Source organism: Kineosporia succinea (assembly GCF_030811555.1).
Taxonomy (GTDB): domain Bacteria; phylum Actinomycetota; class Actinomycetes; order Actinomycetales; family Kineosporiaceae; genus Kineosporia; species Kineosporia succinea.
This window is the reverse complement of the sequence record NZ_JAUSQZ010000001.1, coordinates 4,766,905-4,880,814: the sequence shown is the minus strand read 5'-3', so window position 1 is coordinate 4,880,814 and position 113,910 is coordinate 4,766,905. Positions and strand designations below refer to the sequence as shown.

100 protein-coding genes, 2 tRNA genes, 3 rRNA genes, 2 pseudogenes and 1 riboswitch (1 of these 108 only partly in view) are annotated in these 113,910 nt (G+C 69.0%); of the genes and pseudogenes, 55 read left to right on the top strand and 52 right to left on the bottom strand.

Annotated features, from left to right (window positions below; all coding sequences use genetic code 11):
- Positions 1-4: 4 nt before the first annotated feature.
- The 6 genes from mftR (at position 5) to J2S57_RS21210 (ending at position 7,306) form a co-directional block, all read left to right on the top strand.
- Positions 5-640: a mycofactocin system transcriptional regulator MftR gene (mftR, locus tag J2S57_RS21235; RefSeq protein WP_307245717.1), complete on the top strand. Its 636-nt coding sequence runs from the start codon at positions 5-7 to the stop codon at positions 638-640.
- Between the two features lie 307 nt (positions 641-947).
- Entirely contained in the window at positions 948-1,310 is a 363-nt protein-coding gene (locus J2S57_RS21230; RefSeq protein ID WP_307245715.1) for a hypothetical protein, read from the top strand.
- A gap of 149 nt (positions 1,311-1,459) precedes the next feature.
- Positions 1,460-2,677: a hypothetical protein gene (locus J2S57_RS21225; RefSeq protein ID WP_307245712.1), complete on the top strand. Its 1,218-nt coding sequence runs from the start codon at positions 1,460-1,462 to the stop codon at positions 2,675-2,677.
- Positions 2,674-3,456 carry a hypothetical protein gene (locus J2S57_RS21220; RefSeq protein ID WP_307245710.1) on the top strand — a complete coding sequence of 261 codons (783 nt, stop codon included), beginning with the start codon at positions 2,674-2,676 and terminating at the stop codon, positions 3,454-3,456. The genes J2S57_RS21225 and J2S57_RS21220 overlap by 4 nt, the downstream gene beginning before the upstream one ends.
- A gap of 5 nt (positions 3,457-3,461) precedes the next feature.
- Positions 3,462-4,190: a hypothetical protein gene (locus J2S57_RS21215; RefSeq protein ID WP_370882693.1), complete on the top strand. Its 729-nt coding sequence runs from the start codon at positions 3,462-3,464 to the stop codon at positions 4,188-4,190.
- Positions 4,187-7,306: a coiled-coil domain-containing protein gene (locus J2S57_RS21210; RefSeq protein WP_307245706.1), complete on the top strand. Its 3,120-nt coding sequence runs from the start codon at positions 4,187-4,189 to the stop codon at positions 7,304-7,306. The genes J2S57_RS21215 and J2S57_RS21210 overlap by 4 nt, the downstream gene beginning before the upstream one ends.
- Before the next feature lie 92 nt (positions 7,307-7,398).
- Here the strand turns inward: J2S57_RS21210 and J2S57_RS21205 are convergent, their stop codons facing one another.
- Together J2S57_RS21205 and J2S57_RS21200 are read right to left on the bottom strand one after the other, a co-directional pair.
- Positions 7,399-8,127 (bottom strand): SGNH/GDSL hydrolase family protein, encoded by a 729-nt coding sequence (locus J2S57_RS21205; RefSeq protein ID WP_307245704.1) that lies wholly within the window; start codon positions 8,125-8,127, stop codon positions 7,399-7,401.
- A 108-nt stretch (positions 8,128-8,235) separates the two neighbouring features.
- Positions 8,236-9,735 carry a M1 family metallopeptidase gene (locus J2S57_RS21200; RefSeq protein WP_307245701.1) on the bottom strand — a complete coding sequence of 500 codons (1,500 nt, stop codon included), beginning with the start codon at positions 9,733-9,735 and terminating at the stop codon, positions 8,236-8,238.
- A gap of 288 nt (positions 9,736-10,023) precedes the next feature.
- On the opposite strand from J2S57_RS21200, the gene J2S57_RS21195 reads away from it, so the two are divergent.
- On the top strand, positions 10,024-10,752 hold the full coding sequence (locus tag J2S57_RS21195; protein WP_307245699.1) for a FadR/GntR family transcriptional regulator: 729 nt from the start codon (positions 10,024-10,026) through the stop codon (positions 10,750-10,752).
- Between the two features lie 5 nt (positions 10,753-10,757).
- Here the strand turns inward: J2S57_RS21195 and J2S57_RS21190 are convergent, their stop codons facing one another.
- The 3 genes from J2S57_RS21190 to J2S57_RS21180 are packed head-to-tail and all read right to left on the bottom strand — an operon-like array spanning position 10,758 to position 13,295.
- Positions 10,758-11,480 carry an AAA family ATPase gene (locus tag J2S57_RS21190; protein ID WP_307245697.1) on the bottom strand — a complete coding sequence of 241 codons (723 nt, stop codon included), beginning with the start codon at positions 11,478-11,480 and terminating at the stop codon, positions 10,758-10,760.
- Between the two features lie 46 nt (positions 11,481-11,526).
- Positions 11,527-11,922: a DUF3224 domain-containing protein gene (locus J2S57_RS21185; protein WP_307245695.1), complete on the bottom strand. Its 396-nt coding sequence runs from the start codon at positions 11,920-11,922 to the stop codon at positions 11,527-11,529.
- Positions 11,923-11,969: 47 nt separating this feature from the next.
- Positions 11,970-13,295, bottom strand: coding sequence for an MFS transporter (locus J2S57_RS21180; protein ID WP_307245693.1), 1,326 nt, complete (start codon positions 13,293-13,295; stop codon positions 11,970-11,972).
- Between the two features lie 59 nt (positions 13,296-13,354).
- On the opposite strand from J2S57_RS21180, the gene J2S57_RS21175 reads away from it, so the two are divergent.
- Positions 13,355-14,041, top strand: coding sequence for a GntR family transcriptional regulator (locus tag J2S57_RS21175; RefSeq protein ID WP_307245691.1), 687 nt, complete (start codon positions 13,355-13,357; stop codon positions 14,039-14,041).
- Here J2S57_RS21175 and J2S57_RS21170 read toward each other — a convergent pair.
- The 3 genes from J2S57_RS21170 to J2S57_RS21160 form a co-directional block, all read right to left on the bottom strand.
- Positions 14,007-15,098: a zinc ribbon domain-containing protein gene (locus J2S57_RS21170; RefSeq protein ID WP_307245689.1), complete on the bottom strand. Its 1,092-nt coding sequence runs from the start codon at positions 15,096-15,098 to the stop codon at positions 14,007-14,009. The two genes, J2S57_RS21175 and J2S57_RS21170, sit on opposite strands and share 35 nt — an antisense overlap.
- A gap of 150 nt (positions 15,099-15,248) precedes the next feature.
- A complete protein-coding gene (locus J2S57_RS21165; RefSeq protein WP_307245687.1) occupies positions 15,249-15,695 on the bottom strand; it encodes a MarR family winged helix-turn-helix transcriptional regulator in 447 nt (148 codons plus the stop codon).
- Positions 15,692-16,294, bottom strand: a complete 603-nt coding sequence (locus tag J2S57_RS21160) for a hypothetical protein (RefSeq protein ID WP_307245685.1) — start codon at positions 16,292-16,294, stop codon at positions 15,692-15,694. Before J2S57_RS21160 ends, J2S57_RS21165 begins: the two co-directional genes overlap by 4 nt.
- A 19-nt stretch (positions 16,295-16,313) precedes the next feature.
- Between J2S57_RS21160 and J2S57_RS35400 the strand changes: the two are divergent.
- Positions 16,314-16,757: pseudogene (locus tag J2S57_RS35400) on the top strand (ABC transporter substrate-binding protein); the annotation flags it as partial.
- A 70-nt stretch (positions 16,758-16,827) separates the two neighbouring features.
- Positions 16,828-17,244, top strand: a complete 417-nt coding sequence (locus tag J2S57_RS21150) for an ATP-binding cassette domain-containing protein (protein ID WP_307245681.1) — start codon at positions 16,828-16,830, stop codon at positions 17,242-17,244.
- 212 nt (positions 17,245-17,456) lie between these two features.
- Here the strand turns inward: J2S57_RS21150 and J2S57_RS21145 are convergent.
- Positions 17,457-17,675 (bottom strand): annotated as a pseudogene (locus tag J2S57_RS21145) (hypothetical protein); the annotation flags it as partial.
- On the opposite strand from J2S57_RS21145, the gene J2S57_RS21140 reads away from it, so the two are divergent.
- The 6 genes from J2S57_RS21140 (at position 17,657) to J2S57_RS21115 (ending at position 22,959) form a co-directional block, all read left to right on the top strand.
- Positions 17,657-18,577: an SDR family oxidoreductase gene (locus tag J2S57_RS21140; RefSeq protein ID WP_307245678.1), complete on the top strand. Its 921-nt coding sequence runs from the start codon at positions 17,657-17,659 to the stop codon at positions 18,575-18,577. The pseudogene J2S57_RS21145 and the gene J2S57_RS21140 sit on opposite strands and share 19 nt — an antisense overlap.
- Before the next feature lie 85 nt (positions 18,578-18,662).
- A complete protein-coding gene (locus J2S57_RS21135) occupies positions 18,663-19,199 on the top strand; it encodes a SigE family RNA polymerase sigma factor (RefSeq protein ID WP_307245676.1) in 537 nt (178 codons plus the stop codon).
- A 46-nt stretch (positions 19,200-19,245) separates the two neighbouring features.
- Entirely contained in the window at positions 19,246-19,908 is a 663-nt protein-coding gene (locus J2S57_RS21130) for a hypothetical protein (protein ID WP_307245674.1), read from the top strand.
- Positions 19,909-20,163: 255 nt separating this feature from the next.
- The gene (locus tag J2S57_RS21125; RefSeq protein WP_370882692.1) at positions 20,164-21,957 is read left to right on the top strand and encodes a pectate lyase-like domain-containing protein; all 1,794 of its coding nucleotides are present in this window, start codon (positions 20,164-20,166) and stop codon (positions 21,955-21,957) included.
- Positions 21,958-22,084: 127 nt separating this feature from the next.
- Complete coding sequence (locus J2S57_RS21120) at positions 22,085-22,504, top strand: DUF6069 family protein (RefSeq protein WP_307245669.1); 420 nt, start codon at positions 22,085-22,087, stop codon at positions 22,502-22,504.
- A gap of 89 nt (positions 22,505-22,593) precedes the next feature.
- On the top strand, positions 22,594-22,959 hold the full coding sequence (locus J2S57_RS21115) for a hypothetical protein (protein WP_307245667.1): 366 nt from the start codon (positions 22,594-22,596) through the stop codon (positions 22,957-22,959).
- Positions 22,960-23,059: 100 nt separating this feature from the next.
- Here J2S57_RS21115 and rrf read toward each other — a convergent pair.
- The 6 genes from rrf to J2S57_RS21085 form a co-directional block, all read right to left on the bottom strand.
- Positions 23,060-23,176, bottom strand: a 5S ribosomal RNA gene (gene rrf / locus J2S57_RS21110).
- Between the two features lie 103 nt (positions 23,177-23,279).
- A 23S ribosomal RNA gene (locus J2S57_RS21105) occupies positions 23,280-26,406 on the bottom strand.
- Positions 26,407-26,826: 420 nt separating this feature from the next.
- Positions 26,827-28,343 (bottom strand): 16S ribosomal RNA (locus J2S57_RS21100).
- The 16S, 23S and 5S rRNA genes sit together here, the layout of an rRNA operon.
- Before the next feature lie 1,229 nt (positions 28,344-29,572).
- Complete coding sequence (locus J2S57_RS21095; RefSeq protein WP_307245665.1) at positions 29,573-31,786, bottom strand: HelD family protein; 2,214 nt, start codon at positions 31,784-31,786, stop codon at positions 29,573-29,575.
- 135 nt (positions 31,787-31,921) lie between these two features.
- Complete coding sequence (locus tag J2S57_RS21090) at positions 31,922-32,815, bottom strand: hypothetical protein (protein WP_307245663.1); 894 nt, start codon at positions 32,813-32,815, stop codon at positions 31,922-31,924.
- 202 nt (positions 32,816-33,017) lie between these two features.
- Positions 33,018-33,602: a Fic family protein gene (locus J2S57_RS21085; RefSeq protein WP_307245661.1), complete on the bottom strand. Its 585-nt coding sequence runs from the start codon at positions 33,600-33,602 to the stop codon at positions 33,018-33,020.
- Between the two features lie 272 nt (positions 33,603-33,874).
- Here J2S57_RS21085 and J2S57_RS21080 point away from each other — a divergent pair, with 272 nt between their 5' ends.
- Together J2S57_RS21080 and J2S57_RS21075 are read left to right on the top strand one after the other, a co-directional pair.
- Positions 33,875-35,968: a DEAD/DEAH box helicase gene (locus J2S57_RS21080; protein ID WP_307245659.1), complete on the top strand. Its 2,094-nt coding sequence runs from the start codon at positions 33,875-33,877 to the stop codon at positions 35,966-35,968.
- 169 nt (positions 35,969-36,137) lie between these two features.
- Positions 36,138-36,539 (top strand): beta-sandwich lipoprotein, encoded by a 402-nt coding sequence (locus tag J2S57_RS21075; RefSeq protein WP_307245657.1) that lies wholly within the window; start codon positions 36,138-36,140, stop codon positions 36,537-36,539.
- A 141-nt stretch (positions 36,540-36,680) separates the two neighbouring features.
- Here the strand turns inward: J2S57_RS21075 and J2S57_RS21070 are convergent, their stop codons facing one another.
- Positions 36,681-37,343, bottom strand: coding sequence for a hypothetical protein (locus tag J2S57_RS21070; protein WP_307245655.1), 663 nt, complete (start codon positions 37,341-37,343; stop codon positions 36,681-36,683).
- A 140-nt stretch (positions 37,344-37,483) separates the two neighbouring features.
- On the opposite strand from J2S57_RS21070, the gene J2S57_RS21065 reads away from it, so the two are divergent.
- Complete coding sequence (locus tag J2S57_RS21065; RefSeq protein WP_307245653.1) at positions 37,484-38,092, top strand: hypothetical protein; 609 nt, start codon at positions 37,484-37,486, stop codon at positions 38,090-38,092.
- Between the two features lie 150 nt (positions 38,093-38,242).
- Here the strand turns inward: J2S57_RS21065 and J2S57_RS21060 are convergent, their stop codons facing one another.
- A complete protein-coding gene (locus J2S57_RS21060) occupies positions 38,243-39,547 on the bottom strand; it encodes an ATP-binding protein (protein ID WP_307245651.1) in 1,305 nt (434 codons plus the stop codon).
- Positions 39,548-40,595: 1,048 nt separating this feature from the next.
- On the opposite strand from J2S57_RS21060, the gene J2S57_RS21055 reads away from it, so the two are divergent.
- The 7 genes from J2S57_RS21055 (at position 40,596) to J2S57_RS21025 (ending at position 47,039) form a co-directional block, all read left to right on the top strand.
- Positions 40,596-40,847: a type II toxin-antitoxin system Phd/YefM family antitoxin gene (locus tag J2S57_RS21055; RefSeq protein WP_307245647.1), complete on the top strand. Its 252-nt coding sequence runs from the start codon at positions 40,596-40,598 to the stop codon at positions 40,845-40,847.
- A 2,188-nt stretch (positions 40,848-43,035) separates the two neighbouring features.
- Positions 43,036-43,494 (top strand): alpha/beta hydrolase, encoded by a 459-nt coding sequence (locus tag J2S57_RS35395; protein WP_370882691.1) that lies wholly within the window; start codon positions 43,036-43,038, stop codon positions 43,492-43,494.
- A 118-nt stretch (positions 43,495-43,612) separates the two neighbouring features.
- Positions 43,613-44,203, top strand: a complete 591-nt coding sequence (locus J2S57_RS21045; protein WP_307245644.1) for an LppA family lipoprotein — start codon at positions 43,613-43,615, stop codon at positions 44,201-44,203.
- Between the two features lie 96 nt (positions 44,204-44,299).
- Positions 44,300-44,752, top strand: a complete 453-nt coding sequence (locus tag J2S57_RS21040) for a hypothetical protein (protein WP_307245642.1) — start codon at positions 44,300-44,302, stop codon at positions 44,750-44,752.
- Positions 44,753-44,845: 93 nt separating this feature from the next.
- Positions 44,846-44,918 (top strand) — tRNA-Glu (locus J2S57_RS21035).
- Positions 44,919-44,930: 12 nt separating this feature from the next.
- Positions 44,931-45,004: transfer RNA gene (locus J2S57_RS21030), tRNA-Asp, on the top strand.
- A gap of 199 nt (positions 45,005-45,203) precedes the next feature.
- A complete protein-coding gene (locus J2S57_RS21025; protein WP_307245640.1) occupies positions 45,204-47,039 on the top strand; it encodes a laminin G domain-containing metallophosphoesterase family protein in 1,836 nt (611 codons plus the stop codon).
- Between the two features lie 45 nt (positions 47,040-47,084).
- Here J2S57_RS21025 and J2S57_RS21020 read toward each other — a convergent pair whose 3' ends face one another.
- Entirely contained in the window at positions 47,085-47,696 is a 612-nt protein-coding gene (locus tag J2S57_RS21020; protein ID WP_307245638.1) for a TetR/AcrR family transcriptional regulator, read from the bottom strand.
- Between the two features lie 85 nt (positions 47,697-47,781).
- Between J2S57_RS21020 and J2S57_RS21015 the strand changes: the two genes are divergently transcribed.
- Positions 47,782-48,909 carry an alkene reductase gene (locus tag J2S57_RS21015; protein WP_370882492.1) on the top strand — a complete coding sequence of 376 codons (1,128 nt, stop codon included), beginning with the start codon at positions 47,782-47,784 and terminating at the stop codon, positions 48,907-48,909.
- A gap of 144 nt (positions 48,910-49,053) precedes the next feature.
- Positions 49,054-50,004, top strand: coding sequence for a galactose-binding domain-containing protein (locus J2S57_RS21010; protein WP_307245633.1), 951 nt, complete (start codon positions 49,054-49,056; stop codon positions 50,002-50,004).
- Between the two features lie 52 nt (positions 50,005-50,056).
- On the opposite strand, the gene J2S57_RS21005 is transcribed toward J2S57_RS21010, so the two are convergent.
- The 4 genes from J2S57_RS21005 to J2S57_RS20990 form a co-directional block, all read right to left on the bottom strand.
- On the bottom strand, positions 50,057-50,596 hold the full coding sequence (locus J2S57_RS21005) for a GNAT family N-acetyltransferase (RefSeq protein WP_307245631.1): 540 nt from the start codon (positions 50,594-50,596) through the stop codon (positions 50,057-50,059).
- 44 nt (positions 50,597-50,640) lie between these two features.
- The gene (locus J2S57_RS21000) at positions 50,641-51,402 is read right to left on the bottom strand and encodes a histidine phosphatase family protein (RefSeq protein WP_307245629.1); all 762 of its coding nucleotides are present in this window, start codon (positions 51,400-51,402) and stop codon (positions 50,641-50,643) included.
- Between the two features lie 63 nt (positions 51,403-51,465).
- Complete coding sequence (locus J2S57_RS20995) at positions 51,466-51,591, bottom strand: hypothetical protein (protein ID WP_307245627.1); 126 nt, start codon at positions 51,589-51,591, stop codon at positions 51,466-51,468.
- 38 nt (positions 51,592-51,629) lie between these two features.
- Complete coding sequence (locus J2S57_RS20990; protein WP_307245625.1) at positions 51,630-52,109, bottom strand: NUDIX domain-containing protein; 480 nt, start codon at positions 52,107-52,109, stop codon at positions 51,630-51,632.
- 282 nt (positions 52,110-52,391) lie between these two features.
- Here J2S57_RS20990 and J2S57_RS20985 point away from each other — a divergent pair, with 282 nt between their 5' ends.
- Entirely contained in the window at positions 52,392-53,252 is an 861-nt protein-coding gene (locus tag J2S57_RS20985; RefSeq protein ID WP_307245623.1) for an ATP-binding cassette domain-containing protein, read from the top strand.
- Positions 53,249-53,980 carry a hypothetical protein gene (locus J2S57_RS20980; RefSeq protein WP_307245620.1) on the top strand — a complete coding sequence of 244 codons (732 nt, stop codon included), beginning with the start codon at positions 53,249-53,251 and terminating at the stop codon, positions 53,978-53,980. Before J2S57_RS20985 ends, J2S57_RS20980 begins: the two co-directional genes overlap by 4 nt.
- Positions 53,981-53,982: 2 nt before the next feature.
- Here J2S57_RS20980 and J2S57_RS20975 read toward each other — a convergent pair whose 3' ends face one another.
- The 4 genes from J2S57_RS20975 to J2S57_RS20960 form a co-directional block, all read right to left on the bottom strand.
- Entirely contained in the window at positions 53,983-54,366 is a 384-nt protein-coding gene (locus J2S57_RS20975; protein WP_307245618.1) for a hypothetical protein, read from the bottom strand.
- Positions 54,367-54,376: 10 nt separating this feature from the next.
- Positions 54,377-58,654: a WD40 repeat domain-containing protein gene (locus J2S57_RS20970; RefSeq protein WP_307245615.1), complete on the bottom strand. Its 4,278-nt coding sequence runs from the start codon at positions 58,652-58,654 to the stop codon at positions 54,377-54,379.
- Positions 58,655-58,815: 161 nt separating this feature from the next.
- Positions 58,816-59,178: a nuclear transport factor 2 family protein gene (locus tag J2S57_RS20965; protein WP_307245613.1), complete on the bottom strand. Its 363-nt coding sequence runs from the start codon at positions 59,176-59,178 to the stop codon at positions 58,816-58,818.
- Positions 59,179-59,203: 25 nt separating this feature from the next.
- On the bottom strand, positions 59,204-59,947 hold the full coding sequence (locus tag J2S57_RS20960; protein ID WP_307245611.1) for an SDR family NAD(P)-dependent oxidoreductase: 744 nt from the start codon (positions 59,945-59,947) through the stop codon (positions 59,204-59,206).
- Positions 59,948-60,040: 93 nt separating this feature from the next.
- Between J2S57_RS20960 and J2S57_RS20955 the strand changes: the two genes are divergently transcribed.
- On the top strand, positions 60,041-60,619 hold the full coding sequence (locus tag J2S57_RS20955) for a TetR/AcrR family transcriptional regulator (protein WP_307245609.1): 579 nt from the start codon (positions 60,041-60,043) through the stop codon (positions 60,617-60,619).
- Here J2S57_RS20955 and J2S57_RS20950 read toward each other — a convergent pair.
- Positions 60,616-61,506 carry an alpha/beta hydrolase family protein gene (locus tag J2S57_RS20950; protein WP_307245607.1) on the bottom strand — a complete coding sequence of 297 codons (891 nt, stop codon included), beginning with the start codon at positions 61,504-61,506 and terminating at the stop codon, positions 60,616-60,618. The genes J2S57_RS20955 and J2S57_RS20950 overlap by 4 nt on opposite strands.
- Before the next feature lie 85 nt (positions 61,507-61,591).
- Complete coding sequence (locus J2S57_RS20945) at positions 61,592-62,638, bottom strand: hypothetical protein (RefSeq protein WP_307245605.1); 1,047 nt, start codon at positions 62,636-62,638, stop codon at positions 61,592-61,594.
- A 157-nt stretch (positions 62,639-62,795) separates the two neighbouring features.
- Between J2S57_RS20945 and J2S57_RS20940 the strand changes: the two genes are divergently transcribed.
- Genes J2S57_RS20940 through J2S57_RS20925 form a run of 4 tightly spaced genes read left to right on the top strand, consistent with a single transcriptional unit; the run spans position 62,796 to position 65,696 of the window.
- Positions 62,796-63,785, top strand: a complete 990-nt coding sequence (locus J2S57_RS20940) for an AfsA-related hotdog domain-containing protein (protein ID WP_307245602.1) — start codon at positions 62,796-62,798, stop codon at positions 63,783-63,785.
- Positions 63,782-64,474 (top strand): HAD family hydrolase, encoded by a 693-nt coding sequence (locus tag J2S57_RS20935; RefSeq protein WP_307245600.1) that lies wholly within the window; start codon positions 63,782-63,784, stop codon positions 64,472-64,474. Before J2S57_RS20940 ends, J2S57_RS20935 begins: the two co-directional genes overlap by 4 nt.
- Positions 64,471-65,175: an SDR family oxidoreductase gene (locus J2S57_RS20930; protein ID WP_307245598.1), complete on the top strand. Its 705-nt coding sequence runs from the start codon at positions 64,471-64,473 to the stop codon at positions 65,173-65,175. Before J2S57_RS20935 ends, J2S57_RS20930 begins: the two co-directional genes overlap by 4 nt.
- A gap of 23 nt (positions 65,176-65,198) precedes the next feature.
- Entirely contained in the window at positions 65,199-65,696 is a 498-nt protein-coding gene (locus tag J2S57_RS20925; RefSeq protein WP_307245596.1) for an ester cyclase, read from the top strand.
- Between the two features lie 59 nt (positions 65,697-65,755).
- Here J2S57_RS20925 and J2S57_RS20920 read toward each other — a convergent pair whose 3' ends face one another.
- From J2S57_RS20920 to J2S57_RS20885, 8 genes are all read right to left on the bottom strand, one after another.
- Positions 65,756-66,430 carry a response regulator gene (locus J2S57_RS20920; RefSeq protein ID WP_307245595.1) on the bottom strand — a complete coding sequence of 225 codons (675 nt, stop codon included), beginning with the start codon at positions 66,428-66,430 and terminating at the stop codon, positions 65,756-65,758.
- A complete protein-coding gene (locus J2S57_RS20915; RefSeq protein WP_307245593.1) occupies positions 66,427-67,623 on the bottom strand; it encodes a sensor histidine kinase in 1,197 nt (398 codons plus the stop codon). Before J2S57_RS20915 ends, J2S57_RS20920 begins: the two co-directional genes overlap by 4 nt.
- Positions 67,624-67,823: 200 nt before the next feature.
- Positions 67,824-69,431: a thioesterase domain-containing protein gene (locus J2S57_RS20910; RefSeq protein WP_370882491.1), complete on the bottom strand. Its 1,608-nt coding sequence runs from the start codon at positions 69,429-69,431 to the stop codon at positions 67,824-67,826.
- Positions 69,432-69,754: 323 nt separating this feature from the next.
- Positions 69,755-71,257 carry an MFS transporter gene (locus J2S57_RS20905; RefSeq protein ID WP_307245591.1) on the bottom strand — a complete coding sequence of 501 codons (1,503 nt, stop codon included), beginning with the start codon at positions 71,255-71,257 and terminating at the stop codon, positions 69,755-69,757.
- A gap of 131 nt (positions 71,258-71,388) precedes the next feature.
- Complete coding sequence (locus J2S57_RS20900) at positions 71,389-72,018, bottom strand: MerR family transcriptional regulator (RefSeq protein WP_307245589.1); 630 nt, start codon at positions 72,016-72,018, stop codon at positions 71,389-71,391.
- A 16-nt stretch (positions 72,019-72,034) separates the two neighbouring features.
- Positions 72,035-73,132, bottom strand: coding sequence for a beta-ketoacyl synthase N-terminal-like domain-containing protein (locus J2S57_RS20895; protein ID WP_307245587.1), 1,098 nt, complete (start codon positions 73,130-73,132; stop codon positions 72,035-72,037).
- Positions 73,129-74,346, bottom strand: coding sequence for a beta-ketoacyl-[acyl-carrier-protein] synthase family protein (locus J2S57_RS20890; RefSeq protein ID WP_307245584.1), 1,218 nt, complete (start codon positions 74,344-74,346; stop codon positions 73,129-73,131). Before J2S57_RS20890 ends, J2S57_RS20895 begins: the two co-directional genes overlap by 4 nt.
- Positions 74,339-74,593: an acyl carrier protein gene (locus J2S57_RS20885; RefSeq protein ID WP_307245582.1), complete on the bottom strand. Its 255-nt coding sequence runs from the start codon at positions 74,591-74,593 to the stop codon at positions 74,339-74,341. Before J2S57_RS20885 ends, J2S57_RS20890 begins: the two co-directional genes overlap by 8 nt.
- A gap of 192 nt (positions 74,594-74,785) precedes the next feature.
- Here J2S57_RS20885 and J2S57_RS20880 point away from each other — a divergent pair, with 192 nt between their 5' ends.
- The 4 genes from J2S57_RS20880 to J2S57_RS20865 are packed head-to-tail and all read left to right on the top strand — an operon-like array spanning position 74,786 to position 77,533.
- Positions 74,786-75,853 carry a beta-ketoacyl-ACP synthase 3 gene (locus J2S57_RS20880; RefSeq protein WP_307245580.1) on the top strand — a complete coding sequence of 356 codons (1,068 nt, stop codon included), beginning with the start codon at positions 74,786-74,788 and terminating at the stop codon, positions 75,851-75,853.
- A complete protein-coding gene (locus tag J2S57_RS20875; RefSeq protein WP_307245578.1) occupies positions 75,850-76,116 on the top strand; it encodes an acyl carrier protein in 267 nt (88 codons plus the stop codon). Before J2S57_RS20880 ends, J2S57_RS20875 begins: the two co-directional genes overlap by 4 nt.
- The gene (locus tag J2S57_RS20870; RefSeq protein ID WP_307245575.1) at positions 76,113-77,297 is read left to right on the top strand and encodes an acyl-CoA dehydrogenase family protein; all 1,185 of its coding nucleotides are present in this window, start codon (positions 76,113-76,115) and stop codon (positions 77,295-77,297) included. The genes J2S57_RS20875 and J2S57_RS20870 overlap by 4 nt, the downstream gene beginning before the upstream one ends.
- Before the next feature lie 17 nt (positions 77,298-77,314).
- Complete coding sequence (locus J2S57_RS20865; RefSeq protein ID WP_307245573.1) at positions 77,315-77,533, top strand: hypothetical protein; 219 nt, start codon at positions 77,315-77,317, stop codon at positions 77,531-77,533.
- 62 nt (positions 77,534-77,595) lie between these two features.
- Here the strand turns inward: J2S57_RS20865 and J2S57_RS20860 are convergent, their stop codons facing one another.
- The 8 genes from J2S57_RS20860 to J2S57_RS20825 all read right to left on the bottom strand — a co-directional run bounded on the left by J2S57_RS20860 (position 77,596) and on the right by J2S57_RS20825 (position 88,671).
- Positions 77,596-78,333 (bottom strand): alpha/beta fold hydrolase, encoded by a 738-nt coding sequence (locus J2S57_RS20860; RefSeq protein WP_307245571.1) that lies wholly within the window; start codon positions 78,331-78,333, stop codon positions 77,596-77,598.
- A gap of 93 nt (positions 78,334-78,426) precedes the next feature.
- Positions 78,427-79,017: a GTP-binding protein gene (locus tag J2S57_RS20855; RefSeq protein WP_307245569.1), complete on the bottom strand. Its 591-nt coding sequence runs from the start codon at positions 79,015-79,017 to the stop codon at positions 78,427-78,429.
- The gene (locus J2S57_RS20850) at positions 78,998-79,363 is read right to left on the bottom strand and encodes a DUF742 domain-containing protein (protein WP_307245567.1); all 366 of its coding nucleotides are present in this window, start codon (positions 79,361-79,363) and stop codon (positions 78,998-79,000) included. The genes J2S57_RS20855 and J2S57_RS20850 overlap by 20 nt, the downstream gene beginning before the upstream one ends.
- Positions 79,360-79,818 (bottom strand): roadblock/LC7 domain-containing protein, encoded by a 459-nt coding sequence (locus J2S57_RS20845; RefSeq protein WP_307245565.1) that lies wholly within the window; start codon positions 79,816-79,818, stop codon positions 79,360-79,362. Before J2S57_RS20845 ends, J2S57_RS20850 begins: the two co-directional genes overlap by 4 nt.
- 8 nt (positions 79,819-79,826) lie before the next feature.
- Entirely contained in the window at positions 79,827-82,556 is a 2,730-nt protein-coding gene (locus tag J2S57_RS20840; protein ID WP_307245562.1) for a sensor histidine kinase, read from the bottom strand.
- A 398-nt stretch (positions 82,557-82,954) separates the two neighbouring features.
- Entirely contained in the window at positions 82,955-84,385 is a 1,431-nt protein-coding gene (locus J2S57_RS20835; RefSeq protein WP_307245560.1) for an alpha/beta fold hydrolase, read from the bottom strand.
- Positions 84,382-86,985 carry a bifunctional lysylphosphatidylglycerol flippase/synthetase MprF gene (gene mprF, locus J2S57_RS20830; RefSeq protein ID WP_307245558.1) on the bottom strand — a complete coding sequence of 868 codons (2,604 nt, stop codon included), beginning with the start codon at positions 86,983-86,985 and terminating at the stop codon, positions 84,382-84,384. Before mprF ends, J2S57_RS20835 begins: the two co-directional genes overlap by 4 nt.
- A gap of 465 nt (positions 86,986-87,450) precedes the next feature.
- A complete protein-coding gene (locus tag J2S57_RS20825; RefSeq protein ID WP_307245556.1) occupies positions 87,451-88,671 on the bottom strand; it encodes an ROK family transcriptional regulator in 1,221 nt (406 codons plus the stop codon).
- Between the two features lie 212 nt (positions 88,672-88,883).
- Between J2S57_RS20825 and mmsA the strand changes: the two genes are divergently transcribed.
- The 3 genes from mmsA to J2S57_RS20810 are packed head-to-tail and all read left to right on the top strand — an operon-like array spanning position 88,884 to position 92,828.
- A complete protein-coding gene (gene mmsA / locus J2S57_RS20820; protein ID WP_307245553.1) occupies positions 88,884-90,422 on the top strand; it encodes a multiple monosaccharide ABC transporter ATP-binding protein in 1,539 nt (512 codons plus the stop codon).
- A complete protein-coding gene (gene mmsB / locus J2S57_RS20815) occupies positions 90,419-91,693 on the top strand; it encodes a multiple monosaccharide ABC transporter permease (RefSeq protein WP_307245552.1) in 1,275 nt (424 codons plus the stop codon). The genes mmsA and mmsB overlap by 4 nt, the downstream gene beginning before the upstream one ends.
- Before the next feature lie 31 nt (positions 91,694-91,724).
- A complete protein-coding gene (locus J2S57_RS20810) occupies positions 91,725-92,828 on the top strand; it encodes a substrate-binding domain-containing protein (RefSeq protein ID WP_307245550.1) in 1,104 nt (367 codons plus the stop codon).
- 47 nt (positions 92,829-92,875) lie between these two features.
- On the opposite strand, the gene J2S57_RS20805 is transcribed toward J2S57_RS20810, so the two are convergent.
- Complete coding sequence (locus J2S57_RS20805) at positions 92,876-93,955, bottom strand: serine hydrolase domain-containing protein (RefSeq protein ID WP_307245548.1); 1,080 nt, start codon at positions 93,953-93,955, stop codon at positions 92,876-92,878.
- A gap of 111 nt (positions 93,956-94,066) precedes the next feature.
- Between J2S57_RS20805 and J2S57_RS20800 the strand changes: the two genes are divergently transcribed.
- Together J2S57_RS20800 and J2S57_RS20795 are read left to right on the top strand one after the other, a co-directional pair.
- The gene (locus J2S57_RS20800; protein ID WP_307245546.1) at positions 94,067-95,191 is read left to right on the top strand and encodes a sensor histidine kinase; all 1,125 of its coding nucleotides are present in this window, start codon (positions 94,067-94,069) and stop codon (positions 95,189-95,191) included.
- Positions 95,179-95,826 (top strand): response regulator, encoded by a 648-nt coding sequence (locus J2S57_RS20795; RefSeq protein WP_307245544.1) that lies wholly within the window; start codon positions 95,179-95,181, stop codon positions 95,824-95,826. The genes J2S57_RS20800 and J2S57_RS20795 overlap by 13 nt, the downstream gene beginning before the upstream one ends.
- A gap of 7 nt (positions 95,827-95,833) precedes the next feature.
- Here the strand turns inward: J2S57_RS20795 and J2S57_RS20790 are convergent, their stop codons facing one another.
- The 6 genes from J2S57_RS20790 to edd form a co-directional block, all read right to left on the bottom strand.
- Positions 95,834-96,634, bottom strand: coding sequence for a PIG-L deacetylase family protein (locus J2S57_RS20790; protein ID WP_307245542.1), 801 nt, complete (start codon positions 96,632-96,634; stop codon positions 95,834-95,836).
- A gap of 247 nt (positions 96,635-96,881) precedes the next feature.
- Complete coding sequence (locus tag J2S57_RS20785) at positions 96,882-97,949, bottom strand: alkene reductase (protein ID WP_307245540.1); 1,068 nt, start codon at positions 97,947-97,949, stop codon at positions 96,882-96,884.
- A 26-nt stretch (positions 97,950-97,975) separates the two neighbouring features.
- Positions 97,976-98,899, bottom strand: a complete 924-nt coding sequence (locus J2S57_RS20780; RefSeq protein WP_307245538.1) for an NADP-dependent oxidoreductase — start codon at positions 98,897-98,899, stop codon at positions 97,976-97,978.
- 166 nt (positions 98,900-99,065) lie between these two features.
- Positions 99,066-100,307 carry a threonine--tRNA ligase gene (gene thrS / locus J2S57_RS20775; RefSeq protein WP_370882690.1) on the bottom strand — a complete coding sequence of 414 codons (1,242 nt, stop codon included), beginning with the start codon at positions 100,305-100,307 and terminating at the stop codon, positions 99,066-99,068.
- Positions 100,308-100,444: 137 nt separating this feature from the next.
- Entirely contained in the window at positions 100,445-101,080 is a 636-nt protein-coding gene (gene eda, locus J2S57_RS20770; protein WP_307245534.1) for a bifunctional 4-hydroxy-2-oxoglutarate aldolase/2-dehydro-3-deoxy-phosphogluconate aldolase, read from the bottom strand.
- A complete protein-coding gene (gene edd / locus J2S57_RS20765) occupies positions 101,077-102,981 on the bottom strand; it encodes a phosphogluconate dehydratase (RefSeq protein WP_307245532.1) in 1,905 nt (634 codons plus the stop codon). Before edd ends, eda begins: the two co-directional genes overlap by 4 nt.
- Positions 102,982-103,153: 172 nt before the next feature.
- Between edd and J2S57_RS20760 the strand changes: the two genes are divergently transcribed.
- From J2S57_RS20760 to J2S57_RS20720, 9 genes are all read left to right on the top strand, one after another.
- The gene (locus J2S57_RS20760; RefSeq protein WP_307245530.1) at positions 103,154-104,353 is read left to right on the top strand and encodes an ROK family transcriptional regulator; all 1,200 of its coding nucleotides are present in this window, start codon (positions 103,154-103,156) and stop codon (positions 104,351-104,353) included.
- A gap of 145 nt (positions 104,354-104,498) precedes the next feature.
- On the top strand, positions 104,499-104,774 hold the full coding sequence (locus J2S57_RS20755; protein ID WP_307245529.1) for a hypothetical protein: 276 nt from the start codon (positions 104,499-104,501) through the stop codon (positions 104,772-104,774).
- Positions 104,775-104,980: 206 nt separating this feature from the next.
- Entirely contained in the window at positions 104,981-105,400 is a 420-nt protein-coding gene (locus J2S57_RS20750) for an Hsp20/alpha crystallin family protein (RefSeq protein ID WP_307245527.1), read from the top strand.
- Between the two features lie 8 nt (positions 105,401-105,408).
- The gene (locus J2S57_RS20745) at positions 105,409-105,741 is read left to right on the top strand and encodes a hypothetical protein (RefSeq protein WP_307245525.1); all 333 of its coding nucleotides are present in this window, start codon (positions 105,409-105,411) and stop codon (positions 105,739-105,741) included.
- A gap of 178 nt (positions 105,742-105,919) precedes the next feature.
- A riboswitch (cyclic di-GMP riboswitch) is annotated at positions 105,920-106,006 on the top strand.
- 10 nt (positions 106,007-106,016) lie between these two features.
- Positions 106,017-106,601: a hypothetical protein gene (locus J2S57_RS20740; RefSeq protein WP_307245523.1), complete on the top strand. Its 585-nt coding sequence runs from the start codon at positions 106,017-106,019 to the stop codon at positions 106,599-106,601.
- A gap of 814 nt (positions 106,602-107,415) precedes the next feature.
- On the top strand, positions 107,416-108,372 hold the full coding sequence (locus tag J2S57_RS20735; protein WP_307245521.1) for a hypothetical protein: 957 nt from the start codon (positions 107,416-107,418) through the stop codon (positions 108,370-108,372).
- 17 nt (positions 108,373-108,389) lie between these two features.
- A complete protein-coding gene (locus tag J2S57_RS20730) occupies positions 108,390-109,349 on the top strand; it encodes a hypothetical protein (RefSeq protein WP_307245519.1) in 960 nt (319 codons plus the stop codon).
- Between the two features lie 1,267 nt (positions 109,350-110,616).
- Positions 110,617-111,441 carry a helix-turn-helix domain-containing protein gene (locus J2S57_RS20725; RefSeq protein ID WP_307245517.1) on the top strand — a complete coding sequence of 275 codons (825 nt, stop codon included), beginning with the start codon at positions 110,617-110,619 and terminating at the stop codon, positions 111,439-111,441.
- Positions 111,438-111,638, top strand: coding sequence for a DUF397 domain-containing protein (locus J2S57_RS20720; RefSeq protein ID WP_307245514.1), 201 nt, complete (start codon positions 111,438-111,440; stop codon positions 111,636-111,638). The genes J2S57_RS20725 and J2S57_RS20720 overlap by 4 nt, the downstream gene beginning before the upstream one ends.
- A 94-nt stretch (positions 111,639-111,732) precedes the next feature.
- Here the strand turns inward: J2S57_RS20720 and J2S57_RS20715 are convergent, their stop codons facing one another.
- Positions 111,733-112,029 (bottom strand): DUF1932 domain-containing protein, encoded by a 297-nt coding sequence (locus J2S57_RS20715; RefSeq protein ID WP_307245512.1) that lies wholly within the window; start codon positions 112,027-112,029, stop codon positions 111,733-111,735.
- A gap of 239 nt (positions 112,030-112,268) precedes the next feature.
- On the opposite strand from J2S57_RS20715, the gene J2S57_RS20710 reads away from it, so the two are divergent.
- A complete protein-coding gene (locus J2S57_RS20710) occupies positions 112,269-112,676 on the top strand; it encodes a transposase family protein (RefSeq protein ID WP_307245510.1) in 408 nt (135 codons plus the stop codon).
- Between the two features lie 77 nt (positions 112,677-112,753).
- Positions 112,754-113,910 carry the 5' portion of a NucA/NucB deoxyribonuclease domain-containing protein gene (locus J2S57_RS20705; RefSeq protein ID WP_307245507.1) on the top strand. The gene runs 214 nt beyond the window's last position, so only the first 1,157 of its 1,371 coding nucleotides appear in the window; it begins with the start codon at positions 112,754-112,756; its stop codon lies off the right edge, out of view.

The window sequence follows — 113,910 nt, the reverse complement described above, 5'->3', positions numbered from 1 at the left end:
GCGCATGGCAACGGGGTCAGCGGCTCGTTCAGCGGCACCGAACGAGCCGCGCAGCGGGCGGCCCCGGGCCACCAGCCGCCGCACCCTCGAGCGCATCGCCCTGGAACTGTTCTCCGAGCAGGGCTTCGACGCCACCACGGTCGAGCAGATCGCCGACCGGGCCGGGGTCAGCCGGCGCACCTTCTTCCGCTACTTCGACACCAAGGCCGACGTGCTCTGGTCGGAGTTCGACGCCGAGGTGGAGACGCTGCACCGGCTGCTGGGAGAGGCCCCGGCCGGGCAGCCCGTCACCGAGTCGATCCGGCAGGCCGTTCTGGCGGCCAACCACTACGGGGTGGACGACGTGGCCAGCCTGCGCGCGCGCATGCAGGTCATCTCGCACGTCCCGGCGATCAGTGCCGCCTCCACCCAGCACTACGACAACTGGGCCGGCGCCCTGGCCGAGTTCGCCGCCCGCCGTCTCGGGCAGCGCGCCGACGACCTGATCCCCCGGGCCATCGGCTACAGCGCGCTGGGCGTGTGCCGGGCCGCGTTCGACCAGTGGGTGGCCCGGCGCGACGCCGACCTGATCAGCTACCTCGACATCGCCCTGACGGCCTGGCAGTCGGGCTTCGCCGGGCTCGAGGACTCACCCGCTTAGACGTCACCCGAACGGACGCTGCACCGCTGCACGTATGTGCGCACACTGTGTAGACGCCGTCACCGGGTGATTTCGATAACTGTTCTTAACCGTCTGACATGCCGATGCTCCCTCCTGCATTGAGTTCGACCCTCCAGCCATACGGAGGGTCACCTGCTCATCGCGGAGGGTGAAATCAGACTCGTCTTTGATCGCGTGTGTCGTAATTTGGCACAAAATCCATATCAAGCGAGATGTAACGCTCTCCTTGCCCACAGCGATTGAGCGGGCGACGGTCCCCTGTGCAGCAAGCGCGAAGGGTTCACTCATGTCACTGGCCATGCCCTACCCGGCTCGACGTCGCGCCAAAGCCGAATCCACGTCATCGATCACCACCCAGGCCGCGATGCCGGTTCTCGGGCGGCAGGACGCCGCCCCGCCGGGTGAGGTGCCCCTCACCGACCGCACCGAGCAGGTCTGGCACGTCGGGCTCTCGCTGCCCGGGATGTTCCCGTTCCGCGAGGCGAGCTGCCCCTGCCCCAAGACGGCCTGCGGTCTGGTCGTCCCCGACCCCGAGGTGGAATGCCGCCTCCACACCGACGGTGCACGCTTCCTGCAGGTGCACTCCGCCGCCGACTGCGACTTCCCCCGTACCGGGTGGAGGCGCCGGCGCCGCCCGGCTCTGCGCTGACCCTGCGCCGAGCCACTCCCGAAGACCGGTCTGATCGCCGGACGCCGGAACGCGACCCTCCGGGGTCCGGCGATCAGATCCTGGGCCTGTCCCGTGGATCGGGGCCCGACCTTTTCCTCCGGCGGCGGCCTCTGCCGTAAGGTCACCGGGTGACTGACGGCCCGACCACGCTCTCCCTGGAGGATCTCGCTCCCGAGGCCGGTGTCCTGCGGATCTACCGCCAGGTCTTCGCCGTCCTCGCCCGTGAGCACGGCGCGATGATCAGCGACGTCGAGCTGCTCGACATCGACGAGGCGATCCTGTCCGCGTTCGCCGAGGCCGGCAACGAGGGCCTGTCGGTCGAGGCCACCGTCGCCGCCTGCCGCGGCTACGACCAGACCCAGGTCACGCGCCGTTTCGAGGTGTTGCGCGGCTACGGCGCGATCACCCGGGTCGTCGACCACCCCGGCGAGCGCTTCCACCGCGCCGCGTTCGCGCCCTACGTGATGCTGCTGTTCCTGCGCCGCCTGGCCGCCGCCGGTGGCCAGGGCGAGCTGCACCAGCTGCTGGCCCTGGAGGGGCTGAGCATCCGGGCACCCGGTGCCACGCACGACGACGGCCGGGGCTCGGTCAACCGCCTGTCGCGGGTGTTCCGGCTGATGGCCAACCAGCTCTCCAGCCTGACCACCACCAGCCCGGTCGAGGAACTGCGTGAGCACGCCGAGCTGCTGTGGGGCAACCGGGCGCTGATCCGCCAGGCCGAGGACGTGCACGCCCAGGCCCTGGGGCGCTGGCCCGAACTGCACCGCGAGTGTGCCCAGCTGCGCACGTCGCTGGCCGCGTACGCCGACGCCAGCGAGTCGGCCGCGGCCCGGCTGATCGAGCAGGCCGGTTCCACCCGCGCACTGGGACTGCTGCCGGTCGAGACCTGGCGCACGTTCGCGCGCACCGCCGACGCCGAGACGCTGGCCGGGGTGCTCGACGGGCAGGTCTTCGACGCGGTCGCGCCCTGGTTCTCCCCGCAGGCGATGGCGCTGGCCGTCGAGAACGCCTCCACGTCGGGGCCGGTGCGGATGCCCCCGCCGCGGCCGACCGACGCCACCGACGCGCCCACCGAGCGTCCCGTCGCGGGTGACTCCGACCTGCGCGAGTTCACCGACCGGGTGCTGGGCCGACGCGACCGGGTCGGGGTCTCGGAACTGCTCGACGCCGCGGAGGACTGGATGGACGGGCGCCGCACGCTGTCCCTGATGGTCGCCGCTCACCACTCCCCCGAGGTCGACGCGGAGCTGACCTGGGCCGACGGTTTCCGGGTGGATCCGGAGGCGGCGGTGCCGTGGGTCTCGGGCGGCCGGTTCGGCCGGGTCGTGGGGGCTGCGCGTCCGTGAACAGTTCCGACACCGCCCTGTGGTGGGCGCGGGCCCGCGCGCTCGGGCCCGCGCGCTACGAGACCGGCACGCCCGCGCCCGACGGCTTCCTGCGGCTCATGGAGCCGCACGCCGCCGAGGTGTGGCTGCTGCCCGCCCATCCCGGCACGGCCGGGCCGTGGGTGCTCGACGAGATGGGCCTGCCCGGGCCCTCGGTCGAGCAGCCCAACGACACCGCGCGCATGCTCGCCGCCGTGGTGCGCTGCTGCTGGACGGATCCGGAGGCGCCGATCTGGCCCGGGCGCGACGTGGACTGGGAGACCGTCATGTCGGTCTACCGCACGTTCGGCGACCGCGACGAATCCGTCCTGCACCGGGCCGCGACCGGGGCGATCCGGCGTCTGCACGGCGGTGGCTGGGTGCTGTGGGACGAAGACCGGCGTGTGGTGCGTCTGGGGCCGCGCTGTGGCACATGGGTGAACGCCGACCTCACGGTGCTGCGCGAGCTGTACCGCAGTCTGCCGTTGCCGCAGGAGCCCGAGGAGGACGTCGACGAGCCCGAGAGCCTCACGACGCACGACGCGGTCGCCGAAGCGTCTGCGGCGCCTGAGGTTTCCCTTGAGGACGCGGTGGTCGCCGAGGCGCTCGACGCACCTGAGGTTCCGGTTGACGTGCCGGCCGAGGATCCGGCTGACGTGCCGGCGGAGGCTCCGGCTGACGTTCCGGTCGAGGCTCCGGCTGACGTTCCGGTCGAGGCTCCGGACGACGTTCTGGCTGACGACGAGGAGGTGCGGCCGTGACCGAGATGGCCGAGACGCATCCGGCGTTCACGGCGGCCGTGGCCGACCTGTCCGAGCGGCACCGTGACGAGGTGCTGGCCGCCTACGCCGCGGTCGAGCACAGCTGGCAGCCGCTGCACGAGTCGCAGATGCTCGCCCTGCGCGACGCCACCCTGCGCCGGGCGCTGCAGCAGATGCTGCACCCGCTGGGCCGCACGCTGGTGAAGGTCGGCCCGCACCTGTGGACGTCCGGCTACCGCGACGACGTCGCCCGCGAACTGAGCGAGGAGACGCTCGCATCGCTGCCGCTGGTCGACCGGGCGGTGTTCGTGCTGATCCTGATCCACTCGGTGGCGATCCCGCGCAGCCAGGGCCTGATCGATCTGGACACCTGGATCTCGAACCAGCCCACGTCGATGGACGAGCTGAACCGCTACTCCAAGCTCCCCCGCACCGCGGTGCGCACCGCGCTCGCGCGACTGCGCGCGTCCGGGCTCGTGCAGATCGCCCCCGACCGGCGCCCGCCCCAGACCCGTTCCAGCAGTAGCCAGAACGCGGGTGCGTCGTACCTGCCCGGACCGCAGCTGGCCCGGCTGACCCCCGCGGCCCGGCGGCGGCTGCAGGAGGAACTGATCCTCGCGGCCGGGGCGGACACCCCTCTGGCCGCCGCGATCCGGGCGCGCCGCGCCCGTCCGTCCGAGGACGGCGTCCTCAAGCCCGAGAACCTGACTGAGACAACGGAAGAGACCACGTGAGCACGCCAGCCCTGATCGACCGCAACGACCCGACCGACATCGTCGGCGCGCGGGTGCTGGTGGGCGTCCAGATGGTCGACATCTCGCGACTGTCGGCCCATCCGGTGCCGCTGACCAACGGCGGCCTGATCACCGTGGCCGGGCAGGGGCCGAAAGACAGCAACGGCGCGGGCAAGTCGTCGTTCATCGCGGCCCTGAGCCTGCTGCACGCCGACGAGCAGTGGCGTCTGGCCGGCGGCGCCCCGGGTGCGGCCGAGCTGCTGTTCACCGCGGAACTGGCCGCGCAGGAGGCGAAGTGGGCGAACGCCGACCACGGTTTCGTCATCGGGGTGTACGCCGACTCCGCCTCGCAGACGCTCGAGGAACTCGAGGCCGGCGCGCTCACGGTCTGGCTGCGCATCAACCGCAAGTCGCCCTACCTGAGCCTGCGCTGGACCCGCGGGCTGCACGTGCCCCACGGCTCCAACGACGCCGAGCGCGCGGCCGGCGTCGAGGGTCTGTGGAACCGGCTGCCGCACTCCAACGGGCGCGACGACTTCCACGCGGGACGCCTCGCCCGGGTCCTGTACGGCGGCCAGGTGCGCTGTGTCTCGTTCCTCTCCACCTCCGTCCGCGCGTCCCCCGCCGCCAATCTCCTGGCCCAGCCCCTGAACGAGCTGTCGCCGTGGCGCATGTTCGACGCCGTCGCCACCCTGACCGGCCTGGACCGCGAGCTCGAGCAGGAGCAGGCGCTGCGCTCGGGTGAGCACGCGCGGCGCACCGACGTCGCCGAGGCCGAGCACGACCTGGCCACCTGGCAGCGCGAGATGGAAGGCGTGGAAGCCGGTATCAGGCGCCGGGACGTGGCCCGGCAGGTACTGGGTCAGGCCCGCGAGGCGTGGCGCTCACGCTGTGCGCGCCACGTGGTGGACGGCCTGGAGCGGCTGGCCGAGATCCGCCGCAACCTCGGTGACGTGCGCGGCGGCCAGGCCGAGGCCCGTGAGCGCCTGGCCGAGAACGAGGCCCGGATGGAGGAACTCGGCAACGACGACGGTCTGCAGGAGACGTTCCGGGCGACCGAGCGGCTGCGCAACGAGCTGCGGGAGCGGCGCAGCAACGCCGACACCCAGGCCCGGATGAACCTGCGCTCGGTCGAGGAACTGGGCGCGAAACTGCGTGACCTCAAGGAGGCCGCGCGCGCCGCCGACGGCCGCGACGTGACGAAGGCCCGCGAGGAGGTCGCCGCCGCGCAGGAACTGCTGGAGTCGATCCTCTCGCGCCGGGGTGCCGCCGAGGACGCGGTGGCCTCGGCCGCCCGCCAGATCAAGGCCGCCGAGGCCGGTGACGACGTGGCCGCCGCCGAGCTGAAACTGCTGCAGAGCGTGGGAATCCCGGCGGCCAGCGTGGTCGACGTGCTGGCCCTGACCGAGGCGCAGCGCGCGGTCTGGGAGCCGCGGCTGGTGCCCTACCGGCACGCCGTGGCCGTGCCGCGGGCCCACGCCGAGAAGGCGACCGCGGTGCTCGCGGACGCGCCGGGCTCGGTGATCGTGCTGGCCGACGGGCAGCCGTCGGGAGACCTCCCGAACAGCACCACCGACGAGTTCGGCCTGGCGACGTTCCTGAAGGCACTGGCGGAGCGGGCCGGTTCGTCGCAGGCCCGGGTCGACGAGCAGGCCGGTGTGATCGTCGTGGCCGGGTTCGACCGTCCCCTGACGGGCCGCGACGCCCGGGTGCGCGCCGCCCACGAGCAGCACGAGATGACGCGCGAGATGCTGGCCGGGATCGGCGCGCAGCTGGAACGCGCCCGCGGCAGGCTGTCCACGGCGAACTCGCGGCTGGAGGGCGCGAAGGCGGCGCAGCGGGTCGAGGACGCCGAGATCGAGATCGAGCGGCTGCGGGAGCAGGCCGGTGAGCTGCAGGAGGCCCTCGAGGATCTGCTCGGCCCGCTGGAGGACGCCGAGGCCGCGCACACCCGCGCCGCGGTGGACCGCCAGACCCGGCAGGACAAGATCGACCAGCTGCGCGGTGAGGTGAACCGCAGCCGGGCCGAGGTGAAGCAGGCCGACGACATCGCCGAGAAGCTCGAGAACGAGCTGCGGTCGGTCGATGTCGACGCGCGGGCGGTGGCCTGGGGCGCGACGTCGGGCTCGGCCGAGGAGCACCTGCTGACGCTGCCCGAGGACGAGGCCCGGCGAAGCACGGTGGACTGGAACAACCTGGTGGCCAATCACCTTCGTGACGTGCTGCGGCGCTGCTTCCCGGACAACACCGCGGCCCAGGAGTACCCGGCGGAGCTGCGGGAGCTGGTGTTCGAGCAGAAGTGGCCGCACATCACGCTCGAGGCCCAGGTGCCGCTCATCCCCGACCTGACCCGGTCACTGCGCACCCATCTGGACGTCACGGCGCAGCAGGACGCGCACGACCAGGCGATGATCGACCAGCAGCGGGCCCAGCGCCGCGCCGACCTGGAGGCGGCCCGGGCCGGGCTGTCGGAGTCCGAGCAGACCACGCGGGCGCACCGGGCCGTGCTCGCGCAGGGCATCAAGGCCAAGCTGAAACTGGTGGCCGACGAGTTCGACCGGCTCGACCGGGAGTACGGAGGGTACGGCGCCGGGCTGGACTACCCCGAGCCCGAGCCGCCGACCGAGCCGGACAAGCCGTGGCGCTGGAGCCTGACGCCGCGCTGGCGCCGGGCCGAGAACCAGCGGATGTCGAGCTACAACCTGCGGGCGAACACGGCGCAGATGGACGAGAAGGCCGTGAAGCTCGTCTGTGCGGCGGCGCTGGCGGGAGGCAACGACCGTCCGCTGCTGCTGATCCTCGACGAGCTGGGCCGCAACCTGGGCAAGCAGCACCGTCGCGAGGCCGTGGCCCTGTTCGAGCGGATCGGCCGCGACCGCAACATCACGGTGATCGGCGCCCTGCAGGACGACATGGAGCGCTACGCGATCGAGGCGTCCAACCTCTACATCAAGCTGCGCCGCTCGTCGGACGCGGTGGCCTACAACGACCCGCCGATCGTGCTGGGCGACGACGAGAACCGTTCGCGCGTCGAGCTTCTGCGCGAGTGGATGAGCGCCTACCGGCCGACGGCGAAGAACATCGACGTGCGCGAGGACGAGCTCGACCTCGGGTAGGCACGACACGCGGGGGCCAGGTCCGTGATCCCCGGCCCCCGGCCCTGGCCCCGGCCCCGGCTCCGGCCCCGGCTCCGGCTCCGGCCAGGGCCTCACCGACTCGCCGGCCGCCCGTCACCGCCGGGCACCGGTTCGTCGAAGGCCCGCTCGAACGCGCTCGCCAGCACCGCATAGCCGTGCTCGTTGGGATGGAACAGATCGGGCGACAGCTTGCCGCGCCAGGCCCATCCCGTACCCGTACGGCGTAGCTCCGCCACCCGCACCCGGCCGGCGGCCCGATCGACGACCGCGTTGAGCCCGGCTGCCTGCGGGTTGGGCAGCGTGCCCACCGCCGTCCCGTCCGGGAGCCGGTCGAGCAACCGCCGGACGTCACCCGGCAACGCGGACCGGAACTGCGCCCGCAACAGGTCGTTCGAGCCGATCAGCAGGGTGACCCGGCCGATCTCCAGGCCCGGACCGCTCGCGATCCTCACCGCGGCCGGCCACTGCCGGTCGATCACGTCCGCGACCCGGGCCCCACTGAAACTCAGGTTCAGCAGACGGAACTCGTCCCCACGCGTCCGCCATCGGGAAGCCAGCTGCCCCACGTACCCGAGCATCGGGTCGGGCGCACCGATGCCCTGGGTCATGCTGTCGCCCAGCGCGACCCACAGCGGTCCCGACCCCTGCGACAGCTCCCGGGCATTCGCCGAACGCCAGGCCTCCGCGAACGGGCCCACCTGGTCCTGCACCGACCGCACGCGCCGCGAGAGACGGCTCAGGGCCGCGAGCAGCGCCCCCGGCGGGCGGCCACTGAGGTTGTCGTAGTCGAGGGCGGTCACGAACAGCGTTGTACCGCGATCACGAGCAGGACGCAGAAGACCCCCCTATACCGTTTCGGCATAGGGGGGTCCTTGTCTCTCCGCCCGAAAAGTGCGGAACCGGGACGGTTACGAGAGCGCGGCGTGAGCCTCGTGCACGGCCTGGATCTTGTCGAACGACTTCGGCTTCACCGGCGTCGCATCGGTGTCCGCGACCGACGTCCGGGCCAGCTTCGTGGTCGCCGACAGGTCCGGGCGCCCGGCCGTGAAGAGCCAGGTGTCGAACAGCGAGTCCAGCTGTTGCCCGGAGATCTTCTCGGCCAGCGCGATGAACTCGCCCGTGGTGCCGTCGCCGTACCGGTGCGACGCCAGCCAGGTCCGCAGCAGCTCGAAGAACGCCTCGTCACCGATCTGCACCCGCAGCGCCTGAACCGTCAGGGCCCCACGGTCGTACACGGCACCGTCGAACACCTTGTCGGCACCGGGATCGCCGGGCAGGACCTGCCAGAACGGGTCGTCCTCGGGGTAACTGGCGTAGGTGTAGTCGAACAGTTCCTGCGGGGTGCCCTCCCCCTCGTGGTCCGACCAGAGCCACTCGGCGTAGCTGGCGAAACCCTCGTTCAGCCAGATGTCCCTCCACTGACCGAGCGACACCGAGTCCCCGAACCACTGGTGCGCCAGCTCGTGCGCCACCACGTAGGTGTTGCCGCCGCGACGCCAGAACCGCCCGTCGTAGACCGGCCGGGTCTGTGTCTCCAGCGCGAACCCGAGGGCCGCCGGCGGAGCCACCACACCCCCCTGTGCCTCGAACGGGTAGTCGCCGAACCAGTTCTCCTCGGTCTCGATGACCTCGTTGGTGCGGTTGACGCTCGCCCGGGCCGCCCCGTCGAACTCACCCAGAGACGTCGAGTACGCGTTGACGATCGGCGAACCGTCGGCCGCGGTGTCGGACTCGATGTCGTAGTGCCCGACGGCCAGGAAGGTCAGGTAGGTCGCCTGCGGTTTGGCCGAGCGCCAGGACCAGCGGTCCCAGCCGTTGAGCTCCTTGACCGGCCCACCGGTGAGGGTGCCGTTGCTGATGGCCTGCACGTCGTCGGGCACCAGCACCGACACGTCGTAGGTGGCCTTGTCGGTCGGGTGGTCGTTGCTCGGGAACCACCACCAGGCGCTCTCCGGCTCGTTCACCGCCAGGGCCCCGTCACTCGTGCGCGTCCAGCCGGTGAACCCGGAAACCTTCACCGAGGAGGGAATCCCGGCGTACTGCACCACGACCGTCAGGTCGCCGCCCTTGGGGATGGCCCGGGCCGGCGTCACGACCAGCTCGTGCGCCCCCTCACGGTGGAACGTGGCGGCCCGGTTGTTGACCCGCACCGAGGTCACGTCGAGCGCGAAATCGAGGTTGAAACGGGACAGTTCCTGGGTGGTTTCGGCCAGGATCGTGGTGGTGCCGGTGAGCTGGTCGGTTTTCGGCTGGTAACGCAGCCGCACGTCGTAGTGCCCGACGTCGTAGCCGCCGTTGCCGTAGTCGGGGAAGTAGACGTCCCCCACCCCCGGCGAGCCCGGCGTCGCGGCCGCGTCGGCCACCCCGGAGCCCAGTGTCAACGCGACGGCGGTGGCTGTCGCGGTCATGACCGTTCGGATCGATCCTCTTCGCATGGTCGAGAAATCCGTTCGTCAGGGTTGACTCGATTCTCGTCCCGATGGGGGACGCGGACATTCTGCACAAATATGGTCGAAAATGACACCCCCTCCCTGGCGTCGACCTCCCCGAAGGATGCCGCGAGCGACCTCGCCGACGGGCGGGTTTCGCCAGTCCAGGGGCGCATGTAGGGCCAATCGCGGCAATGCACTCAGCCCCGGCAATCGGTACGGAAGGCAGTACGATCCACCGATGCGGGGAAGGAGCACATCTCAATCGTGGTGAACACCGGTTCGACCAAGCCGCAGAAGACCGCGCTGCTGCTGGCGCAGCGCATCGTGCGGGACATCGAGCAGCAGGGGCTCGGCCCGGGGCAGAAGCTGCCCCCCGAGCGCTCGATGATGCACTCGTACGAGACAGGTCGCGGCACGCTGCGGGAATCGCTGAGATTCCTGGAGCTGCAAGGAGTGTTGACCCTCAAACCGGGCCCCGGAGGCGGGCCCGTGATCCAGAAACCGACCGCCGGCAACCTGGCCACCACCCTGGCCCTGGTGCTGCAGTTCGACGACGCCCGGCACCGGGTGATCACCGAGGCCCGCTCGGCACTGGAGCCGCTGATGGCCCGCCTGGCCGCCCGGCGCGCCACCCCGACCCGGTTGCTGGAGCTGCAGCAGACGCTCGCCGACATGGAGGAGGGCCTCGACGACACCCCGGCGTACCTCGACGCGAATCGCCGTTTCCACCAGGCCATCGCCTGGTCGAGCGACAATTCGCTGTTCGGGTTCCTGCTCGGCGCCATCGACCTCACCGATCACACTGTGAGCGTCGAACAGCCGATCCGCCGCCGCCAGAGCGTACTTCGGGCCCATCACCGCATCTACGAGGCGATCGCCCAGGGCCGGCCCGAGGTGGCCTCCGAGGAGATGACCGCCCACATGGACGAGGACCAGGCCTGGGCCGAGAAGAAGCACCCGGAGGTGCGGGAACAGCACATCACCTGGCCGTAGGCCGGTTACAGCAGATGCCGCAGATAGGACTGCGGTGCGTCCAGGTACCGGCGCCAGTGCTCCACGATCAGCAGGTCCTCCCAGGCCACCGACGCGATGCCGTTGGCGCTGAACTCGTAGATCGCCGCTCCCGGGGTGCTCGCCAGGATCGGTGAGTGGGTCGCGCAGACCACCTGGGCCCCGGTGCGTCCCAGCCGGTGCAGCAGCTCGACGAGCCGCAGCGAGGAGCTGAACGACAGCGCCGACTCCGGCTCGTCGAGCACGTAGAAGCCCGGGCGGGCGAACATCGCGTCGAACACGGTCAGGAAGCCCTCACCGTGGCTCATCGTGTCGGTGTCGCCCTCCCAGTACCCGGGCCAGCCACTGCGCGCGGACATCATCCCCATCGCCGTCTCGCCGCGCAGGAAGAACCCGCTGCGAGCCTTGCGCGGGCCCGAGCGCATGTTCTGCCCGGCCGGCGACGTGGAGAGTTTCAGCGCCTCGCCCAGGATCGACATCTCGCGGTGCGAGGCGTATTTCGTGCCCGCCTTGCCCCCGTGCGGATCCAGGCCGAACGATTCCGCCAGGGCCTCGGCCACCGTCGACTTGCCGGACCCGTTCTCCCCCACCAGGAACGTGACCGGCCGCGTGAACGTCAGACCCTGCTCGGCCAGGTCGGTGACCGCGGGAACCGTGTACGGCCAGGTGTCCAGATCGGCATTCTCGACGTACGCGCGACGCACCAGCACGCAGGCCATTCTAGCGAATCCGGTTCACCGACCCCGGCCGGAGTTCTCACGCCCCGACGAACGTGAGCACGAACGTCACCGCAGCGCCGTTCTCGTCGTGCCGGAACTCCACCGACCCCGTCGCCCCCTCGAGTTCGCCCGTGCCGCAACCAGGAACGACGTTCCCGAACGACGTCCCCACCCCGCCGCCCACGATGCCGCCGTGCTGATAGACCAGGGCACCCGAACGTCCGTCGACGGAACCCTCGAAACGCTCACTGGCGACGTACCCCTGACCGCCCTCGGACCGGGCCGCCAGCAGCCGGGCCACACTGGTACCGGTGACCGCTCCGGAGAACTCCTTCTCCACCAGCACCTGGCTGAGCGTCTGCCCCTCGGCCGGTTCCTGATAGACCTCCGCGTCCCAGCGCTTGATCTCGAACGATGCCACGATCTCCGTCATGGGCACGACGCTAAGGACCTGAACGGCGTTCGTCTTGAAGATTCGCGTCAGCCCGTCCGGTGCTGGTCCCGGGCCGGCACCAGCGGGATCGACAGCAGCGGCATCACCGCCACCAGCGCGAACGCCAGCGGGTATCCGGCCAGCGCGATCAGCGCCCCGATCCCCGGCCCCACCGCCGAGGCCGCGACATACTGCCCGGTGTTCTGGATCCCGACCGCCTTGCCCGACCACGACGACCCGGCCGCCTCGACGATCGACGTGAACGCCAGCCCGTTGTCGGCCACGCTGACCGTGGTCGCCACGATCAGCAGGATCCCCGAGACCAGGCCCCGGTCAAGGGCGCTCGTCACGGCCAGCGCCAGCATGACCAGCACGCAGCTCACCGCCACGAGCCGCAGGACGCGCACCCGGCTTCCGACCCGGTCGCTGGCGGAACCCACCAGGATCCGGCCGATTCCGCCGGTGAACTGCGCGATCGCGATCATCAACCCGGCCGCCGTCGGGTCCCAGCCCTGCCCGACCGTCAGCCAGACCAGCCCGAACGTGCTCAGCGTGAACTGCGGCACGACCAGCAGGAGCGAGACCAGGTGGATGCGAGCCAGAAAACGGTTGCCCCGATAGGGATTCGGGTCGACGGGGCTCGCGGGTGCGTCGCGGTCCGTCCCCAGGCCCGAGGACGCGTGTACGTCACCTTTCGCTCCCGGGCGTGAGGACGCGGGTCCGCTGCGGTCCGCGGCCAGGCCGGCGGACGCGCGCAGCGGGGTTCCCGGGTCCGTCTGTGCCTGCGCGGCGGGCCCGTTCGCGATCCCGACCGCACACGCGAAGGCCAGAACGCCCAGGCAGATCCCGGCCAGCAGCAGCGGCGCCCCGGTGCCGAACCGGCCGGCCAGCGGCGGCACGACCAGCGCCGCGACGGCCACCCCCAGCGGCTGCGACATCTGCCGGATCCCCATGGCCAGCCCCCGCCGCGAGCGCGGGAACCAGGCCGCGACGATCTTGCCGCTCGTGGCACTGGTGCAGGCCGTGGCCCCGCCGCCCAGGAGCAGCAGCCCGGCCAGCCACCACAGGTCGTCGACGGGTGCCGCGACCAGGGCGAAACCCGAGCTCAGCGCCAGTCCGGCGACCAGCACCCAGCGTTCGGCATACCGGTCGGCCAGTACTCCCCACAGCACCAGGGTGAACACCAGCCCGATGTTGGGGGCGGCGGCCAGCCATCCCGCACTGGCCAGCGACTCCCCCCGCTCGACGTGCAGCAACGGGATCAGGTAGGCCGGGATGCTGGTCAGCAGCACGCCCGCGGCCTGGGCCGCGACCCCGAGGCCGAGCATGCGCCAGGCAGCACGGGGCACGGTCTCGGCGGGTGGGGCGTTCATCGGGATCTCCTTGCGGTACCGTAATGGCGTACCCAATTGGTATACCAAAGGATCTCGACATGACAACCGCCGCCGAGGCCACGCCCTACTCCGTCCTGAGGGCGGCGATCCTGTCGCTGAAACTCATGCCCGGCGAGAAACTCAGTGAGCGGGGGCTGGAATCGATGCTGAAGGCCTCCCGCACCCCGATCCGCGCAGCGCTGATGAGCCTGGCCAACGAGGGGCTCACCCAGCGGGCCGGCCGCGGCTGGCAGGTCACCCCGATCGACCTGGCCGAGGTCCGCGCGGTGATGGAGTACCGGGAGGCGCTGGAGTCCGCGTCGGTGCGCCTGGCCGTCGAGCGCGCCGAGGCCGAAGAGCTCGACGCCCTGGGCGATCTCGCCCGCTCACACAGTGACGACGAGGAGACCGTGCTGCGTGAGGGCGGTGACTTCCACGTGGCCCTGGCCCGGCTCTCGCGCAACCGGTTCCTGGCCGACGGCATGAGCGGGGCCCTGACCCGCCTCAGCCGCACCCGATGGCTGGAGGTGCAGTCGGCCACCTCCCGGGCCCAGGCCCAAGACGAGCACCTGGCCATCATCGCCGCGGTCACCGACCGGGACGCGGAACTGGCCGCCGAGCGCGTCGTCTCGCACTGCCGGGGCACCCGCGAGCGCCTGCTCAGTCACCTCGACGGCGAGAGGCGGCGGCTGCGGGGCCGGGGATTCTCGATCATCGAGTCGTCGACCGCGCCGCAGCCTCTCTAGCGCCGGGCCGAACAAGCCCGCGGCCGATCGCCACACCCGCGAGCAGCACCAGCCCGGCCACCTGCAGCCAGAGTCCGGGCAGACCGTGGATCCGGAGCTCCACGCGGCCGGCCGCGAGCAGGTCGCGCAGGTCCTGGCTCAGCAGGGGCAGCACCCGATCGGTGCGCAGCTGCAGCACGAGCAGGAACACCGACCCGGCCAGCGCAGCCGCGACCCCGCCGAAACCCGCCACCACGAGCGATGTCCGAGCCATGGATCCGGCGACGACCACCACGAACACGGCCACCAGCATCGTGAGCAGCAGTGACGTCGCCGACCACCCGGACTGCTCACCGAGGCTGCAGCACCGGCTGCGCGCGACCTCGATCCCCCCACGGATGTCCTGGCTCTCCACGCTGGTCACGAGGATCTCGCGGCTGGGCAGGGCGGATCCGACGGCCCCGATCAGCACCGCACCGGCCGCAGCCAGGATCCAGGCCCCGGTGCCCGTCGTGAAGCGCACTCCCGCGGCGCCGACCGCGACCAGACCGGCAACCAGCAGCAGTGCGGTCGAGGCGAACGAGATGAGCTGCCCCGGGCCGAGGGTGCTGCGCGAGGCCACCAGCGCCTCGATGTCGTTGAGGTACGCCGGGAGCCAGACCAGGGTGACGGCGCTGAGGAGCACGGCCCCGGTCGGCCGGGTGGAGCGCGCCACCGTCAGCCCGGCCCCCAGCCCCCACGCCACCAGGGTCGGGAGGTTGAACCAGACGGTGACGGCGTCTTCGATCAGCCGCGTGCCCTCACCGTCGTACGGCACGAACAGAGCCAGCAGCGCCCCGACCGCCCCGAGGACGGCGACGACGGACGCGAGCCGGCCGGCCAGATCCGCCGGCGAGGACTTCGTGGCCCGGGGCACGGTGCCGATGACGGTGGCGTCCTGCTCCCACGCCTGGGCCGGTCGGGGCGCGTGTCCCGCCGGCGCCGACGGTTGCGGAGGATCCGGCACCGGCGCGGCGCAGCGGGCGCAGAACCGCCAGGTGTTCTCCAGCGGTGCCCCGCACCGCGTGCAGTGTCGCACGGCCCGTCCTCCTCAGCTCCGCCCCGATCGCCCCGATTCTGGCATTCGATCGTGACCCGCTGAAGAGGCACTGAAGGGATGTGGCGGCCCACGGTCACTGACGCACACCGCGTCCAGATCGACAGATGCCCGATGGTGGACGCGCCGGGCTCAGGGGGCGCCCGCGTCCAGTTCCCGTCGGATCACGGTGAGCACGTCGTCCATCCCCTGGACGAACTCGGCGAACCGGCCCGTGGGCATGTCACCGAAAAGCTGCCCGGCGAGAACCTTCTGCCCCTTCCGCAGATCGGCCACGGTCTCCGATCCCTTGGCCGTGAACGTCACCAGCGTCGCCCGCCGGTCGCCCGGATGCGGCTCCCGCGTCACGAAACCGGTCTCCACCAGTCCGTCGACGATCCCCGTCACGTTGCGCGCCGTCACCCCCAGCGCCTGCGCCAGCGCCCGCTGCGACGATGGGCCGAGCTCGGCCAGCACCCACAGCGCGTGCGTGCGGGCGGCCGTCAGCCCCCGCCGCTCGAAATCCCGCCGCATGTCGGCATTCAGCAGCACGACCAGCTCGAGCAGCTTGTCCAGGGCGTCTTCCGGGCCGGCCGTCACCGGACGGGATCTTTGCGATACTGCCTCGCCAGCGCCAGCAGCGCCTGCGGATCATCGGCCCAGAACCGCAGCGACGTGATCTCCTCGTCGCGGTCGGGCAGGCTCACCACCACCGGCTCCCGCAGCTCCACGTGCAGGTTGGTCTGGCTGGTGACCGCGACGTGCAGCACCCCGCCGAGCATCTGGAACGTCTTCGACGTGTCGAGATTCGTGACCTGGAGCGAGATCCCGGCCATGTCCGCCCAGCCGAGACGCGCACTGAACATCACCCCGTTGCGCACGACCAGCCCGTCCGGCCCGGCCTCGTGCGGGTTCACCTTCATGCTCGCCAGCATCCCGAGCATGAAGATCACACCCCACAGGCCCAGCACCAGCAGGATCACCCGCGCGACCGGCCAGCGGTGCAGCAGGAAGTCGACGCCGATCGTCTCGGCCGCCGACACCCCGATGAACGCCCAGTACAGCGCCACCGTCGGCATCGTGTAGGCGAACGCCGTGGCACCGGCCGACGTCCGTGGCCTGCGAAAGATCCAGCGGTACAGGCTCACCCACCCACCGGCCTCCATCCGGCCGGCCCGGGCCATCAGCGACGTGGTCATACCGGCACTGTAGGCGATAGTGAAGCACCTACACAATGTCCTACCTACACGACTCACAAATTTCAGATGCTTCGAACCCGTCAGCATCACCCACGCCCTGGGCGCCGCCGAGATCGAGGCCGAGCCCGAGCGCACCGTCACCCTCGGCCAGGGCTCCATTGAGACCGCGATCGCCCTCGGCACCGTGCCCGTCGGTATCGAGGAGTACCCCTGGGGCAGCGACGACACCGGGTACATGCCGTGGATCTACGAGGCGGTGACGAAGAAGGGCGCCGCGCTGCCGAAGCAGTTCACCGGCGCCACCGAGCTCGACATGGAGTCGATCGTCGACCGCGAGCCCGACCTGATCCTGGCGCCCTGGTCGAGTGTCACCCAGGAGCAGTACGACGTGCTCAAGGACATCGCATCCACCATCGCGTACCCCGAGGTGGCCTGGACCATCACCTGGGACGAGCAGATCCGCACCATCGGCCGGGCCCTGGGCCAGGCCGACGACGCCGAGAAGCTGATCACCACGATCAACACCCCGCTGAGTGAGCGTCGAGCTGAGGGACGCGGCAGCCCAGCTGGCCGCGTACCTGACGTTCACCGTGCCCGACGGCGAGTTCACCGCCGTCATCAGGCCGAACGGCTGCGGCAGGTCCACCCTGCTCGAGGCCCTCGCCCGGGTGCTGCGGCCCGACGCCGGGCGGGTCCTGCTCGACGGCGCCGACGTGCGCTCCCTGCGTCCCAAAGCCTTTGCCCGGCAGGTCGCCTCACTCCCCCAGCACCCGATCGCCCCGGAGTCGCTGCGGGTGCGCGACCTGGTCGCGCGGGGCCGGCATCCCTACCACTCGCTGCTGCGGCAGTGGCTACCGGGGGACGCGGCGGTGGTCGAGGAGGCCATGGCCGCCACCGGGGTGGACGGGCTGGGCGACCGGCTGCTGACCGACCTGTCCGGGGGCCAGTAGTCACGCATGTTGCGCACCCGGTGCCAGGCCCGGGTGCCCTCGGTGACGTGGGGCAGCGTCTGCTCGGCCAGTGTGAGCCGGCTGGCCAGATACTGCTGCTCGGCCGCCAGGAAGCCGGCCCAGACGTCTTCGTCCATCACGCTGTAGTGCGATCGCTCGCCCGCACGCCGCACGAAACCCCGCTCGACCAGCGCCCGCGTGTAACCCGACACCGAACCGGCACTGACGCCCAGCTGCTCGGCGAGCTCGCTCGGGCTGACCCCCTCGGACTCGTCGACCAGCAGGTAACCCACGATCAGCCCTTCGATGCGGGAGGCACCGGTGGCCGCCAGGAGTCGGCGAAACGTTCGACGAACTGCCGGGACTGGGGATCGTGCATGACAACAGTATTCCAGTCCGGCAGGGTGGGGGCATGACTGGTTCGCAGGCATTGCAGGGCAAGGTTGCTCTCGTGGCCGGAGCGACGCGAGGGGCGGGCCGCGGCATCGCCGTCGAGCTCGGCGCCGCCGGGGCCACCGTCTACTGCACCGGGCGCACCACGCGCGAGAAACCCTCGGAGTACGGCCGTCCCGAGACGATCGAGGAGACCGCCGAACTCGTCACGGCCGCCGGCGGCACCGGGATCGCCGTGCCCACCGACCATCTCGACCACGCGGCCGTCGAGGCGCTGGTCGCCACGATCCGCTCCGGGCCCGGCCGGCTCGACGTGCTGGTCAACGACATCTGGGGCGGTGAGAACCTTTTCGAGTGGAACAAGCCGGTCTGGGAGCACGACCTGACCAACGGCCTGCGCCTGCTGCACCTGGCCATCGACACCCACCTGGTCACCGCGCACTTCGCCCTGCCGCTGCTCATCGAGAACCCGGGCGGGCTGCTGGTCGAGGTCACCGACGGCACGGCCGAGTACAACGCCACGAACTACCGCCTCAACCCGTTCTACGACCTGGCCAAGGTCGGCGTGAACCGGATGGGCTGGTCACACGCCCAAGACCTGAAAAAGCACGGTGCCACCTCGGTTTCGCTCAGCCCGGGCTGGATGCGGTCCGAGATCATGCTCGACGCCTACGAGGTGGGTGAGCAGAACTGGCGTGACGCCCTGGCCAAGGAGGCGCACTTCGAGATCTCCGAGACCCCGCGCTACACCGGCCGGGCCGTGGCCGCGCTGGCCGCCGATCCGGAGAGGGCGCGCTGGAACGGTCAGTCCCTGTCCAGCGGGCAGCTCGCGCAGGAGTACGGGTTCACCGACCTCGACGGGTCGCAGCCGGACGCGTGGCGCTACCTGGTGGAGGTGCAGGACCCGGGCAGGCCGGCCGACGTGACCGGGTACCGGTAGTCACGTCCGGAAAACTTCTGGGAGCCGATGCAACCCCGCTCATTTCCGGTTCCGTCGTTCCAGACATGAGCAAGCAGGAGAAAGCATGAGGGACGAGGAGTTCCTGGCCTTCGTCGCCGAACGCCGGGGCCACCTGGTGCGGACCGCCGTGCTGCTGACGGCGGGCGACCGGCACCTGGCCGAGGACCTCACGCAGACCACGCTGACGCAGCTGTACGTGCGGTGGGCGGCCTTCCGGGCCGCGCGCAATCCCGACGCGTACGTCCGCCGATGCCTGGTGAACGCCCTGATCGACGAGAAGCGCCGGCCCTGGCACCGGGAGCAGGTCACGGAGGAGATCCCCGACTCCGTGTCGTCGTTCATGCCGTTCGAGGACGCCGACCCGGACGTGCGCACGGAGGCGCTGTACGCCGGGTTGCGGGAGCTGCCGCCCCGGATGCGTGCGGTGCTCGTGCTGCGGTACTTCCACGACCTGAACGTCGAGGAGACCGCGGAGGCTCTGTCCTGCTCCGGCGGGACGGTCAAGAGCCAGGCCGCACGCGCCCTCACGAAGCTGCGCCGGGGAATGTCCGCGCGGCTGTCCCCCACCCCTCTGCGTCCGAATGGAGCCTTTCGTGCCTGACCTGCGCGCTCTGATGAACGAAGCCGTTGCTGACCTCCCCGAGGAGATGACCAGAGTGACCCCCGAGACGCTCGAGACCGACCTCGCCCGCGCCCAGCAGGGCCAGGCCCGTGAGCGTTCCGCCCGCACCCGCCGTTTCCTGATCCCGATCGGCATCGCCGCCGCGGCGGCCGGCATCGTCACGGTGACGATGCTGAACGGCGGTTCCGCCGACCCCGAGGCTCCCGTCCAGGCCGGGGCGCCCACCTCGTCCTCCAGCAGTGACACCACCGACCTGGCCATCTCCCTGGTGTCGTACTCGGGCAAGCAGCCGGTCGGCTTCACCATCGACAAGGTGCCGGACGGCTGGGAGGTGCAGGCCGTCAACACCAGCGAGCTGCTCGTGGCGCCGCCCGGCGCCAACCAGGACCCGAGCAACTACGAGGGCAAGATCTACGTCAGTCTCAGCCCCGACCTGTCGCTGGACGATCTCAAGGACAAGCGCTCGATCAAGGTCGGCGACGCCACCGGAACGCTGTACCTCATGGGCAGCGGCTGGGACATGGAGAAGGGCGAGGGCATCTACGGGCCCGACTCCTCGACCGGTCTGGTGCTGCCCGGTGACCTGACGTTCCAGTTCCCGGCCGAGCTGAAGTGGGACGACGCCACGATCGCCGAGTTCGCCGCGGGTGTGCACAGCACCGACGACGCGGTTCCGGGCCTCGGCTGACTGATCTGACCGTCGCACCAGCCGCTTCCACGATCGCGACGTGGAGGCGGCCGGTGGTGTTCGGGGTGCGTCACATCATGCCGGGCTCGCGTCACGGTCATGAACTCCTCAAATGCCGTATACAGCCTTGACGGGTGCTTCGTGGGGGCAACAGGCTCGTGGGCGAGCCTTCCCTGAATCAAGCTCACGAGGAGTCCCGTGTCCCCCGCAACACACACCGGCCGGCTGCGCAGCCGCTGGTCCCTGACCGTCCTGATGGCGTCCGTGCTCGCCCTGATCGCGGGCTTCATGGCCTACACCCAGATGGGTTCGGCCAGCGCCGTGAACAGCTCCGCGGCCGAGGAGTCGGAGGAGCTGCCCACCTCCGACACCCCCGACTTCGGCGAGAACGTCAAGATCTTCGACCCGGGCACGTCCGCGGCCACGATCCAGGCGGCCGTCGACGAGGCCTTCGACGCGCAGGAGAACAACCCCACCGCGCAGTTCGGCGACCAGCGCTACGCCTTCCTGTTCAAACCCGGTACCTACGGACGTGTCTGGGCGAACCTGGGTTTCTACACCTCGGTCGCGGGCCTGGGTCTGAACCCCGACGACGTCACGATCAACGGCGCGATCAACGTGGACTCCGGGTGGAACTACGGCGACACCGCCAACGCCACCCAGAACTTCTGGCGCAGCGTGGAGAACCTGGCGATCGCGCCCGAGGACGGCACCAACCGCTGGGCCGTCTCGCAGGCCGCGCCGATGCGCCGCGTGCACGTCAAGGGCAACCTGACGCTCGCCCCGTCGAACCAGGACAACGGCCAGGGCTACGCCAGCGGCGGCTACCTCGCCGACAGCCAGGTCGACGGCACGGTCTCGTCCGGCTCGCAGCAGCAGTGGTACACCCGCGACAGTGACATCGGCGCCTGGGAGGGCGGGGTCTGGAACATGACCTACTCCGGTGTGAAGGGCGCTCCGGCCAACGCGTTCCCGGACAAGCCGCACACCACGCTCGAGACCACGCCGACCACGCGGGAGAAGCCGTACCTGTACGTCGACTCCGACGACAAGTACCAGGTGTTCGTGCCGGCCCTGCAGCACGACTCGTCCGGCACGAGCTGGCCGGACACCAAGGGCACGTCGATCCCGATGAGCAAGTTCTACGTGGCCAAGCCCGGTGACAGCGCGGCCCGCATCAACGCGGCGCTCGAGCAGGGCCTGAACCTGTTCTTCACCCCCGGCACCTACGAGCTCGACGAGACCGTCAAGGTCACCCGGCCCGACACGGTCGTCACCGGCATCGGTTTCCCGACGCTGATCCCCACCGCGGGCAACACCGCGCTGAGTGTCGCTGACGTGGACGGGGTCTCGGTCAGCGGCCTGACCTTCGACGCGGGCACGACCAACAGCGACACCCTGATGACGGTCGGCACCGCCGGTTCGCACACCGATCACGCCGAGAACCCGGCCAGCATCCAGGACGTGTTCTTCCGGATCGGCTCGAGCGTCCAGGGCAAGGCGACCACCACCCTGGCCGTGAACAGCGACGACACGATCATCGACCACATCTGGGCCTGGCGTGCCGACCACGGTGGCGCGGCCACGGGCTGGGACGTGAACACCGGCGACACGGGGCTTCTCGTGAACGGTGACGACGTGCTGGCCACCGGCCTGTTCGTCGAGCACTACCAGAAGGACGAGGTGGTCTGGAACGGTGACCGCGGCGAGACGATCTTCTTCCAGAACGAGAAGCCGTACGACGTGCCCGATCAGAAGTCGTGGATGAACGGCTCCCAGAACGGTTACGCCGCCTACAAGGTCGCCGACGACGTGACCGAACACCAGCTCTGGGGCGGGGGCTCGTATGCGTTCTTCAACAGCAACCCCGACGTGAAGCTCGACCACAGCTTCGAGGTGCCGGACAAGGAAGGCGTCAGCCTGCACAGCATCCTGACGGTCTCCCTCGGTGACGTCGGCACGATCAGCAACGTCGTCAACAACACCGGCGGCGCCGTGCCGAACCCGGCCGGCAACACGACGCCGCGCAACGTGGTGTCGTACCCGTAACCGCAGCACCGTCCGGCCCCGCGCGTCCATTCGTGCGGGGCCGGTCTCTTTTGCCCGGTGCGATGACTTGGGCGGCTCGCCGACGTCCTAGTTCGTGACCGATCCGAGAAGCCGGAGGAACCTCGCCATGGACACCACCGCCGTTTCCCCACGCCTGTCCCCGCTCGTGCGCACCGGTGTGCTGGCCACGCTCGTCGCCGTGGTCGTCAACACCCTCGCGGCCGGGCTCGCCCTGGCGCTGGGGGTGGACTTCGAGCTGCCCGACGGTGGTGAGTCCATCCCGCTGCCCGGCTTCGCCATGATGACCGGCATCTTCTCGCTGATCGGCGTGGCCCTCGCCGCGGGGCTGGCGCGCTGGAGTCCTCGTCCTGCGGCACATTTCCTGGGGACGACGGTGGTGCTGACGGCGATCTCGCTGGTGCCGCCGTTCCTCGTGAACGGCAACGCGGGCACGGTCATCGCCCTGATCGCACTGCACCTGATTCCGGCGGCGGTGATGATTCCGGTGCTGACGCGGAGCCTGCGGGTCTTTCCGGCGCGGCGGTGAAGTGGTTGTTCAGCAGCGATCCAGAGCGCGAAGCCAGTCTGGAAGCTCGAGCCGGATCTCTGATCGGAGTGTGCGTGAACCTGAAACGTATGGCAGTCGCCCTGACCTCGGTGCTCCTGGCCACCGCCGGAACGGTCGCCGGCGCGCAGTCGGCCCAGGCCGTGGCTGAGGTGAATGTTCGGCTCTGCAACAGCAACCCCCAGGTCACCTTTCACGTCAACGACCTGACCAGGGGATTTGCCGTCTACAGCGGAAGGGCCGACACCTGCGTCGCCACGAAACTCTACGCGGGTGACGTCTTCTCGGTTCAGGTGCACGCCCTGCTGAACCCGGCCCTGGTGCGGCAGGCGTCGGGCGGCGGCAACGTCATCTCGGGCAGTTGCGGCAGCAATACTCATGTGCTGCTGGTGCGGGGAACCACCTACACCGACGCCACATACATCTACGCCTGCTGATCCGCACTATTCTCGGTCGGCAAACGCAGAAGTGGCGGCCCGCGCCGCTCCAGCCTTTTTCAGGCTGGGCGGGGGCCGCCACTTCTGTCTTTCAATGATTGTCCGGCGATGTCCTACTCTCCCACACCGTAACCAGTGCAGTACCATCGGCGCAGGCAGGCTTAGCTTCCGGGTTCGGAATGAGACCGGGCGTTTCCCTGCCGCTATGATCGCCGTAACTCTACCGGCACAACCAGCCACCCTCGTGGGTGGGCGTGGTCGTTTCCCGTGAACCGCATAGTGGACGTGAACAATCTTTACGCGCTCAACTCAACGAGTGAGTGAGTAAGTCATCGGCATATTAGTACCGGTCAGCTTCACAAGTCTTCAGTCCTTGCTTCCACATCCGGCCTATCAACCCAGTAGTCTAGCTGGGAGCCTCTCACACCTCGAGGGTGCATGGAAACCTCATCTTGAAGCGAGCTTCCCGCTTAGATGCCTTCAGCGGTTATCCCTTCCGAACGTAGCTAACCAGCGGTGCCCTTGGCAGGACAACTGGCACACCAGAGGTTCGTCCGTCCCGGTCCTCTCGTACTAGGGACAGCCCTTCTCAAGTTTCCAACGCGCGCAGCGGATAGGGACCGAACTGTCTCACGACGTTCTAAACCCAGCTCGCGTACCGCTTTAATGGGCGAACAGCCCAACCCTTGGGACCTACTCCAGCCCCAGGATGCGACGAGCCGACATCGAGGTGCCAAACCATGCCGTCGATATGGACTCTTGGGCAAGATCAGCCTGTTATCCCCGGGGTACCTTTTATCCGTTGAGCGACAGCGCTTCCACAAGCCACTGCCGGATCACTAGTCCCGACTTTCGTCCCTGCTCGACCTGTCGGTCTCACAGTCAAGCTCCCTTGTGCACTTACACTCGACACCTGATTGCCAACCAGGCTGAGGGAACCTTTGGGCGCCTCCGTTACTCTTTAGGAGGCAACCGCCCCAGTTAAACTACCCACCAGGCACTGTCCCTGATCCGGATCACGGACCAAAGTTAGACATCCAGAACGACCAGAGTGGTATTTCAACGTCGACTCCACCAACACTAGCGTGCCGGCTTCACAGTCTCCCACCTATCCTACACAAGCCGTACCGAACACCAATACCAAGCTATAGTAAAGGTCCCGGGGTCTTTCCGTCCTGCTGCGCGTAACGAGCATCTTTACTCGTAGTGCAATTTCGCCGAGTTCGCGGTTGAGACAGCGGAGAAGTCGTTACGCCATTCGTGCAGGTCGGAACTTACCCGACAAGGAATTTCGCTACCTTAGGATGGTTATAGTTACCACCGCCGTTTACTGGCGCTTAAGTTCTCAGCTTCGCCCCGAAAGGCTGACCGGTCCCCTTAACGTTCCAGCACCGGGCAGGCGTCAGTCCGTATACATCGTCTTGCGACTTCGCACGGACCTGTGTTTTTAGTAAACAGTCGCTTCTCCCTGGTCTCTGCGGCCCTCAAACGCTCACCGGAGCAAGTCCAGGTCACGCCTCAGGCCCCCCTTCTCCCGAAGTTACGGGGGCATTTTGCCGAGTTCCTTAACCACGATTCACTCGATCGCCTTAGTATTCTCTACCTGACCACCTGAGTCGGTTTAGGGTACGGGCGGCTCGAACCTCGCTAGATGCTTTTCTCGACAGCATAGGATCACCCACTTCCCGCCAATGCGGTCATCATCACATCTCAGGCTCATCATCAAAGAAAGAACTGCGGATTTGCCTACAGCTCGCCCTACATGCTTAAACGTGGACAACCATCGCCACGCGGAGGCTACCTTCCTGTGTCACACCATCGCTTAACTACTACCAGTCCAGGTCACAGGCTCAACTCCTTCGGCCCGAAAGCCGGCAGAGCATCACGAGTTTAGTATCGCTGGGTTCGCTATGGGCGGTTCTACGCCGGTACGGGAATATCAACCCGTTGTCCATCGACTACGCCTGTCGGCCTCGCCTTAGGTCCCGACTTACCCAGGGCGGATTAGCCTGGCCCTGGAACCCTTGGTCATTCGGCGGACGGGTTTCTCACCCGTCTTTCGCTACTCATGCCTGCATTCTCACTCGTGTGGCGTCCACGCCTGGGTCACCCCGACGCTTCACTCGCCACACGACGCTCCCCTACCCATCTGTTCCCCTGAAAGCCGGATCAAGCCGGTCTAGGGTCATGAACAAATGCCACAGCTTCGGCGGTGTACTTGAGCCCCGCTACATTGTCGGCGCGGAATCACTTGACCAGTGAGCTATTACGCACTCTTTAAAGGGTGGCTGCTTCTAAGCCAACCTCCTGGTTGTCACAGCAACTCCACATCCTTTCCCACTTAGCACACGCTTAGGGGCCTTAGCTGGTGATCTGGGCTGTTTCCCTCTCGACTACGAAGCTTATCCCCCGCAGTCTCACTGCCACGCTCTCACTTACCGGCATTCGGAGTTTGGCTGACGTCAGTAACCTTGTAGGGCCCATTAGCCATCCAGTAGCTCTACCTCCGGCAAGAAACACGCAACGCTGCACCTAAATGCATTTCGGGGAGAACCAGCTATCACGGAGTTTGATTGGCCTTTCACCCCTACCCACAGCTCATCCCCCAGGTTTTCAACCCTGGTGGGTTCGGTCCTCCACGCGGTCTTACCCGCGCTTCAACCTGGCCATGGGTAGATCACTCCGCTTCGGGTCTAGAGCATGCGACTGATTCGCCCTGTTCGGACTCGCTTTCGCTACGGCTACCCCACACGGGTTAACCTCGCCACACACCACTAACTCGCAGGCTCATTCTTCAAAAGGCACGCCGTCACCCCGCAAGGCTCCGACGGATTGTAGGCACACGGTTTCAGGTACTATTTCACTCCCCTCCCGGGGTACTTTTCATCTTTCCCTCACGGTACTAGTCCGCTATCGGTCACCAGGGAGTATTTAGGCTTAGCAGGTGGTCCTGCCAGATTCACACGAGATTCCACGAGCCCCGTGCTACTTGGGAAACCATTAAGTGAGACCATGACATTTCGTCTACGGGACTAACACCCTCTACGGTCGCCCATTCAATGACGTTCGACTATGACATGATTTTCTGACTCACCCGACACTCGACAGCGCGCCGAAAACAGCTCCCACAACCCCGGACATGCAACGCCTGTCAGCTATCACACACGCCCGGTTTGGCCTCATCCGCTTTCGCTCGCCACTACTCACGGAATCACTGTTGTTTTCTCTTCCTGACGGTACTGAGATGTTTCACTTCCCGTCGTGCCCTCCCAACACCCTATATATTCAGGTGCAGGTGACTGGACTTGCCTCCAGCCGGGTTACCCCATTCGGAAATCCTCGAATCACAGCTCGGTTGCCAGCTCCTCGAGGCTTATCGCAGGCTCCTACGTCCTTCATCGGCTCCTGGTGCCAAGACATCCACCGTGTGCCCTTAAAAACTTACCAACACACCCCACCCACAAAGGGCAGGATGCACTCGGAAAAATTAAGCACAGAATTAAAGATGCTCACGTCCACTATGCAGTTCACAAGCAACGAACACACACAACCCTCAAGCTCACCAATTACCCCACCGCCGGCACGAGACCCGCTGCGAGGCACTGTGATGAAGGACTGTCATGCCTTCGGACGCAGACCCTCACAGGCCCACTTCCTAAGTTCACGGCCCACCAAGTCCGAAGACTCACTGGCCCGCTCCCTCAGGACCCAACAGTGCATCCCCATCTCCGCCCCGGAGATGAGAGCCAACCGATGTTCCACCCTGAGCAGTCACCCCAGAACCAGGCCAGCCACGAATATGACCGGCTCACTGTCTGGGCAATGACATTCCTCTGAGCCTCACGAAGAGACTTGAGTGCTCCTTAGAAAGGAGGTGATCCAGCCGCACCTTCCGGTACGGCTACCTTGTTACGACTTCGTCCTAATCGCCAGTCCCACCTTCGACGACTCCCTCCCTTACGGGTTAGGCCATCGGCTTCGGGTGTTACCGACTTTCATGACGTGACGGGCGGTGTGTACAAGGCCCGGGAACGTATTCACCGCAGCGTTGCTGATCTGCGATTACTAGCGACTCCGACTTCACGGGGTCGAGTTGCAGACCCCGATCCGAACTGAGACCAGCTTTTTGGGATTCGCTCCACCTCACGGTCTCGCAGCCCTTTGTACTGGCCATTGTAGCATGCGTGAAGCCCAAGACATAAGGGGCATGATGATTTGACGTCATCCCCACCTTCCTCCGAGTTGACCCCGGCAGTCTCCCATGAGTCCCCACCATAACGTGCTGGCAACATGGAACGAGGGTTGCGCTCGTTGCGGGACTTAACCCAACATCTCACGACACGAGCTGACGACAACCATGCACCACCTGTGAGGCGCCCTTGCGGACCCCGTATCTCTACGAGTTTTCACCCCATGTCAAGCCTTGGTAAGGTTCTTCGCGTTGCATCGAATTAATCCGCATGCTCCGCCGCTTGTGCGGGCCCCCGTCAATTCCTTTGAGTTTTAGCCTTGCGGCCGTACTCCCCAGGCGGGGCGCTTAATGCGTTAGCTGCGGCGCAGAACACGTGGAATGTGCCCCACACCTAGCGCCCAACGTTTACGGCATGGACTACCAGGGTATCTAATCCTGTTCGCTCCCCATGCTTTCGCTCCTCAGCGTCAGTAGTGGCCCAGAGACCCGCCTTCGCCACCGGTGTTCCTCCTGATATCTGCGCATTTCACCGCTACACCAGGAATTCCAGTCTCCCCTACCACACTCTAGCCTGCCCGTACCCACTGCACGCCCAGAGTTAAGCCCTAGGTTTTCACAGCAGACGCGACAGACCGCCTACGAGCTCTTTACGCCCAATAATTCCGGACAACGCTTGCACCCTACGTATTACCGCGGCTGCTGGCACGTAGTTAGCCGGTGCTTCTTCTGCAGGTACCGTCACTTGCGCTTCTTCCCTGCTGAAAGAGGTTTACGACCCGAAGGCCTTCATCCCTCACGCGGCGTCGCTGCGTCAGGCTTTCGCCCATTGCGCAATATTCCCCACTGCTGCCTCCCGTAGGAGTCTGGGCCGTGTCTCAGTCCCAGTGTGGCCGGTCGCCCTCTCAGGCCGGCTACCCGTCGTCGCCTTGGTAGGCCATTACCCCACCAACAAGCTGATAGGCCGCGAGCTCATCCCTGACCGAAAAACTTTCCACACACAGACCATGCAGCCATGTGTCATATCCGGTATTAGCCACCGTTTCCCGTGGTTATCCCAGAGTCAGAGGCAGATTACTCACGTGTTACTCACCCGTTCGCCACTGATCCCCTCCGAAGAGGTTCACCGTTCGACTTGCATGTGTTAAGCACGCCGCCAGCGTTCGTCCTGAGCCAGGATCAAACTCTCCGTAAATAAACTTTCTAACGAAAGCCATTGCGAAGTGTTGCAAGAATCCTGACCAACAACTCCGATCCCGTTACCCAGACCACCGACGGGGGTCGATGACCTGCAGAACCGAAGACCATTAGCCAGAGACCATCCCAATCGGGACAATCATTTGGCATCGGTTGTTCAGATGCACTGTTGAGTTCTCAAGGAGCGGACGCTCAGAACTTCCTGCCTTTCGGCGTTCCGTCCTGGCGACGTGTTAAACATTAGAGCGTTTCCAGCGCCCCGGTCAAATCCGCCATTCCAGCGAATTTCACCGAAGATAGAGCTCTCCCCTCAATCGGCAGGACATGGCGAATAGAGCCCACCCGCAAGGGCGCGCCAGCATCTACTCATGCCTTGATCAAAGAGGAAGGTTCACGACCCAGGACCGGCCACTTGGTGTCCGGTGCTCCTGCGGTGCTCGCTGTTCACGGCTGTGACCGGCGAAAAACCCTTGGAGAACATTACCAGCGTTCTGACGCGCCGGTGACCATCGGCACGCGACGCCGGTCACAGTCCGGAATCGGTAGCTCGACGCCTCCACGCCCCTCAACCCTCCCGGCAACCCTCCCGGTTCAGGACGCTGCATCACGATGACGCGTCCCTTACCCACGCGTCCCACCACCACGCGTCCCCTCCCAGGTATCCGCACCACGTCCCGCTACACGCACGCACTACATGCATCCCGCACCCACGAGTCGGTTACGCATCCCCGCCACGCACCCCTACACGGCACCCTCCACACGCCAGCCACACGCCAGCCACACGCAGTGACGACCGCAGTAACGACCGCACTGGCGACCCGACCGGCACCCGTACCGCCCCCGGGTGGCGACCGGGGCGTCCCTCATTGGGGGTTGTCAGCAGAAGGCACCGCAGCGCAGCCAGGCACGAGATTCGCGGTGCTTTCGATTATCGATAATCGAAAGCACCGCGGATTTCCCTGGGGCCAGGTCGCGCGACGGGTATGAACCACGGGACCACGAAACCGAGGGACCGAGGGCCCACAAACCGAGGGCTGCAGGGCCGAGGGCTGCAGGGCCGAGGGCTGCAGGGCTGCAAGGCGGAAAAGCCAAGTGCGGCGGAGCCGCAGGGCCGAGGGGCCGCGGGCCGAGGAGCCGCAGGGCCGCGTGGCCAAGGAGCCGCGGGCCCAGGGACCGCGGGCCGCGAAAGTCAGGCGTCGCCGGCTCGCCTCGCGTGGGCGGTGAGCGTCAGGGAGCTCGGCCGGTTCGGCGGCGCTCTAGTTCGTCGGCGAGCGCGGTGACGATCGCTGTCCACAGGCGGGGTTGGGCGGTGGTGGCGATGTCCTCGGCGAGGCGGGAGCCCAGACTGGCGGCGAAGTCGGCGCTGAACCGGTCGAGTCCGGGTTCGGGCTTCGGCGGGGGTTTCTGGTTGCCCTGCAGAGAGGGGACGTCGAGCGGCTGGGTCTGTCCGAGCACGGGGAGAACGTCGCCGCTGTGCACGACCGTGAGGTGTTTGGTGGTGCGGGTGAGGGCGACGTAGAGCAGGCGCAGGCCGTGGGCGCCCTCGACGGCGATGGACGTGGGTTCGACCACGACGACGGCCTCGAACTCGAGGCCCTTGGCGTCGGTGGCGCCGACCAGGTTGATGCTGGCGCCGAGGGTTCCGCCGCGGGTGTCCTGGTAGTGGACGTCGTGCTGGTTGAGGACCTCGACGACGGCAGCGCGTTGCTCGTCGGCGCAGATGATGCCGACGAAGAGCCCTCGGGCGGCGTATTCGCGCGCGGCGCGAACGGTTTCGGGGCCGAGGTCACCGGCCGGGACCTCGCGCAGGTCGGGTTCGGCGGGGCCGATGCGCACGACCTGGGGTGCTTCGACGTTCGGGGCGGAGTGGGGCAGGAGCTGGGCGGCGAGGGCGTAGACCTGCTGGGGGACGCGGTAGCCGAGTTTGAGGGGTGCGATCGCGGCGGGGTGGCGGTGGCGCAGGGCGGTGACGACGTCGTCCCAGCTGTCGCGGGCCGCGGGGCCGGTGGACTGGGCCAGGTCGCCGAGCACGGTGTAGGAGCCGCTGCGGCTACGGCGGCGCACGGATCGCAGCTGCATGCCGGACAGGTCCTGGGCCTCGTCGAGCACGATATGGCCGTACTGGGTGACGCTGCCGGTCAGGAGCATGTCGGCCTCGTCGAGCAGGGCGACGTCGGCGGTGCTCCAGCCTTCGTCGGAGACCCGGTCGGAGGCGGGGCGGAACAGGTGGGCGACCTCGGCGGCGGTGAAGTGCTCGCCGGCGGCGGACAGGAGCCGGTCGCGGGAGCCGAACAGGTCGCGCAGGAACACCTGCGGGGTGAGTGAGGGCCACAGCCGTTCGAGGGCGGCCTCGATCACGGCGGCACTGGCCTGGGTGCCGCGGCGGGCTCGGGCGGTGGTGGCGGCGGTGAGCCAGCTGCGCATCGCGGTGCGGCCCGCGCCGTAACTACTGGCCTGGTTGATGGAGCGGCGCAGGGCGTCTTCGACCTCAGGACGGAAGAAGGAGGCGACGGTGCCGACGTCCAGTTGTGCGGCTCGTTCGGGGAAACGGATGCGCTGGACGAGGCCGCGCATGAGCAGTTGCTGCATGCGGGGCTCTCCCTTGATGCGGGTGACCTCGGGGTGTTCCTGGCGACCGGTGCCGGGCTGCGGGCCGAGGCCGCGCAGGTCGCGGTGCTCGACCTGGTGGTCGCCGAGACCGGGCAGGACCTGGCGGATGTAACGGGTGAAGGTGGGGTTGGGGCCGACGACGAGGACGTCGGAGGGGGCGAGCTGGTCGGCGTGGTTGAACAGGAGCCAGGAGACCCGGTGCAGTCCGACGACCGTTTTCCCGGTGCCCGGGCCGCCCTGGACGATCAGGAGCTGCTCGAGCGGTGCGCGCACCAGTTCGTACTGCATGGCGTGGATGGTCTGGACGATGTCGCGCATCTCGCCGGTGCGTGCGGCGTCGAGTTCACGCAGGACCGCGTCGTCGATGCCCTCGTTCTCGAGGGCGGTGAGGTCGTCGACGCGGGCGGCCAGATCGGCGAAGACGACGTCGTCGAAGCTGAGGATGCGGTTGCGCTCGACCTCGAACGTACGCTTGCGCACGACGCCTTTCGGGTCGTCGTAGGTAGCGGTGAAGTAGGGGGACGCGCCGGGGGCCTTCCAGCTGATGACGAGCAGCTCGCCCTCGTCGTCGCGGATGACGCGCTTGCCGACGTAGTAGAGCTCGCCGTCGTCGGAGTCGAAGCGGCCCATGGCGACGGCCTCGTCAGGGTCACCGAGCTGGTCGAGGTGCTCTCGGGCGGCCCGGCCGACGGCCACGGCGGCCTTGCCCCCGACCGCGGCGGCCGCGGCGCCGCCGAGGGTCTGGCGGCTGCGTTCGCGGGCGTCCCAGGCGACGTCGAAGTACTTCTGTTCCCGCGAGATCTCTTCCTGATCGGCGGATTCGACGCTCATCCGGCTGGTCCTCCCCGTACGCGCGGCCTGGCCGGCCGCGACAGCAGGTCGGGCTCTGCGCCCGGGCCGTCAGGGGGCCGGGGCCATCATCGCTCACACCGGGTGTGCAGATCTACCGAATTCGTCAGATACCGCTTACTTGACCTTGGCCAGCCAGGCGACCACGTCGTCCTCAGGCAGGAGACCCTCGACGCGCAGAAGGGGCGCCATCAACGGGTACTGACGGCCGGTGTTCCAGGTGCGCGTGTACGGTTCGGGCTCGAGAACGACCACGCGCACGCCGTCGAGACAGGGGATGTCGGCAGGGGTGCCCTCGTTCCAGATCCACTCGCCGTTCGCGTCGACCATGTTCCAGCTGCCGCGGATCCCGCCGTCGGGCTGCAGGTCCTCCCCCGTGCCGGCGGCGGCGACCTCGACGACGCTCGGGGCGCGGCCGGGCAGCAGGCCTTCGGCCGGGTCACCGATGAGCGCGGCGGCCAGCAGGGTCAGCAGCTGGAAGTTGTCGCCGATCCCGCCGATCCTCACCCGGTAGCCGCGGCCGGTGCCGGCGAAGCCGCGGTCGAGGACGATCAGCGGCTCGTCGTCCAGAACGACCAGGAGCTTGAACAGCCACTCGGCGCTGCCGAAGATCTCGCGCACCGCGCCGACCGCCGCGGTCAGCCGCTCGCGCTGCGGAAGGTGGGTGCGGACGTCGGCGCGCTGGCACAGGAACAGGACCGGCTGGATCCAGGCGTTGCCGGAGTACCAGGCCTGCGTCAGCATCTGGATGTCGCGTTCGTCGAGGCCGAGGTCGTCGGCGGCGCCGGCGAGACGTTCGAGGGTGCGGTCTTCCTGCTCGTGGTCGTCGGGACGCGGCAGTTCGCCGGGGTAGAGCTGCGTGAAACGTACTGCGGTCTCCATGACTTCGATGGCGCGGTCGACCAGGACCGGCATCACCGCACGGGGGTCGGTGGCCAGGTCGGCCATGCCGCCGACGAGCTGGGCCACCTCGCCGCCCATCGCGTAGGGCAGGTGCAGGGCGGGTTCCATCCGCGTGATGGCGGCCTGGATGTCCTCGGGGGGTGGACGCGGGGGTCGCCTGGGCGATGGCGGCCAGGGCGCTGTCGAAGGCTTCGAAATCGCGCGCGTCGATGGCTCGCCGGAGCTCATCGACGTGGGCTGCGAGGGTGGTCATGGGAGGGATCCTATTGATCCCTTTTGAGATCTATGCACCCTCAGAACGACGGCGCGGTCAGGCCGGACGAGCAGGCACGGGCCGGTTCGGCACCGACTGCCGAGTGTCCCAGTGGGTGCTGGCCATCCTGCGTTCGGCGATCGTGAGCAACTCGAACACCTCACGGGCCAAGTACCCGGTCGTCTTCCTGTCCACCTGCTTGCGCGACAGGATGCTGGCTTCGGCCAGGTCCTGCAGGGCCCGGTTCGCGGCCCCGAACGAGATTCCCAGCAACCGCTCGGCGCTGGCCGCTGTGACCAGTGGCGCTTCCGACAACAGCCCAAGCAGCCGCGCAGCCGCAGAGTCGGCCCGAGGACGATCCCGGGTGCCTCGTGCCTGGCGGTGCCGTGTCAAACGCTGGTCCCGGTCGCTGCGGAGCTCGCCCAGCTCCTCGGCGAACGTAGCCGCCTGCTCCACCGCAATCTGAACGGCCTCCAGAAACATCCTGATCCAGGCACCGGTGCCGGCCTGCGCCGCCTCACCGAACGCCGGGCCGTCGTAGCGGTATGCCGTGAGCGTGGAAACGTAGGCGTCCGAGCGGGTCAGCATCACCAGGCTGACGGGCAGAACCGCTCCGCGCACCAGCCCTCGGCGAGCGAGCACGGTATGGATCAGGGCCCGGCCGACCCTTCCGTTGCCCTGGTGAGGGCCTGCGCCCGGCCCGGCTCGCCGCCGCGCCCTCTCCCCTGTTCTGGCAGCTGTCCCGGAGCCGCATCCCGCCGATCCCCGCCGACGACGAGCAGCGCTTCCTCGCCGACTTCTACCCGCAGCTGGCCCGCCACGTCGAGGTCGTCTCCCCCGACGGCTCTTTCACGCCGCCGCAGACCCAACCGCCCGTCCTCGAGCTGACCGTCACACCCCTCGGCGATCACCGCATGCGCCTGGAATGGGCGTGGGCCTACCGCCTGGGTGACGCCACGCGACACGAACCCCTCCAGGTCTCCCCCTCCTCCCCCGGGCGCGACACCGGTGCCGAGCAACGCGTCCTCCATGAGGTTCTGCCCCTGCTCACCGGGCTGACCCAGCGCACGGCCGCGGGACTGATGCCTGCACCCACCACGGTTCAGGGGCTCGAGACCGCACGACTCATGAGCGAGCTGATCCCGCAGCTACGCAGCCGGCCCGACGTCGACGTGCGCCTGGCCGTGGCCGACGTCCTCGACTACCGGCAGGCCGAAGACGCACCGGTCATCACCTTCGCGCCGTCAGGCAACACCGGTTCGCACGACTGGTTCGACCTCTCGGTCACCGTCACCGTCGAAGACCACGTCATCCCGTTCAACCAGCTCTTCGTCGCCCTCGCCCAGGAACAGAGCGAACTGCTGCTCGACAACGGCGTCTGGTTCACGCTCGAGCGCGACGAGTTCCGCCGTCTGGCCGTGCTCATCGCAGAATCGCGCGAGCTCCTCGACGCCCCCGCCGACACCGTCCGTCTCAGTCGCTTCCACGCCGGCCTGTGGGACGAACTCGAGCAACTGGGCATCATCGACGCCCAGGCCAGCAGCTGGCGCGAGTCCGTGCAGGCGCTGAGCGCGCTCGCCGAGCTTCCCGACCACAAGCCTCCCGCCGGTCTGGACGCCACCCTGCGCCCGTACCAGGAAGACGGATTCCGCTGGCTGGCGACCATCTTCGACCATCGACTCGGCGGCGTGCTGGCCGACGACATGGGTCTGGGCAAGACCCTGCAGACGCTGGCTCTCTTTCAGCACTCGCGTGAGAAGAGCGGCGAGGAGCGGCCGTTCCTGGTCGTCGCGCCCACCAGCGTGGTGCCGAACTGGGCCGCCGAAGCCGCCCGCTTCACCCCTTCGCTCGGGGTGACGACCATCTCGGCAACCGCAGCGCGCCGCGGTCACGACGTGGCCGAAGCGGTTCGAGGGATGGACGTGGTGGTCACCTCGTACACGCTGTTCCGGCTGGAGTTCACTCAGTACTGTCAAATCGACTGGGCCGGGCTGGTTCTCGATGAGGCCCAGGCCGTCAAGAACCGCCAGAGCGCGGGCTACCGCAGCGCGCGCGAACTGCAGGCCGACTTCAAGCTCGCCATCACGGGCACGCCGATGGAGAACAACCTGATGGAGCTGTGGTCGTTGTTCTCGATCACCTCCCCCGGCCTGTTCCCCCGCCCCGACCGGTTCTCGGACTACTACCGCAAGCCCATCGAGCGTCAGGAAGCACCCGAGCGCCTCGAGCAGTTGCGGCGCCGCATCGCACCCCTGATGCTGCGGCGCAAGAAGGAGGTGGTCGCGGCCGACCTCCCTGAAAGGCAGGAGCAGATCATGGAACTGGAGCTGCTGCCCCGCCACCGCACGATCTACCAGAAGTACCTGCAGCGCGAACGGCAGAAGGTGCTCGGGCTGCTCGGCGACCTGAACCGGAACCGCTTCGAGATCTTCCGCTCGCTCACCCTCCTGCGCCAGGCCGCCCTGGCCGCCGGGCTGGTCGACCCGGCTCACGACAACGTCCCCAGCACCAAACTCGACGCCCTGCTCGAGCAGCTGACCGACATCGCCGCCGAAGGCCACCGGGTGCTGGTGTTCAGCCAGTTCACCCGCTTCCTCGAACGCGCGGCCGACCGGCTGCAACAGGCCGGGCTCGCCTACGACTACCTCGACGGCAAGACCCGCAACCGCGCTCGCGTGATCTCCGGGTTCCGCACAGGCACCGCGCCGGTGTTCCTGATCAGCCTGAAAGCCGGTGGCTCGGGCCTGAACCTGACCGAGGCCGACTACGTCTTCCTGCTCGATCCCTGGTGGAACCCGGCCGTGGAGGCCCAGGCGGTCGACCGTGCCCACCGCATCGGCCAGACCCGCAAGGTCATGGTCTACCGGCTGGTCGCGAAAGACACGATCGAGGAGAAGGTCATGGCGCTCAAGGCCCGTAAGAGTGCTCTGGCCGACAGCGTTCTCGACGGTGACGAGATGAGCTCGGCGGCGCTCACGGCTGACGACATCCGTGACCTGCTGGCATGAGCCCTGCCGTCTCGGAGTGATGCGCCCTGCGGGAGGAGGAACGGAGCGAAGCGTCTTCTGAGGTCGATCGCCTCAGTCCTCCCACAACCACAGGCTCTCCGGCAGTCGTGCCGGTTTCTGTAGCATCGCGCCCACGATCAAGAACCAGCTCCCCCGAAAGGAACCACGCATGCACGGAAGACGCGTCGTTCTGGCCATCGCCACGGCCGGCTCAGCTCTCCTGGGCCTCACCGCCTGCACGACCGAGGCCGAGAGCGTCAACGACAACCTGAGCAAGGACGCCGACAACTTCAAGGTCGCCCGCAGGATCACCTTCGTCAACGGCATCACCGACAAGGTCATCCTGGAGGCCCAGGGGCTCTGCTCGGTCGATCCCGGCGACGCCAACCGCATGTTCGTCACCTGCAAGGACAACAACGGCGAGTACGTCCGGCACTCACTCGGCAAGAGCGACAACGTGTTCTGGTTCGTCGAGCAGCTCGAGGCCACGGACACCTCGACCAGCGCCTACCGCTTCGTCATGCGGCCCGACTCGCTGATTCCTGAGGCCAGCGTCGAGTCCAGCGAATAGTCTCGCTGTGTCCATGAACCGGCCGTCGCGGATACCGTTCCGCGACGGCTTCAGCGGCCTGCGCCGGTACCCCACGGACTTCACACCGCGCGCCATCTGCTCGGGGCTACATCTTGCAAGATTGAGGACGCGTCGGTCGGGTCACCGGGGAATCTCCCAGGTCGTGACGGTCAGGTTCACGGCATTGTCCTTGGTCACCGAATTGACGACGATGCGGGCCATCTTGGTCCGGGCGGGTTCGTTGACAGCCCCGAGCCCGTTCGTCACGGCGCACAGCACCAGGTCCTGACTGACCTCGACCTCGGAATCGACCGGTGAGAGCTGGATTTCCTGGGCGCACTCGTCGGGCGTCACCGTCGGCGACTTGCCCAGGGCGACGTCGTTCAGCTGGAAGCTCAGCTTCGGCTGAGCGAGGCCCGTGCGGAACGAGACGTCATAGGCCTCGTTGGTCGCGTTGACGAGCGGCTGGTCCAGATCGACATACCTGGTCTCCCCGCCCACCAACCGCATCTGCACGTCTTCCCGCACGAGACTGTACGACGCACCCGGCGACGGCAGGGTCGTCACCAGAGGCTCTTCGGAGGCGCTCGCGGTCACGTCTTGGGCTGGAGTGACCTCGACCGTGGTGGCCTGCGGTTCGGCAGTCGCCCCCTCGGTACTCGCCGCGGCGGGGGTCCGCTGGGGCTCGGCCACCACTGTGGTTCCCGCCCGGCCGTACGCGAGTACCGCGACCACCAGGGAAACACCCGACACAATGGTCGCCAGCAGGGCCCAGACCAGCGGATTACGAATCTTGGACAGCACGGAGTTCCCCCACCTCGTTGTCCCTGAAGTTCTCACCTTCCGGTGAAACCAGATGATAGAAGTGAAGTCGGGCGCGCGCAGGCATTCTTCACATTGCGCACGAGGGACGCGGCACGAACCATCCAGGGGGATGAACCGGAATGGCGACTCGCAGCGCGCGTGACCGGCCGGCCGAGTTCTGGATAGCGGTCATCGGTTGCGTGGCCGGTGTGATCGGAGCCGCCGCGGCCGTGGCCGTCTTCGTGATCCCGGCCGCGACCGGCGAAGACCCCTCCCCGCCCCCGACCACCGGGGAGACCACCCCTCCCCCGACCACCCCGGCGTCCACTCTCAGCACCGAAGCCAGCACAGACGTCCGCTATCTGGTCGATCTGAAACCAAGTGCGGGAGCGGGCTTTCTGGAGACAACAGGCCAGGACCTGAGCATCTCGTGCCCGACGAATCAGTCCGACGACGTCGAGCACGAGGTCACCTATACGCTGCCCACCGAATACACCCAGCTCACCACCGACATGACGGTCGGCGGCGAGGCGGATGCGGAGGCCACCGCGTCTCTTCAGCTGTTCGTGCAGCGACGCGTCGACCGCAACGACGCCCAGACCCAGGCCGGTGACGCCCTGGTGCTCAAACAGGGTGCCAGAGGCGCTTTTACACGACCGCTGGGCGGCGCCACCACGTTGACGCTCCGAGTTCGCTGCACATCGCGGGATCAGGTGGTCAAGCTGGCCGGGCCGCGGGTGACGCGATGAGCCCTACGCCGTTGTGAGCGCCATTCCTGAACTCTGCGGCGTCGCGGCTGCTTGTCGATCACCTCGGATCGAAGCGGTCAGGCCTGAGCCGACGGGCATCGTCCAGTCCGAGCCATTCGAGCCTGCCGCTCAGCGCAGCCGCTTCGAGCATCACGGCCCCAGCAGACCCAGCGGCACTACCGCGATCCCGTCCGGACGACGGTAGGCGGCCGGTCCTGTTGTCAGCACAACCGCGTCAACAAGCTGTTCGCCCAATTCTTCTCGCAGCCACAGCAGGTGCTTCACATCCTCGTAGCCGATGTCACCAGCGAGCTTGACCTCGAAAGCCACCACGGCGCGGTCCAGGTCACGCTCGACGATCAGGTCGACCTCCCGCCGTCCCGAGTCCAGACGCAGGTGCGAGACCGACGCCGGCACGACTTCCGCGAAAACCCTGACACTCATGGTGGCCAGCGACTCGAACAACTGCCCCAGGTACGTGCCGTCTTCAGGCGTGAAGGCCTGTCCCGCACCACGTAGCAGGCTCGCCCGGGTCGCCCCGACGAGGCGAGCAGCCAACGCCGGATCCACCAGGTGATGTTTGGGTGCCTGGGTAAGCCGCTTGAGGTGGTTGCGGCTGGGAATCCAGGGCGGCACCTCGTCGAGAATGCGCAATCGCGTGAGTGTGTCGATGTACGGAAGGGTCGTCGAACGAGCGGGTTTACTCGCGGACCCGCCGCTCGTGGCGTCGCGAATCTTGTCCCAGTTGGTGGTCGTGGAGGCGGCCGCCGCATAGGCGCGCAGCCAGGCCATGAGAGTGGCAGGCCGCCGGACGTTGTGCCCGCCTTCGCTCATGTCACGATCGACGATGCGTTCAACGTAACCGTCGAGCTGGATCTGCAGCGCTCTTGCCGGGAGATGCTGCAGACCGGGAAACCCCGACCTCAGTATCAGGTCGGCGTAGTCCTTCAGACCGAGGACCGAGGCCCCCGCGACGGGAGCGTCGAAGGTGCCCTCGAACAAGGAGGACAAGCTGACGCTCGGAGCGCTCACTCCGCGTTCGGGAAGGGTCAGTGGGCGCATCCGGACCGTGGTGATCCGGCCGGCCCCGGAGTGCGAGCCCGGAGGCGGCGCCGAACCCGTGAGCAAGAACCGACCCGGTTCAGCATCCTCGTCGACAGCATCTCGAACCGCGTCGAAGACACTGGGAACACGCTGGTATTCATCGAGGAGGACCGGTGCCGGACCATCCAGTGCGACCTGCGGATCAGCGTTGACGACGGAAGCCTGGGCCGGACGACTGAGACGCCAGACAGTCTCGGCACGTTGCAGGGCCGTCGCGGTCTTACCGACAGCCTTCGGACCGTCGAGCAGGATCGCCGGAAGGGACGGAAGCAGTTCGTCCAGCAGGTCGTCCACCACGCGGCGCACGTAGCCCGACCTGAAGTCGTGCGTCGACTCGACCTCGCCACCCATCCTCTGCCCCCAAGCAGCTACGCTACATTTCAACCACCTTCTACACTACCATTCGCGCACGTCGCACGATCGGTTTGCGCCACGGCCTCACCGACATCCTGGGCAAGCGCCAAGGATGGACGCCTCTCGTCTCGCCTCCCAGCCACCCGGTCGAAGAACTCCGCCGTTGTCAGCAGATCCCTCGCGACCGCCAGGGCAGCGCGATAGTGGTCCAGCCGTCATTGTCGGGCCGGCAGATTTGGAGCATGGGCAATCCCTCTCGCGTTCGGAGCAGTTCCATTGAGGACGCGCCGGTCGGCTCGATCGCGCCAGTCACCCACGGAGTCAAGGACTTTCGCGGAACGTCTGCAGCAGACTCCAGGCGAAAGTTTCACCGTGGCAACCTCATCGGTACCGGACTTCCGGGAGCTCAGGCCGAATGCGCGCTGTGCGGAGGAACCCTGCCCGAGGATCTGCTCGTGGCCGCGCACATAAAGCCGCGATCACAATGCTCCGAGGCCGAGCGCCTCGACATCCCGAGCATCGCCATGACTGCCTGCCTGCTCGGGTGCGATGCCTTGTACGAGCACGGATACATCACGGTGAGCGCCGCCGGCACCATCCAGGCGGGAAAGAGGTCAGGGCCGCCCACCCTCGGCAACCTGATCGGGCGGCCCGTGGCTTCACACGTCGACAACCGCATCGAGTACTTCGCCTGGCATCGCAGCAGCCACCAGGAGCCACCGTCACGAACGGTACCTGCCCTCTCCTGCTGGCCCACTTCTTCATTCGCAGTGGATGTGAAGAAGCACCTCGGGAACGACGCCATGGTGGACGAGGTGCGGCTCTTCCCTTCCCGACCCGAGACTGCCCTGAATCTGCGCACGGCACTCGCCGAGAGGGCTACGATCGATCCGTTTTTGGACGGTGCACCGAGCCTGCACCGAAAATCGGATTGTCCGATAAGAATCAGGGCTCTCCGTACGGTGTTTGCATGCATCCTTCGCCGGCACTTCCGGACATGTACACGCTTCTGTACAGGTCCTCACCCCACGCGACCAGCATCTCCATGGCCGAAGCGCGCGCCAACCTGCGCGAGTTGCTCGACAACGTGAAGGCGAGCCACGCACGCTATCGAATCACTCGCAACGGGGAAGCGGATGCAGTTCTGATGTCTGTCGACGAGCTGGAGGCTCTCGAAGAGACCCTCGACATTCTCAGTGACCCCGACGAGGTCGCCGCTATCCGCGAGGGCCTCACGGACTTCGAGGAAGGCAATGTGTTCACCATCGCCGAAGTCCGCAAGGAGCTCGGTCCGTGACCTACAAGGTCGTCCTGGCAGGCTCCGCGAAACGCGACCTGGCAAGCTTCCGGAGAAAGTCCTACCTGCGGCCCTGGAGTTCATCGAGGGCCCTCTGACCGAAAACCCCCGCCTGATCGGTAAACCAGTCATCGGTGACCTGCACGGCTTATTCACGGCTCGACTCGATACGTTCAAGATCGTCTACCGCATCACCGAAGCGCTGATCGAAGTGCATGTTGTTCGCGTGAGACACCCCCGCGATGCCTACAGACCGAGCTGAATCGCCCGAGCGGCAAGCGGACTGCTGCGAAGGCCTTCTCATACGCCTCAGGTTGTCCATTCAGTTCGTTCTCGCGCTGCTCACCAGTCGGTCAGGCCCTCACCGAGAGACAATGGCCTGACACACGAGACACCAGGGAGCACGGAATGGCACGAACGAACGGGTCGGCTGCGCGGGGACGGCAGAGCACGGGCCATGGGAGCGCCGACTCATCAGAGCCAGAAGCGCCGGCATCGACTCAGCCGGGTCCGGGGGAACGCGGCCTGCGGATGAGCCAGATGGTCGACACCGAGTACCGCCTGCTCGGCGCTCAGCTTCGCGCCGGCCGGCTGCCGGAGGCCGTGAGGACCTCACGGCGGCTCACCGAACTGGTGGGATCGTTGCGGAACCTCCAGCCCCCGGCTGGACATCGCACGACAACGGCGCCGGCAGCTACCAAGGGCCCCAAGACCGCCCGGCCCCGCAAAGACGGCGGCCGGACGGGCACGACCCCGTAAGAAGACGCTGCCCGCCTGTCATCCGTCACGGGCGGGCGTCCGGCTCCGGAGTGAGGTCACTCGCGAGATCACGGCGCCGATGGTGCAGCGACACTTCGCTCCCCGTCACACGATCGAACCAGTCGGCCACTGCCAGCAGCCCGGCAGCGACCACTCCCTCCTCTGACCAACATGCTCTCGTGCCCCATCTCACAGCCGCTGGCCGTCGGACCCCGGTAGCGTGTTCGGCTCGTCGAGCAAGGCAGGAAAAGGGCAATGCGGGTTGATCCAGCGGATTTGCGAACGGCAAGCGTCAACGCCGCGACGGCGGTGACCGCAGTGATGAGCCTTGACCCGGAACCCGCGTTGACATCGGCCGGCGGAGCAATCGAGGGAGCCCTCAGCAGCACGGCTCTGGCGCAGGTCTCAGCCCGGTGGACGCAGGAATTGTCGTCCTGGTGCACCGCAGCCCGCAGCTACGAGGAGGGCCTGAACCTCGCCGCGGACCGCTATCAGAACACCGATAGGAGCGCGGCGGACTCCCACCGCGGTCATCTACCGGTGGGCATGTGAGCCTGACCTGGAGCCAGGTCAGCAGCTGGAGCACGGACGAACTGGACAGCGCGGAGCGGTACCTGCGCGACATGCAAGAAAAGCTGACCGACGCGGGCCTGGACCTGAACGAGCCTTTCGAGACCTGGCAGGGCGAGGCGTCGAGCGGAGCACGCGTTCAGCAGCTGGCTCTGCGCGAGGCGCTCGAAGACCGGGTGTCGGAGATCGCGGCCGTTCGCCAGGGACTGCGGGATTTTTCGGACGCGGTCCGCGGTGTTCAGGGCCTGGTCACTGATGCCCTGACATACGCGTCCTCAAAGGGCCTTTCGATCAGAACCGATGGGACGGTGGTCGACCATCAGGGCCTCTTGTTACCGGTTCCGGCCACGCACGACTCGGATCTGATCAGGGAGGATCGTGAGCGGGTGGTCGAAGAATGCGTTGCCCTGGTGGAGGAGGCTCTCCGCCGGGCCGACTACACCGATCAGGCCTTTCTCGGGAAGCTGCAGTCGACCGTTCTCAATGGCTGGCTCGCCGGCCAGGATGCGTCGAGCTTCAAGAATGCTGACGACCGGGGACGCGAAGCAGGCGATCTGGGGCCCTACCGTCCCCCCGTCGACAGCGCCTCGGAGGCGCAGAACGCGGCCTGGTGGAAGAGCCTGACCGAGGACGAGCAGGAGAGCATTCTCCGACAGCACCCTGAGTGGCTCGGTAACCGCGACGGCCTGCCGGCGGACGTGCGTGACCGGGCGAACCGTCGACGTCTGCCCATGCTCCAGGCCGAGAACGATCAGGTCATCGACCGCCTCATGCGCGATCACGGGGTCACTGATCCCAGGCTCCTCAGCGTCTTCCCGGACATGAAGAAGGCGATCGAGGTGCGGGACTCTCTCACCGCATTGAGCAAGGTGGACACGAACCACCAGATCATCGGGATCCAGGCCGGGGAGAGATTCGACCACGTGCAGGCGACCCGGACCTCACTGCACTGGGGCATTCATACGGTTCCCTCACCACCGGACTCGCCCTGCAGCAAGCCACGGGCGTGGATGCCGCAGTCATTTTCGGCTCGCCTGGTATCGGCACGTCCGACGCCGGGGACCTCAAGGTCCCTTCCGACATGCTGTCCAACTCGAAGGCGGACGGCGACTGGGCCGCCAAGTCAGGTCTCTTCGGGGGTAATCCAGACAGGAATCCAGACATCACGCAGCTGGAGACCGGCGCGGCGACAAACACGTACGGGGAGTCACTGTCCGGGTCGGACGGGCACAGCGAGTACCAGGTGAACGGATCGACGAGCCAGTGGAACAACGCGGCCGCTATCGCTGGCCATCCCGAAGACCGCATCAAGCGATAGGCGCTCCGTTGTGAGAACAGCACTTTTCCGTAAGCAAGCGCTGCACTGGTGGGGAGGCGCGCTCCTCGCTGGACTGCTCGTCACTGGCTGCGAAGGAGACACGGAGAGAGGCTTGGCAATGACAGACACGTCCGAGGCCGACGCCCATCGGATTCTGGAGTCCCGCCCGACGATCGATGCGGCGGAGATCGACTACAAGGCCTTGATCACCGAGATACGAGACGTCTTCAGCGATCTCGCCCCTGACCTGACCTGGCCGGAAGGCGAGATCGAACCCTACGAGGGCGGCACCTTCTGCGAAGACCCCTTCGCCAACCTCAGCGATGCGTGGTCCCGGATCTACCGTGGGCCGTCCGAGGGGGCGATCCGGGATGATCAGTGGCCGGCGGCCGAGAAACGGATCCTGAGTGTCGCGAAGGACTACGGCTTCACGGAAGTCGTGTCGAAGAGCCATCGTCCCGGGCTGCACATACTCAGCATCAAGGGGAAATGGGGCGAGATCCTGGACATCTCGAGCGCGGCCAACACAACGCTGACGCTCTACGGGGGTTGCTTCATCGATCCGGACAAGACGCCGTGGACCCTGGCTGATCCTCCGCCAAGCGCCACGAGACTCCACAGAACCGGCCGGAGCCGCGCCCGAGGAGCGGGAACGTCCGGACGCTCGAAGACCCGTTTCAGCGCGCACCCGGATCGTCGGCCCTGGTAACTCCTGAGGCGCCCGTCACCATTGGGACTAAACTCCCGGCATGTTCGATTTCCGGTCACCCGCACGCCCGACCAGCCCGATCGAAGGGCTCCTCGCGTGCCGGTGAACAGGCAGAACGTCAGGGCCCTGATCTCGGCCTTCCTGCCCCTGCGCCGCAAGGAGCTCGGCGTCCTGCTCGCCAGTCTGTCGGAGGACGAGGTCGAGGACGATCTGCGGGTCGCCGTCGCGGCCGCGGGCGGCAGCGTCGTGTTCCACCTGTTCGTGGACACGGAGGAGCCGTACGACTGGAGCCGGTTCCACAAGATGATGATGCGCCGGCTGCGTCAGCTGCCCGACCAGGACCTGTGGAAGGTCGAGGCCGTCGTGCAGGGGCTGTCGGGCGACACCCGGGCCTTCGAGGGCGTGTCCGACGACGATCGGCTGCAGATCTCGCTCGCCGTGCTCGAGTCGGCCGCCGCCCTGGTTCCCGAGGACGAGCTCGCTCAGCTCGCCGAACGGGCTGCGATGCGGGCGCTCGCGATGGAGAACGTGTTCCTGGCTGGGCGCTGATCGTTGGCTCCTCGAACACCATTTTGGAGAACCGGCCCTCCATCCCGTAAGCTTCCACAGGTCCACGACGGGAACAACCGCCGTGAGTCGCAGGCCCCCATCGTCTAGCGGCCTAGGACGCCGCCCTCTCAAGGCGGTAGCACGGGTTCAAATCCCGTTGGGGGTACGCATCACGTAAGGCCCTGTAGCGCAGTTGGTTAGCGCGCCGCCCTGTCAAGGCGGAGGTCGCGGGTTCAAGTCCCGTCAGGGTCGCAGTATCGCTTCAGAAGGCCGGGCCCCATCCCATCGGGCCCGGCCTTCTACGTTCAGGCGCAGCTGCCATCAGGCCACGTCACCCCATCGCCGCGAGACTTCTGCGCCGAAACGACCATAGTTACCCTTTGCGCCACTATCCGGCCATCTGCGCCGGGGACAGTCGGGCCGTCCACCCCCGAATCTGTCTGGAGATCTCATGGCCCAGCCTGAAGGCCGGATCCCTGTCACGCGCCGCACCCTCCTGCGGGGCGCCGTCGCCGCTCCGGCCGTCACCCCGCTCCTGGGTGCCGCGAGCGCCGACGCGACCACCACGTCCAAAAGCAGTTTCGACACCACCACCGATCGCTTCGCGATCGCCGTTCTGCCTGACACGCAGTACCTTTTCGACGCCGACAGCTCCGACCCGGAGCCGCTGCGGGCCACGTTCCGCTACCTGGTCCAGGAGCGGGCGGACGCGAACATCGCGTTCATGACGCACCTCGGCGACATCACCGAGCACGGCACCGACGCCGAGATCAAGCTGGCGTCGAAGACGTTCACGATGATCGACGACAAGGTGCCGTACAGCGTCCTGGCCGGCAATCACGACATCGACGGCTCGCTCGACGACCAGCGCGGCGACTCCCCCTACCTGCAGGCTTTCGGGCCGAAGCGGTTCCGCAAGCAGAAGACGTACGGCGGCAGCTCCCCTGACGGGTACAACAGCTTCCACGTGATCACGGCCGCCGGACGGCAGTGGCTGATCCTGGCCCTCGACTGGCGTGCCTCCGACAAGGGCCTGGCCTGGGCGCAGTCGGTGCTCGACGCGCACCCGCACACCCCGGTCGTGCTGACCACCCACGACCTCGTGGCGGCGGACGACGACGGCCGGGCCGAGCTCTCCGGCAACGGGCAGCGGTTGTGGGACAAGCTGATCCGCGGCAACGACCAGATCTTCCTCACCCTGAACGGCCACTACTGGCCGCCCGGACGCACCGTGCTGACCAACGACGCCGGCCACCCCGTCCACGCGCACATCACGAACTACCAGGACCGCTACTACGGCGGCGCCGGCATGATCCGGATGTACTCGTTCGACCTGGCCCGCAACGTGATCGACGTCGAGACCTTCTCCCCCTGGTTCCTCGACGCCGCCCCGGACAGGCGCACCCAGCTGGGTGCCGAGACCATCGAACTGACCGGCCCGACCGACCGTTTCAGCGTCGAGTTCGACTTCGGCGAGCGGTTCCCGTCCAAACCGCAGGCGTCCCGTCCGGCCTCGGCCGTGCTGACCCGGGGAACGGTGGCGTACTGGCGCTTCGACAAAGAAGGGCTCGGCGCCACGGGAACCGTGAAGGCGGGAACCGTCGCGAAGGACCTCACCGGCAAGGGCAACGACCTGACCGTGCGCATCCTGCACAACAGCAGCGCCGACGTGCTGACCTGGTCGGACGAGCACCACGAGGGCCAGCCCGCCCACGCCAGCCTGCGGTTCGACGGCGGCCAGAACCCGAACCGCGGCGCCGTGCTGGAGACCGGGGCCAGGGCGCCGATCAACAGCCTGACGTTCCAGGACGGGTACACCATCGAGGCGTACCTGAAACTGCCCGACCCGTTCGAGGGTTCGCACGCGTGGATGGGCATCCTCAGCTGGGAGGGTCGCGCCGGGGACGCGGGCAAGACCAACGGCTACTCGCAGGACGAGGCTCCGGTGTCGCTCAACGTGTCCGGCGAGCGCTTCCTTCAGTATGCGGTGTATCCGCACGTGCAGAACGCGCAGCCGACGTCGTGGAGCCACGCGATCCCGGTGGGTCGATGGACACACGTGGCGATCGTGAACGACGGGAAGCGCACGATCGTCTACGTGGACGGGTCGCCGATCGCGCGGAACCCGAGCCAGGCGTCCACCGGTATCGCGACGCTGGGCAAGCCGTTCGCGCTGGGGGGCACGCAGTCGTCGGAGACGTTCGGGCAGGGGTACTACGGCTGGCTGGGTGACGTGCGCATCGTCAGCCGGGCGCTGAGACCGCGGGAGTTCATGACGCCGGCCTGAGCTGCTCGAGGACGCGCCGGGCCGGCTTTCGGGGAGGCCGGCCCGTCAGTTCTCGAAGACGTTCATGGCCCGATCGAGCAGTTCGGCGAGGGGAACGGCGCCGTCGCACGCGCGCCACGTGTGGTGCGCGGCGTTGAGGCTCTCGATCGCGCAGGCCACCATCATCCGGGGACGCGGGTCCTGCTCGGCGGGGATGTCACCGGTCATGCGGGCGGCCACGGCGGGGATGAGCAGGCGCTGCCATTCGCCCTGCTTCTCGCGCTGGCGGGACTTCATCGTGGGGTTGGCCTCGAGCATGCTCTCGAAGTCCAGACGACGCTGGACGTCAGCCTCGTGGATGTCGGTGACGAGGCCCAGCGCCCGGTGCAGCGAGCGCCACGGGTGCTCGTCGGCGGGCCGGGCGGAAAAGGCCTGCAGCAGGCGGGGTCCGAGCTCGTCGATCCAGGTGAGCACGACGTCTTCCTTGGTGCCGAAGTAGCGGAAGAACGTGGTGCGGGACAGCCCGGCCTCGGCGGCGATCTGGTCGACCGTGGTGTTGGAACAGCCCTGCTCGGCGAACAGCCGTGTGGCGATGCTGGCGACCTCGTCGCGCATGGCCCGCCGGGTGCGTTCGCGCAGTGTCCCGGTGGCGCGCGGGTTGTCCACGTCGTCACTCATGTCCCACAGCTTACTCGGTACCAGGGTGGTACTCAGTGCCAGTTGGGGTTAGAGTCCCTTTCGTTGACCGCGTGCCAGAGCCGCCATGCGTCATCCCCCGGCCCTCGAAGCAAGAAGGAATCCCGTGACGCACGCATCCGAGAAGCTCTTCAGCCCGGTCACCCTCGGAGCCGTCGAGCTGAGCAACCGCATGGTCATGGCGCCACTCACGCGCGTGCGCGCCGGTGAGTCCGGCGTCCCCAACGACCTGCACGTCGAGTACTACAGCCAGCGGGCGTCGCTCGGGCTGATCGTCACCGAGGGCACCTTCCCGATCCTCGAGGGACGCTCCTGGATCGGTCAGCCGGGCATCGAGACGGCCGAGCAGATCGCGGGCTGGCGCCGGGTGGCCGACGCCGTGCACGCGGCGGGCGGGCGCATCGTGCTGCAGATCATGCACGGCGGACGCATCTCGCACCCGTCACTGACGGGTACCGGCCGAACCGTGGCCCCGAGCGCGATCGCGGCCCCCGGCGAGGTCCGGGTCGCCGACGGCAGCAAGGCCGAACTGCCGGTTCCGGCCGCCCTGACGCTCGACGAGATCCGGGGTGTCGTCGACGGTTTCGTCACGGCGTCCCGCAACGCGATCGAAGCCGGCCTGGACGGCGTCGAGATCCACAGCGCCAACGGCTATCTCGTGCACCAGTTCCTCGCGACCACGTCGAACACGCGCACGGACGCGTACGGCGGCAGCCCGGCGAACCGGGCCCGTCTGTCGGTGGAGATCCTGACCGCGGTCGCGGCCGCGATCGGGGCCGACCGCACGGGCCTGCGGATCTCCCCCGAGCACAACATCCAGGGCGTGATCGAGGATGACGCCGAGGACCTGGCCGCCACCTACACGGCGCTCGCCGAGGGGCTGGCACCGCTGGGGCTCGCGTTCGTCGACATCCTGCACGCCGACCCGACCGGCGACCTGGTGCAGCAGTTCCGCAAGAGCGTGCAGGCGCCGGTCATCGTCAACAGCGGCTTCGGCGTGGTCACCACCCGTCAGGAGGCGTTCGACCTGATCGAGGGCGGGCACGCCGAGGCGGTGGCCATCGGGCGCCCGGTGATCGCGAACCCCGACCTGGCTGTGCGCTGGGCCCGTGACGCGGCCGAGAACGCGCCGGACGCGAGCACGTTCTACGGCGACAGTGCGGCCGGTTACACCGACTACCCCACCCTGGACTGACCGCGGCCGTGTTCCGGGGCCCAGTCGGCGTCCCGGAACCGGGCGGCCTCCACCCACCAAGATCCGCTCCCAATCGCGTCCGTCAACCTGCCACAATGCCGTGTCAGTGACGATTGGCCCGACATGTCACCTGGGAGCACGCACGTGGAGAGCAACAACCCGACGCCGCATCGGCCGACCGTCGAGTACCACCTGGACGAGCCGCAGGAGGTGGCACCCTCCCCGGGGAGCCACGTGCGCCTCGGCGGTCTCGGGGTCACGGTGTGGTCGATCGTGGCCGTGGTCGCGGTGCTCGTCGGGGGTGTCTTCGCTGTTCAGTGGGCCACCCGTTCCGACGACTCGTCCTCCCAGAACTCGTCGCTGGCCGGTCTGGACGTGCGGATCCCGCAGCCGAACGCAACCGCGTCCGACGCTCCCAGCCCGTCCGCGCACCCCTCGGCGACCACGTCGGCCAAGGCGACCGTGTCGTCCACCATCGCCGCCACCCCGCAGGGACAACCGTCGGTGACTGCGCCCACGAGCGGTAGTGGCGGGCAGGCCCCGAGCGGTTCGGGCGATTCGGCCGGCTCTGGTCAGCAGGCACCGGTCGACCGGCCGACGACGAGCGCGCCGGTGAGCGAGGCGCCCGTCGAGACGACCCCCGAGGACGAAGAGCCGGATCCGGTGGACGCACCGAATCCCCTGCTCGACCTCATCGCCGGGCATCTCGCGAAAGTCAGCAGCCAGGGCTGGAATCTGGTCGCCGGCAACATCACCGACGGCGACCCGGAGACGTACTGGGAGGGTGGTCTGGGCTTCCCGCAGACGGTGACGGTCGATCTCGGCGAAAGTGCTTCGGTGGGGCGACTTGTGCTGTCGTTGCCGCCCAATATGGGCTGGCACAGCCGTACTCAGACGATCGCGGTTCAGGGCAGCCCGGACGGCCGGTCGTTCTCGACGCTCAAGAGCGCGGCGACGTACACGTTCGACGGCAAGGCCAACCAGGTCACCATCACGTTCACGCCGCAGGAGACGCGGCATCTGCGGCTGCGGTTCACCGGTGGGGTCGGGTGGTGGACGGCTCAGCTGTCGGGGTTGTCGGCACACGCGTCGTGAGGGATGTGGTGCTTTCGGTCATCGATGACCGAAAGCACCACACCCGCGCGCCTCAGGGCCTTTCGTCGTCCGACAGGATCGCGAACTGCAACGAGTCCCGCCAGCCGTCACGCAGTTTCATGTGCCGGCGGCTGAGCCCCTCGCACTGCAGACCGACCTTGCGCAGCACGGCCTCCGACGCCTTGTTCTCCGGGTCGCAGGTGGCCTCGATCCGGTTCAGGCCGAAATGCTCGAACGCCCAGGTCACCAGCGCACGGGCCGCCTCGGTGGCATACCCCTGGCCCCACACGTCGCGCCGGTAGACGTAACCGAACTCGGCACGCCGGTGCTGCTCGCTCAGCAACCGCAGCTCGATGCCACCGATGACCTCACCGGTCTCCGCGAGCGTCACCAGCTGGTTGAACGAGGTGCGCGCCGGGTCGGCCAGGACCGCGAGCTGCTCCTCGACGAACCTCTGGCTCTCGGCCGGGGTGTTCGGACCCCAGACCATGAAGCGGCAGACCTCCGGGTCACCGGCGTAAGCGTGCACACCCGCGGCGTCGTCAGGGGTGACGTTTCTCAGTATCAGCCGGGCGGTGCGCAATTCGCTCATGGCCGAACGGTAGCCAATGGTGGACGGTGTGGTCGCCTGAGTTTTCAGTTGGAGATGTCCGCGGGGTCGAGATGGTCGACCCGGTTCACCCATTCCGTGATCGCTTCGTCGGGGCCGAGCCGCAGTGACAGGTGACCGGCATTGTCCACCCGAAAACGCCGCCACGGCTCGGTTTCCAGACCCAGGGCGGCGGCGAGAACGAACTGGGCGAAGAACTGGTGACTGACCACCACGACCACGTCGTCGGCCTGATGGGCCCGGAACAGCGTGGTGAGCATGCGGCGGGCACGGGGCAGGGCCTCGTCGGGACTGACCTCGAAACCGCCTGACCAGGGCTGGTCGTCGGCCGGGAACAGACCGGGCGGCGCCTGCACGGCGCCGCCGAGGATCTGCAGCTCGGGCAGTGTCGCACCGGGCCGCGCCGAGCGGGTGCCGACGCTCAGGTCGATGTTCTGGATACCGCCGACCTCGTAGGCGTCGGGCTGCAGCACGACGGGCAGGCCGCTGACCTCGGCCAGCGGACGGGCCGTCGCCACGGCGCGGGACATCGGGCTGGCGTACAGGTGCGTCGGGGCGAAGGGCAGACGCCCGGCCTTCAGTGCCTCACCGAGCGCCTGGGCCTGCCGGGTGCCGAGGTCGGTCAGCAGCGGGTCGGGCACGCGACCGCGGTAGACGGAGAGCTCCTCGGCGATCCGGTCGGCTTCGTCGTCGGGCTCCTCGCGGGGCTGCGCCTGCTGCCGGGCGGTCGCCGCGATGAACGCGGCGTTGTTGGCGGACTGACCGTGCCGCACCAGAACCAGCTGCATGCCGGCAAGTCAAGCACAGCCGGCGCCGGCCGGGCGGCGAAATCCGGCCCGGCGGCGATGTACTCAGCCGCAGACCGATCCGCCCAGGCCCGTTCCGCGCCCACCGGCGAACACGGCGGGGCAGATCGCGACCCGGCCCGCCCGGCCTGCCCGGCCGAGGGCCGTGATCAGGCGGCCGAAGTGCGTCATCACCGCACCGATGTCACCCGATCCCGGATCAGCGCCGGTCAACCGGGCCGGTCGCCACCCGGACGTCGGCGGCCGTGCTCGGCGTAGAGGCTGAGGCCGGCCTCCTGCGCGCGCCAGGCCACCTCCAGACGCCGGGCGAGGCGGTCGACGACGAGGCCGGGCAGGTCGGCGAGCTCGACGAAGCGGGCCTCGCTGATCTCGTTACCGTCCACCACCAGGGCGTCGGCCTCGGCGGGGCGCAGGACGCCGCCGTCGAAGACGAAGAGGAGCTTGTCGCCGTGGGGCGGGGCGGGGGCCCAGTCGACGACGAGAAGACGGCCGGTGGGGCGGTCGAGGCCGATCTCCTCGCGGAGCTCGCGGGCACAGGCGGCGGCCGGGCTCTCGTCCGGCTCGACGAAACCGCCGGGCACCTCCCACCCGTCCTTGTAGGTGGGTTTCACCAGGAGCAGGCGAGTACCGCCGTCGGTGATGAGGGCCCCGGCGCCGGTGACCGGGCGGGCGACGGGAGGCAGCGACATGCTCCGACCGTAACCTGGATCACATTCATCGGGGCGCGTTCGTGACAACCGGAACGGTGCCTTCGAGCGTGTTGTCGGTCAGGTGGGGCCGGCCGGGGGAACGGGACCGGCCCCACCCGAAGATCCCGCCCGGCGACCGGCCGGATCGGTACAATTCCGGCGCGGCTCGCGAGATCGACGACAGGGCAACACCACCGCCGCCGGAGACATCGCAGCCGAAGGAGCAGTCCCCTGAGCATCAGCGCCCGGCACCTGAACAAGGAGTTCGACGGGGTCCACGCCGTGAACGACCTGTCGTTCGACGTGCATCCGGGCGGCGTCACCGGCTTCCTGGGCCCGAACGGCGCCGGCAAGTCGACCACCATGCGCCTGATGCTCGGCCTGGTGCGGGGCGAGGGCGTCACCACGTTCGGCGGTCGCCGCATCGACCAGCTCCACCAGCCTCTGCGCACCGTCGGGGCCATGCTCGACCCGACCGCGCACAACCCGCGGCGCAGCGCCCGGGCTCACGTGCGCATCTTCACCGCGGCGGCCGGAATGAAGCCCCGCCGGGCCGACGAGGTGCTCGCCCTGGTCGGCCTGAGCGACGTGGCTTCCCATCCCAGCGGCGCGTTCTCCCTCGGCATGCAGCAGCGCCTGGCCCTGGCGGCGGCGCTGGCCGGCGACCCCGAATACCTGGTCCTCGACGAGCCGGCCAACGGTCTCGACCCGCAGGGCATCCGCTGGCTCCGCGACTTCCTCACCGCCCTGACCGACGAGGGCCGCACCGTGCTGCTGTCGTCGCACCAACTGGCCGAGATGGCGCAGACCGCCGACCAGCTCATCGTCCTGGGCCGCGGCCGCATCCTCACCGAGGGCCGGCTCAGCGAGTTCGTCGGGCAGTTCTCGCGCCGCGGCGTGCTGGTGCGCTCACCCCAGATCGAGCGCCTGGCCGAGTGCCTGCAGGTCAACGGTTTCGGCCCGTTCTCCGCCGAGGGCGCCGACGGCCTGGTGATCGACGGCGAGGCCGGCACCGAGCAGATCGGGGAGCTGGCCGCGCACTACGGCGTGGTGCTGCACGAGCTCACGGCCCGCACGTCGACGCTCGAGGAGGCCTTTCTGCACGCCACCGCCGGCAGCGTCGACTTCGAGGCCTTCTCGTGAGCGCGACGCTGGCCATGGAGACCCGCCGCATGACCACCCTGCCCGCGGTCTGGTACCTGGCCCTGATCGCGATCGGCCTGGGGGCACTGGTGTCCGCGTTCGTCGCCTCGACCCCCGATCCGGGCCCCCTCAGCATCGAGAACACCCATCGGGTGCTGACGGGCGGTTCGTCGTCGTCGCTGCTGTCGTTCGTCGGGCTGCCCCTGCTGTTCGCCGCACTGACCTCGGTGACCGAAGACACCCGTCACAAGCTGGCTTCCGTGCTCCTGGTCGCCCAGCCGCGGCGCGCCCGTCTGATGGCCGCGCGCCTGGTGCTGCTCACCGGCATCGCTCTCGTCGCGGGCCTGGTCCAGATGCCGTTGTCTCTGCTGGTCAGCGTGATCCTCGGCCGCATCCCGGAGCCGAGCGCGATCCCCGCCGCGGTTCCCGGCCACCTGCTCGCGCTCGTCGCCCTGACCTGGGCCGGCGCGGCCCTGGGCTGGATCACCGGCTCGGCGGCGGCCGCGGTCGGGGTGGTGCTGGCCGATCTGCTGTTCATCGAGCCGATGGCCGCGGTCGCCGGAAACTTCTACTCGCGCAACGACCTCGAGAACTACACGCGTTATCTGCCGTTCACCGCGGCCCGCGACGCTGTCACCCTCGACCCGGTAGGGCTCATCACCACCACCCTCTACGTCACGTTGCTGCTGACCGGTGCCTGGCTGATGGTGCGCACCCGCGACTACTGAGCTCAGTGGGCCGACTGGAAGCCGAGCTTGACCAGCATCTCCATGATTTCCATGGCCTCGTCGGCGTTCTCGATCGGCACCGTGCTCGGGTAGGGCTTGCAGATCAGGTCGACCCCGACCTCCGACCACCGCCGGGTGAGCACCTCGCCCTGCACGATGATCGCCCGGTCGGGCCGCTGCGTCGTGGCGATGAAGGTCTCCCCCGTGCTGGCGGCGTTGACCCCCATGATCTCGACGTCCTTGCCCATCAGGGCCACCAGGTCTCCCGGCCGGGGCACCTCCGAATACGGCTCGGCCAAGGGCTGGTAGAACGCGCTGTTTCGCGGCGAGCCGTCGTGCGCGACGTACTCCACGACGACCTGAACGGACATCTGACGCTCAGTCATATTCGGTAGCCTAGCGTTGCCGGCAGGGTGAGTGGGCGAGGTCGAGGCCCAGCGAACGCCAGTCTTCGTCGGCGAAGTCCCCGGACAGGTCCGCGCAGATCCGGGCGACCGCCTCGTCCGGATCGAGGGTCCAGACCCCGGCCAGGCCGTCGGCACCGGTGCTGTAGAGCGTCGTGCCGTCGGCCGAGAACGCGACCCGGTTGACGCCGAGTGTGTGGCCCGTCAGCTCCGCGCGCAGTTCGCCCGTGACCGGGTCCCACAACCGCACCACGTCGTCCGCGCTCGAGATGCTGGCGACGGTGGCACCGTCGGGCGAGAAGGCCAGGTCGCGAACGGAACCCGAGTGGTGGCCGAAGGTCTTGGTCAGGGCCCCGGTGCGGGTGTCGAAGAGCCGGATGCGCCCGTTCGCACCGGCCAGGGCGATCGTCGCACCGCCGGGGGCGAACGCGGTGCGGGTCGCACCCTCGTTACGCGGCAGATCGATGGTCCGGTACGGCTTCCCGTCCGGGTCGGCCAGGTCGGTCAGGTGGTACAGCAGCACCCGGGCCTGCTCGCCGCTGGATCCGTCGACGGAGTCGAGGAGCACGGCGACGTCGTCACCGTCGGGGCTCGGCGTCATCGTGATTCCGTAGCGGTCGCGGAACGTGTGGGTCGCGACCGGTTCGAGGGTCGAGGCGTTCCAGACCTGCACCCGCGAGGGCACCTTCAGGTCGTCGGCGACCTTCAGGATCGGGCCGGTGCCTGCGACCAGCAGGGAGTCGGTGAGCACCAGGTCGGGCACCTGCCGGCCCGGCCCGGCGTTCAGCGTGGCCCGCCGGCGACCGTCCGCGCCGAGCACCATGATGTCTCCGGTGTCGCTGCCCGAGGCGACGGCACCGTCGCGTGCCCCGGCCAGCGCCAGGATCGTGCCCCGGCCCTGGGCCAGCTTTCGGGCCGGCTGCCCCGGACCACCCACCTTCCAGACGGCACCGGCCTCGTCACCGACGACGAACCGGTTGTCCTGCGCCCGGACGGCGACGAGGCCGGTCTCCGACGGATGCACCCACTCGGTGTTCCAGCGGATCAGCATCGTGCTCGTCTGGCCCGCCGCGGCCAGGAGCGGGCCGTCGTCCATCGCGGCCACGTCGAAGATGGCCCCGGCCCCCCGGTCGGCCGAGGAACCGAGGAACGCCGAGCCTGACCACTGCCGCCGGTCCAGCTCCCAGACGCGTACGTAGCCGCCGCCGGAGATCAGCACGAAACGGCCGCTGGGCGAGTAGGTCACGCTCGAGACGGCGGCGATCTCCACGTCCGCGGTGGCGATCTTGCCGTGGGAGGCTCCGGTGCGCGCATCCCGCAGCACGACCTCGTCGGAGTCCCCGAATCCCACGGCCAGCTCGCCCCGGCGGGAGAAGTCGATGCGTGACGGGGCGCCGGACGTCGCCGCGAAGTGCGAGACGACCCGCCCGGAGCTCAGATCGAGCAGTTTCACCTCGGTGTCGCGACCGGGCAGGTGGCGCACGGTGACGGCCAGCCGCTGATCGGCGCGGCTCACGGCCAGCCCGGAGACGATCCGGTCGGCTGCGAGCGTCAGATGAAGGCGCTGCCGCTCGCCGTCGGTCACGCTCCAGCTCCCGACCTCGAAGAGCTCGTCGCGCGAGGTCATCAGCACCATCGAGGAGTCCGAGTCCCAGGCCGTGAAGAAGTGCGCCGGGAACGTGCGCACCTGACGACCGGAGGCGACCTGCCAGATCCGCACCTCCTGACCGGCACCGGCCGAGACCATCGACCCGTCCGGGGAGAAGTCGATCTGCCAGATCGTGCCCTCCAGAGTGCCCAGGTCGTGGGCGATCTCGTGGGTCTGGTTGTCCCACAGCCGCACCGAGCCGTCCTGCCCACCAGTCACGGTCCAGCGCCCGTCAGGGCTCAGGGCGACCTGGTTCTGCCAGCTCCGGGTGGCCAGCGCTCCCGCGTGCTCGAGCATCTGGGCGCTCAGCAGCGCACTGCGGGCCTCCTGGGTGTGGGACTCACCCCAGCCGTGCACCGCCAGCAGCTTCGCCCGGCGCGGATCGGTGCCCGCGAGCTGCGCCGACTGGGCCGCGAACCGCTGCGACTGCGCCATCGCCGTCTGCCGCCGGGCCGCCTGCCCCTGCGAATAGGCGTATCCACCGGCGGTGATCGCGGCGACGAGAAGCACGACGAGGGACGCGGCGAGGCGCCTCAGCCGCCGGGTGCGGGTGCGTTCGGTGGTGAGTTCGTGCTGGGCCGCGCCCACCGACGTCTCGATGAACTGCCGCTGCTGCCAGGTGAGGTCGTCGCGCTCGGCCGCCCAGTCCTGGGCCGCCGTCAGCCGCGCTCCCCGGTACAGGGCGCCCGGGTCGTGCGCGTTCGCGGCCCAGTAGTCGGCGGCCTCGGTGAGTTGCTGCTGCAGCTGCAGGTTCTCACGTTCGGCGGCGACCCAGCCGGCCAGGCGGGGCCAGGCCCAGAGCAGGGCCTCGTGCGAGATCTGCACACTGCCCGCGTCGGCCGTCATCAGCCGCCGCTCGATCATCCAGGTCAGCCAGCGACCGGCCGGCTCGGGACGGGGCACCGCGCGGCGCGTCACCTCGCGCCCGGTGACGACCACACCCCGCAGCAGCAGATGCCGCAGCTCGCGTCGCTCGGGGACGGTCAGGCGCTCCCAGACCTCTTCTGCCTCCTGCGTCACCGCGCCACTGATGCCACCGCTGGAGCGGTAGGCGTCGACGGTCAGGTCGCCCGGGGCCACGCGCCGGTCCCAGGTGGCCCTGAGCGCGTGGGCCAGCAGCGGCAGCGAGCCCGGGTCGTACGTGCCCTCGCCACCCACCCCGAGGTCGGCCAGCAGCAGTTCGACCAGCGCCGGTTCGACGCCCACCCCGACCCGCCCGGCCGGCTGCAGCACGGCCTGGCGCAGCCCCTCGGGCGTCATCGGCCCCAGCACCACCTGGTCGCCGGGAAGGTGCCCGGCCAGCTGGTGCAGGCGCACGCACCGCTCGTAGAAATCGGCCCGCACCGAGATCAGCACCAGCGCCGGCGCCGCGTTCACCAGGGCGGTCACGAACTCGTCGCGGTGCTGCTCGCTGACGGTCGCGGTGTCGAAGACCTGCTCGAACTGGTCGACCACGATCAGCAGCTGCCCGGGGGTGGAGGCGGTGAAGGCGCCGAAGTGCTCGGGCTTGCCGAGCAGGGAGTCGATGCCGGAGGCCGCCCCGACCCGCCCGGCCAGCTCGAGCAGGGGACGCACCCGGCGGGAACTCGTCGCGTCCGGCGCGTCCGTACGCCCGGTCGGGGTCATGACCACGACCTCCCAGGCCCGGGCCCCGGCCCGCTGGGCCTCCTCGCGGCGCAGCGCGGGCACGACCCCCGCCCGCAGCAGCGAGGACTTGCCCACCCCGGACACCCCGACCAGCAGCAGCGGGCCCCGCGGCGCGTGGGCGGCCTGCGTGATGCGCCCGACGAGCTCGTTGACGACATCGGCCCGGCCGGTGAAGAAGTCCGCGTCGCGCGCCTGAAAACTGTTCAGGCCCGGGTAGGGACAGACCTCGAGGCCGGGCCGCACGAGGGCCCCGTCGGCCGGGACGGCCCCGGCCGCGCCCCGCCGCACGCTGGTGACCAGATCGGCGAACAGGCCGGTCATGGCGACCAGCTGCTCGTGGGCGCGGTCGTTCTCCTGCCGCTGCTGGGCGCTGTGCGCGGCCAGTTCGTGCTGGAGAGTGCCGAGCGAACGGACGACGTGCTCACGGAAGCGCTCGAAGTCACCTCCCAGCCCGGAGACCGCGATCAGCACCTCGCGGGCGACGCCGGCCGAGGACTCCCCCGACTGCTGCAGCGCCGCCTGCACGGTCGTCTCGACCGCGCCCACCGCCTCCAGGAGGGTGGCGACATCGGCCCGCAGCGCCTGGGACGTCTCCAGCCGGGCCGCCAGCTCCTGCTGCAGCGCCTGGCTCCACTCCTGCTCGGAGGCATCGTCTTTCAGCCGTTCGGCGGCCGAGGCCAGGGCGTCGGGCAGGAACCCGCTGCTGAGCCCGCTCACCCCCTGGAACACCGCCGCGAGGTCGCCGCCGGCGGCCGAGACGACCAGCGGCGCGATCGACGAGGCGGTCAGCCCGGCCACGAGCGCCCACGGCCCGGCGGCCCGGGTCGCGTCACCGGCCCCCAGCATCCAGCGCCGGATCCCGCCGCGCGCGGCCTCCTTCGCGGCCTCGGCCCCCGGGGAAGACGCGCCGCCGGCCTCGACCACCCGCAGGTCGTCGAGGCCCTCGCGCTGACGCTCGTCCTGGCCCTGACTCAACGCCCACCCCCGTCACGCACCGGTCCCCCGACCGGCAAGATCCACATTGTCCCAGCCGACGGGGCACACCGCGAGGGTTTTCGATCAACCCGCCTCCAGCGGTGGACGACGTGGTCTCACGAAAGCACCACGCCGTCCACCTTTTCACTCCGAAGGCTCTCTCACCCCACCAGGAGAGTGCGCAGCTCGGTGATGCGCCCGCCCGCGATCGTGGCGATGTCGATGCCACGGGCCGCGGGCTCACCCCCCTCGGGCCCGAACGTCCAGGCCAGCGCTGCCTGCCCGGCCCCCTCGTAGAGAGGCCCGGCCTCGGCGAACACGAAGGTCGCGGGCACCTTGCCCAGCAGCTCGGCCGCCTTGGCGACCACCGCGTCCACACCGGTCACCGAACCCTCCGGATCGGTGAACACCACATCGTCGGCATACGTGCGCCCGGCGCTCTCGAGACGCGCCGCCGCGTCCCGCTGCCCGAACACCCCGAGAAGGTTCGCCCTCATCAGTGCCGCCACCACGTCGTCCGTCATCTTCCCTCTCCCGCAGCCGTCACTCTCAGATCTGACTCGCGCCACCGTCGACGTAGATCTCCGAGCCGGTGACGAAACTACTGCCCGCACCGGCCAGGAACAGCACGGTGTCGGCGATCTCCTCGGGTGCCCCGAGACGGGCCATCGGCACCCCGGAGGCCAGGCCGTCGAGCAGCGCGTCGGCCCCGGCCTCGTCGGCGGCCAGCCCGCGCAGGCCGGGCGTCCCGATCGGCCCGGGCGCGATCGCGTTCACCCGGATCCGGCGTCCCACCAGCTCGGCCGCCCAGGAACGGGTGAACGAGCGCAGAGCGGCCTTGGTCGCGGCGTACACGCTGAACGACGGGCTGCCCTTCACGTCGATGTTGGAGCTGGTGATGATCACCGACGCCCCCTCGTTCAGCAGCGGAAGCGCCTTCTGCACGGTGAAGATCGTGCCCCCGACGTTGGTGTTGAAGGTGGTCGCGTAGTGCTCCCAGGTGATGTCGGGGAGTGCGGCGAACTCACCGCCACCGGCGTTGGCGAACAGCACGTCCAGCCCCCGCCCGTGCTCACGGACCACCCGCACCACCTCGTCGAGCGCCTCCAGATCGCTGACGTCGGCCTGGACACCGATGGCCCCGATCTGCGCGGCCACCCCCTCGAGCACGTCCTTGCGGCGGCCGGTGATGAAGACGGTCGCCCCCTCCCGCACCAGCCTGCGCGCGGACGCCAGGCCGATGCCGGAGGTCGCGCCGGTCACCAGTGCGGTCTTGCCGTCGAGCTGTCCCATGATCCGCTCCCTTATCTGTATCGCTCGGTACAGATATCGAGAACCACGGCCGGGACGGGTTTTATTTCTGTACCGATCGATTAAGGTGTGACCATGACGACACAGGGCCGACCCCGCGGCTTCGACGCCGACGAGGCCCTCGACCGGGCGATCGAGGTGTTCTGGGCCCAGGGCTTCGAGGGCACCTCCCTCACCGACCTGACCACGGCGATGAACATCAACCGCCCGAGCCTGTACGCGGCGTTCGGCAACAAGGAAGAGCTGTTCCGCCGCGCCGTGGGCCGCTACGCCGAGGTCGACATGGCCTATGCGGCAGCGGCCCTGCTCGAACCCACCGGCCGGGAGGTGATCGAGCGGTTCCTGCGCGACAACGTGAAAGCCCTCACCCGGCCCGGCAAACCAGCCGGGTGCCTGTCGATCCAGGGCGGGCTGTCCGGGTCTCCCGAGATCACCACGTTCCTGGCCGACAGCCGCCGGGGCGGCGAACAGGCCCTGGCCCGGCGCCTGGCCACCGCGGTGACCGACGGCGACCTGCCCGCGGCCACCGACCCCGACGCCCTGGCCCGCTACGTCATGGTGGTCAGCGAGGGCAATGCGGTGCACGCCGCCGCCGGGGCCAGCCGCGCACAGCTGCACGCGACGGTCGACCTGGCCCTCCGGGCACTCCCCTAGGCCCTGGTCTCCACCGTGCCGGCGGGGGACGCGCTCGCGGCCAGGGCAGCGACGGCCGCGGGGAAGGCCTGCGGGTCGAGCTTGAGTGCGGAACGCAGCCAGGCGGTGGAGATCTCGCGGACCAGGGCGACGACGGCGGGGTTCTCGTCGGTGGTCGCGGCGACCTGGTAGCCACTGATGCCGCCGAGCGAGTGCTCGGCCCCGAAGAGGGTGAGCAGGGCCTGGGCGCCGGGACTGAGCGTGTAGGGCTCGGTGAACCACTCCGGGCCGCGCACCTCGGACAGGAACGACTGGTCGTGGTCACCGGCGACGACGAGCGTCGGGGTGTCCAGGTCCTCGAAGGTCAGGTTCATGAACGGGAAGGCCTGGGCCGCGAAGGCGGTCAGGTTCTCACCACCGAGCCCCGGGGTGGCGAGCAGGATGCCGGCCCGGACGCGAGGGTCGGTCATGACCTCCCCGTCGACCACCCGGGCCCCCAGGGGGAAGCTCACCGTGGTGCCGCCCCAGGAGTGGCCGGCCACGGCGATCCGGTCGTGGTCGATGCGGCCGGCCAGACCGGGCACGGCCGCCTCGACAACCCCCAGATGGTCGATCGTGCCGGTGACGTCGTTCACCCGGTGGCGCCAGACGTGCGGCTGACGGGGGTCGTCGGGAGCCAGGCCCAGGGTGGCCGAGTCGAGGTGGGTCGGCTGGATCACGACGAAACCGGCTGCCGCCCAGTGGTCGACGAGAGGGCCGTAGCCCCTCATCGATTCGGAGTATCCGTGCGACAGGACGATCACCGGCAGGCCGGATCCGTCGGCCGGGGCGGTGACCCGCACCTGGAGCGGCTCACCGCGATCGGGGTCGGACGGGAGGACGACCGGGGTCAGGGAGATGGTGGACATGTTCAGCCTTCTTCGACGGAGGGATAACCGGAACCGCGTTCCACACCATAAGGAACGTGGTTCCGGTTAGCAAGTGCCCCCCGGGTCAGAGCCGGCGGACGGTGAAGTCCTGCCCCACCCCACTGCCGCTCAGCAGCGTGCCGACCCGTCCACTGAGCACGTAGGCCCCGCGCGGCGTCATCGTCACCGTCGTCGGGCCGGCGACCGGCCACGGTGACACCTGGCGCTTCACCTTCGCGCTGCGCCAGCGGTCGTGACTGGACAGGACGGTGACGGCATCCACTCCTCCACCGACGCCGACGGCCTCGCCGATCGCGTTGGTGACGACCACCAGGTCGCCGGAGTCGGTCAGGATCATGCCGTCGGTCCCGATCAGCGGCTTCTCGAGCTCGACCTCCCGCATGCGCCGCGGGCGCTCCAGCGGGATCCGGTACAGCACGCCGGTGTCGTAGCGGGCCACCAGCAGGTAGCCGCGCGGGTCGTACACGATGCCGTTGGCCCCGACCACCGCCGCCTCGAACCGCGGGTCGTCGAGGAGCGTCGAGATCCGGCCCCGGGGGGTGACTTTCATGATCCGGGTGGTCACCGAGTTGGTCACGTACGCGTTGCCGTCGTCGTCGAGGGTGAGGTCGTTGGCGAACGTGCGGGCGCCGCCCGGATCGACGTCCACCCGGCGCAGCACCTTGCCGGTGTCGAGCGCGAACACGGCCACGGCCGAGACCGGCGGCAGCCCGGTGTCGATCTGCTGGCGCACCCAGAAATCGCTGTAGGCCACCAGCGCCCGGTTGCGGGCGGCGTCGACCCGGATGCCGAGGGTGGACGCGGCGGCGAGCGGGGCGACGAGTTCGGTCACTTTTCCGCGGGTGGTCACCACCGAGACCGAACCGAAGCGCGCCGAGCCGACCAGGAACGCCGAACGGGTCGGGTCCCAGGCGATGCCCTCGGGGTACAGTTCGGGCGCGGTGACGGTGAACTCGTCCGGAATCCGGTGCTTCCCGGACAGCCCCGGAGCCACCGGTGCCGAGGTCGCCCGGGCGGGGGCCGTCGCGAGCGGCACGGCGAGGGCGGAGGCGGCGGCACCGGCGGCGGCACGCGCGAGAACCGACCGCCGGGACAGCGAATTTTCCGGCATGGGTGCCCCTTTCGACAGGCTCGGAGGGATTCCGAGGCTGACCCGACCGTAGTGCCCGTTCTGCCCGCGGCGCAGCGGTTCGGCATGTGCTCTAGGGGGTGGCGATGCCTCCAAGGACGGATTGCCGGGCCTGCGGCACCGGTGTTTTCGTGATGACATGCAGGCAGAGGCATCTCCAGAGGCACTGACCGACCAGCCGTTGCTCTTCTCCCGCACCGTGGACCGGCAGATGATCCACCGGGCGGCCGTCTCCGAGGTCTTCGTCACCGACGTGCGGGCCGTCACCGACCGGTTGTGCCGGGTGGGCGTCCAGTTGCCCTGTTCGCACTCGTATTACAGCGATCACTGTCAGGACGTGCCTCTGGCCGACGTGCTGCTGGTGCTCGAGGCGTGCCGCCAGGCCGCGATCGGCGGGGCGCACGTGGTCACCGGGATCCCGGTGGGTGAGTCGATGCTGGTGAACCGGTTCGAGATCACCGTCGGCCGGCCGGAACTGCTGCGGCTGGACGGCGATCCGCTCGATCTGACCCTGTCCACGCGCTATCTCGGGGAACCGCGCCGATCGGGGCGGGTGCGCAACGGGGGTGTGGAGCAGAACGTCTTCCTGGGTGACGTCGAGATCGGCCGGCACACCATGGACGTGACGTTCGTGCGCGGCAGCCAGCACGCGGCACTGCGCCGGGTGCAGCGCGGTTCCGAACCGCCCTCCACCCGCGATCTGGACGTCCCCGATCCGTCGGGCCAGGCGTCCCCACTTCGGGTCGGACGCCTGCACCCGCACAACGTGGTGCTGACCGACCCCGTGGAGCGCGACGGCCTGATCGGCGCCCGGGTCACGCCTCACCCGGGCAACCGCGGGCTGTTCGACCACGCCTACGACCACCTGCCGGCGATGACCCTCACCGAGGCCGCCCGGCAGATCGCCCTGGCCGGGCACCGGGAATGTTTGCATGCGGCCGGTTTCCGCGCGGTCTTCCACCGGTTCGCCGAACTGGACGCACCCGTCACGGTGACCGCTCCCACGGGCGCATCGAGGCCCGGGCCCGCCGGGGCGCCCCGTCATGTCGAGGTGCCCTGTCTTTTCGAACAGGACGGCGAGCTCGTCGCCGAGATCACCGTCACCCTCACCACCGTGGAGTTCCCATGAGCGAGAGCCCGACCACCGTTCCCTACCGCCGGGCGGTGTGGACCGACTTCGGCGGTGTGCTGACACCGGCGATGCACCAGACCTGGGGCGCCTTCTGTGCTCGGCTGAAGGTGGATCCGCAGGTGCTGATGAGTGCGGTCAGCACCGTCAGCAGCCGTTACGGCACCCAGGATTTCATGGAGCCGCTCGACACGCCGCTGGTCGGCGAGCGCGAGTGGCTGGCGCAGATCGGTGCCGTGCTGCGGGCTCAGGGGGTGGTGATCGATTCGCCGGACTCGCTCGGGCCGATCTGGTTCGACCGGCGCGAGACCAATCACCGCTGGGCGGAACGCCTGCGGGGCGCCCGGGCGGCCGGGCACTTCGTCGGTGTGCTGTCGAACATGGTGCCGGCCTGGGACGAGCACTGGCGCCGGATGCTGCCCGTGGAGGCGATGTTCGACGACGTGGTGCTGTCTTTCGAGGTCGGTGCCCGCAAGCCCGACCCGGCGATCTTCGCATTGGCGGCGCGCCGGGCCGGGCTGCCGCCGGGTCAGTGCGTGCTCGTCGACGACCTGGAACGCAACTGTGCCGGGGCGCTGGCGGCGGGATGGTCGGCGATCCAGTTCCGTAGCGCCGACCAGGCGGTCATCGAGCTCGACGCGCTGCTGGCGTCGCCGCCGGTCGAGGCCGTTCAGGAGGTGGCGGTATGAGCCGCTCGGTTCTGGTCACCGGCGGGAACCGGGGTATCGGGCTGGCCGTCGCGCGGGCCCTGGCGGACGCCGGTGACAAGGTCGCCGTCACCTACCGCACCGGTGAGCCGCCCGACGGGCTGTTCGGGGTGCGGTGCGACGTCACCGACGACGCCTCGGTCCGGGAGGCGGTCGAGGCCGTGCGGATTCAGCAGGGCGCGGTGCAGGTGCTGGTCTCCAACGCCGGGATCACCCGCGACTCGCTGCTGATGCGCATGAGTGACGACGACTTCGCCGCCGTGCTCGACACCAACCTGCTCGGTGCCGTGCGGATGACCCGGGCGGTGCTGAACGACATGGTGCTCGCGCGCTGGGGCCGGCTGGTCTACGTCTCCTCGATCACCGGTCTGTCCGGGGCGCCGGGGCAGACGAACTACGGCGCGTCGAAGGCCGGGCTGATCGGGTTCGCCCGGTCGGTGGCCAAGGAGTTCGGGCGCCGTCACATCACCGCCAACGTGGTGACGCCGGGCCTGATCAGGACCGAGATGTCCACCGCCGTCAGCGAGAAGCGCTGGACGGCGCTGGTCGGGGAGACGGTGCTGGGCCGGGCCGGTGAGCCCGGTGAGGTCGCCGCCGTCGTGCGTTTCCTGTGCGGGGACGACGCGGGGTACGTCACCGGGGCCACGCTTCCGGTCACCGGCGGCGCGGGAATGGGACAGTGACAACCACTTTCAGGGGAGAAGACATGCCAGTTGCAGACGCCGGACAGCTGACACCGGAGCAGATCACCGCACTGCCGGAGGTCGTGCAGATCGCGATCGGGGTGGGCCGGGCCTTCGGGAGCCTCGACCAGGTCCTGGCACACCGTTACATCGCCGCCGACTTCGTCGACCACGAGGCCTCGCCCGGGGTCGGGGGTGGACCGGAGGGGTACCTGGCCACGGCCCGGTACATGCACTCGGCGTTCTCGCAGGCCTCGTGGACGCCCGAGGACCTGTTCTTCGCCGACGACAAGTTCACCGTGCGGGTGACCTTCAGCGGGGTGCACACCGGTGACTTCCTCGGGGTCGCCCCCACCGGGCGGGAGGTGCGGGTGCAGCACCTGCACGTCTACCGGGTCAGCGCGGGCAAGGTGGTGGAGCACTGGGGGGCCCGCGACGAGCTGACGCTGCTGCGGCAGATCGGTGCGTTCAGCCCGAGTCACCCGGACCCGGCGGCGGCTGCCGCTTCGCTCGTGTCCTGACGTCCGGTGGTGACGAGGGGCGCCCGGCTGATGAGCCGGGCGCCCCTCGTCATGGGTGGTCAGCTGAAGGCTGCGGCCGGGCGCCAGGTGCGGCCCGACCGGGCCGCCGGGATCAGGTCGGCCGCGATACCCCGGTTCACCGCGTCCAGACGTGAGCTGGCCCCGAGCTTGCGGAAGACGTTACGCATGTGCCGTTTCACGGTGCCCTCGGTGATCGACAGGCGGCTGGCGATCTGCCGGTTGCTGAGGGCCTGCCCCACCAGGGTGAGCACCTCCAGTTCCCGCTGCGAGAGCGGGCCGCTGTCACCGCCGTCGGCGTCGCTGACGCCCACCGCGACCGGCCGTGAGATCGTGACCGTCACCTGTGGCTCGTTCTCGTGCGCGGCCGAGCGGATCGCGCCGACCAGGTTGGCCCGGCTCACGCTCTTGTGCAGGTAGGCCGCGACGCCGGCCTGCAGCATCTGGCGGATCAGCTGCTGGTCGTCGTGCATGGTCAGCACGATCACCCGCGAGCGCGGGGCCACGTGCCGCAGCCGGCGCACGGTCTCGACCGGGAAGTGGCCCGGCATCTCGACGTCGAGGAGCACGACGGAGGGCTGGGTCTGCCGGGCCAGGGCCACGGCACTGGTGCCGTCGCCGGTGTCGCCGACCACGGGAAGTCCCTCCAGCTGGAGGATCTCGCGCATCGTCTCGCGCAGCAGGCGGTGGTCGTCGACGATCAGGATGCCGTTCATGGTCTGTCCTCGTTCCCGTGCAGAGGGATGGTGACACGGGTGCGGGTGCCGCGGCCGGGGGTGCTGGCCAGTTCGAAGGTGCCCCCCAGCAGTTCGGCACGCTCGCGCATCCCGGTGAGTCCGTGGCCGCCGGTGCGGGAGCGGCCCGGGTCGAAGCCGATGCCGTCGTCGTCGACGAGGGCCGAGACCTCGTCGGGGCCGATGACGATGCGCACCCGCACCTGGGTGGCGTGGCCGTGGGTGATCGCGTTGCGCAGACCCTCCCGGCAGATCAGGTGGATCTCGTCGTGCTCGGCCGGGCCGAGGTACGACTGGCAGCCGCTGACCTGCACGTCCACCCGGGCGGAGGGGGCGGTGGCGGCGACGAACGCCTCCAGGGCCTGGCGCAGGTCGGCGACGGCGGGCTGGGCGCGCAGGTCACGCAGCAGCCGGCGGGTGCCGTCGAGCACCTCGTGCAGCACCTCCTGGGCCGCGGCCAGTTCGTGTTCGGCCGCCGGGTGCTCCCGCTCCCGGTAGAGCCGGTGCAGTTCCAGGTGACGCTGGGCCAGGCTGACGTTCGCGCCGACGAAGTCGTGCAGTTCGCGGGCCAGGTGACGGCGGTCGGCCAGGCGCCAGTCCTGCTGACGTTCGGCCAGGCGGCCCAGGTAGGAGGTGATGAGGACGTGGGCGCGGTCGGCGACGCCGGTCTGCGCCGAGCGCAGGGCGACCCGGGCCAGCTCGGGGGCCAGCGGGGTGTTCTCCAGGACCTCGGCGATGCTCTCGCACAGCACCGCCCCGGCCCGCACCGCGTCGGCCACGTCGATACCGCTGTCGGCCATCCGGGGCCCGAGGCCGGCGACGGTGCGCCCGGCGTCGGGGGCGACGTACACCCTCCCGGACCGGATGCTGCGGACGCAGTCGGCCACGACCGGGGCCACCAGACGGCTGAACGACTTCCAGACCATCACGTCGCCGGTCAGGGGACTGCCCGCCCGCAGGAGCCGCGACGAGCAGACCTCGATCACCCGCATCACCGGCAGATGCTCGTGCTGGTGTTCGTGCCGGTTCTCGTGTTCGTGCCGGTTCTCGTGTTCGTGCCGGTTCTCGTGTTCGTGTTCATCCGGGCCCACCGCGGGTTCGTGCCCGGGTGCCAGGATCTCCGTCGCCGATCTGTCCGAGAACCCCATGACCATGACGACTGCTGCCTCCCCCACGGCGGTTCCTCCGCCTGCGCCGGAACTCCTGACCGGTCGGTCACGGCTCCCCCGACCCCGCACTCCGTCCGATCCGATCCGATCCGGGCTGCCCGCATGCTCTGCGCCAGAACCACATTCGGATGATGAGGACGGGTTCTTCTACCAGAGCCGCGCCGTGATCAATCGAGACGTGGATACCCCGAAAGATACATGCGGCATCAAGCAGATCCCCTGGTAGCGGTGACAGTGAGGTCTCCGCCGTGTGCCGTGGAGCCTGGGACCACCCGGGCCCGCCCGACGTGGTCGACGATGCTGGCGACGAGGCGCTCGACCACGCTCGGCTCCTCGGGTTGCCCCGGCCGGTCGGGTGCGTCCTGGAAATAGAAGTGACCACCCGGAAAGGCCTGCACCCCGGCGAACCGCTCCGTGTGCCGGGCCCAGTTCGCGGCCTGGGAGGGATCGGCGATCGGGTCGTCACTGCCGCAGTACGCGGCGAGCGCACACCGGAGCACGGCGGGACTCGTTGCCGGACGCCAGGTCTCGGCCGCCTGAAGATCAGCCCGGACAATGGGTTCCACGCGACGCCAGAGCAGATGGTCTTCCAGGACGCGTGCGGGCAGACCGCCCATCCGGTGCAGAGCGCGGCGTAATTCACCGGCTGGTAACGAGTACAGTGGTGGAGCGTCGCGAGTGATCGAGTGATGCGGGCCCGGGTGCGCCGAGACGCCGATCCAGGCGGGCAGTGGGCCGTCTGCGCTCTGCAGCCGGGTGACCGCGTCGAAGGCCATGAGCGCGCCCATGCTGTGCCCGAAAAGCGCATAGGGGACGGGCCGATCGGCGTCGTCCGCCTCCTGTCGTCCTGCCGACTCGAGGCTGGCCGCTAGGTGAGAACTCGGCCCGGCGCGAGAAGTGAGCACGGACTGAGAACTCGGCAGGTCACTGAGGCTCGGCACGGTGCTCGAGTCGGGCACACCACTGGGGCTCGACACAACGCCAGGGCTCGACCTGCTACCGGGCCTCGACACGGTGCCGGAGCCCGACACATCATCGGAGCTCCCCCCGGGTTGGACGCTCACCCCGGGTGCAGCGCTTCCCACGAGTGCGGTGCTTCCCACGAGTGCGGTGCTTCCCACGAGTCGGCCACCTACCAGGGGTCCGGCGCTTCCCACAGGTGCGGCGCTTTTCCCGGGTCCGGCGCTTCCTCCGGGGCCAGCGCTTCCCACGAGTCGGCCACCTACCACGGGTCCGGCGCCTCCCACAGGTGCGGCGCTTCCGCCGGGTCCGGCGCTTCCCCCGGGCGCGGCGCTTCCCCCAGGCGCGGCGCTTCCCCCAGGCGCGGCGCTTCCCCCAGGCGCGGCGCTTCCCCCAGGCGCGGCGCTTCCCCCAGGCGCGGCGCTTCCCCCAGGCGCGGCGCTTCCCACGAGTCGGCCACTTACCACGGGTGCGGCGCCTCCCACAGGTGCGGCGCTTCCCCCGGGTACGGCGCTTCCCACGAGTGCGGCGCTTCCCACGAGTCGGCCACCTACCACGGGTCCGACGCTTCCCCCAGGTGCGGAAGCTCCCCCGGGTACGGCAATTCCCCCGGATACGGCGCCTCCCCCGGGTTGGGCACTTGCCGCCCGACCCGGCCCGGCGTGTTGCGACAGCAGGTGCCCCGCGAGTTCAGCTCCCAGCGGCGCCATTTCACGCACCAGGTCGGGTGTCGCCGCCTTGGACCGTCCCGGCGCGACCACGAGGCAGATCTCCCAGTCCGGCGGAAAGTGTTCCAGCCAGGGCCGGAACGTGGTGTGCGAACCGCCCGCGTGGTGCAGCAGATAGAGGCGCATCGTGGGTGTCGCCGTGTCGGGGCGGTTCCTGAGCACGGTCAGGAACCGCCCCGACACCAACGGTTCGAGCTGGGTTCGGGGCCGGGGCGTCCGGCCGGATCGCACGGCCGTCTCGGACCGGCCAGCCCCGGCCTGGATGCCGGACAGGGCCGGGAAGCCAGACGGCGTCGGTGAACCGCACGGCACCGCCGAACCCGACGACGTCAGCGAACCAGACGGCATCGGCGAGCGGGGCGGCGTCGGCGACTGTGGTGGCGTCGGCGAGCGGGGCGGCATCGGCGAGTGCGGCGGCATCGGCGAGCGGGGCGGGCTCGGGCGCGCCGTCACGGCCGCACGCCGCCCGGTGCCGCTCCGCGTACCGGCACCACACCGGGCACCGGCGAGGACTCCACGCCGGACACCGCAACCGGCGCAGCTGGCGCAGCCGGCGCATCGGCGAACTCCGCCGCCGGGCGCCGGATCAGGAGGCCCAGCACGCCGCCGATCGTCACCACGACGACGCCCCACCACAGGGCCGGTTCCAGGCCGGCGACGAAGGCCTCGGCCGCGTCACCCCGCCCGGCCTCGGCGAAATCGGTGGTGGCGTGCACGAACACGGTGGTGAGCACGGCGACGCCGAGCGCCCCGCCGAACTCGCGCACGGTGTTGTTCACCCCGGAGGCCTTGTTGTGGTCGGAGTCGCGCACCGAGCCGATGACCGTGGCCGGGTTGGCGGCGAAGACCATGCCCATACCGACACCGGCCAGGATCATCGCGGGCAGCATGCGCCCGTAGGTCAGGTCGGGCGACGCGATGAGCGCGATCCAGCCCAGGGCCGCGGCCTGCAGGAACATGCCGATCGCCTGCAGCACCCCACCACCGAACCGGTCGACCAGCGCCGTGGTGATCGGCACGACCACCATCGGCGCCGCCGTCCAGGGCAGCGTGCGCACCCCGGCCTCGAGCGGCGAGCTGCCCAGCGGCCCCTGCAGGAACTGGGCCAGGAAGAAGATCGAGCCGAAGACCCCGAAGTACATCGCGAAGGCCACGACGTTGCTGACCATGAAGGCCGGCTGGCGGTACATCCGCGGCGGGATCAGCGGCCGCGGCGACCTGGACTCGCGCACCCCGAAGGCCACGAACAGCAGCACCGCGGCGGCCAGATAGACCGAGGCCGGGCCCCAGCCGTTGTCGGCGGCGTGCACGATGCCCCACACCGCCACGACCACCGCCCCGACGACCGTCACCAGGCTGGCGACGTTGAGTTCCTGCTCCTCGCCGTGACTCTCGTCGATGGCCCAGAGCACCAGCGGCACCGCGAGCAGGCCGATCGGCACGTTCAGCCAGAAGATCCAGTGCCAGTCGAGACCGGAGATGACCAGCCCTCCGGCCAGGGGCCCGATCGCGATGCCGATGCCGTTGACCGCCCCCCAGACCCCCACGGCCAGGTTGCGCTGCTCACGACGCACGGCGGCCACGGCCAGGGTGAGCGAGACCGGCAGGATCAGGCCCGCGCCCGCCCCCTGCACGACGCGCCCGGCCACCAGCCAGCCGACCGACGTCGACATCGCGCACAACGCCGAGCTGACCGTGAAAATGACGATGCCCCAGAGAAACACACGACGGCGGCCGATGCGGTCGCCGAGCACCGCCCCGGCCAGCAGGGCACCGGCGAAGGGCAGCGTGTAGCCGTTGACGACCCACTGCAGCTGCGACTCCGAGGTGCTGAAGTCGTCGGCGATCGTGGACAGGGCCGTGGTCACGACCAGGTTGTCGAGCGAACCCATGAACATGGGCAGCGACGCGGCCAGGAGTGCCCAGACCACACCTCGGCTCTTGTCGGACATTCCAGCCTCCCGGTCTCGGTCGATCTCAATGATCCGGTGGACGGCGCCGCCACCTCGGGCAGCACCGCTATCGATAGTAGCGCTATCAGTACAGCCCGGAAGGCGGCTCCCGCCCGATCGGGTGACTGCCCCTAGGGGCGGGCGGAGACGGCTTCCTGCGCGATCCGGCGCATCGCGGCCATCGCCGCGTCGCCCAGCAGCGTGCCCAGCACGACACCCTCGACCTTCTCGTCGGTGTCGCCCAGGCTCGCGATGACGCCCAGCTCGGCCTCGGCCAGCAGGGCCGCCGCCTGCGCGTAACGGTCGAGCAGGCCGAGCAGTTCGTGCTGCTCCAGACCCCGGTAGGTGGCCACGATCTGCACCAGCTGCCGCCAGCCCGGGTTGCCGCGCTTGGCCGCCACGTCACCCCAGCCGTGCCGCTCGGCCAGCTTGGCCACTTCGTCCTCGGCCAGCCGGCGGTCGGCCTCGGAGGTGTTGTCACCCACCTCGCGGCTGACCGCGCTCTGCGCGACGCCGAGCATGCTGTGCAGGTCGCCGCCCGGGGTGTCGACCGCGCCGAGGATCTCGCGGGTGGCGGCGATCGAGAGTCCCCCGACCTCGAGCAGGGCCCGGATCAGCCGGACCCGGCGCACGTGGGCATCGGTGTACCGCACCTGGTTCGCGCTGATCCGCTCCCCCACGGGCAGCATGCCCTCGCGCAGGTAGTACTTGATGCTCGGCACCGGGACCCCGGACAGCCGGGCCAGTTCACCGATCCGCATCCCGGCAGAATAGCCGTCAGGCCGGACGGCGCAGCAGGACCGCCCCCACGTTTCCGTCCAGCCCCACCGAGGTGACCAGCGCGAAAGGGGCCACCGGGAGCGATGCCTCACCGACGCGTCCCCAAATCGCCAGCACCGCCGCCACCTGCATCGCACCCGAGGCGCTGTAGCAGTCGCCGATCACGTCCGACACCCGGATGAGCTGGGGCGACGAGGCCTCGCCGAGCACCCGGCGAACCGCCTCGAGCTCGGCCGAGCGAGTGCCGAGCTGCGATCCCGCGCCCAGCGACACCAGGCCCACCCGCATCGGGTCGATCCCCCGAAGAGCCCGTTCGGCGCAACGGCTCAGGGCGTCGGTGAGGCCGATGGTGGACGACGTGCGCACCGACGGTGCGAACCCCACCTCCGCGGCGGTCACCTCGGCCAGAACCGTCCCGGAGCCCCCGGATTCACCGTCCGGGTGCCGCTCGAGCACCAGCAGCGCGCAGCCCTCGCCGAGCACCGCCCCGGGTTCCAGCGTGCCCGAGGCCCGCCAGCCCCACAGCAGGTGCGGACTCAGCTCCTCGACCCCGCCCGCCAGCACCCGGTCGGCCTGCCCGGTGCGCAACGCGTTCAGTCCCCAGCGCAACGCGGCGGGTGAGGACGCGTGCCCGGTGGCCAGGGTCGCGTTCACGGCCCGGTAGCCGTTCCGGACCGCGATCTGCCCGGCGCACGAGTTCATCACCGCGTTCGGGAACCGCGACGGGACGTACGCCGCCTCCCCGCCCGCCGCGGCCGAGAGCTCGACGATCGAGCGCACGCTGCCCGTACTCGTGCCCACCACCACACCCACCTGATCGGCCCCGACGCCGCCGGGGGCCGCGTCCGCCGCGAGCCGGGCCGCGACCAGGCCGAAGCCGACCATCCGGTCGAGCCGTCGCGTGCCCTTACGCCCCACGTGGTCGGCCACCCGCAGGTCACCGACCGTACGGATCGCCACGTCGGGCAGCTGCCCGGCGTCGGGGGCGAAGGGCACCGCGTGCCCCGGTTCCCCGGAAGCGATCAGGTCGGCCAGCGCCGTCAGGCCGGTGCCCGCGGGCGACACCACCCCGCAGCCGGAGATCACCGTCGTCATCGCACCCTCCCCAGAACGACGACGGCGTTGTTGCCGCCGAAGGCCAGCCCGTGGTTCTGCGCGATGTCCACCCGGGCCGGGCGGGCCGTGCCCGTCGGCAGGTCCAGGCCCTCGCCGAGCGCCGGATCGACCTTCTCGAGCGTCGCGGTCGGCGGCACGAAACCCTGGTGGATCGCCATGCAGCAGATCACCGACCCCAGGCCGCTCGAGGCGCCCATGGTGTGCCCGAGCATCGACTTGATCGAACTGACCGGCGGCGGAGCATCGCCGAAAACCTCCCGCAGCGCCAGGATCTCGGCCTCGTCACTGGCGATCGTGCCGGTGCCGTGCGCGCACACGTAGTCGACCTGCTCCGGACGCACCCCGGCACTGGCGTGCGCGTTGCGGTAGCAGCGGGCGATCGAGGAGACGTCCGGGTGCACCATGTGCGCGGCGTCGCAGCTCAGGCCGTAGCCCAGCACCTCGGCGTAGATCCGCGCCCCGCGGGCCACGGCGTGGTCCAGCGGTTCCAGCAGCAGGCTCACGCCGCCCTCGGCCGGCACGATGCCCGAGCGGTCGAGGTCGAACGGGCGCTCGACCTCCGACACGATGCCCATCATCGAGAACCCGTGGTGCGTGGTGCGGCTGACCGAGTCGGCACCCCCGGCCAGGAAGAAGTCGGCCTGCCCGGTCCGGATCAGGTCGAAACCGTAGCCCAGCGCGTAGTTGCTGGCCGAGCAGGCCGTGCCGAACGTGAGGGCCTCACCGTGCAGCCCGAGTTCGGTGCTGACCGCGGCCGCCAGCTGCCCGGCCCCCGCGGCCCGCACCTGGCGCCCGCTCATCCCCGGCCCGCCCGAGAGCGACCAGCGCTGCGCCATCTCGTACTGCAGGCTCGGTTCCCCACTGGCCGTGCCCACGCCCGACCCCGTCGTGCCCGCGCTCAGCCGCTCGGGATCGATGCCCGAGTCCCCGACCGCCAGCCGGGCCGCCGCGGCCGCGAACTGGGCGCTGCGTCCCCACTCGTGCGGCCGCAGGGTCCGCAGGATCCGGCCGGGCTCGAAATCCCTCACCTCACCGGCGTTCCGGGCCTCGTAGCGGGAGGCGTCGAAACTCGAGATCGGGGACACGCCGCTGCGCCCGGCCCGGACCGACGCGGTGAAGTCCCGCACCCCGATACCGAGGCTGCTCACCACGCCGAGCCCGGTCACGGCCACCCGACGGAGAGGTTCAGGCATGCGCGGGCACGCCCAGGGTGCCGATCACGGCGAGAACCTGCCCGAAGGTGGACATCTCGGCGATGCGCTCGTTCGGCACCAGGATGCCGGCCTCGTTCTCGAAGCGGGCCACCATGGCCAGCAGGGCCAGCGAGTCGGCGTCGTAGTCGTCCTCGAAGCGGGCCGCCTCGTCCAGCTCCTCCGGCTCGATCTCCAGTTCCTCCACGACGATCCGGCGCACGGTCCGATACAGGTCTTCGGTGCTCACAGGAGTCCTCCAGCAGGACGGTCAACGGTGTTCGGTTGCCGGAACCGTAGGCCGCGCAAGGCTGTCCGCAACAGGCTTTCGATCTTTGGAACCGGCCGGTTGCCCGAAAGTGGTATCGCCTTCCCCTGCCGGGGGCACCCGGCGCCCCGGCAGAATCACCACCAGGAACCGCTTTCGACTCGGGGAGGGACGATGACCGCAGCCGCGGTGATCGAGGCGATCGGGCACTACCTGCCCGGGCGCCGCGAGAGCAACGACGAACTGGCGTTGCGGATGGACACCAGCGACGAGTGGATCCGCACCCGTACCGGCATTCTCGGCCGCGCCCGCGCCGAACCCGGGCAGGCCACCTCCGACCTGGCCGTCGAGGCCGGGCGGCACGCGCTGCAGCACACCGGTGCGTCCGTCGACACGGTCGTCGTGGCCACCACCACGCCCGACCGGAAGTGCCCGGCCACCGCGCCGGTCGTGGCCGACCGGCTGGGGCTGGGCCGCGTCACCTCGTTCGACCTGAACTCGGCCTGCACCGGGTTCCTGGCCGGGATGAGTGTGGCCTCCGGCCTGGTCGCCACCGGTGCCGCGCGCGGCGTGCTGCTGATCGGCGCCGAGAAATACTCCACCATCGTGTATCCGGACGACCGCGGCACGGCTCCCATCTTCGGTGACGGCGCCGCGGCGATGGTGCTGCGCGCCGGCACCCCGGACGAGCCGGGGGCGATCGGCGCGGTGCACCTGAGTTCCGACGGCTCGCTCTGGGAACTCGCCCACGTGCGGGCCGGGGGCAGCCTGCGTCCCGTTCCCGACCCGGACGACCCGCACGACGCGTACCTGCGGATGAACGGCCGCGCCACCTACCGGCACGCCGTCGCCGAGATGGCCGCGTCGTGCCGGCTCGCCCTGGCCGCCCGGGGGCTGGCCGCGCACGACGTCGACCGGCTCGTGGCCCACCAGGCGAACGTGCGCATCCTGCAAGAGGTCGCGCGGGAACTCGGCATTCCCGGGGAACGGTCGGTGGTGGACCTCACCGACATCGGCAACACCGCCGCCGCGTCGATCCCGATGGCGCTGAGCCGGGCCCACGCGGCCGGCACTCTCACCGGCCGGGAACGGCTCCTTCTCACCGCCTTCGGCGCGGGCGCGAGCTGGGGCGCCACGGTCGTCACCTGGCCGCACCTGAAACCACACCCGGCACCACACCTGGCACCGCACCCGGCACCACACCGGCAAGTCCACCCCACGACGGAAGAGGTCAACCCGTGACGCTCACCCTGCCCGCCTTGTTCGCCGATCTCGAACAGCTCTCCGACCAGCTCGATCTCGACCTCGGCACGGTGACCCCGCAGGCCGGGGTGCGGCTCGAGGACGACCTCGGCATGGACTCCCTGAGCATGATGGACCTGCTCGTCTTCCTGGAACGCAAGTACCGGGTGGCGGTGCCCAACGACCGTCTGGGCGACGTGGTCACCGCCGGCGACGTGGTCGACCTCGTGAACCAGTTCGTGCCCGCCGGGGTGCCCCGATGACCGCCACCGTCGCACCGCGCGCGCTGGCCCCCGAACCCGGCCGGTTCCAGGACTTCTGCGCCGGCGACCTGGCCTGGGCCCCACCGGCCGACGGGGACACCGTCTACGACGAGGCACACCCGCTGTGGCAGCGCTTCACCGCCGCCGGGCTGGCCAACTGGTGGCTGCCCACGCGCTACGGCGGACGCGGCCTGACGCTGGGCGAGTCGCTCGAACCGGTCGCCGAACTGGCCTATCACTGCCCGGGATTCGCGTTCACCGCGGCACTGTCGATCCTCGGCTCCCGGATGCTCGAGCTGTACGGCAACCCGCTGGTGGCCGAGTCGTTCCTGACCGAGATGGCCCGGGACGGCTCGTTCTGCGCCACGCTGGGCAGCGAGACCGGCGCCGGCAGCGAGCTGGCGCGCACCGAGACGACCTTCCGCCGTCAGGGCGAGCGGATCGTGCTCAACGGCAGCAAGGCGTTCTCGACCAACCTCGCGGCCGCCCGCTACTACCTGGTGCTGGCCCGGAACGAGACGAACGACAAGGAGTTCGCGGTGGTGCTGGTCCCGGCCGGCACCCCGGGCCTCACCATCGGCCCGCGCTGGCGCATGTCCGGCCTCCAGGGCACCGCGACCTCCCCGGCCACGCTGGAGAACTGCTCGGTGCCGGCCATCTACTCGCTGCGCGGCAACGGGTTGCGGGTGCTCGAGGTCGGGCTGAACGGCAGCCGGATCCTGATGTCGGCCATCGCCGTCGGGATCGCCCGGCGGGTGCGGGATCTGGGCATGGACTACGCCCGGGCCAAGGAGGTGGCCGGGCGCCCGCTGCTGCAGCACCCGGTGTTCGCCGCCCGGATGGGCCAGCTGGAGGCCGATCTGGAGAGCATGAAGAGCGTGTGCCAGCGCGCCGCGTCCGACTACGACGCTCTCGCCGCATCATCGGCCCCGGCCGCCGCGTTCTACCGGCACGGCGTGATCAAGTCTGCCATCATGGCGAAAATGCACTGCGGACAGACCGGCTGGCGCCTGGTGTCCACGGCCTCCGAGGGTTTCGGCGGGCTGGGGTACACCGAGAGTCATCCGGTGCAGCGGTGCCTGCGCGACATCCGCCACGTCTCCATCGTGGAGGGTGGGGACGACGTCCTGCGAGAACTCATGTACAGCCGTTACGTGAAACGTTCGTCACAGCGCGGCTGACCGATCCGGAGGCTGACATGCCGTTCGACCTTTCCCGGCGCTCCCTGCTCCTGGGCACCGCCGGTGTCCCGCTGCTGAGCGCACTGCCGTTCGCCGCCTCGAGCGCGGCCGCGAGCACCCGCCACACCGTCTGCTCATGTGCGGTCTGGGGTGCCTCGGCCGCGGCCGGGGGTGCCCGCTGCCCGGCCGGTTCCACTCCCGCGCACCGCTTCTCGGCGAGTTTCGCGCCGTCCTGACCACCACAACGGGGGACGTCGCGGTCACCGTGACCACGACGTCCCCCATTGAGCTGTGGGTCTCAGTTCTTGTCGACCGCGGCCCAGTGCCGCTTCAGCTCGGCCGCACCGGCCTCGGGCTGCTCCAGCGGCCACCAGTGGTCGGAGTCGAGCGCCACGAAACGGGACCGGGTGCGGGCGGCGAGCCTCACACCCCACTCCGGCGTCTGGTAGCGGTCGCGCGCGCCCCACATCACCAGCCCCGGAGGCAGTTCCGCGTCCTCGGCGGGCCACCAGTCCCCCAGGTAGACGCTGGAGCGGTAGAACGCGAGACCGGCGTCGAACATCGTGCGGTCGTAGTACTCGGCCGTGACCGGCGCGTGCGCGGCGGGCACCCCGGCCTCGGTGAGCCCGATGACCTGGTACTTGCGTGGGTAGGCCAGGTACTCGTCGCGGGCCGCCTCGCCCAGCGTGGTGGTCTGCCAGACCCGGGCGTTGTGGTGCCAGGGCCAGTCCGGGTGCGTGGTCGAGGTCAGGGCCCAGCTGCGCACCAGTTCCGGGTTCTCGATCAGGACGCTGTGCAGCACCATGCCGCCGACGTCGTGGGCCACCACGTGCGGGGGCCGGGAGAACTTCTTCAGCTCGGCCGTCAGCCAGGCCGCCAGGTCCCAGCGGGTGCCGGTCAGCCCGCGGGGCATCGCCCGGCCGTGGCCGGGCAGGTCGGGGGCCACCGTGTCGTAGCCCTTCAGCTGGGCACGCACCGGGTCCCAGACCCGGTGCGTGTCCGGATAGCCGTGGATGAACAACACTTTCGCCGTCATGCGATCCCCCTCGCGCCACGGGCGCCCTGTGCGCCGCGCCCCCAGTGTTCTCCGCCGCGGCCCGGCGCGGGGGCCACCCGCCCGGAGTTGTACCTAAAGTGGTGCCGGGCTGGAGGCGGCCAGGGTGAGGGCGTGCTCGGCCAGCGTGATGAGCACCTCCTTGCACGAGGCCCGGTCGCGTACGTCGCACATCACCACCGGCACCCAGCGCTCCAGGTCGAGCGCCTCGCGCACCTCGTCGGCGTCGTAGTCCTCGCTGCCGTCGAACCGGTTGACCCCGATCACGAACGGCAGGCCCCGGCTCTCGAAGTAGTCCACGGCCGGGAAGCAGCTGCCCAGACGGCGGGTGTCCGCCAGCACGACGGCCCCGATGGCGCCCTCGGCCAGCTCCTCCCACATGAACCAGAACCGGTCCTGGCCGGGTGTGCCGAACAGGTAGAGCACCAGTTCCGGGCTGATCGTGATGCGCCCGAAGTCCAGGGCCACGGTGGTGGTCGACTTCGACTCCACGCCGGCCAGATCGTCCACCCCGCGGCTCATCTCGGTGATCACCTCCTCGGTGCGCAGCGGGGGGATCTCGGAGATCGTGCCGACCATGGTGGTCTTGCCGACGCCGAAACCGCCGGCCACCAGGAGCTTGACGGACGAGCCACGCATCACCGGCTCAGAGCTTTCGAATGCCATTGATCACCGCTTGGAGGACGTGGATGTCGGGGGTCACGGCCGATCGGAACGCGACCAGTTTCTTGTCGATCAGATCCCCGAGGAGGATCTTGGTGACGGACAGGGGCAGCCGCAGCCCGGCCGAGATCTCGGCGACGGACGCGGGCTGCTGCACCAGCTCCAGGATCTGCAGGCACTCGTCGTCGAGCGCCAGGGCCTGGGCCCGGCTGACCGGGCCCAGCGCCACGACCAGCGCGATGATCTCGAGGTCGGCCTGGCGGCTGGTGGTGCGGCCCCCGGTCATCGCGTACGGCCTGACCAGAGGCCCGGCCGCGTCGTCGAACCAGGTGCCGTCGGACCCGCTCACCGGCGTCCGGCCTCCACGCCCGTCTCGGCCCGCGGCTGCGAGCTGAGATAGGTCCCGACCTTGGTGACCAGCAGGTTCATCTCGTACGCGACCATGCCCAGGTCCGAGGCCACGTCGGCCAGCAGGGCCAGGCAGGCGCCCTCACCGGCGGCGGTCACGATGAAGAAGAAGTTGTCCATCTCCACCATCGTCTGGCGCACGTTGCCGCCGCCGAAGTGCCGGCCGGTGCCGCGGGCCAGGCTCTGGAACCCGGACGCGACCGCGGCCAGGTGCTCGCCCTCGTCGCGCCCGACCGCCCGGGAGCGGCCGATGAGCAGCCCGTCCGACGACAGCACGATCGCCTGCTCGACACCGGGCAGACGCCGGATCAGGTCGTCCACCAGCCAGTCGAGGCCCTGCCGGGAAGTGTTCTCGCTCATCTCGTTCATCCGCTCGATCGTGATGTTCGTTGCCATGGGAGTTTTCAGCCGGTCTCGTCGCCGAATCCGGGCTGCCCGCCCCGGCCGCGGCGGGTGCCCGACTGGAACGCGACCATGGTGCTGCGGGCCCGTTCGGGGGCGACCGTCGGATGGGCGCCGGTCGCCGTCGGCACCGGCGGGGCGGCCGCGGGTTCACGCAGCCGGTCGGACAGGTGCGCCTGCCGGGTGCGCCGGGGCAGGTCGGGACGGCCGGCGTGGGCACCGTTCCGGGTGGTGTCGCGGGCGGTTTCGCGAACGTTCTCGCGCGGGGTCTCGCGGCGGGGCGGGTGGGCGGCCTGCGGGACACGGGGCATCGGGGCTGCGGTCACGACCGGGGTCGGGGCGGTGTCCCGACCGGTGCGGCGGCCTTCGGGCTGGTGGCCGACGCTCTCGCGGTCCTGGGGGTCGCGGTGGTCGAAGTAGGGGTTCGGGCCGGTGTTTCCGTTCGGGTGGCCCCCGGCGGTCCGGGCCGGGAACACCGGCGGGCGCACGACCTCCGACAGCGCGGGTTCCGGTTGCGCTGGTTCCGGGTGGGCGGGTTCCGGTTGGGCGGGGCGGGGATTCACTGCTTGCGGACGCCCGGTCCGGCGAACGCCGTCGGCCTCCGGTGGGGTGCCCACCCCGTTCCCGGACGGGCCGCTCGAGCCGACCACCGTGAGACGGGACCGTCCGGTCCCGCCCGCCGGGGCCAGCTCCCCGTGGAAGGCCATGCGCTCGTGGATGGAGTTCATCGAGCGGTCGGTGACCGGGGCGTCCTCAAGCGGGTTCGGCCCTGCTTCAGCCTTGGTGTCGAGCAGCTCGTTGGGCAGGAGCACGACCACGCGGGTGCCGCCGTAGGCCGGTGAGGGCGTGAGCGTGACGCGGATGCCGTTCTTGCGGGCCAACTGACCGACCACGAACATGCCCAGGCGGGGCTCCTCGCGCAACGCCATCACGTGGAACTCGGGCGGACGGGTCATCATCTCGTTGAGCTGCTGCAGCTGCTGGGGCGGGATGCCCAGGCCCTGGTCCTCGATCTCGATCGCCAGGCCGCGCCCGACCAGGTTGCCCCGCACCTCCACCCGGGACATCGGGGGCGAGAAAGACGTCGCGTTGTCGACGATCTCGGCCAGCAGGTGCACCACGTCGGCGACGGCCGCACCGGTGATCGACAGCCGCGGCAGCTCGGTCACCGCGACCCGGGCGTAGTCCTGGGCCTCGCTGATCGCGCCCCGCACGACCTGGCTGAGCGGAACCGCGTTGCGCCACTGCCGGCCGGGCTGGCCGTCGCCCATGATGACCAGGTTCTCGGCGTTGCGGCGGGCGCGCGTGGAGAGGTGGTCGAGCTCGAAGAGGAGCTTCAGCTGCTCCGGATCCTCCTGGTAGCGCTCGGCCTGCTCCAGCACCGAGAGCTGCTGGTGCACGATGACCTGGCTGCGGCGGGCAATGTTGAGGAAGACCAGGCGCAGACCGGCGCGGGTCTCGGCCTCCTGCACCGCCGCCGAGACGGCCACGCTCTGCGCGTACTCGAACGCCTCGGCCACTTCGCCGATCTCGTCGTTGCCGAAATCGAGCCGGGCGAGTTCGTCGTCGGTGTCGACCTTCTCGCCCTCGCGCAACCGCTCGATCATGTGCGGCAACCGCACCTGGGCCAGGTCGAGCGTGGTCAGGCGCAGCTTGCGCAGACGCGAGACGAGCCGGTTGGACTCACGGGTGGTCAGCAGCAGCACCGCGATCGCGAGGAGGAGCAGCAGGACACCGCCGACGACGGCCTCGGTGATGCGCTCACTCGCGATGCCGCGGGCCAGCGAACCACCGTGGAAGACCTGGTCGAGACCGATGGCGGCGAAGGCGGCGTAGATCTGGTCGGCGTTCTCGCCCCAGGTCGTGCGGTCGATCGTCAGCTCGGCCTGAACACCGGGACCGGCCGCGATCACGGCCTGCTCGATCTGCTGCTGCTGTCTCCAGGCCGGTGTCCCGGTGAGAGCCGTGTAGGCATCGCCGGCCGCCGGGGCCAGGTACGGGGCCATCTCGGCGAGGTTCTCGCGGTAGCGCCCGATCGCCCGCAGGAAGGCCTGGTACTGCCCGTCGGTCAGGCCGGGCTTCGAGAAGGCCGCGTAGGCCAGGGCGTTGGCCTCGGCCAGGGAGTTGGACTCCTCCCAGAACGTGTCGGTCAGGCCGGCCGCGACCGCGGACTCACCGTCCGGTCCGGCGCCGGCGAGCTGATTGACGGCGCGGCCGATGGAGCGGATGACGCTGCCGTAATAGGCGGTGGATTCCTCGAGGGAGATCGAGCCGTTGTCGACGTCCTCCCGGATACCGGGAAGCTTTCCGAGAACGGTCTGCAGTTCGGCCGCCATTCGCCGGTAATCGGCAGTGGTGCTGTCCGGGTCGATCCGGCTCGTGATCGCCTGGAATCCGATCAGGGCGGCATCGGTGCGGTCGCGCTGTTCGGCGAGCGCGGATTCGGACGCCTGACCGGAATTCACCAGCTCGGCGGCGCTGAGGCGCATCTCGGTCTGAACGGCCGGGAGGAACGGCTCGGCTTCTTCGGGGGCGTAGAAGATGTCGGCGACGCTCTTCACCCGGAGGCTGTCGACGACGAGGATTCCGGCGACGATTCCGCCGATGAGCAGGAGCACCAGACTGGGCCCCCAGGCGACGACGAGAATTCGCGTGCGCAGTGACCGCTGCCGTCGCCCGCCCTGCTGACTTTCCGTCACCGCGGCCACGCCCCGGCTGAACCAACGCTTCAAAGGCCGCTCTCCTCAAGGTTTCCCGATTGCCTGCCTTCAGACGGCGAGAACCATGACATCCGCCATTTGCGAGGGTCAAGGGAGGGAAAGAGGAAAGTTCAGATCAAAAGAGAGAATCAAACGGACACTCCGCCACGAAAGGCAAACCTTGAGACTTCGATCGAGCCGCGAAATGGGGTGACTACGCTATGCATACCGTTAAACGGGTGAATTGGGCGTGATCGTCGTTTCGTGGCTTAGATGGTGGATCCCCGGGCGCTCGTCACCCTCGAACCGCCGCATGCCGACTGGACATTCGTCCAATAGTGGCCAGTTCTGTTTCTCCGCAATGCTTTTCGAGTTACGCGACACACGTCGGAAACGATGGCGACGGTTGGGACCTCTGAGCAGGCCGATGATCACTGCGGGTGAGATCTCAGGCCGTACGTCGCGATCCGCAGGAGAGGGCCGAGATGGGCGGCGGGACCACGACGAGGCAGGGCTTCGAGCCGGGTCCCGGGGCCGAGGGACAGGGCTCCCAGCCGGGCGGCGAGCGCTTCCCGGTCGTCGGGGCGGCCGTCGGCGACCGCGCGGGCGACGTGGACGGCGGCGAGCTGGTGCCCGTCGAGAGCGCTGTGCCCCAGACCGGCGATCGGCACCAGCACGGTGTGCGGGGCCAGGGCCACGATGCGGTCGGCGATCGGACGGGGTGTGCGCAGGTCCCGCTCGCCGCTGATCACGACCAGAGGCTTGGCGAACTGCTCGAGGTGCCTGCGCAGGTCGACGGGTTCCCCGGCGAATCGGGGCCTGTTGTCGGCGGTCCCGGCCTGGTGCAGTTGCGGGTCGAGCGGTCCGCCGTCGGGCGGGATCCCGAACCCGAGAGTGCCGAAGGCGATGCCCGCGACCAGATCGGGCTCCATCACGTGGGGCGTACCCGGACCGTCGAGACGGCCGGTGCGGGCGATCAGGTGCCGGAGCAGCCGGGCTCTTCCGGAGTCGCCGGCCAGCAGCCGCCGCAGGGTGTCCGGCCCGGCGAACTCGTACACGACCTCCGCCACGCGGCTCAGCTCGGCCATCGCCAGGCGTTGCGCCGCCCGCCGCACGACCGGGGCCGGGGACGGCACCTCGTCGCGCCCCACCTCGTCCCGTTCCACCTCGTCCCGCCCCGGGCTCTCCCGGTGGAGCCGATCGTCGGTGAGCCCGGTGGGGTCCTCGTCCCAGAGCCGGCGGCGACGGTGGGCGCGGACGTCGGCGAGGTCGTCCTCCACCGAGAGCAGGGGCGAGTCGAGGACGAGGGCGGCGACCCGGCCGGGGTGGCGGGCGGCGAAGACCTGGGCGAGGTAGCTGCCGTAGGAGCTTCCGTAGACGACGGCATCGGGGACACCGGCGGCGTCGAGCACGGCGGCCAGGTCGTCGGCGGCAGCTGTCACGGTGACGGCCGACAGGGGAAGGTCGTGGCCGTTCGCATCGCGGCGGGACAGGCCGATTCCCCGGTGCTCGACCATGATCACGTCGAGGCCGAGGCGGGTCGCCGCGCGGCGCAGGCCCCGGTAGGGAATCACCGAGGCCAGCCCCGGGCCACCGGGGATGAAGAGGACGGGTGTCCGGCCCCGGGGACCGGTGCGCACCGCGGTGAGGGAGAACGTCAGGCGGGACTCGCGGCCCGGATCCGCAGGACGCCGGCTCGCCGGGCCTCCGTCCGCGGGGGCGGGGGTGCCGGCGGCGGGGTTCGCGGGATCCGGGTGGACCGGGCGGGTCACCACCAGCGCGTCCCGCCCCGCCACCCGGCGCGCGAGTGCGCCCAGCACCCGCCGCGCGAGAGCCACCCGGGCCGGGTCGTGCACGGTCACGCGGGAGGTTCGGCGTCCGCCTTCGCGGCTCCGACCAGCACCTTCGACGAAGGCTTCGGGATGCCGGACGGGATCTTGTGCAGGTGCGGCACCATGCCCCGGAATCCGCCGGAGACCAGCACGGCCACGTCGAGCATCACGACCGGCAGGGCCGGGCCGCCGAACGAGGCGACGTAGCGCGTCTCCCATTCCGGTCCGAAGCGCTCCTTGAACTGGCGCAGGCCCTGGAAGTTGTAGAAGTGCTCGCCGTGCGTCCACAGCAGGTGGCCCGCCCGTTCCCAGAAGGTGCCGTCGGTGCGCATCCCGGACAGGGGCGCCATGCCGATGTTGAACGTGTCGTAGCCCTCGGCCTGCGCCCACAGCATGGACTCGACGAACAGGTGGGTCATCACCGTGCGGGGCGCCTCGAGCCGGCGCCGCATCAGGTCGACCTTCACCTCGTGCCGCGCCCCGCTGGCCCAGAGGGAGGCGAAGGCGACCACGTCGTCCTCGATTCTGGCCACCGCGACCGGGAACCGGGAGACGTACTCCTCGTCGAATGCTCCCAGCGAGAAGGACTTCTCGCGCGTGTTGTGCTTGGCCAGCCACTGGTCGGAGACCTCGCGCAGCTGCGGCAGCACGGCGCGCAGGGCCTCGCCCTCGAGGATCTCGATGCTGACGCCGGCCTTGGTGCTCGCGCGGCACTCGCTGCGCAGCTTCGAGCGTTTCGAGCCGGTCATGGTGAAATCGGCCAGGGGGATCATGGCTTCCTCGCCGAGCTTGTTCAGCAGCAGCCCGTGCGAGCGGTACAGGTCGGCGAGATCGTCACGCACGCAGTAGAACACGGGACGTCCCGCGCGACTGTTGACCAGGTCCAGGAAGCGCCAGATCAGGTCGTCGAACTCGGACTCCTCACCCACCGGGTCGCCCATCACGACCCAGCTGCGGCCCTCGACGCGGAACATCAGCAGGGCGTTCCCCTTCTCGGAGAACAGGATCCGCTTGTCACCGGTCCAGATCAGGCAGGCGTTGCCGTGACTGGAGTGCGCCATCACCGGAACGGCCCGGATCAGGTCCTCCTCGGACGCGGTCAGGGGCCCGGCGCTGGGCCGCTGCAGGCGGATGCCGACGACGATGAGCGCGATCACGGCCCCGGCCAGTACCAGCCGGGTGAAGGAGGAGCCCTCGCCGGTCACGGTGGCCGGCACCGTGCGGTCGCCGAGCCGGTCGGCGAGAGAGGCGTTGTGCCACCAGACCAGCGCGGTCGCGATGCCGGTGACGGCCAGGGGCCAGGCCCAGCCACGGGGGTCGGTCAGCAGCGACGTGGTGCGACGGAACACCCGGCGGGCCAGCACGAGCAGCACCGTCAGCACGACGGCGGCCACGGCGAGCAGGGTTCGGTGGGTCGCGGCGAACACCAGCAGGGCGATGATCGTCAGTCCCCACGCCCCCTGCAGACGCCGGTGCAGACCCCGGGCCAGCACCAGCACACCGACACCGCCCAGGCTGGTGACGAACGCGCTCAGCGGGCTGGACGAGGCACCCGGCACCTGGCCGGTGATGATCATCAGGGCGCCGAGAACGACCAGCAGCAGAGCCATGACGGACGGGGTGAGGATGTCGGCGACGCGCACCAGGGTGTTCGTGCGGTCGGGATCGCGGCGGGCCTCGAGCACGGCCAGCACCACGGCGGCCAGGCCGAGCGGCAGCAGGTAGTAGATCAGGCGGTAGGCCACGAGCGCGGTGACGAGGCCGGTCGAGGGGGTGCTGTCGGCCAGCGCGAGCACCAGCACGGCCTCGACCACGCCCAGGCCACCGGGCACGTTGCTGAGCAGGCCGAGGGTGGTGGCCAGGACGAAGAGCACCGCGAACGGCACGAACCCCAGGCCGTGCCCGTCGGGCAGCAGCACGTAGAGCACCGCGGCCATGGTCAGCCACTCGACCACCGACACAACCAGCTGGGTGAGCGCCATCGTGCGGGTGGGACGGTCGACACGCCAGCTGCGGACGGTGACGGGTTCCTTGCCGCGTCCGCACCAGGCCAGGTACGCAAGCACCCCGACGGCCAGCACCCCGGCCAGCAGCTGCGCGACCGGGCGCCCGAACGGCAGCCAGTCCAGCACCAGTGGTGGGGCCCAGCCCAGTCCCACCGCCATGAGCACGGAACTGCCCAGGCTGAGCGTGATCAGGTTGAAGGCCGCGACCCGGGTGATGGCGAAGGCCGGCAGTCCCCAGGCCGAGTACAACCGTGCCCGCAGCGCCGCGCCCACGATGGCCGACGCGCCCAGGGTGTTGCCGAAGGCGGTGGCCACGAACGAGGCGGCGGCGTAGCGTCGCGGGGGCATGGCGTGCTCGACGTAGCTCAGGGCCATCGCGTCGTAGACGACCATGATCGAGTACGACGCGGCCGTGGCCAGCACGGCGAGCAGCACCGGACCGGCCCCGATCGCGGCGAGGTCGTCGTTCAGGCTGTGCCAGGGATAGCCCGACAGGCGCTGCTGCAGCACCACGACGGCGGCCACGGCCGCGCCGAGCACGGCCAACTGGGCGATCCACCGGCCACGGACGCCCGTGCGGCGTTCGACGTGGTCGGTTGTCTCCTGTTCACCCTGGACTGTCATCGCTCGGTGTCATCGTCGGTGGGCGACGACACCTTGAGAGTGAATCACGTTGCGCCAGAGCGGAAGTACGCTGCGGCAACCATCCCCTTCGCCTGGTGCGGGAGCACAGGGGTACTCGCTATACCGGTCGGGTATAGGGGGTGTTGCTGTGCCGGCGGCGAGGGATTCGGAGCGGGTGCCCCGGGGCAGACAGGCAGGGCGGGCAGGGCGGGCAGGCGGGCGAGGCAGGTGGGCGAGCAGGCGCGTGGGCAGACGGGCAGACAGGCAGGCGAGGCAGACAGGCAAGCGAGGCAGGCAGGCGAGGCAGGCGAGGCAGGCGAGGCAGGCAGGCGCGTGGGCAGGCGAGGCAGGCAGGCGGGCAGGCACGTGGGCAGGCGAGGCGGGCGGGCCAGGCAGGCGGTGCAGGCAGGCAGGCGGGCGGTGCAGGCAGGCGGGCGGGCGGTACAGGCAGACGAGGTGGGTGCCTCAGCGCGACAGCAGTGACGAGACCTGTGGCGAGTACGCGGCGTAGAGCACCAGGGCGGCACCGCCGACGGCGGCGGCGTCGCGGGCCAGCGGTGAGAGGGTCACCTGAGCGGTGTGCAGGTCGCGGGCCAACGGACGCGTCCGCACCGCCCGCTCGACGGTTCGGCTCACGCGCTCCTCGACATGGCGCAGACCCCGCCCGCCCAGGATCACCAGGTCGACGTCGACCACGTTCAGCACGTTGACCACGACCGTGGCCAGGTATCCGGCAGCCGCGTCGACGATCTGGCCGGCGAAGGCGTCTCCCGCCGCCGCGGCCCGGTTCACCGCGTCGAGACCCGGCGCCCCCCGCAGCACCGATCCGGCCCCCTCCCCCGCCGCGAGCCGGCGCCGCACCTCGGCCTCGATCGCCCCCGGGCTGATCAGCATCTCCAGGCAGCCCACGTTGCCGCAGTAGCACCGCCCACCGGCCGGCTCGACCGTGGTGTGCCCGAACTCGGCGGCGTTCATCGAACTGCCGCGGTGCACCTGGTGCCCGAGCACCAGCCCGCCCCCGACCCCGGTGCCCAGGAAGAAGTAGGCGAAGTTCGCGACGCCCCGCCCGGCACCGGCCCAGCGCTCGCCCACCGCGGCCGCCGTCGCGTCGTTGTCCAGCGTGACCGGAAGGCCGGTGGCCTCCGCGACCAGCCTCTTCAGCGGGACCCGCGACCAGGAGGCCAGCTGGGGCGGGGTCATCACCAGCCCACGACCGTGATCGATCGGGCCGGGAGTGACGAGACCCAGGCCGACCACCTCCTCCCTGGGCACCGCGGCCCGTTCCAGCACCGTGCCGACCAGGTCGGCCACCGCCGCCGCGAGCTGCGGCCCGTCGGCGTGCGGCGGAGGCGGACGACGCAGCGTGGCCAGCGGACGGCCCAGCAGATCGACCACCACCGCGGACAGTTCGGCCGGGTCGAAGTGCACCCCCACCGCCCGGCCGGAAGAAGCGTTGACGCGCAACCGCATTCGGGGCTTGCCGCCCCGGGAGGTGCCCGCACCGTCTTCCAGCACCAGCCCCTCGGCGATGAGCCGGCGCACGATGCCGGACACGCTCTGCGGGGTCAGCCCGGTCAGCCCGGCCAGCTCGACCCGGCTGATGCCGTCGGCCAGCCGGATCTGGTCGAGCACGAGCGCCCGGTTGTACTGACCGACCCGGGGAAGGTTGGAGCCTGTCTGACGCACGGGATCAAGTCCTCCTGCTACCACTCGTCGCCAATTGACGGTTTGGTACCGAAAGGTCGTTGACTTAGTAAATCAATTGAATTTAGCGTTCCGCGAGTGGTCGGGGACGACCTGACCTCTGTTCGCGCTGAACGGTCGCCCTGGCCCGAAAGTGCTCACGCATCCACGGGCCACGACGAAACGACTTTTCCGATGCATGGTTTGGAGGAGAGATGGCTGCTCCGCCGCTTCTCGAGATGCGCTCGATCACCAAGGAGTTCCCGGGCGTCAAGGCCCTGGCCGACGTGAACCTGGTGGTGCGCGCCGGTGAGATCCACGCGATCTGCGGGGAGAACGGCGCCGGCAAGTCGACCCTGATGAAGGTGCTCAGCGGGGTGTACCCGCACGGCTCCTACTCCGGTTCCATCGTCTATCGCGGCTCGGAGAGCCGGTTCCCGGACATCCGGGCCAGTGAACGCGCGGGCATCGTGATCATCCACCAGGAGCTCGCGCTGGTGCCGGGCATGTCGATCACCGAGAACATCTTCCTCGGCAACGAACCCCGGCGCCTCGGTCGCATCGACTGGAAGACCGCCAACCACGAGGCCTTACGGCTGATGCGGATGGTCGGCCTCAACGACGACCCGGACACCCTGGTCAAGGACATCGGCGTGGGCAAGCAGCAGCTCGTGGAGATCGCCAAGGCTTTCGCCAAGGACGTGAAACTGCTGATCCTCGACGAGCCGACCGCCGCGCTGAACGAGACCGACTCCCGCCATCTGCTCGACCTGCTGCGGGGTTTCCGCGAGCAGGGCATCACCTCGATCATGATCTCGCACAAGCTGAACGAGATCGAGGCGATCGCCGACTCGATCACGATCCTGCGCGACGGCCGCACCATCGAGACCATCGACGTGCGGCGGGACGGCGCGAACGAGGACCGGATCGTGCGCGGCATGGTCGGACGCGAGCTGAACAGCCGTTTTCCCGACCACACCCCCCGGATCGGCGACGTGTTCTTCGAGGTCCGCGACTGGACCGTGCGCCATCCCATCTCCGCCGAGCGCCTCGTCTGCAAGGGCTCGAACTTCACCGTGCGCCGCGGTGAGATCGTGGGTTTCGCCGGGCTGATGGGCGCCGGGCGCACCGAGCTGGCGATGAGCCTCTTCGGCCGCTCGTACGGCATCTACCTGGGCGGCGAGATCGTGAAGGACGGCCGCGTCGTCGAGCTGCGGACGGTCGCCGACGCGATCGCCCACGGCCTGGCCTACGTCAGCGAGGACCGCAAGGCGATCGGGCTGAACCTGCTCGACGACGTGAAGACCTCGGTGGTGTCGGCGAAACTGAGCAAGATCACCCGGCGGGGCGTGCTCGACGCGGCCGTTCAGTACCACGAGGCCGAGAACTACCGGAAGACGTTGCGGATCAAGACACCCAACGTTGACGAGGGCGTCACCAAGCTCTCCGGCGGCAACCAGCAGAAGGTGGTGCTGGCCAAGTGGATGTTCACCGATCCCGACCTGCTGATCCTCGACGAGCCCACCCGCGGCATCGACGTCGGCGCCAAGTACGAGATCTACGGGATCATCAACTCCCTCGCCGAGGCGGGCAAGGGCGTCATCGTGATCTCGTCGGAACTGCCCGAGCTGATCGGCCTGTGCGACCGCATCTACACCGTGTCCGAGGGCACGGTCACCGGCGAGCTCGCCCGCGCCGACGCCGATCCCGAGATCCTCATGAAGAGGATGACCTCAGTGAAGGGGATGGCATGAGCTACCTGAAAGACCTGCAGCACAACCTCTTCGGCGGGGGCACGTCGAACGCCCGGCAGTTCGGGATGATCTTCACGCTGGTGGCGATCATCCTGTTCTTCCAGATCCGCACCGACGGGCTCACCCTGACCTCGGGCAACCTGATGGCGCTCACCCAGCAGTACGCGTACATCTCGATCCTGTCCATCGGCATGCTCATGGTCATCGTGGCCGGGCACATCGACCTGTCGGTCGGATCGGTGGCCGCGTTCACCGGCATCGTGGTGGCCAAGGCGATCACCGAGCACGACGTGCCCTGGCCGCTCGGCATCCTGCTCGGCCTGGCCGTGGGCGCCCTGATCGGCGCCTGGCAGGGCTTTTTCGTGGCCTACATCGGGGTGCCCGCGTTCATCGTGACACTGGCCGGCATGCTGCTGTTCCGCGGCGGCAACCAGCTCATCGGCAACGCCGCCACCGTGCCGGTGCCCGACGGGTTCCGTGACATCGGCGCCGGGTACCTGCCCGAGTTCGGGCCCGACACCGGTTACAACAACGCCACTCTCATCCTCGGCCTGCTGATCTGCGTGGCCGTGATCGTGCGGGAGCTGCGGGCCCGGCAGGTGCGACGCGAGATGGAGGGCGCCGAGCCGGCCCCGCTGTGGATCGCCGGAGTGCGCGTCGCCGTCATGCTGACGCTGATCGTCTTCGTGACCCTGCGATTCGCGGGTGGACGCGTCGGCACCAGTTTCCCGATCTCCGGCATCATCCTGATGGTGCTGGCCGTGGTGTATTCGTTCTACACACGGAACACGGCCGGCGGCCGCTACATCTACGCGGTCGGCGGCAACGCCCGGGCCGCGGAACTGTCGGGCGTGAAGCTCCGGCGCGTCAACTTCTTCGTCATGATGAACATGTCGGTGCTCGCGGCCCTGGCCGGCATGATCTTCGTGGCCCGCTCGGCCGCCTCCGGCCCGCAAGACGGCCTGAGCTGGGAGCTCGACGCCATCGCCGCCGTGTTCATCGGTGGCGCCGCGGTTTCCGGCGGTCTGGGCACGATCAGCGGCTCGATCGTCGGTGGTCTGGTGATGGCCGTGCTCAGCAACGGCCTGCAGCTGATCGGCACCGGCACCGACATGACCCAGATCATCAAGGGCCTGTTCCTCCTGGCCGCCGTCTCCCTCGACGTCTACAACAAGAACCAGGGCCGGTTCTCGGTCATCGGGTCACTCTCCAGACCGTTCCGGTCCGCACCCACCGAAGCCCCCAGGGAAAAAGTCACCACAGCAAGCTGATCCACGACCCAACGAAGGGTGGTCCCGCAGCATGCGCACTTTCATCACCAAGACCGTCGTCATCTCAGCTGCCGCTCTCCTGGCGCTCACCGCGTGCGGCTCCGAGCGCGACGGCGACACCGGCGACTCCGCCGCCCCGGAGAAGGGGTTCGCGAAGGACGCGCTGATCGGCGTGGCCCTGCCCGCGAAGACCTCGGAGAACTGGGTACTGGCCGGCGGCCTGTTCGAGTCCGGCCTGAAGGAGGCCGGTTTCCAGGGCGACGTGCAGTACGCCGGCGCCTCGACCACGGTGGCCGACCAGCAGTCGCAGATCGCCGCGATGGTGACCAAGGGCGCCAAGGTCATCGTGATCGGCGCGACCGACGCGGCCCAGCTGTCCACCCAGGTCACCCAGGCCAAGCAGTCGGGCGCCACGGTGATCGCCTACGACCGGCTCATCACCAACACCCCCGACCTCGACTACTACGTCGCCTTCGACAACTTCAAGGTCGGCGAACTGCAGGGCCAGGCGCTGCTCGACGGCATGAAGGCCAAGAAGCCGAACGGCCCGTACACGGTCGAGCTGTTCTCCGGGTCGCCCGACGACAACAACTCGAAGGTGTTCTTCGACGGTGCGATGAGCGTGCTGCAGCCGGCGATCGACAGCGGTGACGTGGTGGTCGGGTCGAAGCAGACCGACATCAAGCAGACGGCCACCCAGGGCTGGAAGGCCGAGAACGCCCAGTCCCGCATGGACTCCCTGCTCACCTCGGCCTACAGCGGCGACAAGGCGCCCGACGGCGTGCTCTCGCCCAACGACTCACTGGCCCGGGCGATCATCACCTCGGTCAAGGGCGCGGGCAAGCCGGTGCCGGTGGTCACCGGCCAGGACTCCGAGGTGGAGTCGGTGAAGTCGATCATGAACGGCGAGCAGTACTCCACCATCAACAAGGACACCCGCAAGCTGGTGGCCCAGACCATCACCATGGTGAAGTCGCTGCAGGCGGGTGACACCCCGGAGATCAACGACGACAAGTCCTACGACAACGGCGAGAAGGTCGTGCCGGCCTACCTGCTGCCGCCGGTGATCGTGACCAAGGAGAACGCGGTGGAGGCGTACGCCGACGACCCGAAGCTGGGGCCGCTGACGAAGTAGCACGTCGGGGCGGGGTCCTCCCGGCCGAGAGGTCCCCGCCCCGAGATTCATTCGCACAACGCGTGATTCACCAGCTCGTCGGCCAGCCTCTGCTGCCGCAGCGGGGAGTCCGCGGATCCTCCGAGCGCCGTGTTCATCGTGATGACGACGCTGCGCCTGCCCGACGCGGTGACGCCGGTGACCGTGATGAACCCGGCGTCACCCCCGTCGTGCCCCCAGTACCGGCCGCCGCACGGCAGCGGCCGGCTGATCAGTCCCAGCCCGTATTCCGCGCCGGGATAGAAGGTCTCGACCTCCGGTCCGACCCGTACGGTCCGCTGCATCTCGGCCAGCTGTGCCGGAGCCAGCAGCCGCCCGCCGAGCAGTGCCCGGAAGAACACGTTCAGGTCACGGGTGGACGCGATGATCGCGTCGGGGTCACCCGGCACCTGTTCGGTCACATCGGTCAGGGTCCCACCCGGAAACTGCTGGTAGGCCCGGGAATGCGGATCCGGCAGGGCCGGGGAGGTCCCCGGCCAGCCCAGCGACCGCAGCCCGAGGGGCCGGGCGATCCGGTCCTCGACGAGCCGCCGCGAAGGGGCGCCGCCCACCCGCTCGACCACCACGTCCATAAGCAGGAAACCGGTGTTGGAGTAGCCCCAGCCGCTGCCGGGCGCGAAGTCGAGCGGATGCCGCAGCGAGCGGGCGATGAGCTCGGCGCGGGTGTGCACGTCGTAGCGCTGCTGCGAATACTCCTCGGGCGTGGTGTATCCGGGCTGGTCGTCGTGCAGACCCGAGGTGTTCTGGAGCAGGTGCCGCACGGTGATGCGCTCGTCGGCCCCGGGCCACCAGAGCGCCACCGGATCGTCGAGCCGCAGCCTCTTCTCCTCCACCAGCTGCAGGGCCACCACCGCGACCATCGCCTTGCGGGTGCTGGCGATCCGGAACCGCCCCTGTCGCGGCATCGGCCTTCTCGTCAGCCGGTCGGACACTCCGGCGGTCACGAGCCTCGTGCCGCCCCCGTCCATGATCTGCGCCTGCACGCCGACGACCCCCAGGGAGACCAGCGCGTCGGCGTCGCGCTGCAGGTGATCCGGGGCGCCCCCGCACAGAAGAGATGCCAGGACGAACGCTGTCAGTGATTTCATGTCCCCGACGCTAGGTTTCGGCCCGGCCGGCGCGCAGTACCCCTGTCTGCCCCCACCCGGTTACAGCTGGCTGTAGTGCCCCGTCCGCGTCGTTTCAGGCAGACTGGCGGGATGGGGGACGCGACGCGGGGCGGCCGGTATCTGCTCGCCGGCCTGATCGAGGGTCCGGTGGCGGTGCTGCTGCTGCCGCTGGCCGGGCAGCGGAAGACGGCCCGGCACTGGGCCGTACGACACCAGCGCCGCGCCCTGCGGATGCTGCGGCGCGCCGACGAGGCCCGGCCGCCCGCGCGCTCACGGGTCCTGGCCTGGATGCCGGCCCAGGCACTGGTCGGCACCGCCCTGGGGGTCGCGACCCTGCTGGTCGCCGGCAACGCGCTGGTCGCCGTGCTCGCGACCGGGTTCTGGTGGGCCTTCTCCCCCGCCGATCCGCCTCGCCTGTTCGTCGAGGTCCCGGTGCGGACCTGGTCGGACGCCCTCCTGCTCGGCCCACTGCAGTTCGGCCTGCTCACCGCCGTGGCCGCGCTGACCTTCGGCCCGGTCGCCCGGCTCTGGGCCCGTGCCTGCCTCGTGGTGCTGGCCCCTTCCCCCACCGACGAGCTGATCGACCGGGTGAACGTGCTCACCCGTACCCGCGCCGACGTGCTCGACGCCCACGCCTCAGAGCTGCGCCGCATCGAGCGCGACCTGCACGACGGCACCCAGGCCCACCTGGTGGCCATCGCGGTGCGGCTCGGTGTCGCCGAGAAGGCCCACGCCCGGGGTGATCACGAAAAGGTGGGGATGCTGGTGGGTCAGGCCCACTCGGAGATCAGGAACGCGATGGAGTCGCTGCGGGCGGTCCTGCGCAGCGTGTACCCGCCGATCCTGTCCGACCGGGGTCTGCCCGGCGCCCTGGCCGCGCTCACCGCGACGAGCGCCGTGCCGGCCCGGCTCGAGCTGGGAGACGTCGGGCGGCTACCGGCCGCGGTGGAGTCGGTCGTGTACTTCGTGGTCGCGGAGGCCCTGACGAACGTGGCCCGGCACAGCGGCGCCACGGCCGCCGAGGTGTCGGTGGGGCTCACGGACCGGTTGTTCGTGTGTGTCACGGACGACGGCACCGGGGCCGCCGATCCGTCGGGAGGCAGCGGGCTGCAGGGCATCCGGGAACGGGCCCGGGCCCTGGACGGCACCCTGCGCATCGACAGTCCGGCCGGTGGCCCGACCCGGATCCGGGTGGAGCTGCCGTGCGCGTGGTGATCGCCGAAGACAATGTGCTGCTCGCCGGCGGCCTCGAACTCCTGCTCGGCGAGGCCGGTTTCGAGGTGGCCGAGCTGACCGGTGACGCTCCCGCCTTCCTGGCGGCGGTGCGGGAGCACAGCCCGGACGTGGCGATCGTGGACGTGCGGCTGCCGCCGGGTTTCCGGGATGAGGGGGTCCGGGCGGCGCTGGAGGCCCGGCGCCGTCACCCGGATCTGCCCGTTCTGGTGCTGTCGCAGTACGTCGAGCAGCAGTACGCGGCCGAACTGCTGAGCGCGGGCGGCGGTCTGGGCTACCTGCTGAAGGATCGCATCAGCCAGGTCGGGGAGTTCACCGATGCCCTGACCCGGGTGGCGGAGGGCGGCACCGTGATGGACCCGGAGGTGGTGTCGCAACTGCTGGCCCGCCGCCGTCCGGACCCGATCGCCGCCCTCTCGCCCCGCGAGCGCGAGGTCATCGCCCTGATGGCGCGGGGCCGGGACAACCAGGCCATCGCCTCGGAGTTGTTCATCACCGACAACGCCGTGCACAAGCACATCGGGAGCATCTTCACCAAGCTGGGGCTGGTGGCCTCGGAGAGCGGGCACCGGAGGGTGCTGGCGGTGCTGATGTATCTGAGCGGACGGCCGGGGTGACAGCTCTTCAGGCGTTCAGCAGCGAGTCGATCGCCCCGGCCGGGCCGCTGCGGGTGAACCACTCGACCCCGTAGGCCGAGTGCAGGTCTTCCTGCTGCAGGTGGGCGGCGTCGATCTGGCTCGAGTGCGCCCGCATCGCGGTGACCTTGGCCGCGAAGTCGCCGGGCCGGGCCCGGTAACGGGCTCCGATGCGGGAGGTCGGCAGGCCCACCGGCACACTGGCCGCCCCGGCCCGGCGCACGGCGTCGTTGGCACCGAGCACCAGGTGCCGCACCTCCTGCCGGGCGAGGGTCTCGGCGTCGACGGTGGCCTCGTAGTAGCTGAGGTCTTTCTGCTTGCGGGCGACCGCGGCGACGATGCGGTGCACGGCGACGTGATCGGGGTGCGGGTAGATGCCTCCCTCGTCGTAGCCCACGAGGGTGTCGGCGCCGACCCGTTCGACGATCTCGCCGACCTGCTCGGCCACCGTCGTGATGGGCTGACGGGCCAGGGCGACGGTGGACGTCTCGGTGCCGATGCCGGAATCGCCCCATCCCAGCGTGACGAGTTCGTGGACGCCGAGAACGGCTGCGGCCCGTCGCAGTTCGCGGGCCCGGACCCGGCCGACGTGGCGGCCCTCACCGGTCAGGTCCTGACCGGCGTGGCCGTCGGTGGCCACGACCAGCGTGACGCGGGCACCGCCGCGGGCCAGGGCGTGCATGACGGCGCCGGTGAAGATGGCCTCGTCGTCGGGGTGGGCGTGCACGAACACGACCGAGTGGCCGGTGAGCTGACGGGTGGGCGTGACAGGGGCCAGAACTGCGGACACGGGCAGGACTCCGGTGGTGAGAAGGGTTGACGAGGGCGGGAGGTCAGCCCTGACAACACCGCACCGGGCGGCTCGTCATGATGATGGCGCTGTGCAGCATGTGAGCCTCCGTCCGGTTCTGTTCGTACCTGTCGGCCGCGTCGGGCCGGATCTTAATGTGGACGAGAGTAGTGGACTTGACGCGCCGGGGCGAGCCCGCCGACGGACGGCTCCCCCGGACCGGGAGAGACCGTCCGTCGCGTCGGCATCAGTTCGTGGTCACTGCGTCCAGGGCCGGGTAGTCGGTGTACCCGTGCTCGTCACCGCCGTAGAACGTGGCCGGGTCCGGGTCGTTGAGCGCGGCGCCGGCCCGCAGGCGGGCGGGCAGGTCGGGGTTGGCCAGGGCCATCGCGCCGACCGTGATGACATCGGCCAGACCGGCGTCGAGGTCGGCGATGCGGGCCTCGAGGGGCGCGCCACCCCGGTTGAGCAGCACCGCGGTCGGCCACCCGCGGCGCAGGGTCCCGAGCAGTTCGTCGTCACCCCAGTGGATCAGGTGCAGGTACGCGAGGTTCAGCGGGGCCAGGGCCGCGACCAGCGCCGGGTAGACCTCGTGGGTGTCGGGCTCGCTGATGTCGTTGTACGGGTTGCCCGGCGACAGGCGGATGCCGGTGCGCCCGGCCCCGATCTCCGCGGCGACGGCGGTGGCCACCTCGACGGCGAAGCGGATGCGGTTGGCGACGCTGCCGCCGTAGCCGTCGGTGCGCCGGTTGGCGTTCCCGGCCAGGAACTGGTGGATCAGATAGCCGTTGGCACCGTGGATCTCGACACCGTCGAAGCCCGCCTCGATCGCGGCTGCGGCCGCCCGGCGGAACTCCTCGACCACGCCGGGGATCTCGTTGAGCTCCAGCGCGCGGGGTTCGGGCAGCGGCTGCGGGCCGGACGCGGTGAACATCATGCCCTGCGGCTGCACGGCCGACGGGGCGACCGGGCGGCGGCCGTGCGGGGTGTTGTCCGGGTGGGCCACGCGGCCGGTGTGCATGAGCTGGACGACGATGCGGCCGCCCTCGGCGTGCACCGCGTCGGTGATCTTCTTCCAGCCGTCGATGTGCTCCCGGGTGTAGATGCCGGGGGTCAGCAGGTAGCCCTGGCCGTCGTCCGAGGGTTGCGTGCCCTCGGTGATGATGAGGGCCATCGAGGCGCGCTGACGGTAGTACTCGAGGTTCAGGTCGGTGGGGACGCCGTCGGCCCGGGAACGGTCGCGGGTCATGGGGGCCATGGCGAGACGGTGCGGCAGCGTCATGGTGCCGACGGTGGTGGAGGTCCAGAGAGTCATTGTCACAGTCCTTTTCGGGTCGGGGTTCAGATCGTCACGACGGTCTTGCCGGCGATCGCGCCGGTGGCCGCGCGGGCGTGCAGGGCGGGGAGCCCGGCCAGTGGGATGCGTTCGGCGACATCGACGCGCAGGGTGCCCGCGTCGACCCGCTCGACCAGCCCGGCCAGCTCCGCGGCGTCACTGCGCACGAAGAGGTTGATGCCGCGCACGCCACGGCTCTCGTCGGAGGGGGCCGGCATCCAGACCGTGGTGTTGACCAGCACGCCACCGTCGCGGACGAGCGTGACCAGGGCGGCCAGCCGGGCGGGTTCGATCGGGGCGAGATTGACGACGACGTGGACGGGTTCACTGACCGCGGCCACGACGTCGGTGGTGGTGTGATCGACGACCTCGTCGGCGTCCGTCACCGTGCTCCCCGGCCCGGCCACGGCGATCACGTGGGCACCGGCGGCCTTGGCCAGCTGCACGGCGTACCCACCGACCGCGCCACCGGCGCCGTTGATCAGGATGCGCTGCCCGGCAGTCAGTTCCGCGTGCTCGAACAGGGCCTGCCAGGCGGTGAGACCCACGGTCGGCAGGGCCGCGGCGTCCGTCAGCGGGATCGACGTCGGCGCCGGGGCGAGGATCCCGGCCGGGGCCAGCACGTACTCGGCGGAGGCCCCGTCCTCGGTCATCGGCAGGAACCCGACGACCGGCTGACCGACCTCGAGGCCGGTCACCCCGTCACCCAGCGCGTCGACGGTGCCGGCCACGTCGAGGCCCGGGGTGTGCGGCAGCGCGACCGGGATGGGTCCCTGCATGAACCCGGCCCGGATGTTGCCGTCGACCCCGTTGAACGAGGTCGCAGCCACCCGGACCCGGACCTGCCCGGCGGCCGGGACCGGCTGCGGCGCGTCTTCGAGACGCAGCACGGTCGGCTCGCCGTACTCGTGGAATCGCACTGTCCTCATCGTGGAGCTCCTTCTGGTCCGACCGCTTCGAATTCGAAGCATGAGAGGATCATATGCTGCTTCGAATTCGAAGCAAGGCGGAATCGGTGTGACCTGGGTCACGCCGGGTGACCGGCTCGACGACCCGCCGGCGACGATCCGCCGACGACGATCCACGGGCGCGGGCCTAGCGCCCCCAGAGCTCCGGGCGGTGGGCACCGACGATCGCCGCGATCCGGTCGAGGACCTCGGCGGCCGGCATCGGATCGAGCCGCCGCCCGTCCCGCAGGCGCAGCGCGACCTGATCGGCCGACGCCTCCCGCGCACCGATCACCGCCTGGTACGGCACCTTTCGGTTCTCCCGCACCCGGGCGCCCAGCGAGCCACGGTCCGGACCGGCGATGTCGACACGCAGGTTCTCGCAGCGCCGGGCCAGGGCCTGCGCGGCCGGGCGCTCGGCCTCGGTGATCGGCAGGATCACCAGCTGGGTGGGGGCCAGCCAGGCCGGGAACGCGCCGTCGTGCTGCTCGATCAGGTGGGCCACGGCCCGTTCGACGCTGCCGATGATGCTGCGGTGCACCATGACCGGGCGGTGCCTCGCCCCGTCGGCCCCGATGTAGTGCAGGTCGAACTGCTCCGGCTGGTGGAAGTCGACCTGGACGGTGGACAGGGTCGACTCCCGCCCCGCGCTGTCGACGACCTGGACGTCGATCTTCGGCCCGTAGAACGCCGCCTCACCCCCGGCCGGCTCGTGGTCCAGACCCGAGCGTTCCAGGACGTCCCGGAGAAGGTCGGTCGCGCGTCCCCAGTTCTCCTGCTCACCCACGTATTTGCCGCCGGCGCCGGGAAGCGAGAGCCGGTAGCGGCTGGGGGTGATGCCGAGCGCCGCGTAGGCCCGGCGGATCATGGCGAGCGCGGCCTGCGCCTCGTCGGCGACCTGGTCGAGGGTGCAGAAGATGTGCGCGTCGTTGAGCTGGATGGCCCGCACCCGGCTCAGACCGCCCAGCACCCCGGACAGCTCCGAGCGGTACATGCCGCCCAGCTCGGCCATCCGCACCGGCAGGTCGCGGTAACTGTGCAGGCGGGAACGGTAGATCAGCGCGTGGTGCGGGCACAGGCTCGGGCGCAGCACGACCTGCTCGCCACCGAGGTCCATCGGCGGGAACATGTCGTCGCGGTAGTGGGCCCAGTGCCCGGAGAGCTCGTACAGCTCCCGCTTACCCAGCACCGGTGAATACACGTGCTGGTAGCCGGCGCGGCGCTCGGCGGAACGGATGTACTCCTCCAGCGCGTGACGCACGCTCGCGCCGTCGGGCAGCCAGTAGGGCAGCCCGGATCCCATCAGTGGATCGGTGTCGAACAGCTCCAGCTCCCGGCCGAGCCGGCGGTGGTCGCTCATGGTGGTCTCCTCGAGGGACGAGGGACGGATGACCACATGACGAAGCCCGGGGCACCCGCCCCGGGCTTCGCACTACGACAGCAGTCAGCGCGCCGGGACCATGTCCGGCGTCGTCGTCTCCGCAGCGCGCTTCACGTCCACGACGCTAGCAGGCCCTCACCGCGTCCTCACGCGCTTTTCCCGGACGGGCGCAGCTTCGCCGCCTCGGCCGCGAGCGCCGTGATCCGCTGCCAGTCGCCGTTCTTCACGGCCTCGCGGGGAGTGAGCCAGGTTCCGCCCACACACCCGACGTTGGGCAGGGCCAGGAAGTCGGGGGCCGTCGCCGCGGTGATCCCGCCGGTCGGGCAGAACCGCAGCTGGGGCAGCGGGCTGGAGATCGCCGTCAGCAGCGAGGTACCGCCGACCACGGTGGCCGGGAAGAGCTTGGCCTCGGTGACGCCACGCTCGATCAGGCGCATCATGTCCGACGGCGTGGCGCAGCCGGCCAGGAAGGGCAGGCCGACCCGGTCGAGGCCGTCGAGAAGGCGGTCGGTGCTGCCCGGGCTGACCAGGAACTTCGCCCCGGCCGCGGCCGAGTCGAGGGCCTGCTGCTCGGAGCAGACGGTGCCGGCGCCGATGAACATCTCGGGAACCTCGTCGGCGATCACCGCGATCGCGCCGAGCGCGGCCGGCGAGCGCAGCGTCACCTCGATGACGCCGATGCCGCCGGCCAGGAGGGCCCGGGCCAGGGGGACGGCGGAGTCGACGTCGTCCACGACGACGACCGGGACGACCGGGGAGATGTCGAGCAGGGAGTTGTTCATGCGTGGAGTCTCTCGTCGGTCGAGGTGAGGTCGAGGCCCGGGCTGCTGGTGGTCGCCCCGGCGTTGAGACCCAGGGTGTCGGTGAACACGCTGGCCCCCAGGTCGGCCGGGCCGACGGTGGCGCGGAAGGCCGCGAACAGTTCGCGGCCGGCCCCGAAGGCGGGCGCGGCGGTGCGGGTCACGGCCGGCCGGGCGGCGAGCACGGCCGGGTCGACGTCGACCGTCAGCGTGCTGGACAGGCAGTCGAGGGTGATCAGGTCGCCGTCCTGGACGCGCGAGATCGGGCCGCCGAAGGCCGCTTCCGGGGTGACGTGGATGGCGGCCGGGATCGCGCCCGAGGCACCGGACATGCGTCCGTCGGTCACCAGGGCCACGCGCTGACCGCGGTCCTGCATGACACCGAGGGCCGAGGTCAGGCCGTGCAGTTCGGGCATGCCGTTGGCGGCCGGGCCCTGCTGGCGGATGACCACGACGACGTCGCCGGTCAGCTCGCCCGAGCGGAACGCGGTGAGGAAGCCGGCGTCGGTCTCGAACACCCGGGCCGGGGCGCTGACGAGGAGGTGCTCGGGGGCCACGGCGGACACCTTGACCACGGCCTGGCCGAGATTGCCGTGCACGATGCGGATTCCGCCCTCCGGGGAGAACGGGTCGCTCACCGGGCGCAGCACGTCGGCGTCGAGCGTCCGCGTGGCACCGGGACGCCACTGCAGGGTGCCGTCGGCGACGATCGGCTCCTCGGTGTAGCGGCGCAGGCCGGGGCCCGCGACGGTCTGGACGTCGTCGTGCAGCAGCCCGGCGTCGAGCAGTTCCCGCACCAGCAGGCCGATCCCGCCCGCGGCGTGGAAGTGGTTCACGTCCGCCGAGCCGTTGGGGTAGATGCGGGACAACAGGGGAACGACGCGTCCCAAATCGCTGATGTCATCCCAGGTCAGCGCGATGCCGGCGGCGCGCGCGATCGCGACCAGGTGAATGGTGTGGTTGGTGGAACCGCCGGTGGCCAGGAGGCCGACAACGCCGTTGACGACGGCCTTCTCGTCGATGACGTGCCCGATCGGGGTGTACTCGTGGCCCTGCGCGGTGATCCTCGCGATGCGCTGGGCGGCCGCGTCGGTCAGAGCGTCGCGCAGCTCGGTGCCCGGGTTGGGCAGGCTGGCACCCGGCAGGTGCAGGCCCATCAGTTCCATCAGCAGCTGGTTCGAGTTCGCGGTGCCGTAGAACGTGCAGGTGCCCGGACCGTGGTACGAGGCCGCCTCGGTGTCGAGCAGCGTCTGCCGGTCGACCAGCCCCTGCTCGAACTGCTTACGGATGCGGGCCTTCTCACCGTTGGGAATGCCGCTGGTCATCGGGCCGGCGGGGATCAGCACGGTGGGCAGGTGACCGAAGGCCAGGGCGCCGATCAGCAGGCCGGGCACGATCTTGTCGCAGACGCCGAGCATGACGGCGCCGTCGAACATCTCGTGCGAGAGGGCCACGGCGGCGCTCATCGCGATCACGTCGCGGCTGAAGAGCGACAGCTGCATGCCGGCGCGGCCCTGGGTGATGCCGTCGCACATGGCGGGCACTCCCCCGGCGAACTGCGCGATGCCGCCGGCCCGGATGACGGACTTCTTGATCCGCGCCGGGTAGTCCTCGAACGGCTTGTGGGCCGAGAGCAGGTCGTTGTACGCGGAGACGATCGCGATGTTGGGCTTGGTGACGCCCCGCAGCACGGTCTTCTCCTGCGGGTCCATCGCGGCGAACCCGTGGGCCAGGTTGGCGCAGCCGAGGCGCCCCCGGGCCGCACCGGTGTCGATGGCCTCGGATACGCGCTCGAGGTAGGCGGTGCGCGTGGTGACCGAGCGCGCGACGATGCGGTCGGTGATCTCCTGGATGGCCGTGATGGGCCCACTGGGTCCGGTCATGGCTGGGAGCGTAGCTAGTTTTTTCTTCGAAAGACATAACTACGTGGTTCTAAAATCTAAATTAGAGTGAACGGGTGGAGACGGCCCTGACGCTTGGTTTGCCCGGTTTTCCGGTGGGTTCGCGCCCGCGTCGGTCCGGTTCGGGGACGCGCGTACGTTCTGGGGCCCTCGCGTGAGGAGTACCGCACCGACGGTCACCGCAGGCACCATCCTGCAGCTGATCCGCGACGGGGAGGCCGGCTCCCGGGCCGACGTCGCCCGGCTCACCGGGCTCTCGCGCACCGCGGTCGCCGCCCGCGTCGACCCGCTGGTGGAGGCCGGGCTGGTCGCGGAGGCCGACGCCCCCGGCATCGGGGTCGGCCGTCCGCCCAAGCGCCTGACGTTCGAGGCCGGTTCCGGGCTGGTGCTGGCCGCCGCCATCGGGCGCAGCCGCGCGCAGTTCACGGTGTGCGACCTGTCCGGCCGGGTGCTCGGGGCCGACGAGATCGACCAGGAGGTCGGGCAGGGGCCGGACGATGTCCTGCCCCGGGCGGTGGACCGTCTGCAGACCCTGATGGCCGGGCTTCAGCTCGACCCCGCCGACGTCCTGGGTATCGGCGTCAGCATCCCGGGGATCGTCGACCCGGTCGCCGGGACGAGCCTGAACTCCGCGATCATGCGGGGCTGGGACGGGGTTCCCATCGCCCCCTACTTCGCGAGCCTCTCCGCGTCCCCCGTCGTGATCGAGAACGACACCAACGCCATCACTCTCGCGGAACTCGACGCCCACCTCACCCGCTACCGCGACGCCCTGATCGTCAAGGCGTCCACCGGCCTGGGGGCGGGCATCGTCGCCGGGGGCGTTCTGCAGCACGGCGCCCGCGGCGCCGCGGGTGACATCGGTCACGTGAAATACCGCGGCGCCCAGGGTATTCCGTGCCGATGCGGTGAAACCGGCTGCCTGGAGGCCGTGGCCGGGGGCTGGGCCCTGGTCCGTGACCTCACGGCTCAGGGACGCGCGGTCGCGCACGTCCGGGACGTGGTCACCCTGGCGCTCGAAGGGGACGTCGTGGCCCGGCGGGCCATCCGCGGCAGCGGGCAGGCGCTGGGTGAGGTGCTCGCCTCGGCCGTCACACTGCTCGACCCGGCGGTCATCGTGGTCGGCGGGGACATGGCCCCGGCCTACGACCTGCTCGTGGCCGGGCTGCGGGAAACCCTCTACCGCGACGCGACCACCGTGGCCGCGCGTGATCTCGACGTCGTGGCGGCCAGTCACGGGGCCGAATCGGGGACGCGGGGAACGGCGATCCTCGCACTGCGGCGGGTTCTGAGCCCACGGGCCATCGACAGCCGGCTCGAGCGGGAGGTCGCGCTGCTGCGCGCCGCACACTGATTCCCGGCACCCCTCGGGCCCTCGCGGGCGGGACCGCCCGGCAGGCTGGCGCGGTGAACGGTCTCGCTGCTCCCGACCTGATGCACGACGCCCGGCCGGGGACGTCGCCGCGGCCGGCCTGCTGCTGGAACGGCACCGGCCGGCGATGCTCGTAGTCGCCCTGGCCCAGGCCCAGGACCTGATCTTCGAGCTGCCGGCCCCGCAGCCGGGTGCGTATTTCACCGATGCCCTGATGGTGGACGACGTGAGCACTCCCGGCGTGAAGTCGGCTTACGTGCTGAGCGAGAACGACCGCGCGCCGGCCCGGCCGGGGGCGGAGTCCGCCGCCCGGATCGGCCTGACGCCGGTGCTGGTGCCGGGTGGGCACCAGGCCGTGCTGACCCGGCCGGACGAGGTGACGCGGGCGCTGCTCGGGGTCTGAGCCCGACGCGACTCCGCCCGTCGGCGAGAACCCCGGGAAGGGCTGCCGCAGTGCAACTCTGGATCGTCCGGGCGGGGCCTCCAGACGTTGCGCGCGCTCCGCGGTCTTGTTATAAAAATAGCGCCGCCCACGGGCAGGGCCCCGTGGAGCGGACCGGGAAACCGTGCAGACATTGACTGGATTTCTGTAGACGGAGGTGGCTCGCCATGTTTGTCCGCACCGATCCTTTCCGCGATCTGGATCGCCTCACCCAGCAGGTCTTCGGGACGACAGCCCGTCCGGCCGTCATGCCGATGGACGCCTGGCGCGAGGGGGACAACTTCTACCTGGAGTTCGACCTGCCGGGGATCAACCCCGAATCGATCGACCTCGACCTGGAACGCAACGCCCTCACGGTGAGGGCCGAGCGTCCGGCGGTCGAGATCCAGGGCCAGTACCTGGCTTCCGAGCGTTCACGAGGTGTGTTCAGTCGCCAGGTGATCCTGGGCGACAGTCTCGACACCGACCGGATGACAGCGCATTACGAGGCCGGCGTGCTGCGGTTGCAGGTCCCGATCGCCGAGCGGGCCAAGCCCCGCAAGATCGACGTCACCACGTCGTCGGACCGTCAGGCGATCAACGCCTGAGCCGGCCCATGGCCACCGGTACCGAGGGCCTGGTGACGGGAACCCCGGCACGAGCCGCACCCGTCGATGACGCATTCGCCGAGCTGGTCTACGCGGACCACGATCTGCTGTGCGCCGAGTTCGACGAGATCGTGGAGACCCTGTCCGGGCGTCCGCCCTCATCCGCCTCTCATCGGCGCGCGTCGGCCGGGACCACCGAACGGGAGTCCGCCGACATCGTGCATACCAGGTGCAACTGCGCCGCAGCCTTTTTCGGGATCACGATTCCGGAAAGCGCACCGGCTCAGGAACGTTCGCCACCGCTCGGCTCCTCTCCTTCCTCTCCTCACGAAAGGCGGTGATGTGCTCCTTTGCTCATGACCTCGGCAATCTACGGCCCGGGGCCGGATGACTGACTCTCCTGCGGCGGGTGCGGCACGAGCCGCACCCGCCGCTTCCGGATTCCTCCCTCACGATGCTTGAAGCGTCACCAGGTTGGCGGGTATTCAGGGCGATCAACCACACCCCACGATGTTTCATGTCTGGACACCGCAAACCCGGCGCGAGCCGGGGACGCAAAGTCAGGGACCTCCCGGGAGAGCAGCGGGAGGTAGCCCGATTACCGAAGGACTGATGCATGAAACGCCGCTACGTCGCGCTCGCCCTCACCGCCGCCCTCGTCGTTCCGGGTGCCGCCGTGACCGCAGCATCGGCCTCGGCCCGGTCCGGGACTTCCGCCGTGCAGTCGGATCGCAGTGACGCCCCGGGGCAGAACCGGGGCACGAAGAACGACAGCAAGCCCGGGAAACCCGCCAAGAAGGGCAAGACGGTCGTCTACGACGGGACGATCAGCGCGGTCGACGCTGAGGCGAAGACGTTCACCGTCAAGGTGCGCGGCGGACGGGACAAGAAGCTGCGCACCACCGGTCTCACGCTGGCCTTTCCCGACGGCGTCAGAGTCATCCGCAACGGCAGGAGTGCGGAGCCGGCCGATCTGCAGGTCGGTGACCGGGTGAACGTCCAGACCAGGCAGACGGCCAAGGTCGTCACCGTCGTCCGGGTGACGGCCAAGGGCAAGAAGGTCGCCCCCACGCCGAGCCCCAGTGAGACAGTCGCCCCGGAACCGAGCGCGACCACCACCCCTGAGCCGGGTGACGACGCCGATGACGACTCGGCCGACCCGGACCACGACTCGATTCCGGCGCCTTCCCCCACGGCCTGATCACGAGCGCCTACCACCCCGTCCAGGGTCACCGATGCCGTAGAGGACTGTGCCCGGGATGGCAGCACTCACCGGGCATCCCGTTGTCACGAGGTAGGGGGCCGCACTGCCCCCCGACCCACGGCGTGTGAGCGCGGAACCAAAACAAGGAAGGATCGTGACCGTGGTCACGATCCTTCCTGGAGTGGTGTTTCCTGCCCTGGTTCGGCGAGGTCTGCTGCCACAGAGGCACTTCAATCCCTGGATCAGAAGCTCTTTCGAGTCTCTGACCAGGTGAAACATGGTCGGGCTGACAGGATTTGAACCTGCGACCCCCTGACCCCCAGCCATAGGCCAGCAGTCGATGAGCGACTCTGGCGTCGCCGCAAGGCCGGTTTCGGCCGCTTCATAACGAGGACGGCCGGGGTGGTTGCTGTACTCCACTGCTGTGCCCCGTCACTTGTAACGGCGGTCCCTCGCTTCATCGCAGGGTGGTTCCTCCGTGGCTACCCGCGCCGGGCAGCGCCTATAACGGGCAGGATCAGGCGGAGAGTCGTGGGCACCCCGCAGCCCCACGCAAGACAGAATTCCATTCTTTGGCCGAACCAGTCCCAGCCAAAGACGAGTTACACCAGTCGTTGCACGTCGCAGAACCACCGCCCCATGGCCCCTACTCCCAGTTCCTTTGAAGCGCCCTCCATTTTGCCATCGCACTGATACTCACCGCGGTACGCTTCTCTTCAAAACCTGTCAGCGGGGAGCAGAATGATCGCGCGGAAAAAGTTGCACGTCTCAGTCGAGCTCCCTCACCGCACACATAGCGCGGAGACCCCCAATGAATAGTGAAACCATTGGATGGATTCTCCATGTCAGCACCGCAGTCATTTTCATTTCCCTAACCTGGTCCACTCCAGGTAAAGAAACATCCGTTGGCGAACGCCTCATATTCCGGCGCGTTTCGGAGAAACAGGAAAAGAGGGCTGCGGAAATCTTGAAGGAGTGCGATCGACGCGGCATAACCTGGCCGAAGAATGCATCACTTGCATTTCAGAAGCAGTTGCCCTGGAGTCACACCTTCTCTCGTTATGATGTCTTTGTATTCATACTAGTAATGGGCGCGATCCTTGCTCTTTACTTCGCCATGCAACTCATGGGGGAAATGAAAGCCGAACGCGAACAGGACCAATGGATCGTGGACCTTGTGGGCGTCTTCTTTGCGCTCTTTCTAGTTACCAGCCTAAGGAACGCAAGCAGTCTGGTCAGGGGGCGCAAGCGAACCCCAGGCGCCACCGTTGATGCTATTGCAAGTGTCCTTGAAGAGGGGCTGCGGGACCGAGCCTACGAATTCCACTCGGAACCTTGGAGCATGGCGGCCCGACTGCGCTACCTGAGCCGCACCCAACAGCGGCAGCGATACCTACCGCGCTTACGGCCCATGGCTCCGACCATTCGGGCATGGAAAACTCTTTTGGAATCCGGCGAACAGTCAGGGAAGCAGCAGATTGTCCGGAATACTATTCGCTTCTACGAGCACTATATCGATGGAGACGCAGACTCAATCATAAAGGAGTTCGGTGTCACCGAAAAAGTGCACAGTCGGGCTTGGCGCAAAATTCAATATCCTATTGAGTTCTGCATCTTTATAGTTGTCATCGGCGGAGTTGTAGTCATGCTACACAGGCAAGGCATATCCGACCTAATTGTTCTAGTACTAATCGTCGTACTCACCTGGACCTGGGGACGTCGTTTAGGTATACCTATTGCCGAAATTATTTCCAAGCTTCGCTCCTAAGTGAGGGAGTTGCTAGTATGACTTTTCTTGCCTCGTTACTGCCGGGCGTCAGAGAACTGAGAACGCCATTGACCTGCGGCTATATTCTATTATGCTCTGCGTGGGTAACTACCACTTTCGGACCGCTGAGTCTTAACTTTAGTAAACTCCGAATTTTTGCCGAGCATCTGCATGCTTCATGGCCCGCGCCCATCATTCTGGGTGCTGCGTCGCTATCCGCATATCTTCTTGGCGTCATCTTTACGAACATCTGCGATAGCGTTTCGCGCCTTGTCCTCTCAACTGCTCGCGCCTACATGCGGCCTCTTAGATTCTTGTTTCTCAAGTTCACAACCGATCAAGCCTTAGAGACTGATGATCTGGACACTAAGGATTACAGGATCGCCTTGTACGACGAGTTGATTCGCGAATCATTCTCTGGCGACTCCTTCCTAACACGCAAGCGCGCACGCATTGACTTTATCCATGAGTTTGTGACCGAGGTAAGGTTTGGTCACAGCTCTGACAAGTCGCGAGCCGATCAGGGCCAAGATTTCTCAAAACCTGAGCGAAAGGCTTTTTACTCTTGGCTGCTAGAGATGGATCGGATCCTTGCTTCGGAACTGAAGGCGCTGCCTGCCAAATTAGCTATCGAAGCCACCCCTGCCTACGAACGGTGGGACCGCCTACAAGCGGAGTCAGATTTTCGCCGATATTGCGGTTTTGCCATCGCAGTGCTCTGGGCGAGTCTCACTGCGGCCCAAGTGCTGCCGTCTGCAACCCTTCTGATTGCTCTAATCGTCACCGTAATAATGGTCGTAGATTCTGTACGCAAGATTGACGCGGCAGAGATGCAACTCCTTCAAGTTATCGCTTCCGGAAAAGTCACGAGCCATCGCCTAGAACACATGCGCAGTCTGGCTAGCGCTCGCCCGACCACACAGATCAGAGAGGATGAAGAGAGCATCAGCACTACAAGACTGAATGGGCACGCCTGAATAGAGAATTTCAATTCCGAAGGAGAGTAACTTTCATTGCCCGCAGGGAAGTTTATCAAGAGCTACGTTCTTTTACGAACAATGACACGCACTAGAATCGCGGAATATTTGATCCATCAGGAAGAATTGTGATTTGACTGCCTTCATACGCGTTCCAATTACGATGACCAAGCCTGTGTTCATACTCCAGTCGGCCGACAAGTTTTTTCGATTTCGCAGCAATGACGATCGCTATCACTGGCGAGATTGCGAGCAAACCGAGGATGAAGCACAATATTGTGACGAAGCCCGGCACTAGCGTTCCGGGAAGTGACGCGACTGCAAGGGACTGAGACGCGCGGGAGCCGGAATTATGCTTAGCTAGTCGCCCTGCTTGTTCCTGTGACGGCGCCTGCGCTGCGGCTGCAATCTCGCTGGTCAAGGCAAGGTCCATCAGTAGTTTCCAGCGAGCATGAACATGCTGCAAGAATCCTCATCCCGCTAAGTCTCCGCCCGTTACGGTTTCGAGCACGTTATCCGACTACCGTCAAGTAGTCTCGTAAATGGTCCTTATGTCACCAACGATGCGAGCGAGAAAACGAAGAACCTATGTCCGAATCGTAAGGACAAGACGTCCCGGTCCCGGTCAGCAGCTTTGCCCCTCTGCACGCACGATCTAAATACGTCTACGGGCCCCGCGCGACGCAACGATTCATTGCAGGTGTATCGCGGTCATCCCCAGCATCTAACAGTTGCGATGTTCACATAGCCGCACTGGCCGAAAGTAGGTGCACAGTCTCCGGTTGTGCCCCTAGAAGGACACAACCGGAGCTCTGCCGCGACGGTCCAGCGGAGGGATACAGACGCGTCACGTTGGTGGCCCCCACGGTCCGAGGTTCCCCGTCACTCGGACGGTGGGGGCGGTTTACGGGCGGGAAGTCGGCCTGGTCCCCGTCGTGCCGACTCCCCGCCTGTCCCCTGGCGCTGCCTGCCCGTGACAGCGCCTCCCCTGTCTCCCGCAGGGCAGCCGGCATCCCGTGCCGGGGGCGGGCGGGGTGCGCCTTGCTGACGTGAGGCGCGGGGCTTGGTGAATCCGTTCCCGGCCGGCGGCTACCTGGTAGATCACTTCTGGATCACCTGGGCCCTTCATCGGTCGGTTGGTGTTGTCAGCAACCTTCGTCCTGGCGTGTCCCGGGTGTCACGGTCCCGCTGAGGCACCCTCGAATCGGGACGTTTCTACCGGGACGTTCCCGTTTGGGAAAACCCGCGCGGATATTAGACTTTAGGGATGACCGAATCGGGGATCGGGGCGGTACGGCGTTCGCTGGCGCGGCAACTGCGGGAAGCTCGTCTGAAGTCGGGGGTGACGTACCAGCACATGAAAGACGCTCGCCTTGCCGCCAAATCGTCCTGGGCCCGGTACGAGAACGGGCAGGTTCGCCCAAGCGTCGCCACGGTTCGGTATGCGTGCGAGGTGTTCAAGGTGCCGCCGGAGAAGCGGGATCTACTTGTGTCGCTGGCGGAGCAGGCAGACGAGCCGACATGGTGGGAGCAGAAGGGGCGAGGACTGCCGACGACCCCGGGATTCGTCATGTACCTGGAGATGGAATCCTTCGCGTCCCAGATCCAGGTCTTCTCCCCGTTGGCGGTGCCGGGCCTGATCCAGTCCCCTGGCTACCAGCACGAGCAGTTCGCCGTGACTCCTGGCCTGACGACCTCTACTGCGGCCCGGTTGGCAGAGGTACGCACGACGCGTCAGACCGAGACCATCGGCCGGGCCCGGCTGTCGTTCATCATCGGGGAAGAAGTGCTGTCGCGTCAGGTCGGGGGCACCGACGGGATGCGGGAACAGGTCGAGTTCATGCGCGCCCTGGCCGAGCGGGACGACGTGGAGATTCGGGTGCTGCCCTTCACCTCTGGCGCGCATCCAGGCGGGCGGGGTGAGTTCAATCTGCTCACGTTCCCGGACGGCTCTGACGAGCCGCCGCTCGTCTACGTTGAGGGGTACCTCTCGGGTCAGTACAGCTCTGACCCGGAGGTAGTCGCGGACCTAGCTGACAGGTTCGCGGTGCTCCACGGCAGTGCAGTCCCCATGAAGGAGTTCCTGACATGAGCGATACGCCCTGGATCAAGGCGCAAGCCAGCACCGACACCGGTAGCTGCGTAGAGATGCGTCAGCACAACGGGCAGATCGAAGTACGCGACACCAAGGCCCACGGCACCGGCCCGACCCTGACGTTCACCAAGGCTGAGTTCTCGGCCTGGCTGGACGGAGCCACGAAGGGCGAGTTCAACCACCTGGCCGACTGAGGCCGGCCGATCCTCACCAGGCAGAACGAACCGGCCCCGGCTCAAGGTAGGAGCCGGGGCCGGTTCTCCGCGCAAGTGGCAACCGTACGCCCGATCAGTGCCGCAGGACGTCCGTGGCTTCCTGCGGCGTTAGATCCCAGTTGTTGTGGGTCTCGCTCCACTGGTCCAGGACATCGGCCAGGGCCGCAACGGACGCGCCCGGATATCCCGCCGCATCGAGCTCTGAGGCCGCGACCGTGAGATCAGGCGACCAGCGCCAGGCAATCGCCGCCATCTCGGCCACGTAGTCCGGTTCGCTGAGGTAGCTACCGCTGCGCTGCTGCGCCAGGGCGAGCAGTTCGTCTCTGACGCCCTGAGTTTGGTCACAGCCGTTCGGTTTCTCTCGACGCACCTCGCTGACCTGCAGCGAGGTCGAGCGATGTGGCCAATCCCAGGCACTAAGTAACTGCCCAATGCGGCCTCAGGCGGCATCCGTTTTGGCAATCGTTCTCAAGTCTGCTTGAAGTCCATTGTTTTGCAACAGCTTTCGATCCATCGCAAGTGGGTCAGAAGTACAAGTGACGTCCATGATGCTCGGCCGCGTCGTGGCCAGCCGGCCAGGCAAGCGGTCGGCGCGGCGTGAGTACCGGCGTGAACGTCCAGGTCCTGGCCGATCCTGCGGGTCGGCTGATCTGGGCCTCACCGGCCCTGCCCGGAGCCCGGCTCGACGCCGGCGCGGCCGCCGAGCCCGGCATCGGGAAAGCCCTGGGCGCTGCGGGCGTGACCGCGTTCGCCGACAGCGCATATCACGGAGCCGGGCCAACGATCCGTGCACCTCACCGCAGACTTCGACGAGATCCGAACACTCACCTGTTCACCCGCCGAGAGCTCTCAGCAGGTCAAAGAGCTGCCAACCAGGCACATTCAGCAGTACGAGCGCCCGGTGAACGGGCCAACGCCCAGCTCAAGACCTGGCGCGTCCTGCGCAAGATCCGCTCCAGCCCCTCAGCCGCGAGCATCCTGGTGAACGCCGTTCAAACCATGATCCTCAACTCATGAGAGGTTGACAAAGGCTCAGTCAAGCTCAGTCGACAGTGAACTAGACGACATACTGACCCACACGATTCGGACATAGAGTGCTTTTGGCACTGCGAGAAGTCAAAGTCCGTCCGCAAGCGAAACGAGCTGCCGTGCGCCTTAAATCAAGACATCAAATGACAGTCGGCCTATTCGTCGCCCTCTTGGCAATAATGCTTGGCGGTATTGGTGGCGCCCAGGCTGATGTCATAGCTCCGGTCGGCGGAGGAAACCTCGGCTCTCTGGACCTGGTGAAGCCGAATGAAGGTATGGCGTCGGATGAAGTGGATACATCCCCCAAGATGTGCACCCAGATTTCAGAAGGGGCGAACGTAGAGTCCGACGAGCCCACGACGGCTTGCATGGCGATGGCGCCGCTGGAAAATGAATCCGGAATCCAAGCGCGGGCCATGGCTGATGACGACGAAGTCGTGGGTTCCTGTTCGCTGGTTCCCGGCTCATGGACCTATCAGCGGATGAGCTATTGTCTCGGTGGATCGCAGATCACTTATACTGAATACAATCGAAACAATCCCAGTCAAATTCTCGGTTCGGCCATCCTCGAGGTTTCGAGCAGTGGCACTCTCTCGTCCCGAAGTGGTCGCTGGGAGGAGGTAGTGACGGTCAAACTGGCGAGCGTCAAGGACCAGGTGACGAGCTTGGCAGTGGCGTTCAAGGCGTCATGCAGTACCGGATGTACCGCTGCCACCCCCAATCCCTGGGCCGGCTCGCGACTCTTGTCCGTTGGGCAGTCTGTCTCCGGATCGGTGTTCTTCGAAGATACTCCTGCCTCTGGCGGAATCAGCACTGTGACAACGAGTTATGTCGCGACCGTGACCCAGCCTGGTACCACCCCACTGAACCCGGATGTCTCGTGGACAAACCCCCGAGATATTCGCTGTGACACAACCTTTGCGAAAAATACGAGCACTGGTTGCGCCATTCCTTCGGTACGGGCCAGCCTGAAGCTCTCCTTGGCCAAGTACGGTGCCGCCGCGGCTCTCTACGGATTCGCCCAACAGCAGTTCACCCAACACTGGGGCGCGACCGACAGTCCTCTGATGCGGGAAGCGAATGAGGCAGTCCATAAGCAGCATCGGAATGACACATGCGAAGGTGGGGCTTCGCGGCCCTTCACATACTTGCTGGCCAATGTCCCCGACGATTCTTGCGACGAGTATCCTTTCGCGGCCACTCATGAAGGCGGTTCCAACGG

Bases quoted from the DNA above. Each gene is read 5' to 3' on its own strand.
- mftR (WP_307245717.1), top strand. From the start codon at position 5: ATGGCAACGGGGTCAGCGGCTCGTTCAGCGGCACCGAACGAGCCGCGC.
- J2S57_RS21230 (WP_307245715.1), top strand. From the start codon at position 948: ATGTCACTGGCCATGCCCTACCCGGCTCGACGTCGCGCCAAAGCCGAA.
- J2S57_RS21215 (WP_370882693.1), top strand. From the start codon at position 3,462: ATGGCCGAGACGCATCCGGCGTTCACGGCGGCCGTGGCCGACCTGTCC.
- J2S57_RS21200 (WP_307245701.1), bottom strand. From the start codon at position 9,735: ATGACCGCGACAGCCACCGCCGTCGCGTTGACACTGGGCTCCGGGGTG.
- J2S57_RS21185 (WP_307245695.1), bottom strand. From the start codon at position 11,922: ATGACGGAGATCGTGGCATCGTTCGAGATCAAGCGCTGGGACGCGGAG.
- J2S57_RS21180 (WP_307245693.1), bottom strand. From the start codon at position 13,295: ATGAACGCCCCACCCGCCGAGACCGTGCCCCGTGCTGCCTGGCGCATG.
- J2S57_RS21175 (WP_307245691.1), top strand. From the start codon at position 13,355: ATGACAACCGCCGCCGAGGCCACGCCCTACTCCGTCCTGAGGGCGGCG.
- J2S57_RS21160 (WP_307245685.1), bottom strand. From the start codon at position 16,294: ATGACCACGTCGCTGATGGCCCGGGCCGGCCGGATGGAGGCCGGTGGG.
- J2S57_RS21140 (WP_307245678.1), top strand. From the start codon at position 17,657: ATGACTGGTTCGCAGGCATTGCAGGGCAAGGTTGCTCTCGTGGCCGGA.
- J2S57_RS21135 (WP_307245676.1), top strand. From the start codon at position 18,663: ATGAGGGACGAGGAGTTCCTGGCCTTCGTCGCCGAACGCCGGGGCCAC.
- J2S57_RS21130 (WP_307245674.1), top strand. From the start codon at position 19,246: ATGACCAGAGTGACCCCCGAGACGCTCGAGACCGACCTCGCCCGCGCC.
- J2S57_RS21125 (WP_370882692.1), top strand. From the start codon at position 20,164: ATGGCGTCCGTGCTCGCCCTGATCGCGGGCTTCATGGCCTACACCCAG.
- J2S57_RS21120 (WP_307245669.1), top strand. From the start codon at position 22,085: ATGGACACCACCGCCGTTTCCCCACGCCTGTCCCCGCTCGTGCGCACC.
- J2S57_RS21115 (WP_307245667.1), top strand. From the start codon at position 22,594: ATGGCAGTCGCCCTGACCTCGGTGCTCCTGGCCACCGCCGGAACGGTC.
- J2S57_RS21095 (WP_307245665.1), bottom strand. From the start codon at position 31,786: ATGAGCGTCGAATCCGCCGATCAGGAAGAGATCTCGCGGGAACAGAAG.
- J2S57_RS21090 (WP_307245663.1), bottom strand. From the start codon at position 32,815: ATGGAACCCGCCCTGCACCTGCCCTACGCGATGGGCGGCGAGGTGGCC.
- J2S57_RS21080 (WP_307245659.1), top strand. From the start codon at position 33,875: ATGCGCCTGGAATGGGCGTGGGCCTACCGCCTGGGTGACGCCACGCGA.
- J2S57_RS21075 (WP_307245657.1), top strand. From the start codon at position 36,138: ATGCACGGAAGACGCGTCGTTCTGGCCATCGCCACGGCCGGCTCAGCT.
- J2S57_RS21065 (WP_307245653.1), top strand. From the start codon at position 37,484: ATGGCGACTCGCAGCGCGCGTGACCGGCCGGCCGAGTTCTGGATAGCG.
- J2S57_RS21060 (WP_307245651.1), bottom strand. From the start codon at position 39,547: ATGGGTGGCGAGGTCGAGTCGACGCACGACTTCAGGTCGGGCTACGTG.
- J2S57_RS21055 (WP_307245647.1), top strand. From the start codon at position 40,596: ATGGCCGAAGCGCGCGCCAACCTGCGCGAGTTGCTCGACAACGTGAAG.
- J2S57_RS21045 (WP_307245644.1), top strand. From the start codon at position 43,613: ATGACAGACACGTCCGAGGCCGACGCCCATCGGATTCTGGAGTCCCGC.
- J2S57_RS21025 (WP_307245640.1), top strand. From the start codon at position 45,204: ATGGCCCAGCCTGAAGGCCGGATCCCTGTCACGCGCCGCACCCTCCTG.
- J2S57_RS21020 (WP_307245638.1), bottom strand. From the start codon at position 47,696: ATGAGTGACGACGTGGACAACCCGCGCGCCACCGGGACACTGCGCGAA.
- J2S57_RS21015 (WP_370882492.1), top strand. From the start codon at position 47,782: ATGCGTCATCCCCCGGCCCTCGAAGCAAGAAGGAATCCCGTGACGCAC.
- J2S57_RS21005 (WP_307245631.1), bottom strand. From the start codon at position 50,596: ATGAGCGAATTGCGCACCGCCCGGCTGATACTGAGAAACGTCACCCCT.
- J2S57_RS21000 (WP_307245629.1), bottom strand. From the start codon at position 51,402: ATGCAGCTGGTTCTGGTGCGGCACGGTCAGTCCGCCAACAACGCCGCG.
- J2S57_RS20995 (WP_307245627.1), bottom strand. From the start codon at position 51,591: ATGACGCACTTCGGCCGCCTGATCACGGCCCTCGGCCGGGCAGGCCGG.
- J2S57_RS20990 (WP_307245625.1), bottom strand. From the start codon at position 52,109: ATGTCGCTGCCTCCCGTCGCCCGCCCGGTCACCGGCGCCGGGGCCCTC.
- J2S57_RS20975 (WP_307245618.1), bottom strand. From the start codon at position 54,366: ATGACTGAGCGTCAGATGTCCGTTCAGGTCGTCGTGGAGTACGTCGCG.
- J2S57_RS20965 (WP_307245613.1), bottom strand. From the start codon at position 59,178: ATGACGGACGACGTGGTGGCGGCACTGATGAGGGCGAACCTTCTCGGG.
- J2S57_RS20960 (WP_307245611.1), bottom strand. From the start codon at position 59,947: ATGGGACAGCTCGACGGCAAGACCGCACTGGTGACCGGCGCGACCTCC.
- J2S57_RS20955 (WP_307245609.1), top strand. From the start codon at position 60,041: ATGACGACACAGGGCCGACCCCGCGGCTTCGACGCCGACGAGGCCCTC.
- J2S57_RS20950 (WP_307245607.1), bottom strand. From the start codon at position 61,506: ATGTCCACCATCTCCCTGACCCCGGTCGTCCTCCCGTCCGACCCCGAT.
- J2S57_RS20945 (WP_307245605.1), bottom strand. From the start codon at position 62,638: ATGCCGGAAAATTCGCTGTCCCGGCGGTCGGTTCTCGCGCGTGCCGCC.
- J2S57_RS20940 (WP_307245602.1), top strand. From the start codon at position 62,796: ATGCAGGCAGAGGCATCTCCAGAGGCACTGACCGACCAGCCGTTGCTC.
- J2S57_RS20935 (WP_307245600.1), top strand. From the start codon at position 63,782: ATGAGCGAGAGCCCGACCACCGTTCCCTACCGCCGGGCGGTGTGGACC.
- J2S57_RS20930 (WP_307245598.1), top strand. From the start codon at position 64,471: ATGAGCCGCTCGGTTCTGGTCACCGGCGGGAACCGGGGTATCGGGCTG.
- J2S57_RS20925 (WP_307245596.1), top strand. From the start codon at position 65,199: ATGCCAGTTGCAGACGCCGGACAGCTGACACCGGAGCAGATCACCGCA.
- J2S57_RS20920 (WP_307245595.1), bottom strand. From the start codon at position 66,430: ATGAACGGCATCCTGATCGTCGACGACCACCGCCTGCTGCGCGAGACG.
- J2S57_RS20910 (WP_370882491.1), bottom strand. From the start codon at position 69,431: ATGCGCCTCTATCTGCTGCACCACGCGGGCGGTTCGCACACCACGTTC.
- J2S57_RS20905 (WP_307245591.1), bottom strand. From the start codon at position 71,257: ATGTCCGACAAGAGCCGAGGTGTGGTCTGGGCACTCCTGGCCGCGTCG.
- J2S57_RS20900 (WP_307245589.1), bottom strand. From the start codon at position 72,018: ATGCGGATCGGTGAACTGGCCCGGCTGTCCGGGGTCCCGGTGCCGAGC.
- J2S57_RS20895 (WP_307245587.1), bottom strand. From the start codon at position 73,132: ATGACGACGGTGATCTCCGGCTGCGGGGTGGTGTCGCCCGCGGGCACC.
- J2S57_RS20890 (WP_307245584.1), bottom strand. From the start codon at position 74,346: ATGCCTGAACCTCTCCGTCGGGTGGCCGTGACCGGGCTCGGCGTGGTG.
- J2S57_RS20880 (WP_307245580.1), top strand. From the start codon at position 74,786: ATGACCGCAGCCGCGGTGATCGAGGCGATCGGGCACTACCTGCCCGGG.
- J2S57_RS20870 (WP_307245575.1), top strand. From the start codon at position 76,113: ATGACCGCCACCGTCGCACCGCGCGCGCTGGCCCCCGAACCCGGCCGG.
- J2S57_RS20865 (WP_307245573.1), top strand. From the start codon at position 77,315: ATGCCGTTCGACCTTTCCCGGCGCTCCCTGCTCCTGGGCACCGCCGGT.
- J2S57_RS20860 (WP_307245571.1), bottom strand. From the start codon at position 78,333: ATGACGGCGAAAGTGTTGTTCATCCACGGCTATCCGGACACGCACCGG.
- J2S57_RS20855 (WP_307245569.1), bottom strand. From the start codon at position 79,017: ATGGCATTCGAAAGCTCTGAGCCGGTGATGCGTGGCTCGTCCGTCAAG.
- J2S57_RS20845 (WP_307245565.1), bottom strand. From the start codon at position 79,818: ATGGCAACGAACATCACGATCGAGCGGATGAACGAGATGAGCGAGAAC.
- mprF (WP_307245558.1), bottom strand. From the start codon at position 86,985: ATGACAGTCCAGGGTGAACAGGAGACAACCGACCACGTCGAACGCCGC.
- mmsA (WP_307245553.1), top strand. From the start codon at position 88,884: ATGGCTGCTCCGCCGCTTCTCGAGATGCGCTCGATCACCAAGGAGTTC.
- mmsB (WP_307245552.1), top strand. From the start codon at position 90,419: ATGAGCTACCTGAAAGACCTGCAGCACAACCTCTTCGGCGGGGGCACG.
- J2S57_RS20810 (WP_307245550.1), top strand. From the start codon at position 91,725: ATGCGCACTTTCATCACCAAGACCGTCGTCATCTCAGCTGCCGCTCTC.
- J2S57_RS20805 (WP_307245548.1), bottom strand. From the start codon at position 93,955: ATGAAATCACTGACAGCGTTCGTCCTGGCATCTCTTCTGTGCGGGGGC.
- J2S57_RS20800 (WP_307245546.1), top strand. From the start codon at position 94,067: ATGGGGGACGCGACGCGGGGCGGCCGGTATCTGCTCGCCGGCCTGATC.
- J2S57_RS20785 (WP_307245540.1), bottom strand. From the start codon at position 97,949: ATGACTCTCTGGACCTCCACCACCGTCGGCACCATGACGCTGCCGCAC.
- J2S57_RS20780 (WP_307245538.1), bottom strand. From the start codon at position 98,899: ATGAGGACAGTGCGATTCCACGAGTACGGCGAGCCGACCGTGCTGCGT.
- eda (WP_307245534.1), bottom strand. From the start codon at position 101,080: ATGAACAACTCCCTGCTCGACATCTCCCCGGTCGTCCCGGTCGTCGTC.
- edd (WP_307245532.1), bottom strand. From the start codon at position 102,981: ATGACCGGACCCAGTGGGCCCATCACGGCCATCCAGGAGATCACCGAC.
- J2S57_RS20755 (WP_307245529.1), top strand. From the start codon at position 104,499: ATGCTCGTAGTCGCCCTGGCCCAGGCCCAGGACCTGATCTTCGAGCTG.
- J2S57_RS20750 (WP_307245527.1), top strand. From the start codon at position 104,981: ATGTTTGTCCGCACCGATCCTTTCCGCGATCTGGATCGCCTCACCCAG.
- J2S57_RS20745 (WP_307245525.1), top strand. From the start codon at position 105,409: ATGGCCACCGGTACCGAGGGCCTGGTGACGGGAACCCCGGCACGAGCC.
- J2S57_RS20740 (WP_307245523.1), top strand. From the start codon at position 106,017: ATGAAACGCCGCTACGTCGCGCTCGCCCTCACCGCCGCCCTCGTCGTT.
- J2S57_RS20735 (WP_307245521.1), top strand. From the start codon at position 107,416: ATGAATAGTGAAACCATTGGATGGATTCTCCATGTCAGCACCGCAGTC.
- J2S57_RS20730 (WP_307245519.1), top strand. From the start codon at position 108,390: ATGACTTTTCTTGCCTCGTTACTGCCGGGCGTCAGAGAACTGAGAACG.
- J2S57_RS20725 (WP_307245517.1), top strand. From the start codon at position 110,617: ATGACCGAATCGGGGATCGGGGCGGTACGGCGTTCGCTGGCGCGGCAA.
- J2S57_RS20720 (WP_307245514.1), top strand. From the start codon at position 111,438: ATGAGCGATACGCCCTGGATCAAGGCGCAAGCCAGCACCGACACCGGT.